The following is a 112101-nucleotide window of genomic DNA, read 5'->3' on the forward strand; positions in this document are numbered from 1 at the left end:
GTCGTCGCCGGGCAGCGGCGGCTCGTCCCGGTCGACCCTGCCGTCGGCCGGCGGGGTCGGAGCGGCGGAGGCGGCCTCGACCTCCTCCGGCTCCTCGTCCACTGCGAGCGGTGCCGCGGGTGCCACGGCGGGCGCGGTCGGAATCGGCGCGACCGCCCAGTCGGTGACGGGGGCCGACGCTGCTGACCGCGCCTGGGGCCGGGAGCGGCCTCCTGACGCAGGCTCCGATGCGGGAGCGGCGTCGGTCGCCGCGGCGGAACCGGGCGATGCCGGCTGGCGCGGCGCTCCCCGGGCGGCATCGGCGCCGGAAGGTACTTGACCCGGACGCCGACCTCCTGCTCGATGGCCGTGCGGAGGTGGTCGGACGGCCCCGAGCCGGGCGTGGTGCCCTTGAACTTCGCGACATCGTGCTGGCTCGTGAATCCGAGGGTCAGGACCTCGGAATCCCCGTCGTAGGCCAGCGGCTGCACGGCGGTGGCGAGGAGCCAGGACGTGCGGCTGATGCCCTCGAGACGCTTCAGCACGGCAGGCCAGGCGTCGCGGATGCGGTCGAACGTGACTGGAGCGGACGGCGCGGCGGACGACCCCGGGGTCGGAGCGGGCGCGGGCTCCGGGCTACGCGCGGGTTCCGGGACCGGATCGGGTTCCGGGGAGCGCTCGTGCTCGGCCGCCGGCGCGGGACCGGAGGGGGCCGGCGCCGGACCGGAGGGGGCGGCGTGGGCGAGGTCGATGCCGTCGGCGTCACCGGGGATGTCGCCGTCGCGGTCTCGGTCTCGGATGCGACGGTCGCCGAGGGCGGCGCGGACGTCGGCAGGGATCACCGGCGGGCGGGTCGTCGCCGGCGGATGCAGCGCGCCGGACACGGCAGCACCGGACGCGGCGGCGCCGGACACCTCGGTGCCACCGGGCGCCGCGGCGAGCACACGCGCGACCATGAGCTCGAGGTGGAGCCGTGGCGAGGTCGCCCCGGACATGTCGTCGAGGGCCGCGCTGACCACGTCGGCCGTGCGCGAGAGGCGCGCGGCGCCGAAAGCCTCCGCCTGACGGCGCATCCGGTCGAGCTCGTCCTCGGCGATGCCGCGCAGCACGGCGGACGCGCCGGAGCCGACGGCGGCGATGACGATGAGGTCGCGCAGGCGCTCCAGCAGGTCGTCGACGAAACGCCGCGGGTCCTGCCCGGTCTGCACGACCCGATCGATGGCGGGGAAGGCGGAGGCTGCGTCGCCCGCGGCGAGCGCATCGACGATCTCGTCGAGGAGCGCTCCATGGGTGTACCCCAACAGGGCCACCGCTCGCGCGTAGCCGACCGTGACGGTCTCCGAATCGGCCGGGGCATCGGACCCCGCGATGAGCTGATCCAGCAGGGACAGCGTGTCACGGGGCGACCCTCCGCCGGCGCGGACCACGAGCGGCAGGACGCCCTGCTCGACGACCACCCCTTCCTCCGCGCAGAGCTTCTCGACGTACTCGAGCATCGCCGCGGGGGGGACCAGTCGGAACGGGTAGTGATGGGTGCGCGAGCGGATCGTGCCGAGCACCTTTTCGGGCTCCGTCGTGGCGAAGATGAACTTCACATGGGGCGGCGGCTCCTCCACGAGCTTCAGCAGCGCGTTGAAGCCCTGCGGCGTGACCATGTGCGCCTCGTCGAGGATGAAGATCTTGAAGCGGTCCCGGCTGGGGGCGAAGGTCGCGCGCTCGCGGAGGTCGCGGGCGTCGTCGACGCCGTTGTGGCTCGCCGCGTCGATCTCGACGACGTCGAGCGACCCGCCGCCCGCGCGCGACAGCTCGACGCAGCTCGGGCATGTTCCGCAGGGGGTGTCGGTCGGCCCTTCCGCGCAGTTCAGGCAGCGCGCGAGGATGCGCGCGGAGGTGGTCTTGCCGCAGCCGCGCGGACCGGAGAAGAGATAGGCGTGGCCTACGCGGTCGCCGCGCAGCGCGGTCATGAGCGGATCGGTCACCTGCGACTGCCCGATCATCTCGCCGAACGTCTCGGGTCGGTAGCGGCGGTAGAGGGCTGTGGTCACCCCTCCAGCCTACGGCGTGCCACCGACGTTGCTCCCTCCCGCTCGACCCGGCCCCTTTCACGCGCCCCACCCCTTGCGCGCGTCCGAAAGGGGTGGGAGGCACGCAGCAGGGGTGGGTCGGTGCGAGGATGATCAGTCGACGGATTCGATGACCGGGATCGCACTCGTGATGACGGGGACGGAGGCCGAGAGGCGGGTACCGTCGTCGCGGCGGGCGTCGGCGAACTCCTGCAGCGTGGGGCGCCCGGGGATCACCGGACCCTGGTTCGCGAGCGGCACGATGACCTCGTCCTCCAGAGTCGCGATGTAGGCGTTGTCCCGCACGCTGAACGGCACCGGAGGTCCGCTGCGCACCCGCACACGAAGCTCGTGCCGTGTGACCGTCACCTGCATCGCGGTGCCCTGCCACTGCAACGGGAACGACAGCGACGGCCAGGACTCCGGGAGCCGCGGGTCGAAGCTGAGGTCGCCCCCATAGTCGCGCATGCCGCCGAAGCCGCACACCAGTGCCGTCCACACACCTCCCGCCGAGGCCACGTGCACGCCGTCCGCCGCGTTGTGGTGCAGGTCGTGCAGATCGACGAACAGCGACTGCTCGAAGTACTTCTGCGCGAGGTCCTGATAGCCGACCTCGGCCGCGAGGATCGACTGCACGACCGCCGACAGGGTCGAGTCGCCCGTCGTCAGCGGGTCGTAGTAGTCGAAGTCGGCCTTCTTCTCCTCCGGCGAGAAGTGATTGCCCTGCAGGAACAGCGCCAGCACGACGTCGGCCTGCTTGAGCACCTGGAAGCGGTAGATCACGAGCGGGTGGAAGTGCAGCAGCAGCGGGCGCTGGTCGGCGGGGGTGTTCGCGAGGTCCCAGACCTCCCGCTCCAGGAACAGCGAGTCCTGCGGGTGGATGCCGAGGCTCTCGCTGTACGGGATGTACATCGCCTCCGCCGCCCGCTCCCAGGACTCCGCCTCACCGGAACCGAGGCCCGTGCGCTCGACGAGGGCCGCGTAGTCCTCGGGGTAACTGTCGCGGATCTCGCGGACGACCTTGGCCGCATAGCGGAGGTTGTACCGCGCCATGACGTTCGTGTACAGATTGTCGTTCACGACGGTCGTGTACTCGTCGGGACCCGTGACCCCGTGGATGTGGAACGTCTGGATCCCGTCGCCGCCACCGGACTGCTCCACCAGACGCGACCCGCGCCAGAAGCCCAGGGTGGCCCAGAGCCGTGCGGTCTCGATCGCGACGTCGGCCCCCTCCCGACGCAGGAACGCCTCGTCGCCCGTCGCGCGCACGTACTTGCCGAGCGCGAAGCTGATGTCGGCGTTGATGTGGTACTGGGCGGTGCCGGCGGCGTAGTAGGCCGAGGCCTCCTCACCGTTGATCGTGCGCCACGGGAAGAGCGCGCCGGCCTCGTTGAGCTGTGCGGCGCGGCGGCGGGCAGCCGGGAGCATCTTCACCCGGGCCCGGAGCGCGTTGTAGGCCCAGCGCGGCGTCGTGTAGGTGAGGAACGGGAGCACGTAGATCTCGGTGTCCCAGAAGTAGTGGCCGCTGTAGCCGGAGCCGGTGAGCCCCTTGGCCGGAACACCGGCACCGTCCGCCCTGGCCGAGGCCTGCGCGAGCTGGAACAGGCACCAGCGGGTGGCCTGCTGCAGGTCGTCGCGCCCACCGATCTGCACGTCGCTGCGCTCCCAGAACGCGTCGAGCCACTCGCGCTGACGACGGAACACCGTCTCCACACCCTCGTCCGCTGCCCGGTCGAGCGACCGCCGGCAGCGGTCGACGAGCTCCCGCGGGGGCACCCCGCGGGACGAGTGGTAGCTGACGAGCTTGGTGATCGTGATGGGGACGCCGGCCTTCGCCTGGACGCGGAAGACATTCTTGGCGATGTCCGGCTCGATGAGCGTGCGGACGTTGTAGTGGTTCTCGGTCTCGATGATGTGGTCGGCCACGACGGCGACCGTCATCCCGGACGCGGCGACCCGGTAGGACAGCGCCGACCGCAGGCCGTCCTGCCAGTGCTCCGCCGGCTGCAGCACGCGATCCGCGATGCGCTCGGCCTTGCGCGGGTCGAAGGCGGCGCCCTTCGTCGTCATCGGGGACCCGGCGTAGACGCCCGCCCCGTCCTGACGGTTGAGGAGCTGGCAGCTGATGGTCACGGGCGCGTCGGAGTTCTCGACGACGACCTCGAGCCGCAGCACCGCGAGGTGCCGCTCCTCGAAGCTCACGAGACGCTGGTCGCGCATGCGGACCCGCTTGCCGGACGGGGTCTCCCAGACCACGCGGCGCTCCAGCACCCCCGTGCGCATGTCGAGCGTGCGGGCGTATTCGCGCACGTCCGCATCGTCGAGCGAGATGGGCTCGTCGTCGACGTAGAGACGCATCACCTTCGCGTCCGGGGCGTTGACGATGGTCTGACCGACCTCGGCGAAGCCATAGGCCTGCTCGGCATGCCGGATAGGCCAGGTCTCGTGCAGACCGTTGATGAAGGTGCCGTGCTCCTGCGCGCCGCGCCCCTCGATGTGGTTGCCCCGCAGCCCGAGGTAGCCGTTGCCGACCGAGAACAGCGTCTCGCCGACGCCCTCCTCCGAGTAACGCGTCTCGATCAGACGCCACGGGTCGACGGGGAAGCGGTCGCGGTCGATCATGCGGTCTCCGGGGTGTCGGTGCGAGTGTCGGGAAGCAGAACGCCGAGGTCGTCGACGACGTGGGTGGCCCCGGCGGCGCGCAGCGCGTCGGCGCCGGCACCGCGGTCGACGCCGATGACGACGGCGTAGCCGGCTGCGGCGGCGGAGGCGGCGCCGGAGGTGGCGTCCTCGACCGCGATGCTGCGGGCCGGGTCGACGCCGAGGGCCGTGGCACCGGCCGCGAACATGTCGGCGGCGGGCTTCGATGCGAGGTGCTCGCGCTCGGCGACCACGCCGTCGATCACGACGCGGAAGAAGGAACGGATCCCGGCGGCCGCCAGCACCTCCTCCGCGTTCTTCGAGCTGGAGACGACGCCGAGCGGGATGCCGGCGGCGTGCAGCGCTTCGACGATGGCGAGGGATCCGGGGAACGGAGCGATGCCCTGGCTGCGGAGGGACGCGGCGAACGCGGCGTTCTTCCGGTTACCGATGCCGCAGACGGTCTCCGCCGACGGGTCGTCGTCCACGGCACCCCACGGCACCTCGACGTTGCGACTGCGCAGCAAGCTCGCGACGCCGTCGTAGCGCTTCTTGCCGTCGACATAGGCGAAGTAGTCCTCGTCGGTGTACGGCGGGGTGATGTCCCACCGGGCGAAGACGTCGTCGAAGACCGCCTTCCAGGCGCGCATGTGCACCTCGGCGGTCGGCGTGAGGACGCCGTCGAGATCGAACAGCACACCGTCTGCGTGGAACAGGTCGGGCAGCGTGTCTGGCACAGAGCCTCCAGGAGAAGGACGAGGGTCGGGTCGGCACCTCTCCGTGCCACTGTGCCAGCGTAATGGCGGCGGCGCGCACGGGGTAACCCCAGAGCCGGATCAGAGGAGCTCGGCGGTCTGCCTGGCGATCTGCAGCTCCTCGTCGGTGGGCACGACCAGCACGGTGACCGGTGACGCGTCGGTCGAGATCACGCGGATCCCGCGCTCCCTCGCCTCATTGCGGGCCGGGTCGATCTCGATGCCCGCGAATCCGAGCGTCGCCATCGCGGCCGCGCGCACGGGCGCCGCGTTCTCACCCACACCGGCGGTGAACGAGACGACGTCGACCCCGCCGAGCTGTGCGATGTAGGCGCCGGCATAGGCGCGCAGACGGTGAATGTACACGTCGAAGGCGAGCGTCGCGGCCTCTTCCCCCGCCGCGACGCCCGCGAGGATGTCGCGCATGTCGCTGCGACCGGCCAGGCCCGCCAGTCCGCTGCGCGTGTTCAGCAGCGCGTCGAGGTCGTCGATCGTGTAGCCGGCCCGACGCGACAGGTGGACGAGCGCCGCCGGATCGAGGTCGCCGGAGCGCGTGCCCATCACGAGTCCCTCGAGCGGCGTGAGTCCCATCGAGGTCTCCACCGAGCGCCCCCCGTCGATCGCGGTGACCGAAGCGCCGTTGCCGAGGTGGAAAACGAGCTGCCGGAGTGTTCCGACGTCACGCCCGAGGAAGCGGGCGGCGGTCTCGCTGACGTACTGGTGGCTCGTGCCGTGGAATCCGTACCGGCGGACGCGGTGCTCGGCGGCCAGCGCTGCGTCGATCGCATAGGTGTACGCCGCAGGCGGCAGGGTCTGGTGGAACGCGGTGTCGAAGACCGCGACATGCGGCACGGCGTCGAACACGGCACGGGCCGCCCGGATGCCGGCGAGGTTCGCGGGGTTGTGCAGCGGCGCCAGCACGGCGAGCTCGTCGATCTGCCGCTCGACGTCCGCGTCGATCAGCGTCGGCGCGTAGAAACGCGCACCGCCGTGCACCACCCGATGTCCCACCGCGACCGGCGGATGCGCGTCGAGGGAGGGGCCGTGTGCCGCGAACTGCGCGCGCATGACCTCGAAGGCCGCGGCGTGGTCGGGGATGGGCTGCTCGTCGCGGTAGGTGGCGTCGAGCATGGTCGCGGTCGGGCCGTCGACCGGCTCCGGCCGCACGGTGTGGGAGACGGGGCTGGAGTCCTGCCCGATGCGCTCGATCAGTCCGCTGGCCAGCTCATCCTCGTGCTCGACGTCGATGAGGCTGTACTTCAGCGACGACGACCCGCTGTTGATCACGAGGATCGCGCTCACGGCCGCTCCTCCCCTCGCTCGGCGCCCTGCGCCTGGATCGCCGTGATGGCCACCGTGTTCACGATGTCGTCGACGAGCGCACCCCGGGAGAGGTCGTTGATCGGCTTGTTGAGCCCCTGCAGCACCGGCCCGATCGCCACGGCGCCGGCGGAGCGCTGCACGGCCTTGTACGTGTTGTTGCCGGTGTTGAGGTCGGGGAAGACGAACACGGTCGCGCGCCCCGCCACCGCGGAGTCCGGCAGCTTGGCCTTGGCGACCGCCGCGTCCGCTGCGGCGTCGTACTGGATGGGACCCTCCACCAGGAGCTCGGGAGCGCGTTCGCGCACGAGCGCCGTCGCAGCCCTCACCTTGTCGACGTCGGCCCCCGACCCGGACTCGCCGGTGGAGTACGACAGCATCGCCACACGTGGATCGATGCCGAACTGCCGAGCGGTCGTGGCGGACGAGATCGCGATGTCGGCGAGCTGCTCGGCCGTCGGGTCGGGGATGACCGCGCAGTCGCCGTACACCAGCACGCGGTCGGCGAGGGCCATGAGAAAGACGCTGGAGACGACGTTCACACCGGGCTTGGTCTTGATGATCTCGAACGACGGGCGGATCGTGTGCGCCGTGGTGTGCGCGGCGCCGGAGACCATGCCGTCGGCGAGTCCGAGGTGCACCATCATCGTCCCGAAGTAGGAGACGTCGGTGACGGTGTCGGCGGCCTGCGCGAGCGTGATCCCCTTGTGGGCGCGCAGCCGGGCGTACTCGGCGGCGAACCGCTCGACGAGGGCCGGGTCGGTCGGACTCAGCACCTGAGCGTCGGCGATGTCGAGACCGAGCTCCCCCGCCCTGGCGCGGATGCCGCTCTCGTCGCCGAGGATGGTCAGCTCCGCGACCTCACGGGCCAGCAGGGCTGCCGCCGCGCGGAGGATGCGGTCGTCGTCGCCCTCGGGGAGCACGATGTGCCGGCGGTCCGCCCGTGCCCGCTCCATCAGGCCGTACTGGAACATGAGCGGCGTGACGACGTGGGACTCGGCGAGCCCCAGCTGCTCCGTGAGCTCGGCGACATCGACGTGGGCGTGGAAGAGTCCGAGCGCCCGGTCGTAGCGGCCGCGCGAATCGGCGGAGATGCGGCCGCGGGTGCCCATGACGCGCACGGCCGTGTCGTACGTGCCCAGGTCGGTGGTGATGATCGGGACCGAGGAGGAGAAGCCGTCCAGCAGCCGGAGGATCGGCTCGGGCAGCGGGAACGGACCGTTGAGGATGATCCCGGCGATCCGGGGAAACGTGCCGGAGGAGTCGGCGAGGAGCGCCGCGAGCAGCACCTCGGTGCGGTCGGCGGGGATCACCACCACCGCTTCGTCGGTGAGGCGCGGCAGCACGTTCACCATCGACATGCCGGCCACGACGATCGACAGCGCGACCGCCGTCAAGCGCTCCTCATCGCCCTTGAGGAGCGTCCCGTCGACCGCGGAGACGATGCCGCGGATGGACGGCGCCACGAGCGCGCGGTCCTCGGGCAGCGCCCAGACCGGCGTGCCCTCGGGGAGGACGGCGCGCACCGCGTCGACGATGGCGTCGAGCCCGTCGGGGTCGGCCCTGTTGACGGCCACCGCGAACAGCTCCGCGCGCTCCTCGGCGAGCTCCGGGAGGGCCAGGGCGGCGATCTGCCCGACGGCAGCCGGCTCCCTCGCGGTTGTGGTGCCGAGCTGCTCGGCCTGTCGCTGCTGGTCCCGTCCGCTCAGCACGAGCAGGACGGGGGCGCCGAGATTCGCGGCGATGCGTGCGTTGAAGCCGAGCTCTGCGGGACTCGCGACATCGGTGTAGTCGCTGCCGACGATCACGACGGCGTCGCACTGCGCCTCGACGGCCTTGAAGCGGGCGACGATGGTCGACAGCGCACCCTCGGGATCGGCGCGCACGTCGTCGTAGGTGACGCCGATGCAGTCTTCGTAGTCGAGCTGCACCCCGTCGTGCGCGAGCAGCAGCTCGAGGATCTCGTCGCGCTCCGCGACCGCGCGGGCGATCGGGCGGAAGACCCCGACCCGCGGCGACACGCGCATCAGCGCGTCGAGCGCTCCGAGGGCGATCGTCGACTTCCCGGTGTGGCCTTCGGCCGAGGTGATGTAGATGCTCCGCGACACGGCTCCAGCTTAGGCGGGCACCCCGACACCGCGCCCGGCCGATCCCGTGACAATGCCGGTGTCACTCGCAGGGGCCGGACAGCACGTCCACGACCGCCGCCGCATCCTCCTGGTACCGGGTGTAGTAGTCCCGGTCGGTGTTGACCTGCACGCGGTGGATGGCGTGCGACGGCGTCATCGACTGCCAGTCAGGGACGCGGCCGAGCCGCTCGAAGAACAGGCGGGCGGCTGTGGCGGGGTCCATCCGCTGCTCCGCGCTCCCCCACCAGTCCTGCTGCTGGAAGAGGCCGATGCTGGTCGTGCGGGAGCCGTCAGGGTTGGTCCACCCGCGCGTCTCCCAGTCCCCGTAGTCGATGTTGCGCAGGCTGCTCTCGCCCATCGCGGTCATGACGCCGAGGATCTGGCCATCCCGCGCGAAGCCGAGGTCGTCGGCGGTGCGGATGATGGTGGCGGCGTTGTCGAGCTGCTCGCCGCTCCACCCCGCGACCCCCGCCTGCGGGAAGGTGTCAGGGCGGTCGAGGCAGACCGGCGCCGGATCCCTGGCGAGACCGAGAGGGATGAGCACCAGCAGACCGGCCACCACGGACACCACCGCGGCCGACACGGCGACGCGCTGGAGCATCCGCTTCCGCCGTGCGCGCAGGGCGGCCCGGCGGCGGGCCTCACGACGTCGGCGCGCGGCCGCCTCCCGCGTCGCGGCCGAGCGTCGTGCCGGCACGCTCCGCTTCGCCGCGGTCGCTTTCGTGCGCGGGGCCGTCATCGCCGGACGACCCCGCGTCGGTCCGGTCGGCGGCCGGCGAGCGCGGCCACTCCGCCCCCGATCGCGCCGAAGAGATGCCCCTGCCAGGAGACGCCGTCACCGACCCCGAACACCCCCGCCAGCATGGTGCCGCCGTACAAGCCGACGACGACGACGGCGATCACCGCGTAGAGGATGCGGTGCGACACGCGGCCGGGAGCGAACACCCGCATCACCACGTAGCCGAAGTACCCGAACACGAGCCCCGATGCACCGACCGTGAGCGTCCCCGGCGCGTTCACGAGCCAGGTGCCCACCCCGCCGATGACCGCGACGATGCCGGTGACCGCCCAGAACCGCCGCGTGCCCTCGACGGCCACCAGGCAGCCGAGAACGAGAAACGGCACGGAGTTCGCGATGAGGTGGGCCCAGCTCGCGTGCAGCAGCGGGGCGAAGAGAATCCCCAGCAGCCCGGCCGGGTCCCACGAACGGATGCCGAAACCGCTGAACGAGCCGGGAAGCACGGCGTCCGCGAGCTGTACGGCCCACATCGCGGCGAGCAGCAGCACGGGCGACGCGAATCGCCGCAGCGGATGCTCGGGCCTGGCAGACGGGGGAACGGTCACCGCTCGATTGTCGCAGCCGCACCCTGCGGGTGGCTGTGCGCGGGCAAAAGAAATGACCCTCCGCGCACCCAGCAGAGCCCGGTTACCCTTGCTGCGTTTCCGCCCTGGGGGAATTGGCCTGGATGCCGCCACGCGGAGAGCCGTCGTCCACTCTACCCGACGCCGGGCGGCGCGATGACACACCCCGTCCCGCCCTGCTCGACCCCGCGGAGCCGCGGTACCCGATCTGGGCTGGCCGCCGGCTCCGCTGTCTCCGGGAGACCGGGGAGCCCGGCATGGTCCCGCGGGCCGTGCGGAGCGTACGATCGATGCACGCGCATCGTTGCGCCGGACGAGAGGGAACGCATGCCAGAGAACGCCCCCCTGAGCCCGGTCGCGATCGACGCCGACGGGTTCGCCGCGCAGACCGCGGCCATCCTCGGCGCGATCAGCCAGGTGATCGACGGGAAGCCCGAGGCCGTGCGCAGCGCCCTCGTCTGCCTGCTCGCCGAAGGCCACCTGCTGATCGAGGATGTTCCCGGCGTCGGGAAGACCATGCTGGCACGCGCCCTCGCCGCGACCGTCGACGCCACCGTCCGCCGCATCCAGTTCACCCCCGACCTGCTCCCCGGTGACGTCACGGGCGTGTCGGTGTACAACCCGGTCGACCGCGAGTTCGAGTTCAAGCGCGGTGCCGTGTTCGCACACATCGTCATCGCCGACGAGATCAACCGCTCCTCCCCCAAGACCCAGTCCGCACTGCTGGAGGCGATGGAGGAGGGGCAGGTCACGGTCGACGGCTCGACCCACCGGCTCCCCGACCCGTTCCTCGTCGTCGCCACGCAGAACCCGTTGGAGATGGAGGGCACCTACGCTCTCCCCGAGGCGCAGCGGGACCGCTTCATGATGCGGATCTCCATGGGTTATCCCGACCCCGCCGCCGAGGCCCTCATGCTCCGGCAGCGCGACGTCGTGAACCCGTTGGCCACCGTGACCCCGGTCGCGGACGCCACCGCGATCTCCCAGCTCATCGCGTGGGCGCGAGCCGTGCACGTGGCGCCCGCGCTGGAGGAGTACGCGGTCGCGCTCGCCCAGGCGACGCGGACCGACCCGAATCTGCACCTCGGTGCCAGCCCGCGGGCCACGTTGCAGCTCGTCCGCGCCGCGAAGGTGTGGGCCGCCCTGGACGGCCGCGACTACGTCATCCCCGACGACATCACCGACCTGCTCATCCCCGTGCTCGCCCATCGCCTGCTCCCGGCCCGCGGCGCACACCGTGCGGGCGCGCAGCCGGTCGAGGCCGCGCTCACCCAGATCGCGGAGCGGGTCCGCGTCCCCGTCGCGACGCGCTCCTGAGACCCCGCCATGCGCCGACGTCGACTGCTCACACCGCGCGGCACCGGTGCGCTCCTCGCCGCGCTCGGCTGCCTGATCGCGGCCAACGTCCTCGGCGCGCGGATCCTCCTGTACCTCGGCATCCTGCTCGCCGCGCTCACCCTGTTCGCCGCGCTCGCCGTCCGCCTCCCGCGACGCTCGGGCTCCGTCAGCCGGCAGATCTCGACCGACCTGCTCACGGTCTCGGAGACCTCGCGGGTGACCGTCCGCTTCACGCTCCGCGCTCTCCGGGTGCCGCACGGTCTGTGGCACGATGTGCTCCCCTCCGCCGTCACCGGCGACTCCGGGGGCGAGTACCCCGCCGACACCCCGCAGCTCAGCTACCTCGTCACCGGCGTCCGTCGCGGCGTCTGGCCCCTGGGCCCGCTCGTGCTGAGGACCGTCGACCCGTTCGGGCTCGCGCAGCGCGAGCAGGCGTTCGGCGACACGCGCACCATCACCGTGGTGCCCGAGGTCTTCGCGCTCACTCCGCTCGCGGTGCGGATCGGCGCCGCGGGGGGCACCGCGCACACCTCGTCCACGCGCCTGGGCCAGGGCAGCGACAACCTCTCCCCCCGCGGCTATGCGCCCGGCGATTCCATGCGGCGCATCCACTGGAGGGCCACGGCGCACCGCGGGGAACTCATGGTCCGGCAGGAGGAGGAGGAGTCGAGCCCGGACGCGGTCGTCGTGCTCGACCGCGCCGGCGCCCGCTGGGCCGCCGCGTCGGACGCGCCGGACCCGGCGTTCGAGGCCGCCGTCTCGCTCTGCGCCTCCGCTGCCCTCCATCTCGCCGCCGAGGGGTACAGCGTCGACGTCCTGGACAGCGCCGGAGTCCTCCTCGGCGCGCTCCGCGGACACGAGGACGACAGGGACGGCCTCCTCGTCGCCCTGGCGATGGTCTCGCCCCGCGGTGAGAGCCGCGACCTTGCCGCCCTTCTCGGCGGCACCCCGCCCGGGCCGCTCGTGTACGTGACGGGCCGGTTGGACGAGGAGGACGCCGCCCTGCTGCGCCCGGCAGGGGCGGCCGCGCCGTTGCTCTTCCCCACCGACCCCCTGCCAGGGGCGGAGGACGCCGCTCGTCAGCTCGGGTGGACCGTGGCGCGGCTCGCCGCAGACGTGCCCGAGGCATGGGACGACGCGCTGTCGGCGAGGGCGGGAGCCTCCGATGTTCCGCGCTGACCGCCCGCGGCCCGCCGCGGTGCCCCTCGACACCCGCCTGCAGTGGCACGGCGAACGCGAGGTGCCCGCCGGAGTCGTCGCACCCGGTGTCCTCGCCGGGGCGGCCGCCCTCACCGCGCTGTGGCCGTTCACCTCGGTCATCGCCCCCGGTGCCTGGTCTCTCGTCGTGACCCTCCTCGTCGTCGCGGTCGTCGCAACGGGCATGCTCATGCGGCACCTCCTGCGCCGGCGTCGGGTGGCGATCGTGGGTCTCCTCGCCCTCCTCGCGCAGCTCCTCGTGGCCACCGCTCTGCTCACCCTGCTCCTTGCGGGCGACACGGCCGTCCTGGGCATCGTCCCGACCCCCGCGACCCTCGCGCTCTTCCAGGCGCTCGCCGCAGCCGCCACGGAACAGATCGTGTTCGGATCGGCGCCTCTCGCCGCCTCCCCCGGTCTGTCCGCCGCCCTGGGTGCGGGCTTCACCGTCGTCGCGATCCTCCTCGACCATCTGATCGCCCACCGGGCCGCCGTCCTCGCAACCGTGCTGCTGGGAGTGATCGGCTCCCTGCCGATGATCGTCACGCTGGGCTCCCCGAACCTGGCGTGGTTCGTCGTCGCCGCGGTCGTCGCGCTGCTCCTGTTCCGCCACACGGCGCGCCGGCATCCGGAGTCGCCCCGGCGCGCATCGGGAGCGGTCGCGGTCACCGTCGGTGCGGCGGCCATCGCCACGGCGCTCGTCGTCACCCCGCTTCTCCCGGTGGGCTCGACGATCGCCGGAACCGGGGTCGGCGTCACGGTGGACGCCTCCCTTCGCCTCGGCGACGACCTGCGGCAGCCGAGCCCCGTCGAGGTCCTGACCGTGGCGACGAAGGCGGAGGCGGCGCCGTATCTCCGGCTCACGACGCTCTCCCGTTTCGACGGCCGTGTGTGGCAGCCCGATCGCGGAGACCTGCAGTCCCAGGTCGACGGTTTCGGCGGGGCGGAGTGGGGCGAGGACATCGCCACGGCGGAGCAGACGACGTCCATCCGGGTGCTTCGCATGTCGAGTTCCTGGCTCCCCGTGCCCTACCCGGCCATCGATGTGCAGGGCCTCGGTGCGGCGTGGCGGGTGTCGCCTGAGAACCGCACCCTGTTCTCCCGGCGCGGCGACGCCGTGGGCAACGACTACACCGTGACCTCGCTCCGCGTGACCCCGACCCTGGAGCAGATCCGCAGCGCGGACGCGGCTCGCCCCGTCGCGGACCCCGACGCGGAAGCCGTGGAGCTGCCCGGGATCATCGGTGAACTGGCCGCCGAGGTGACCGCGGACGAGGAGACCGACTACGACCGCCTCGTCGCGCTGCAGAACTGGTTCCGCACGCAGTTCGAGTACTCGCTGGAGACGCCCGTGGAGGAGGGCTTCGACGGCACAGGGGCGGATGCCGTCGCGCGTTTCCTCGAGGAGCGCTCCGGCTACTGCGTGCATTTCGCGGGCGCGTTCGCCCTCATGGCCGAGAGTCTCGGGATGCAGGTCCGCGTGGTCGTCGGGTATCTCCCCGGTGCCCTCACGGACGAGAAGCGCGGCGACGAATCCATCTTCTCGGTGACGAGCGACCAGTTGCACTCGTGGCCGGAGGTCCTGTTCCCGGGCATCGGGTGGGTGCCGTTCGAGCCCACCGCCTCCCTCGGGGTGCCGACCTCCTTCCGCGCGGGCACGACGCAGGGCGGGACGACCGGCGGCCCCGCGGACCCGGCGCCGACGACGGCACCGCAGTCGGAGGAGACCACCGCCCCGGAGGTCGACCGCGGCGATGCCGACCCCGGCTCCTCCGGGTCAGGAGAGCTGCGGCGCCTCGACCCGACGCCCGTCGTCCTCATCGCCGTCGGCGTCCTGGTCCTCCTGCTCGTCCCTGCCTCGATCCGGCTGATCGAGCGACGGCTGCGGCTCCGCCGCGCCGCGCACGGGGATGCCGCCGCGGCATGGGCCGAGCTCCGGGACACCCTCGTGGACCTTCGCGTGCCGGTGTCGGATGCCGAGAGCCCGCGGATGCGGTCCGCCGTGCTGGTGAGGGACGCCGGGGCCGACGAGTCCGCGCTCCGAGACCTGACGGCGGCGGTGGAACGTGCGAACTACGCTCGTGCCGCCGACACCGCGGAGGACCTCGCCGCTCCGCTGAAGGTCGTCGTGGACAGCCTGCGACGGCACGTCGACCGCGGGACCAGGGCACGCGCGCTGCTGCTGCCGCGGTCGCTCTACGCTCCGCGCGGGGCCGACACCCGGCTCCTGGTGTGAGGCCGGATCGCCGCGGCGGTCAGGCCCGCGTCGCGACCCCCTCCGCGTGCACCGGGCACGCCACCGCGTCGCAGTCCGCGCAGACGACGAACTGGGCGCGGCACGAGGGGTCCGGGCAGTTTGCGGTGCGCTTCGTGGCCGTGCCGCATCCGGCGCACGTGCCGATCACCCGGGCGTGGTCGGAGAAGTCGACGGATCCGCGGCCGTCGAAGACATAGAGCGAGCCGTCCCAGAGGCCGTCGTCGCCGTAGGTCTCGCCGTAGCGGACGATGCCTCCTTCGAGCTGATAGACCTCGCCGAAACCACGCGCGATCATGAGGCTCGACAGCACCTCGCAGCGGATGCCACCCGTGCAGTACGTCACGACGGGCTTGCCCTTCAGGTCGTCGTAGGCGCCGGAGTCGAGCAGCCCCACGAAGTCCCTGGTGGTCTCGGTGTCGGGCACGACCGCGCCGCGGAAGCGCCCGATCTCGGCCTCCAGCGCGTTCCGGCCGTCGAAGAACACGACCTCATCGCCGCGCTCGGCGACGAGCGCGTGCAGCTGTTCGGGAGTGAGACGCGTGCCGCCGCCGACGACGCCGTTCGCGTCGACCTGGAGCTCGTCCGGTGCGCCGAACGACACGATCTCGTCCCGCACCTTCACGCTCAGCTTCGGAAAGTCGAGGCTGCGGCCCGCCTCGTCGAGCCCGGTTCCTTCGCTCCACTTGATGTCGGCGTCGCGGAACGGGGCATACGACCGAAACGACCGCACCCACTTCTTCAGGGCCGGAAGATCTCCGCCGAGCGTCCCGTTGATGCCGTGCGGCGAGAGGAGCACCCGGCCGCGCAGTCCCAGCGCCTCGCCGAGATCGCGCTGCCAGACGCGGATGGCCTCCGGGTCGGCGAGCGGCGTGAAGGCGTAGAAGAGGACGATCTTGGGGGTGGCCACCCAGGAATCCTACGTCGCGGCCCGTCGCTCTAGCTCACGTCCCGCTGCAGGAACACCGCCGCTCCCGCCCCCACCGCGAGCACGGTCCAGCCCGCCGCGATCGGCACCGCCGCCGGTGCGAACTCTCCGTCCGCGGGGATGCCCAGGGCGGCCACATCGAATCGGAAGGCGCCGAGCAGGGCAGGAAGAGGGAGGGAGACGGCACCCGCACTCCAGAACATCGCCACGAGGAGGCCCGCACCCATCGAGAGGGTGGCGGCGAACAGCGCCGCGAGATGCGTCTGCACGACGATGCCGACCCCCAGACCCCACAGTGCCGCGGTCGCACCGAGGGCGACGGTCGATGCGACGGCGGACGCGTGCACGGGAACGCCACCCATGGTCACCAGAAGCGCCGTGCGACCGCCTGCCACGGCGGCGACCGCGACGACCGCGCCGCCCAGCGCCGAAGCGAGCAGTCGGACCATGAGCATCGCCCAACGGGACTCCAGCATCAGCCGCTGCGCGATGACGCCGTCCCGGCGGTCGATCGTGTAGCGGAAGGAGCCGTAGACGGCCGCCAGGATGCCGGCGTAGGTGGCGAGGACGGCGTCGAAAGGGGCGACGAGCTCCTCCCGGACCGCCGGCGGAGCGTCGGCGAGATCCGGCGGGATGCCGGTCGCCAGGGAGAGCGACAGCAGGAGGGCCGCCAGTGCGACCCCGAGGAGGACGACGTCCCCGGCCGCGCCCCGCGCCTGCGCCCGCAACGCCCGCCCGATCACGCGACGCTCCGACGTCCCCGGACGGCGGCGAGCGCGACGAGGCCGATCGTCCACGTGATCCCGACGGCGGCGGCGGGCGTGAAAGCGAGCAGTCGGCCCTGGTATTCCGGCACGCTCAGCGCTGCGATGGCCATCCCCGGCGAGAACCGTGCGACCTCGGGCGCCGTCCGCAGCATCGCGAACTCCAGCGCCATCGGGAAGACGAGGACGATGATCGCCGTCGCGTAGTAGTTCCGGGTGATCCAGCCGATCGCTCCGCCGCTGAGAGCACCGAGGACCACGCCGGCCAGAGCCCCGGCGACGATGCGCCCTGCCTCTGCCGTGAACACGAGACCGAGCCCGTGCCGGGCCAGGAAGACGGAGATTCCGAGCGTCCACAGCAGGAAGACGACCACGGCCAGCGCGAGGGCGGTGAGGACACCGGCGACCATCTTGCCGCGAAAGGCGCGACGGAACCCGACCGCCGTGAGCGTCCGGTCCATGGAGCCGTAGTAGTACTCCCTGGTCACCGGGTAGGCGCCCACGAACGCCGCCGAGATGACCGACCACGCGAGCGGTTCCAGCAGCCGCGCTGTCGCCGCCCCCGCGTCGAGCCCGTCCAGCGCGAAGCGCGAGCCGTCGGAGAAGAGCACGAAGGCCGGCATGAGGACCGCGACGAGGTAGACGGCGAGGATCGACAGCCCGCTCACCGCGCGCAGCAGTTCGCCGCGGGTCACGGCGCTCATGCGGAAGCTCCTTCGACGAGCTCGAAGTACCGGCTCTCGAGCGAGTCGACGCCGCCGGTGACGAGATCGTCGAGCCGGCCGGCGAAGAGCGCGCGGCGCTTGATGACGACGACCTCGTCCACGACCTGCTCGAGCTCGGAGAGCTGATGACTGGAGATGAGCACCGTGCCGCCGCGTTCGGCGAATCCGCGAAGGAACCGGCGCAGCCAGCGGATGCCGTCGGGATCCAGGCCGTTGGCCGGCTCGTCGAGGATGAGCGTCCGCGGCGCACCGATCAACGCCGCGGCCAGCCCCAGCCGCTGCGCCATACCCGTCGAGTAGGTCTTCACACGACGACGCGCATCGGCGGCGAGGTCCACCTCGTCCAGCACTTCGTCCACACGGCCGCGGGGCGCACCGCTCGCGAGACGGCAGATCTCCAGGTGCCGCCGCCCCGAGATGCCGGGCTCGAAGCCGAACCCGTCCATGTGCACCCCGACACGCGCGGCCGGGTTGTCCAGCGCCCCGAACGGCGTCCCCTCGATGACGGCTTCTCCGCTGGTCGGCCGGACGAGGCCGACGATCGCGCGCAGCGTCGTCGACTTCCCCGCACCGTTCGGGCCGAGGAGCCCGACGATCGCCCCGCGGGGCACCGCGAACGACAGGTCCTCGACAGCGGTGCGGCGTCCGAACCTCTTCGTGAGGCCGCGCACCTCGATGGCGTGCTGATTCATGGTCATCCTCTCTCCTCCTCGCTCGTGAGAGCTGCCAGCGGCGACGAGACCGCCGCCCAGAGCGCCTGCCAGAGCGGCGCCGAGCCGAGCTCCACGCGCGCTTGCCCAGCTGCCGGAAGGGCGCTCCGCTCCCCGGCCACCGCCACCTCCGCGACGGCCGTCACCGGGACCGTCGCCCCGGGCATCCTGACCGGGAAGAGCGCCTCGATCGGCGCCCTGCTCTCCGTCGCGGGGCGAGCTTTGACCGTTCCCTCGCCCCGGTACTCGTTCGCGAGGATGCCCCGCGTCGAGAGGACGACGGGGGCACCGTCCGGGATGTCGATGCCGGGGTCCGGTCCGCCCTGCACGAGGACCACCCGGTCGTCCTCCACCGAGAACCCCAGCATCGCGGCCGTGGGGACCGGGATGACGATGCCGGCGGCCACGATCCCGGCCGCGAGCGCGGCGGTCACCCCGACGAGACGGAATCGGGAGACACCGGATCGTCGCACGCGGAGCAGAGCGCGCCCCAGGAGTGCCACGCCCACCACGGCCACGACGGCCTCCAGGGCGAACACGATGAGACTCGCCGCCGGCCCGCCTCCGGCGAGCAGCTGCGCGGTCCGGACGACCGCGATCAGCACCATGACGACCGGGGCCACCAGGCAGCAGAGACCGAAGGGCACGCTCCACCACCGCTCCAGCGCCCGGGGCAGCCGCGGCCCCCCGAAGAGAAGGCGGGCGACGAAGGCCGCACCGTCGCGGACCGTCCTCCCCCGGAGATTCGGTTCGTCCAGGGCGCTCATCAGCGCGAGGTATCCGTCGAAGCGCACGAAGGGGATGAGGTTCACGAGCACGACGACCGTGCACGAGGCCGCGAAGAGCAGCAGTGTCTCGCGGGCCGCCGACGACGGCAAGAAGAGAGCAACGAGCATCGCCGCCGCCGCCACCGTGGCGTGGACGGCGGGGCCCGCCAGCGCGATCGCCACACGATCCCGACGGTCGGCGAGCCGCCAGCCGTCCGTCACATCGACGAAGAAGGCGGGCGTGAGGTACAGGAGCATGAACCCCGCGCGCCGCGGCCGTCCCCCCAGCCGGGTGAGGGTGAGGCCGTGCGCGGCCTCGTGGACCAGGGTCGCGAGCCCGAGCGCCACGACCACGAGCGTGAACCCGGCGAGCGGGACGGGACGAGCGAGCACGGCGCCCAGCTCGCCGGCGTGCCGGACCGCGGCGACGATCCCGGCACCGAGCAGCGCGGCGGCGGCAACGAGCACCGCGCGACGCGGCACGGGGGCCACCAGGCGGTCGAGGCGGGCGAAGAGCGTCGCAGCGCGGAGCGTCGCGAACTGCACGGTGAACGGCGGCCGATAGGTGACCCGGCCGGGCAGCCGAGACGCGCCCCCGTCCAGGAGCCCGGTGTCGCGGAAGCGCTCCATCAGTCGCAGCACGCTCTCGTCGCTCTCCCCCGGCGCGAAACGGTCCCGCAGCGCAGAGACCGCTGTGCGTCCGTCCATCGCCGTCAGCAGATCGACCACAGCACGGGACAGCCGCGCGGACGGTACGCCCTGAACGCTGACGAGCCACCCGGAGCCCTCCGCCGTCGGCTCGAAGGCGACGCCGGAGGCGAGGGACGGACACGAGTCCGTCGTGAGGGAGTCCCGCCCTCGTCCGCGGCGTCGCCGCATGGGTCGAAGCCCTGCCGTGGTCATCGCCCACCTCTTCCCGCACCGACATGGCGGGTCGTGAGGAGCAGGAGCTGCATGCCGACGGGCGTCCGCACCGGAGACATCTCGGGCGCCAGGAAACCGGCCGCGACGAGTTCTTCGGAGAGGAGTCCAGGGTTCAGCACGTGCAGGCGACTCGTGAGGACGGGCACCTCCGCGCGCGGCGCGATGTCCGCGAGGCGGAGCCAGTTCACCACCCGCACGGCACCGTCGTCTTCGATCTGCTGCGCGAAGAGGTAGGGCTCGTCGCCGGCGTTTCCTGGGACCATGATCTCGCGGTCGGTCGCGACGGCGAGGGAGTCCGCCGACGCACCGTCCGCGATGGTGAGGGCGAAGACGCCGGCGGAGGCGAGATGACGGCGAACGCCCGCGTAGAGACGCGCCCGGCCTTCGCGATCGAGGAGGGTGATGGAGGTCGCCCCGAGGACGACGAGACCGAAGTGCTCGCCGAGCGCGAGGTCGCGCATGTCCGCCATGACACACTCGACCGTCGCCCCGTGCGGCACGGCGCCGCGGAGGCGCGCGAGCATGTCGGCCGAGAGATCGACCGCCGTGACCCGGTGTCCGGAGCGTGCGAGGGGGATCGTCAAGCGGCCGCTTCCCGCGGCGAGGTCGAGGACGGGCCCGGGGACCGTGCGCGCGAGCGCCAGGACCTCGCGGATCTCCACGCGGTCCGGACCGACGAGCCGGTCGTAGAAGTCGGTGCCGGCCCCGACGTAGAGGTCCTGTGCCCTGGCGGTCGCGCCGACCAGGTCGAGCCGCGCAGCCACGGTCTCGGTGATCAAGGATGTCATCCGTGCATCGCCTCTCCTCGATGGATGGTCGGGGGGGGGGGGCGGACGATCCCGCCCGCACCCTCGGTCAGGTCGCGATGGCGGCGGCTCCGCCGATGATCGCGATGATGTAGCTCGCGTGCTCCCACCACTCGAGCGGCGTGTCGATCTGTTCGAGTTCGAGGAACTCCAGCGACGTGGACTGCAACGTGCACCTCCTAGGTCAGAGCGAGAATTCCGATGATCACGCCCACGGCGAAGCCGCGGATGTAGTCGTCGGCATCGCCCGGCGCGTCCATGGCCTCGAGCTCGGTGAACTCGAGCGCCGGCAGTGCTGCGGTCATGCGTCCCTCCTTCCTTTGTCCGATCGAGCGCTGTCGGGCGGCATCACGTGGCGGCTGCCGCGCCGATCCCGATGAGGACCAGCGCGCTGATCACGCCCTGGTAGAAGCTGTCCCAGCTGGGGGCCTCCATCGGGTCGAGCTCCTGGAACCGGATGCTCATCTCCGTGCTTTCGGTCATTCCCGTCACCTCCTCTCCGCCACTCGGGGCCGGCGGTCGCCGACCGCGGTCGTGCTCCACCGGGAGTCGTGGAGCACGGCGCGGACGTCCGCGGCGCGGATTCCGCGCAGCATGGGGCGGTGATCTCCCCACGCCGTCTCCACCGCCGCGGCGATCCGGTCGATCTCCCGTGCGCTCGGGCGCGGTGCCGAGGGGAGGCCTGCCTGATCGACGAGGACGGCGATGCCGATGGCGGGGTCGCGGGGCAGCGCCGTCGCGCCCGTGACGTCCGTCCAGAAGGCGTCGAGGCTGGCGCGATCGCCCCAGCGCGGATCGCCCGCGGCGATCTGCGCCCAGACGGCGGCGATGACCGCTGCGGTCGCCGTCATCTTGCGGACGCCGAGATGGAAGGCGACCTCGTTCGCGAGGTACCAGTGCCGGGCGCTGTACGGGTCGCGACCGCGGAGCGCGGCCGTGCGCTGGGTGGCGGCACTCAGCCGCGCCAGGCGCAGCCGCCCCGTCGTCGACATCGCGTCCCCCCTGGCCGCCTCGAGCAGCGCCCTGCCGAGCGTCCGCGCGTCGCGGTCGGCTCGCTCCGTCCGCGGACTCGTCGAGGCTCCGGCCACCCGGAGGAAGGCTTCCAGCGCGCCTTCCCGCACGGCAGCCGGCACGAGTGTGGCGAACTGGTCGGGGTCGAGGACGGCGTGGCGCGGCCGCAGCGGCCGACCGACGAGAAGCCGGGAACCGCGCCGGTGCCGGAGGACGGCCACGCTGTTCGTCTCCGAGGAGGTGCCGATCGTCGTCGGCACCGCGACGATGTCGACGGACGGAGGGGCGTCCGGCAGGATCGTGAGCGCCGAGATCTCCGCGTGCCGGAGGGCGAAGTCCAGAAGGCGCCCGGGGCTGAGCGCGAGGGCCGCGATCTTGCTCGCATCGAGGACGCTTCCGCCTCCGACGGCCACGATGACCTCGGGTGGTCGTCGGACGAGCTCCTCGGCGATCACGAGGACCCCGACCTCATCCACCGCTCCCGTGTCCACCGTCATCCTGCGGGCCGGGTGCGCGGTGGGAAGGGGGTACGCGACGGCCGCGTCGGCGATCACCAGCGTGTCCCGTCCCGCCGTGAGACGGACCATCGCCTCTCGTGCGCGGGGCCCGTGCCACAGCGTGGGGACGCGTGCGCTGAACGGCGCGGTCATGCCGCTCCCTGCCGCACGCGCGCCAGGCCGGCCCGAACGGCCCGGTCGGTCTCGGCCACCTCCGCCGCCGTGAAGCCGTAGCCGGGGATGAGCTGGAAGGAGCTGGGACCGGGGTGGACCACGACGCCGCTGTCGGCGATGGCGGACACCACCTGCAGGACGTCGGCCCCGGAGAGCGGCGACCCGTCCGGGCGGCGGAGCCCCACCCCGACGAAACAGCCGCTGCCGGTGACGCCGGTGACGATCCCGTCGTCCTGCCAGGTCCGCGCGAGGTGGTGCACCGTCGTCGCCAGTGCCTGCGTGGTCGTCTCGACGTCGATGCGGCGGAGCTCGTCGATCACGGCGAGGACCGCGGCCGCACACGCCGGCGTGCCCGCCTGCGTCTCCCCGTGGACGAAGGTCCAGCCGCCGCGGGCGAACGCCGTCGCGATACGGTCTCCGACGAGGAGCGCCGCAGCCCCCATCGCGCCGTTCGTCAGCGCCTTCGACACGATGAGGACGTCCGGAGCCGCCGCCCAGCGGTCGGTCGCGAACAGGGCACCGGTGCGCCCGAATCCCGTCGCGACCTCGTCCGCGACCAGCAGGAACCCGTGCCGCTCCCGCAGCTCCAGGAGGCGGCGGACGAAGGCCCCGGACAGCGCGTGGGCACCGCTGCCCAGGACGGGCTCCACCACGACGGACGCGACTCGGGACCCTTCACGCTCCACGAGCGCCGCGAGCTCCGCCCCGTCGTCGGTGTGCGACACGTGCCGCACCGCTCTCCTGTCGACGCCGTAGACCGACTGCAGCAGGTCGTCGCCGCTCAGCACGTGGCTGCCGTACATCGTGCCGTGATAGCTCCCGCGCAGCCCCACGACGAGGGAGCGCGAACCCGAGCCCTGCTGCGCCCAGTACTGCCGCGCGAGCTTCATCGCGGCGTCATTCGCGGCCCCGCCCGACGTGGAGAAGATCACGCGCCGGTAGCGCTCGGATCCCGCGAGGGCGATGAGGGCATCGGCGGCGTCTTCGGCGTACCGGTGCGGGGCACGGAACAGGGAGAGGTACGAGGCGTCACGCGTCGCCCTGCTCACGGCCTCCGTCACGGCGGGGTTGCCGAAGCCGAGCGGAACGTTCCACAGCCCACTCGTCGCGCAGAGGCGTTCGGAGCCGTCGGCATAGAAGAGGCGATGTCCGGAGGCGCCGATCGTCACGCGATCCGGAGGAAAGGCGGTGTCAGCGGGGAGCATCGACGTCCACAGCGCGTGCGGCACACTCATCGGGCGCCTTCCCCCGAGGCATCCTCGACCGGACCACCGAGGTGGACGCGGAGCGCGGCGAGCGCGTCCAGACACAGGCGCCGGGCGTGGGCGTCGGGCACGCCACAGGCGCGGGCCACGCGCGCGGCCGCCAGCGCGCGCGTGCCCGAGGTCTGGACCGCGTCGACCACCGCGGCGGTCAGCGGGGACAGGAGATGCCGGCGGAGGGTCCTGACGTCGGCAAGCAGGAAGCCCTCGGCAGTGTCGAGCAGGAACGGATCGTCGGGCAGGGGCTCGGCATCCGCGAGGTCGTCGTCGAGGAGCGCCCACCCGAAGCCCGCGATCCGGGCGGTGCCGTTCGGCAGGCGGAGCATCTTGCGGAGATCGGCCGCGTCGAGGTACCGGCTGAGCCACGGCCGGGCGTCGAGCTCGGCGACGAGGTCCGCCGCGCCTGGCACGCTGCCCAGTGCCGACATCAGGGGCACGGTTCGTCCGAGGACGGCCGGCAGGTCGTCCACGTGGCCGATCGCCTCCCCCTGCAGGCCGAGATGCACGCCGCCGCCCGCGTCGACGCGGACGGCGCACGGAGTCTCCTCCCGGTGGGGCCGCGCGAGAGCGGCGCGGTCCGCCAACAGCACCCGCGGGTCGAGCATCGCGGCGGCGAACACTCCGGTGGCGCGGGCGAGATCGGCGTCGTCCAGGAAGGCACGCCAGCTGCCCTCGTCGAAGAACCGCACCGCCGTCGGTCCGACGATCTGGACGAACGAGGCCGCGATGTAGTCCTGAAGCTCGACGCCGCGCTCACCCAGGAACAGTTCGTCGCCGAGGTCGGCGAGCCTGCCCTCGTAGCCGACGACGACCCGCGCCGCCCCCGGCCGAGGCACCGATCCTGCGGGCTCGAGGATCACGTCCTCAGGGTCGGCTGCAGCAGCGACGGATGCAGCCCCGACCTCCGTCTCGCGCAGGAACACGCGACCGCGCGCCCCCTGCCCGCCGGTGATCCACGCCCGCAGGGCATGCGGCCCGAGGAGCGGGTCTTCGCCCGTCCCTCCCTCGTCCTGCCGTGCCGTCGTCGCACTCGACCCCATGATCCCCCCAGAGAACCGGATCCGTCTGACGCGGTTGCGTCTTCATATGAAGGTAGCTTTGCCTCGAATGCGGTGCAATATTACAGCTCCGCCAGCTCCAGGCCGGGATCTGCGGTATGTCACGAGGCCCGCAGGACATCGGATAGGATGGACAGGTTGTTCCTTGGTGACGTGTCCGAGCGGCCGAAGGAGCACGCTTGGAAAGCGTGTGTTGTGCAAGCAACCGCGGGTTCGAATCCCGCCGTCACCGCCAGAAACGAAGAAGACCTCCGCATCGCGGAGGTCTTCTTCGTTTCTCGCTGCTGTCAGGTGTCGAAGCGTATCCCGTAGGTCAGTCCGCCCGGCGCGGAGGGGAGCCGGGTCATGCCGAGGCGCTCGTAGAAGGCGGCAGCGCCGACGTTGGCGGGGTCCATCCCCAGGTGCAGCGCCGGGACGTCTCGTTCGCGCAGTGTGGCGAAGAGCGTCTCGATCAGGGCGCGGCCGAGCCCCTGCCCCTGGGTCTCCGGCAACAGGTCGATGTGCAGATGCGCGGGGTACTCCGTGGCGTTGGGCTCGACACCCGGTTCCCGCGTGTAGCCGTATTCGATCAGCTTCTCCTCGCGGGTCTGAGGATCGGCCGACCGGGGGTAGCGTGCATGCAGGGCGGGCCACCACTCGTCGCGGAACCAGGCGGAGAACGCGTCGGTGTCGTCGGTCGCGACCAGGTAGCCGATGGCGCGCCCGTCGTCTGCCTCCACGACCCACGCGAGGTCGGGGTGCCGCTCGACGTAGGGCACGGCGAAGAGGTTGCCCCAGAGCTCGTCATCCGACAGCACACCGGTGGCGTCTCCCCCGGCGTCCGCCGTCTTCACGCAGATCTCGAACATCGCCGCGCGATCGGTCGGGCGGTAGGGGCGGATACGCGACACGGATGCTCCTCGGAAGGGTCAGGGTGCGCTCAGCCTATCGGCGTGTGCGGCCGGCTCGACGTCGCGACGGATCCACGGCACGAGCCAGGCGCCGAGCACGAGGACGACGCCGGCGCCGACGAGGGCGCCGCCGAGCGTGTCCGTCGCCCAGTGCACCGACAGGAACGTGCGCGACAGCGCCATGAGCACGATCCATGCGGCCCCCACGATCGCCATCCACACTCGGGGGAACAGGACCCAGAGCACGAGCGCGATGGTCGCGGCGTTCGCGGTGTGACCGGACGGGAAGGAGCCGTAGTCGCTCACGACGAGCATGTCGTGGGGACGAGCGCGACCGAAGATGTTCTTCAGGAGTTGCACGGCACCCGCGCTGACGAGGAAGCAGAAGGCGGCGAAGAGGGCACCTCGCCATCGCCGCAGGAGCAGCAGGACCAGGATGGTCCCCAGCGGGACGGCGAGGATGGCCACCCACCCTCCGCCGATCCAGTTCAGCGCGAGCGCGAAGCTCAGCATCCAGTCCGCGCGGATCGCGCCGATCGTGTCGTTCCACCACTGGTCGAGGCCCGGTGTCTGCGGATACACGAAGACGACGAGCGCGCCGAGGGCGGTGGCCAGGAACAGGCAGGCGACGCCCCACCACAGCAGCATCCGTCGATTCATCGTCCCATTGTGACCGATGCCCCCGTGATCGCGGGTCGGCGTGCCGGTCAGCGGCCGATGCGGGCGAGCCCCTGCTCGAGGTCCGCGATGAGGTCGGCCACGTCCTCGATGCCGACGGAGAGGCGCACGACGTTCTCCGGAACCGCGAGCTCGGTGCCGCGGACCGACGCGTGCGTCATCTCGGGCGGGTACCCGATGAGCGACTCCACGCCGCCGAGCGACTCGGCGAGCTGGAAGAGGCTCGTGCTCTCGGCGAAGGCACGCGCCGCCTCCCCGCCGGCGGCGAGGCCGAGCGAGAGCATCCCCCCGAAGCCGCTCATCTGCCGGGCGGCGACCGCGTGCCCGGCATGCGACGACAGACCGGGATAGAAGACCTGGGCGAACTCGGGGCGCGCCTGCGCCCATTCGGCGATCGCCTGTGCGTTCTCGGAGTGCTGGCGCATCCGCACCGCGAGCGTCTTGATGCCGCGGGTCGTCAGCCAGGCGTCCAGCGGAGCAGAGACCGCGCCCACGGCGAACTGCTGGAACTTCACGGCCTCGACGAAGCGGTCGTCCCGGAAGACGACAGCGCCGCCGAGCACGTCGGAGTGTCCCCCGAGGTACTTGGTCGTCGAGTGCACGACGACGTCGGCGCCGAGCGCCAGGGGCTGCTGCAGGGCCGGCGAGGCGAACGTGTTGTCCACCACGACGAGGGCCCCCGCCGCGTGAGCGATCTCGGCGATGAGCGCGATGTCGATGACCTTGAGCAGCGGGTTGCTCGGCGTCTCCAACCACACGATGCGAGTCTCGGGACGGATGGCAGCCCGGATCACGTCGACGTCGGACAGCTCGACGGTGGTCGTGTCGATCCCCCAGGGCGCGAGCACCTTCGTGAGCAGCCGGTAGGTGCCGCCGTAGACGTCGTTGCCGAGCAGCACGTGATCGCCGGGCGCGAGGAGACCGCGCAGCAACCCGTCCTCCGCCGCGAGACCCGACGCGAACGAGAGCGCTGCGACCCCGCCCTCCAGCGCGGCGAGCTGCGTCTCCAGCGAGGAGCGCGTCGGGTTGCCGGCGCGATTGTACTCGTAGCCGTCGCGGAACCCGCCGATGCCGTCCTGCACGTGCGTCGAGGACTGGTAGATCGGCGGGATGATCGCCCCGGTGGTCGGGTCGGGCGCCTGTCCGGCGTGGATGGCGCGGGTGGCGAAGGCGTGATCGTGGTCGGACATGCCCTCAGCCTACGTCCGGGTCCGCCGACCGGTCCCGGCCTGTTACGCCGCGCGTCACCGGGAGAGGTAGCCGAGCAGATCCTGCCGGGTCAGCACGGTGTGGGGCTTGCCGTCCTCCGTCACGAGCAGCGCGTCGGCGTCGGCCAGGGCGGCGCGCGCCTGGGCGACCGGGGCGTGGATGCCGATCAGCGGAAGCCGCTCCCCCGCGTGCGCTCCGACGGCGTCGCTCGGCTCGGCGTCGCCGCGGAAGAGCAGGTCGAGCAGACCCTTCTCGTCGACGGTGCCGACGACCTCGCCCATCATCACCGGGGGTTCTGCACTGAGGACGACGAGTTGCGACACCTCGAACTCCGTCATCATCCCGATCGCCTCGAGCACCGTGTCGGTGGGATGGGCGTGCACGAGGTCGGGAAGGCCGTGCCGAGAGGCGCGCGCCGCGAGCACGTCGGCGACGGTCTCCCCCTCCTCCACCTCGCTGAACCCGTACGAGCGCATCCACCCGTCGTTGAAGATCTTGCCCAGGTAGCCCCGACCGCCGTCCGGCAGGAGCACGACCATGACGGCATCTGCAGGAAGCTGTCGGGCCAAGCGCAGCGCCCCAACCACCGCCATGCCGCTGGAGCCGCCGACGAGGATGCCCTCCTCGCGTGCGAGCCTGCGGGTCATCGCGAACGACTCCGCGTCACCGACCGCGACGATCTCGTGCGGCACGGTCGGGTCGTAGGCGCCCGGCCAGATGTCCTCGCCCACGCCTTCGACGAGGTAGGGCCGGCCGGTGCCGCCGCTGTAGACGCTGCCCTCGGGGTCGACGCCGACGATGCGCACCCGGTCGCCCGACACCTCGCGCAGGTAGCGCCCGGTGCCGGTGATCGTGCCGCCCGTCCCCACACCGGCGACGAAGTGGGTGATCCGGCCGTCGGTGTCGCGCCAGATCTCCGGCCCCGTCGTCTCGTAGTGACTGCGCGGCCCGTTCGGGTTCTCGTACTGGTTCGGCTTGAACGCGCCGGGGATCTCGCGCGCCAGTCGATCGCTCACGCTGTAGTACGACTCGGGGCTGTCGGCCGGGACCGACGTCGGGGTGACGACGACCTCCGCGCCGTACGCCCGGAGCACGTCGATCTTGTCCTCCCCCACCTTGTCCGGGACCACGAACACGCAGTGGTAGCCGCGCTGCTGCGCGACGAGGGCGAGCCCGACGCCGGTGTTACCGCTCGTCGGCTCGACGATGGTGCCGCCCGGTTTCAGCTGGCCCGCGGCCTCGGCGGCATCGATGATGCGGGTGGCGATGCGGTCCTTCGCCGAGCCGCCGGGATTCAGGTACTCGAGCTTCACGAGCACCGTGCACGCGATGCCCTCGGTGACGTGCTGGAGCTTCACCAGAGGCGTGTCGCCGACGAGGTCGACGATGGAGTCTGCGTACTTCATCTGTTCAGGGTACGGCGAGGGTTCCCGCCGATGGGGCTGTGTTTCAGCGCCGCTTCGACAGGCTCAGCCACCCAGCACCTGGGTCCCTGAGCCTGTCGAAGGGCCTGAGCCTGTCGAAGGCTCAGCCCTTCGTCGCGCCGGCCAGCAGGCCGCGCACGAAGAAGCGCTGGAGGGCGAAGAACACGATCAGCGGGACGATGATCGAGATGAACGTTCCCGCCGACTGCAGGAACCACTTGTTGCCCCAGGTCCCGGAGAGCGAGTTCAGCGCCTGCGTGATCGGCAGGGCGCCGGGCGAGGCGAAGATCGTCGCGACCAGCAGGTCGTTCCATACCCAGAGGAACTGGAAGATCGCGAAGGACGCGATCGCCGGAGCGGCCAGGGGCAGGATGATCCGGAAGAACACCTGGCCGTGTCCTGCGCCGTCCACGCGCGCCGCCTCGATGATCTCACCGGGGATCTCGGAGATGAAGTTGTGGAGCATGAACGTCGCCAGCGGCAGCGCGAAGATCGCGTGCGCGATCCACACCCGCGCGAAGCTGTACTGCACCTCGTTCAGCCCGAATCCGGGGAAGATCGGCACGTCGTTGATCGTCAGGCCGTCCGAGAACAGGCTCAGCAGCGGCACGAGAGCCATCTGCAGCGGAACGATCTGCAGCGCGAACACGAAGATGAAGAGCATGTTCCGACCCTTGAAGTCGATCCATGCGAACGCGTACGCGGCGAGCGACGCCATGACGATCGGGAACACGGTCGCGGGGATCGTGATCGCCAGCGAGTTCACGAAGGCGGTCGCGAGGGTCGTCGACGTACCACCCGAGTTCCATGCCTGCACGTAGTTGTCGAACGTGAACTCAGGGTTGGCGAAGACCGTCCACCATCCGCTGTTCTGCGTGTCCGCTCCCGGGCGGAACGAGGTGACGAACAGCCCGAACGTCGGAATGGTCCAGAAGAGGGCGATGACCGCGGCCGCGATCGTCGCGCCCTTCGAGGTCAGCTTCTTATGGGCGATCGCCTCGTTGCGGCGCGTGTCCCGCGCCACCTGGCGCTTGGTGCGGTTGTCCACGACCGTGGCCTGCGTTGCACTCATCAGCGGATCTCCCTCTGCTTGGCCATCGATCGGGCGTTGTAGACGATCAGCGGCAACACGAACAGGAACAGCACGACGGCGAGCGCCGACGAGTGCCCGTAGCTCTGGAACCGCTGCTGCTGGTTGACCATCTCGAAGCCGAGGACGCTGGTCTCATCCCGGCCACCGGTCATCACGGCGACGATGTCGTACACCTTGAGCGACGCGATCGTGATGGTCGTGAGCACCACGATCAGCGACGACCGGATGCCGGGCACCGTCACGTTGCGGAACCGCTGCCAGGCGTTCGTCCCGTCGAGCTCGGCCGCCTCCATCTGCTCCACCGGGACCGCCTTGATCGCGGCCGAGAGGATCACCATCGCGAATCCCGTCTGGGTCCAGATGAAGACGATGAGCAGCATGAGGGTGTTGAGGATCGGCTTGATCGCCAGCCACTGCACCGGATCGCCGCCGAACGCGGTGACGATGGCGTTGAGGAGGCCGATCTGATCGCCCTGGCGGGCGTCGTACATGAACTTCCAGATGATGCCCGCGCCGACGAACGAGATCGCCACCGGCATGAACACGAGCACCTTGAGGAACTTCTCGCCGCGCGCCCGGTCGATGAACACGGCGTAGGCGAGGCCGATGACCACCGAGATCACCGGAGCCAGCAGCGCCCAGATGATCGTGTTGATCACCGACGAGGTGCCGACCGGGTTGGTGAAGACCCAGATGTAGTTCTCGAGTCCGACGAACTCGTCGCCGGTCTTGTCGAAGAAGGACTTGAAGATCGTCGAGATCGCGGGGTAGATCAGCCCCAGCAGCAGCATGATCGACGCCGGGGCCATGAACAGCACGAGCTGGAACAGGTAGCCGGCGCCCTGGCGGGCGCGGAAGTCGGCGAAGAAGAGGAGCGCGCCGACGAGCAGCGCGATGGCCACGACGTACACGACGGCGTTGGCGTAGGGGCGCAGCAGCAGCAGGGCGAGCACCGGGATCACCAGGCACGCGACCAGCCGCATGATGAAGTAGCCGCGGCCGGGGCGGGGCGCGAACTCGATCAGCACCAGGATGAGGGCCACGACCACGCCGAACACGAGCAGCACGGCCGGGATCTGCACCAGCGGGTTCAGACCGCCGAGCCACAGGAAGAAGCTGTTGAGCGAGAAACCGATGGTGATCCGCGAGGACTCCTCGGTCGGCGCGGTGAACGCGAGGAGCAGCGCGAGGGCGACGACGACCACGAAGCCGATCGCGAGGACCGTGCGGGTGACGTTCCTCCCCTTCGCATCGGTGCCGTGCGTCGTCGGTGGCGCGTCAGCCTCGACGGGTTTCTCGATGGTCGCGTGCGACATGGACGTCCCCTTCTGGATAGTGCTGGGTTCCCGGGCAGTACGGATCGGTGGAGCGGGGGCCGGGCTGTGCAGCCCGGCCCCGCTCTGCCTACGACGATCGCGTCGAGGCGATCAGTTCTCGTAGCCGGCCTGGATGTCGGAGAGCACCGTCTCGGTGTCCTTGCCGTCGATCCAGTCGACCATCCCCTTCCAGAACGACCCCGAGCCGACCGTGGACGGCATCAGGTCGGAGGCGTCGAACCGGAAGGTCGTCGCGTCGTCCTGCATGATGGTCATCGCCTCCTGGAGGAACTCGCTCGAGGCGAGGCTCGGGTCGGCGTTCTTGTTGGCGGAGATCACGCCGCCCAGCTCGACACGCGCGTCGGCGAACTCCGGCGATGCCATGAACTCGAGCACCTGCTGGGTGGCCTCGTCGTCGGAGAAGGCCGCGACGAACTCACCGCCACCCTCGACCTGGAGCTCGCCCGCGGTCTCACCCGGCATGATGAACGCGTAGACGTCGCCGTCCGGAGCGACCTCAGGGACGTTGCCCTCCGCGGTCTCGGTGTCGAGGAAGTTCGCCGACAGGAACGAGGCCTGGTGGGTCAGTGCGCAGTCGCCCTTCGCCACCGCGTTGGCGACGTCGCCGAAGGCGGTGGAGTTGATGCTCTTGACGTCGCCGTAGCCCGCGTTCACGTACTCCGGATTGAGCAGGATCTCGCCGACGGCGTCGAAGGCCTGCTTGATCTCGGGGTCGGTGAACTTGACGTCGCCGGCCACCCAGTCGTCGTAGACATCCGGGCCCGACTGACGCAGCACGAGGTCCTCGATCCAGTCCGTGCCCGGCCAGCCCGAGGCCGCCTCGGAGGCGAAGCCGGCGCACCAGGCCGGACCGCCGGTCTTCTCGACGATGGTGTCGGTGAGCGCGATCATGTCGTCCCAGGTCTCCGGAACCTCGACACCCCACTCGGCGAACTGCTTCGGGGAGTACCAGACGTAGCCCTTGAGGTTCGCGAGCATCGGCGCCGCGTAGAAGGTGTCGTCGAACGTGCCGTACTTCTTCCAGTCCTCGGACCAGTTCTCGTCGACGGCCTTCTCCACGGCCTCGGGCGCCGGCATGACCTTGCCGGTGTCGACGAGGGTCTTGAGCAGACCGGGCTGCGGCACGATCGCGATGTCGGGGGCGTCTCCACCCGTCACCTTGGTGACGATGTTGCCCTCGAAGCCCTTGTCGCCGGTGTACTCGACCTTGATGCCGGTGTCCTTCGTGAACTGCTCGAAGGAGGCGTTGAGGTCGTCGGCCTCGACGCCCGTGATGCCGCCGGAGATCCGGACCGTGTCCTTGGTCTCCCCGCTGCCGCCGTCGCCGCTTCCGCCCTCGGCGCAGCCCGCGAGCGCAAGAGATGCGACGCCGACGAGTGCGATGGGGGCGAGCAGGCGGTATCGCTGTGACAAAGCCATGTACTTCTCCTCTTCCGGTGGATCTTCCGTCCGCCCAAGGAGAGCAATCGCCGCAACCATTGGGGAACCGATTCCAGGCCAACCTACTCGGGTTCCTTCTCGCCGTACAACTGGGGAAGGTTACAAGATCACAACCCTTTGACGGAGCCTGTTCCCCGACGATGGGAGCGCTCCCAGTCCATGGCGTCTGGAACCGGTTCCTCCTCGCGTGTGGAACGATTACGATGGCTCCCGGCGAGCGCCCGATGGCTCGCCGTCGTGGAACCGCGTCGAGGAGGACACGATGAGCACGATCGCCGACGTCGCGACGCGCGCCGGTGTGTCCAAGGCCACCGCCAGCCGCGCCCTCAGCGGTCGCGGCTACGTCTCGGAGGAGACCAGGCAGCGCGTGGAGGAGGCGGCACAGTCCCTCGCGTACGTCGCTCACTCCTCCGCCACGAGCCTCGCCACGGGGCGCACGGGCACCGTCGGGCTGGTGATGCCCCCGGTCGACCGCTGGTTCTTCTCGGAGCTGCTCGCCGGGGTGCAGGAGGCGCTGCTCGCCCTCGACTACGACCTGTCGCTCTACGGTGTCCCCGAGCGCTCCGGCACCAGGGAGCGATTATTCGAGAGCGTGCTGCCGGGCCGGAGGTTCGACGGCATCATCGCCGTCGGCATCCAGCCCAGCGCCCGTGAGCTGGAGCGGCTGCACCGCACAGGGCGCCCGCTCGTGAGCGTAGGCCCCTACAGCGCCGGGGCGAGCGCCGTGTCGATCGACGACGCCGCCGCGGCGCGGATCGCGACCGAGCATCTGATCGAGCTCGGCCACACCGACATCGCCTTCGTGGGCGGCGCCACCGACGACACCGATCTCAGCTACGGCGATGCCCGCCGCCTCGCCGGCTATCGCGAGGCGCTGCACGCGGCGGGGCTGACCCCACGGGCGCGGGTCGCGGGCGCGGCGCCGACCATGCCCGGTGGCTACGCCGCGGCGGCGGGGCTCCTCGGCGACCGGCGGCACCGTCCGACCGCGATCGTCGGCGTCTGCGACGAGGCCGCCATCGGTGCCGTGATCGCGGCCCGCCGCCTGGGCATCGCGGTGCCGACCGAGCTCAGCGTCGTCGGCATCGACGACCATGAGCACGCGGAGATGTTCGCCCTCACCACCATCGGGCAGTCGCCGCGGGAGCAGGGCAAGGAAGCCGTGCGCCTGCTGACGCGCCGGATGAACGAGCCGGACGCCCCGGTCGAGCGCATCGAGGCCGGATCGGCGCTCGTCGTGCGCAGTTCGACCGCGGCGCCACGCTGAGTCCCGTGGACGCACGAAGGCCCCGGGCGGAACCCGGGGCCTTCGCAGAAGCGCTGGTGCGCTGGAATTACTTGAGGGTGACGGTCGCGCCGGCCTCTTCCAGAGCAGCCTTGGCCTTCTCGGCCGTCTCCTTGTTGGCGCCCTCGAGGACGGCCTTCGGAGCACCGTCGACGACGGCCTTGGCCTCGCCGAGGCCGAGCGAGGTGAGCTCGCGGACAGCCTTGATGACCTGGATCTTCTTGTCGCCAGCAGCCTCGAGGATGACGTCGAAGGAGTCCTTCTCCTCCTCGGCCGCGGCCTCGCCTGCGCCGCCAGCGGCACCGGCGACGGCGACGGGGGCAGCAGCGGTGACCTCGAACTTCTCCTCGAACGCCTTCACGAACTCGTTGAGCTCGATGAGGGTCAGGCCGGCGAACTGCTCGAGCAGCTCCTCGGTGGAAAGCTTCGCCATGATGTATCTCCTAGATAGATGGGGTTTGTAGACGAGATCGCCGGTCGCTTACGCGGCCTCGGCGGTCTCCAGCTTTTCGCGAAGCGCGTCGATGGTGGCGGCAGCCTTGCCCATCGTCGCCTTCATCATTCCCGCGGCCTTCGCCAGCAGAACCTCACGGCTCTCGAGCGCGGCGTACGTGTTGACCTCGTCGGCGGTGAGGGCCTTGCCCTCGAAGATGCCCGACTTGATCACGAGAAGCGGGTTGGCCTTGGCGAAGTCACGCAGAGCCTTGGCGGTGGCGACGAAGTCACCGTGCACGAACGCGACAGCCGACGGCCCCTTGAGGTCCTCGTCCAGCGCGGAGATGCCTGCCTTGTTGGCGGCGATCTTGGTCAGCGTGTTCTTCACCACGGCGTACTCAGCGTCCTGACGGATGCTGTTGCGCAGCTGCTTGAGCTGGGCAACCGTCAGACCGCGGTACTCGGTCAGCAGGACGGCGTTCGAGTTCTCGAATGACTTCGTGAGCTCGTTGACCGATGCATCCTTCTGCGCCATGGTCACTCCTTGGTGTGTACGAGGCGCCGCACGGTGGTGGGGCGCCGGCCTCCGACCCCCTGCAAAAGAGAAGAGCTCCGGCGCAAGCGCACGGAGCTCGGAAGTTCGTGACACCTGCGCGGGCCCCTGCGTTGCAGAGCTTCGATCCTGCGTGCTTGCGCACACACGATGACCAGCGGTCTTCGGTTATGACCACTGTACCCCACCCCCATCTCTCCCCCAAATCCCCCTCCTCTTTCCGTCGACCCACCCCTCTGCGTGCACCCCGGCCCCCTACGACCGCACGCATGGGGCCGGGGCGCACGGAAGGGGTGGGTCGATGTCTCAACGGGCGAAGAGGCCGAGCGCGCGGAAGTGCGCGTCGGCCGCGGCGAGGGAAGCGACGTGCGCACTCGCCACCCGGATCACCCGCCAGCCGGTGGTCCCGCGCACCCAGTCCTCGCGGATCTTCTCGTCCAGCACCACCTCTTCCGCGCTGCGGTCGCCGCGGAGCTCGTCATTCAGGTATTTGTCGCGGCCGTCGCACTCCACGAAGGTACGGGACTGATCGACGGCGATGTCCATCCAGAACCTGCCGCCGCGCGGCCCGTCGACCGGCACCTGCAGACGCGGCCTGCCGAAGCCGAGTTGATGGAGCCGATACCGCGTCACGCTTTCCAGCGGAAGCTGTGCGCGACCGTCGGCCAGACTCACGATCCGACGCGCCTGCACGATGCCGCGGAGCCGCGGATGGCGCACCCGATCCGCGAGGTCGGCCAGGAGAGCCTGCTCCGCGGTGTCGTCGAACTGCCACGGGTCACCGCCGACACGGGCGAGGGCGGCATCCGCGACGGCGAGGGCCGCCTCCGGGACGACCGTGCGGGCGAGGTCGACGACCGTGCGGGCGAGGGAGGTGCACCGGATGCCGTCGACATCCACGACGTCGTCATCCGGAACCCGTCCCTCGTGCCGCAGGATCCCTGGCGTGCTGTGCCGACGGTCCGGGGGCGCCGTCACGTGGACCCTCGTCGGCCGGACCCGGTACAGCGGCAGCCCCCACAGCACAGCGGCCGAGGCGTGCGAGAACACGGGCCGCGTCTGCGATGCCGAAAGGTCGGCGGCCACGACTTCCGCGCGGTGCCGGGACTCCGGTGCGAGCTCGTTCCAGACCTGCTGCGCGATGTACCACCCGCGACGGACGTGATGCAGCCGTCGCCCCACCTCGGCGGCACGGAGCGTCCGGGAGCCCCACCCCTCCGCCTCCAGCCGCCGGCGACCGAGGAGCATCGTCCGGATCTCGTCCACGCCCACCTGCCTCATCCCCCGAGTCTCCCCACCGCCAGTCCCCGTACTCCCCTTCTTTGAGTTCCCCACACCCCTCCCCTCCCTCCCCCTCCTGTGCAGGAACGATCCCGCGCAGTCGACCCACCCGCTTCCGTGCCTCCCACCCCTTTCGCGCGGGCGGAAGGGGTGGGAGGCACGCAGGGGGTGGGTCGGCGGGAGGGGCGGCGTGCGAACGGAACGGGGGTGGGGGAGAGTTAGAGTCTTCTGGTGACCCCCGGAACTCCAAGCTCGCATCGTCGCAGACTCGCGCGACCGCGTGGCCTGGATGAGGGCGCGATCCCGCGGCATCACCGCCACCGACGTCGCCGGACTCACCAGCGAACGCTCGATCGCCCGCGCTGCCGACGCCAAGCTCGGCGGTGGGCCCCGATTCGGTGGCAACGCCTACACGGACCACGGCCGGCGCCGGGAGCCCGAGATCGCCGCCTGGGTGGCCGCGACGCACGGCATCTTCCCCTCTTCCGCGTTGTTCCGCGCCGAGGTCGAGCACCGCCACCTGGCGACCCCCGACGGGATCTCCGTGGATGCGGACGGTCGGGTCAGCCTCGCGGAGATCAAGACCACCAACAAGGCGTTCCGCGGCATCCCGCGCACGTACCTGCGACAGGTGTGGTGGCAGCAGCATGTGCTGGGCGCCGAACGCACCCTGTTCGTCTGGGAGGAGCACGTCGACTTCTCCCCGGTGCACGACGAGCCCCGCTGCGTGTGGATCGACCGCGACGACCGGGAGATCGCAAAGCTCGTGGGGCTCGCGACCGACCTCATCGACGAGCTGTACCGCCGGACGACGGGACGTACGGTCCCGTCCCGCTCCACCTCCCCCGCAGACAGCCGCCGCGAGCAACTCCGCGAGCGCGACGCCTTCCGCGCCCTCGCCCTCGCCGACTGAGCAGCCGGCGCGGGCTCACGTGCACGTGTTGTTCCCGCCCAGACCGAGCAGGCCGCCCACCGACAGCGTCCGCGTCGCGGCGGGCGAGACCCAGGACGTCCCGGGGAGGACGGCCTCGACCCGCACGGTATTGGAGGAGCCGAGCAGGCTTCCGAGCAGGGTGCTGAGCACGCTGGAGCTGATCGTGGCCGAGTACGTCCACGGCCCACTCCCGCTCTGTCCGACCGAACCGTTGTCGACGACGACGGTGTTGATCGAGAGCCGCTGCTGCGCCTTCGGATAGGGCGAGGTCCAGGTGATCGTGAAGCCGGTGAAGGTTCCGAGCAGACTCGTCACCGTGCAAGAGGTGATGGACGGCACGGCCAGCCGCGACGCGGTGAAGGACCCGGCGGCGTACTCGCCATCCGTGAACCGCGCCGTGCTGGGCTCGACCGACGACGCGGAGACTGCGGCGCAGAGGACGGCCACGGCGGCGACTGCGACGGCCCTCCGCCGGCCCCGGCTCATCACAGCTCCTTCCCCCTTCCCGAGCCCCGGCGCGGAGCGGCACCGAGCACGGCGGCGCCGATCACGACCAGCCCGCCGGCCACGATCAGGGGGGCGATCCTCGACGGGGGTCCCGTCGAGGCGAGCCCACCGCCCGGCCCAGCGTGCACGGTCTCCCCTGCCCCGTGGGCGACGACCTGCATCTGCGTCGTCCCGGCTCCGTCCGCAGGATCGAGCGCGATCGTGAGACGGAGGTGGGCGGTCTCGGAATGCGGGATCTCGGTCACGGGGGTCTCGGTCCCGTCGCGCGGGATGCTCCAGTCATCGCGGACGATCGTCGATCCCGATGCGCACCCCGCCGGGCCCCACCGCTCGGCACAGAGCGCGACGTCCACCCGGAGTCGGGCGTCACCCGTCGCCCGCACGCCGATACGGATCCGACCCGGTTCCTGCGCCTGGGCGCTGACCTCGACGTCCCACCGCACTGGCCGACCGGGAAGCATCCCCCCGGCGGACTCCCAGTCCGCGATCGAGACGAGCCGCAGCACATCGCCCTGGATCACCTCCGACGTCGGCTCCGCCCGCGCGACCCCCGGGACCACGAGGGTCAACAGCACGGGCGCCGCGAGGACGGCAGCCACTCGGCGCCACTTCACGATCCCTCCGCGTGCGCCGGGGCCCGCCGCGGCGCACGCGGCCAGAAGGCCCAGACCACCAGCGCCGTCGCCGCGATCGTGAGCACGGCGAGGACCACCGGGTCCCCGAGCGCCGCGACCACGACCGCCGCCCCCGGCATCGCGAAGAGCACGGTGCGGACGGAGGACACCGGATAGGGGACGGGATCCTCGCTCGCGTTCGCGTCGCCCCGCAGGGTGAGCATCCGCTCGTGCTCCGAGGCACCGGGTTCGACAGCCGTGACGCGATGAGTGACGGGGAGCTCGCCGCGGCGGTCCACCGTCACCACGTCCCCCACTTCGACCTCCGCGGCGGGCACCCGCTGTACGACCGCCACCGACCCCGCGGGGATCGTCGGCGCCATCGAGCCCGTCCGGAACATGATGAGCGTGATCTGCGACGTCGCCGCGAGGATCACCAGGAGGATGCAGATCGTCCCGGCGGCCGCCGCGCACCACAGCAGCAGGTCACCCAGCATCCTCCGCCCGCGGCCCCGCGCCGCGACCGGCTCCGTGGTCTCTGCTCGCCACCGGCGACGGGGCGTCATCATGACGACGTCCCCTGGATCTGCCAGGTCTGCGTCATCGTGAGCCCCTGCGCCCCGTTTCCCGCCGCCGAGGGCAGGGTCACCGCGAAGCAGTAGTTCACCTGCGCCGCCCCGTTCGCCGCGACCGCCTGGGTCGTGGTCCCCGACGCCGTCAGGGCGGACCCCTCAGAGACGACAGTGGTTCCCGCCGGATACGTCGCCGCCGTGCAGGAGGTTCCGGCGATCGTCCGCACCCCGTAGGTGAGATACGTCACCAGCCCCGTTCCCCCCGGCGTTCCCGGGATCAGCTGCAGCACTCCGGCCACCGAGGGATTCGCGGTCCGCACGCTGAACAGTGCGTACGTCGTCGTCCCCGGTGCCATGGCGGTGGGCGGAAGCTGGAAGTTCAGCGCGGCCGCCGTGCCCGCCGTCGCGTGGCTGGAGAAGGTCGTGCCGTCGGTCGCCCCGACGATGTCGAACCGTCCGGCCGTGAAGGTCGCGGCGCCGAACTCGGAGTCGTTCCAGGCGGCCAGGGTCGCGGTCGCGCCGACGCCCAGCACGAGACCCCCGGCGAGTATCGCCCGGATCCGGCGGGATCGCGTCCGTCCCCTCTCCCGCCTCACTCTGCGGGTATCCACGAGGACTCAGCTCGTGGAGGTCGCCGTGAACTTCCACGTGGCGTCGGTCACCAACCCCGGCTCCAGCGCGGCATCCGCGGTCACGGCGAAGCAGAGCTGGACCGCGGTACCGGGCGCGGCGGCGGTCGCCCCCTCTGCGAGGGGCACCGTCGTCACCCCGGTCTGCGCGTCGAGCGTGGCTCCGGTCGCGACGGGGGTCGCCGTCGCCGAGGTCGCGTCGCACGTCGCCCCGGGTGCGAGCTCATAGATCGCGTAGGACAGGTGATCGCTGTTCGAGGTCGCCGCCGGGTCCGCGGTCGTGCCGTCGGCGACCAGGTTCGCCGCCGTCGTCGTCCCCGCAGCGAGCCGCACCCAGAACCCCGCGTAAACGGTGTCGGTCGGCGACATGTTGCCGACCACCCCCGCCGGCAGAGCGAACGTCAGTGCTGCGGCCGTGTCGCCGTCGTCCACGTTGTGGTCGCTGAAACTCGTGCCATCGGTGGAGCCCTCCAGATCGAAGGACCCGGCTGTGAACGTCCCGGTCGCGAACTCGGAGTCGTTCCAGGCGGCGAGCACTCCCGCCACCCCCACACCGAGCACGAGCCCACCCGCCAACACTGCCAGGACTTTCCGTTGCGTCGTCGTCGTCGCCATGTCGTTTCCCCCCTCAGGAATCCGGTCTGCGCGGATGCCCGACGAGTAGAGCCCAGGCCTCCCGCGTCCTGGTATACTGCCGGACCTCCGGAGCAAGGACAACCCCCCCCTCCGCGCGACGGCTGCCCTCAGTCGCGCCCCCGCGTCCTCGCGGACGGCTGTGGAGCCAGGACGCGCCGCGCCTCGTCCGCGACCTCCGCGGCGATCGTGTCGAGAAGTGCCGAGCGCAGGTTCCACTGCTGCCAGTACAGGGCGACGCGCAGGGTCGGACCGCCGAGCGCCACGAGTCCCGGCACCTCCTGCAGTCGCGGCACCATTCCCCAGCCGAGGCCGAGGCCGACCGCCAGCGCGTAGTCGTGCGACGCCGGGACATAGTGCCGGGGGACGCCTGCCGCCGGCACTCCCCACGCTGCCAGCCACTCGTGCTGCAGGGTGTCCCGGCGGTCGAAGTCGACGAACGGGGCGTGCGCCAGCGCGGCAGGGCTCGCCCCGTCCGGGAACCAGCGACGGGCGTAGGCGGGTTCGGCCATGGCGCGGTACTCGAGCACGCCGAGGGGCGTGACCGTGCACCCCGCGACCGCCGTGGCCTCGCTCGTCACCGCTGCCATGACCGTTCCCGACTCGAGCAGCCGCGCCGTGAAGTTCTGATCATCGCGGTGGAGGTCCATGTCGATGTCGTGGGTGGCCGAGAGCCGGGCGAGCGGCGCGAGGAACCAGGTCGCCAACGAGTCCGCGTTCACGGCGAGGGGGACGGTGATCCGGCGTCCGTCGCGCCCGTCGTCGATACCCACGCCGGCGAGCGCATCGTGCTCCAGGAGGGCGATCTGCCGCGCCAGCCGCACCACCGCCTCCCCTGCCTCCGTCAGCCGGACGGGCTTGCTGCGGACGAGCAGGATGCGCCCCAGCTGCTGCTCGAGCGCTTTGAGCCGCTGACTGACCGCGGACGGAGTGACGCGCAGCCGGTGGGAGGCGGCGTCGAGCGTGCCCTCGTCGGCCACCGCGGCGAGAGTGGCGGCGAGCTCCGGATCGATCCTCACATGAGAGATGCTAATGGTAGGAAAGGAATCTTCGCTGTCATTCATGGTTCGGAATTCGTAGGCTCGACGCATGCTCACCGTCCTCGCCGGCCTCGGTCTCGGCCTCTCCCTCATCGTCGCGATCGGCGCGCAGAACGTCTTCGTCCTGCGCCAGGGCATCCGCCGCGAGCACGTCCTCGCCGTCGTCATCGTCTGCGCGCTCTCGGATGCGGTGCTGATCATCGCGGGCGTCGCCGGGCTGGGCTTCGTGCTGTCGGCCGCACCCTGGCTCGTCGTCGTCGCCCGGTGGGCGGGGGCGCTGTTCCTGCTGGGGTATGGGCTGCTCGCGGCGCGGCGGGCCTGGCGCGGTGGCGAGGAGCTGGTGGTCGACGGAGGCGATGCACCGGTTCTCGAAGCGTCCGGTGGCACCGCGACCCTCACCCGCACGCGCCTCGCCCCGGTCATCCTCACGACACTGGCTCTGACGTGGCTGAACCCGCACGTGTACCTCGACACGGTCCTGATGCTCGGCTCCATCGCGGCCACGCACGGGGAGGAGCGGTGGCTGTTCGCCACCGGAGCAGTGGCGGCGAGCGTCCTCTGGTTCACCGCCCTCGGCTTCGGGGCTCGCTACCTCGGCCGCTGGCTGCGTACCCCGCGCTCCTGGCGCCTCCTCGACGCCGTGATCGCGATGGTGATGATCACGCTGGCGGTCAGTCTCGTGCTGCCGGTCCTGGGCGGCTAGCCACTCACCCCGCCTCGATCTGCGTCACCCTCGACCGGACGAGGGCGCGGACCGCCTCCTCCGGCAGCGGGTGCTCCGGCTGGAAGCGGATCGTACCCTTGTCGAGACTGACCTCGGGATGACCGTCCAGGAGCTCCGCGACCGCAGCAACAGCCTCGGGGCTGAACGGGTAGACGCCGATGTGCTTCTTCGCGCGCATCACCGAGAGCAGTGGCTTGCCGGCGTGCACGAGCGCCGGCATGCCGTAGCCCGTGCCCTGCTCGGCGTCCGGGACCTGCTCCCGCGCGATCGCATAGACGCGATCGACCGCTACGCGGTCGGAGGAGTCGAGATCGGCCAGGTAGTCGTCGATGGTGCCCACGCGTGGCATCCTGCCACCGATCGTCGCGGGGGTCGAGGGGCGAGCGGTCAGATCCCGTCGAGCGGTCGGAGGATGCGGGTGAGGAACCGCTGCGTGCGCTCGTGCTGCGGCGTGCTGAACAGCTGAGCGGGCGGCCCCTGCTCCACCACCACGCCGCCATCCAGGAAGAGCACGTGGTCGGCGACCTCCCGGGCGAAGCTCAGCTCGTGGGTGACGACGGCCATCGTCCAGCCCTCGTCGGCCAGCTCCTTGATGACGAGCAGCACTTCGCCGACGAGCTCCGGATCGAGCGCACTCGTCGGCTCGTCGAACAGCAGCAGATCGGGCCGGAGGGCCAGGGCTCGCACGATGCCCACGCGCTGCTGCTGGCCCCCCGAGAGCTGATGGGGCCGCGCGTCCGCCTTGTCCGCGAGACCGACGCGGGCCAGCAGCGCCTGCGCCTCGGCGATCACCTCGGTCTTCGGACGGCCCTGCACCCGCCACGGCCCCTCGATCACGTTCTCCAGCACGGTCAGGTGCGGGAAGAGGTTGTGGTGCTGGAACACCATCGCCGACCGGTCGCGCAGGGCGAGCCGGTGCTGCTTCTCGACGCGGGGTTTCGGGCGGACCGCGGGAGCGAAGTCGATCTCCGGCCCTCCGGCCACCGCGATGGTGCCGGCGTCCGGCGTCTCCAGGCCGTTCAGGGCGCGCAGGACGGTCGTCTTCCCCGAGCCGCTGGGCCCGATGAGCACGACGACCTCGCCGCGGTGCAGGGTGAGGTCGAAACCGCGCAGCACCTCGGTGGCGCCGAAGCTCTTGTGCAGGCCGCGGGCGGTGAGCAGCGGTTCGACTGTGGGGTCAGTGCGCGACACGACTGTCGAGCCTCCTCTCCAAGGCGCTCTGCCCGAACGAGAGCACCAGGCAGATCACCCAGTAGACCAGCGCTGCGGCCAGATACAGCACCATGAACTCGAGCGTGGTGGAGGCGATCTGCTGCGCCACCTTGAACAGCTCCGTCACGAGGATCAGCGAGGTGAGGGAGGTGTCCTTCACGAGCGAGATGAACGTGTTGGACAGCGGGGGCACCGACACCCGGGCGGCCTGGGGCAGGATGATGCGGGTCAGCGTCCGCGTGCGGTTCATGCCGACCGTGTAGGCCGCCTCCCATTGCCCCTTCGGCACCGAGAGGATCGCCGCCCGCACGACTTCGGCGCCGTAGCCGCCGACGTTGAGCGAGAGCGCGATGATCGCGCTCGGCCACGGATCGAGGGTTACCCCGACGGACGGCAGCCCGTAGAAGATCACGAAGAGCTGCACGAGCATCGGCGTGCCGCGGATCACGGAGATGTAGAACCGCGCAATGCCGGACACGACCGGGCGCACGGAGATCCGCATCAGCGCCATGCCGATCGCGATCACCAGCCCCAGGGCGAACGACACCAGAGCCAGCGGGATCGTCACCGTCAGCCCCGCCCAGGCGATCGGCCCGAGCGAGGAGAAGAAGAGCTCCCAGGGGTTCTGCATCGCCTACTGCGAGACGTCTTCGCCGAAGTACTTCTCGCTGATCTCAGCCAGGGTGCCGTCGGCACGGAGCTTGTCGAGCGCTTCGTCGACGGCATCGACGAGCGCCTCCTTGTCCTTCGTGAAGACGAAGGCCTGCTCCCCGGCGTCGTCGGTCTCCGCGGCGATCTTCAGGCCGGTCGGGCTGTTGGTCGTCTCGTAGTCGAGGAAGGTCAGCTTGTCGTTGACGGTCGCGTCCACCCGCCCCTGGCGGAGGAGCTCCACGGCCTGCGCCCAGCCCTCGACGCCCTCGACCTTCGCACCGGACTCGGTGGCCAGCTCGTACCAGTTGCTCGTCAGGGACTGCGCCGTGGTCTTGCCTGCGAGGTCGTCGAACGAGGAGATCGAGTCGTCGTCCTCCTTGACCACGATGACGCCGGGCGACACGGTGTACGGGGCGCTGAAGAGGTACTTGGCCTCGCGCTCGTCGTTGATCGACACCTGGTTCGCGATGACGTCGAAGCGTCCGGCGTCGAGGCCCGCGAAGATCGCGTCCCACTGGGTCTCCTGGAACTCGACCTTCAGGCCGAGCTCGTCGGCGACGGCCTGGATGATCTCGACGTCGTAGCCGGTGAGGTCGCCGGAGCCGCCGTCGCCGTGGAAGCTGAACGGACGGTAGGTGCCCTCGGTCGCCACGGTCAGCGTGCCGTCCTTCACCAGGCCGAAGTCGGAGCCTGCGGAGCTCTCGCCGTCCGTGCTCGCGGGGGTGCTCGATCCGCTGCAGGCGGTCAGGGCGGCAGCGGCGACGACGAGTGCGGTGACGGCGATGAAGCGACGGTACATGGACCCTCCTGGGGCGAGAAAGCGCGGATGCGAGTTTACGCGACGACCGCGGGAACTCCCCCACAGTACGCGTCGCCCCCGACCTTCCCCGCATCGGATGACGCCGGATGTCGGGGGCGGCGAGGCCTCCAGGAACGCAGAACGCCCCCGAGGAGAACTCGGGGGCGTTCGGTGCGACAGGTGCGAGACCCGTCGACGCGTCAGATGGCGTTGACGTCCAGCGGGATGCCGGGGCCGAACGTGGTCGACACCGCACCCTTCTGGATGTAACGGCCCTTGGCGCTGGACGGCTTGAGGCGGACGATCTCCTCGAGAGCGGCATCGATGTTCTCGTTCAGCTGCTCGGCCGAGAACGAGGCCTTGCCGATGACGAAGTGCACGTTGGCGTGCTTGTCGACGCGGAACTCGATCTTTCCGCCCTTGATCTCCTCCACGGCCTTGGCCGGGTTCGGAGTCACGGTGCCGGTCTTCGGGTTCGGCATCAGGCCACGGGGACCGAGCACCTTGCCGAGACGGCCGACCTGGCCCATGAGCTCCGGGGTCGAGACCGCGGAGTCGAAGTTGGTCCAGCCGTCGGCGACCTTCTGGATGAGCTCGGCGCCGCCGACCTCATCGGCGCCGGCGGCGATCGCAGCCTCGGCCGCGGGGCCGGTGGCGAACACGATGACGCGGGCGGTCTTACCGGTGCCGTGGGGCAGGATGACGGTGCCGCGCACCATCTGGTCCGCCTTGCGCGGGTCGACGGCGAGCTTCAGCGCGACCTCGACGGTCGAGTCGAACTTCGCCGAGCCGGTCTCCTTCGCGAGCGCGACGGCCTCGGACGGCGTGTAGAAACGGTCTGCCTCGATCTTCTCGGCGGCAGCCTTGTAAGCCTTGGACTTGGTAGCCATGATTATTCTCCTCAGCCCTCGACCGTGATGCCCATGGAACGGGCGGTGCCGGCGATGATCTTCGAGGCGGCCTCGATGTCGTTCGCGTTCAGGTCGGCCTGCTTCTGCTCGGCGATCTGACGGACCTGGTCCTTGGTGATCTTGCCGACCTTCACGGTGTGCGGGGTGGCCGAAGCCTTCTGCACGCCGGCGGCCTTCTTGATGAGCTCCGCCGCGGGCGGGGTCTTCAGGACGAAGGTGAAGCTGCGGTCCTCGTAGACGGTGATCTCGACGGGGATGACGTTGCCGCGCTGCGACTCGGTCGCGGCGTTGTACGCCTTGCAGAACTCCATGATGTTGACGCCATGCTGACCGAGCGCGGGGCCGATCGGCGGCGCCGGGTTGGCGGCACCGGCGTTGATCTGAAGCTTGATCAGGCCGGTCACCTTCTTCTTCGGTGCCATTCTCTTTCCTTTCCTCGAGGCGGATGCGAGCATCCGCTTCTCCCACGGCTCCGGCCTCTCCGGCCCGTGGTCGCTTGTGCGCACGCCGAAGCGTCACACAAACCACGTAAGTCTACCTGATCTCTCCCCCGCTGGCGAGCCGGCCCCGTGCGTGCGAGCCGGCCCTGTGCGTGCGTCCACAACGGGCCGGGAGGCACGAAAGGGGTGGGTCGGGGAAGAAAACGGCCGCCCGGGAGGGCGGCCGTTCTCGTGCACTTCGGCAGGCTCAGTGATCCAAGGTCAGATCATCTTGGTGACCTGGTCGAACGACAGCTCGACCGGGGTCTCGCGCTCGAAGAGCGAGACGAGGACCGTGAGCTTGCCGCTCTCCGGCTTGATCTCGCTGATCGAACCCGGAAGACCCGCGAACGAGCCCTCCTTGATCGTGATGGTCTCGCCGACCTCGAAGTCGACCTCGGCGGGAAGCGGACGGGCGACGGCGACGCCGCCCTTGGCCGCGATGTTCTTGGCGGTCGGGACGTCCTTGACCTCGACGAGCGACTTCAGCATGTTGAAGGCCTCTTCGAAGCGCAGCGGCGTCGGGTTGTGGGCGTTGCCCACGAAGCCGGTGACGCCCGGGGTGTGCCGGACGACCGACCAGGTGTCCTCCGTGAGCTCCATCCGCACCAGCACGTAGCCGGGGATGCGCACGCGGGTGACCATCTTGCGCTGGCCGTTCTTGATCTCGACGACGTCCTCCATCGGGACCTCGACCTGGTAGATCTCGTCCTCGACCTCGAGCGTCGACTTACGCTGCTCGATGTTCGCCTTGACCTTGCGCTCGAAGCCCGCGTAGGAGTGGATGACGTACCACTTGCCGGGGAGCATCCGCAGGTCCATGCGGAACGCCTCGTACGGGTCCTCCTCCGCGGCGGCCTCGTCCTCGTCGGACTCGGCACCGGGACGGTCGTCCTCGCCGTTCACGTCGGGCCCCTCGTAGGGGGTGACCTCGTCAGCGGCTTCGGCCTCCTGCTCGGCGGCTTCCTCCGCGACGGAGTCGTTGAGGACCTCCGCGGCGGCCTCGGATTCCGCGGCCTCGTCCAGGTTCAGAGCGTCGTTCACGATGGCGTCCGCCTCCGGGTCGTCGATGTCGATGTCGATGTCTTCCGTCTCCTGCTCGCCGTCCTCGTCCTCGACGTGGACCGCGACGTGCTCGGCAGAGGTGACCGAGAGCTCCTCGGCGGCGAGCACGTTGCCCTCCTGGGCCTCGTCCTCCTCGCTGGACTGCTCTGCGGCGGTCGCCCAGTCGGCGTCGTCGGAATATCGTTCAGACACGTTCTTCTTCTCCATAGCTGCGGCGGATGCCGCGGGGGTCATCAGCCAGGGATTCCGAACACGTAGTGCGTCAGGAGCCCGAAGACGTAGTCGAGACCGTAGACGATGCCCATGACGATCAGGACGAAGACGAGCACCACACCCGTGAACTTGAAAAGCTCCTTGCGGGTCGGGGTGACGACCTTGCGCAGTTCGGCGATGACCTGGCGGATGAACAGGGCGATGCCCCCGAAGAACCGGGAGAAGGGGTTGCCCTTCTTCTGGCGCGTGGCGCCGGCCGCGACGACCTCGCCGCGCGGTTCGTCCTGATCCATCCTGAATGTACCTTTCGTGTGTCAGCGTGCGCTGACGCGCAGGGCGGACAGGAATCGAACCTGCAACCTGCGGTTTTGGAGACCGCTGCTCTGCCAATTGAGCTACCGCCCTAGAGACCCGGAGGTCTCGGGGATGCCCTCCCCACCCTGCCACCGGCCGATGTCATAGACGCCAGGCACGGCGAAAGAATGCAGAGAACAACTGCTCCACAAGCATACGGCATCGATCCGGTGGTGCCGAACAGGAAGCGGAAGAGGCGTTGTTGCTAGGCTCGGCGGGCGGACGAAGCAGGAAGGGACGCATGTGAGCGGGGATGTGCAGCAGTTCCAGGTGGATCTGCGCGGGGTCGTCGATCTGCTCAGCCGGCACATCTACTCCAGTCCCCGCGTGTATCTGCGCGAGCTGCTGCAGAACGCCAGGGACGCGATCGCCGCGCGGCGAGAGGTCGACGGGGGCGGCAGCCGGATCCGGATCACGCCGCTCACCGCGCAGACGGGCGAGTTCGTCCTTCGCGACGATGGCGTGGGACTGACCGCCGCCGAGGTCGCCGATCTGCTCGCGACCGTCGGGCGCAGCTCCAAACGGGACATCTTCGATCTCCCCCGGAGCGACTTCCTCGGCCAGTTCGGCATCGGACTGCTGAGCTGCTTCATGGTCGCCGACACCATCGTCATCCGCTCCCGCAGTGCCAGAGGCGGCTCCGCGGTCGAGTGGACGGGGAGCGCCGACGGCACCTTCCGCGTCACGGAGATCGATGACGACCTGCCGATCGGCACCAGCGTGCACCTCGTGCCGCGCTTCGACGCCGACGAGCTGCTCCGCCCTGCGGCCGTGCACGAACTCGCCACCGCGTTCGGGGAGTTCCTGCCCGTGCGCGTGACGATCGACGCCCCAGGAGGAGACGTCGATGTCACCCGAGAAGCCCCCTTCCTCGACCCTGCCGCCGACCTCGAGGCGGCCGTGCAGTACGGTCGAGATCTGCTCGGGGCAGCGCCGCTGGACGTGATTCCGCTGAGTGAGCCGGCCACCGGGACGCAGGGCCTGGCGTTCGTGCTGCCCTTCGCACCCCCGCCCGGTGCCCGTCAGGCGACCCGCATGTACCTGGGGCGGATGCTGCTGTCCGAGCGCGTCGACGACGTGCTTCCCGACTGGGCGTTCTTCGTGCGCGCCGTGGTCGACTCCACCGGCCTCGCGCCGACCGCGAGCCGCGAGTCCCTCGTCGAAGACACGGCGCTGGAGCACGTCCGCGAGCAGCTCGGCGCCGGCATCCGCCGCTGGGTCCTCGAACTCGGGCTGCGCGAACCGCACCGCCTCGCCCAGTTCGTCGCCGTCCACGAGGTCGGGCTGAAGTCGCTCGTGCGCCACGACGAGGAACTCGCGCGGTTCATCACCCGCTGGCTCACCGTCGAGACCACGCACGGGACGCTGCGGATCGGCGACCTCGTGGAGCGGTACCCGCACGTGCGGTACGCCCAGACGGTCGATGAGTTCCGCCAGGTCGCCGGGATCTCCCCCGCCGACGAGGTACTCGTCAACGGCGGCTATCTCTACGACGCCGACCTGATCCGCCTGCTCCCCGACCTCTACCCGCAGGTCACGGTCGAGAAGGTCGACGTGGCAGGGGAGCTCGACCGGCTCGACCCGCCGCCGCTCGACGACCGGGACGCCGCGATGGCGCTGGAGTCGCGCGCCGGCACCGTGCTCGCCGCTTCCGACTGCGCCGTGGTCGTGCGGGCGATCGATCGCCCGTCGCTCACGGGGTTGTACGTCGCCGACCCCGAGGTCCTCCGGACGATCGACCGCGGACGCACCAAGGGCATCGCGAGCGCCCTGTGGGGCGGGGTGCTCGACCGGATCGACCAGACACTGTCGTCCACGCGCGACGACGACCTCACGGCGCGACTGTGCCTGAACTGGTCGAACCGCGTCGTCCGCGCCCTCGTCCGCGTGGAGGACGACGCGGTGTTCGCGCGCACCGTCCAATTGCTCTACATCCAGGCGCTCCTCGCGGGACACCACCCGCTCTCGGACGCCGATCGGGCGCTCATGACCAGCGCCCTCTCCGACCTCGTCTCACTCTCGGCCGGCATCGAAGGGGACACGCTCCCCTTCGATGACGCCCGCTGAGCCATCACCCGAAGGGGCCCGCCATGGCACGTCCGAAGAAGCGCTTCCAGCAGCTCATCGAGGAGATCGACCGCACCCCATGGGGACCGGCGGAGCAGGCGCTCGTAGCCGAGGCCGTCGCGCTCGCGGTGGAGATCGGGGACGAGCGGCTGGAATACGAGGCCCGCATGCGCCAGACCGCGTCGGCGAACATGACGGGGGCCACCGACGTCATGCTCAACTCGTTCGCCTGGTGCCTCGCGCATCATGACGCCGACCCGCAGCGGTTCCCCGCCGACCTCGGCAACGGCGGGGCGGATCTCATGTGGCAGTTCAAGTGGATGGCGTCGTCCCTCCGCTCCTCCCCTGCCTTCTCCCAGGAGCAGATCGCCGCGGTTCTCGATGACATGGAAGCCCACTACCGTGCCGCAGGGCTCGGCCTCAGCGGTGTGCTCACGGCCCGCTTCGAGGACGCCTGGGACGCCGGCCGGTTCGACGCCGCCGAAGCCCTGCGGGTCCAGCTCGAGGCCACGCCACGCGACGAGCACAGCCACTGCGACGCGTGCAGCCGCAGCCAGTTCGCCGGGTTCTTCGCGGAGACCGACCGTGACGCCGACGCCATCCGGCTCGTCGAGGAGATGATCGAAGGCGGCTTCTCCTGCGGCGAGGAGCCGGAGCACGCTCTGTCCCGTGTACTCCTCCCCTACCTGCGTGCCGGTCGCACGGAGGACGCGAAGACCGCGCACCTGCGCAGCTACCGGCTCGCGAAGGACAACCCGGACAACCTGCGCATCGTGGCCAACAACATCGTGTTCGCCGCGATCACCGGCAACGAGGCACGGGCGCTGGCCCTGATCGAGAAGCACATCGCCTGGCTCGCCCACGATGGGCTCAACGTCGACGCGCACTTCGCCGCCCTCACCGCCTTCGCCGTCGCGCTCGACCGCGTCATCGCCGCAGGTCACGGTGACACCCCGGTCCGCGGAGCCGAATCCCCCGCCCTGGTTCCCCTGCTCGGCGCGCATGAGGGGCCGTGGAGCGCCGCCGACCTGGCCGCCACCGCCTGGTCAACGGCCGAGCGCATCGGAGCGGAGTTCGACGAGCGCGACGGCACGGACGGCCATGCCCGCAGCCTCGCCCGGATGCGGGCTCTCGCCGACGAGAGCTACGACGTCCCGATCCGCTCCGACGCCTTCGTCGCCCCCGCGCCGGCCACGACCCCGACCGACCCGGACGGCTGGTTCGAACGGGCGATGCAGCTCGCGCAGTTCGGCGCCGAGCAGGAGACCCTCGCCGCTCTCCCGCACGCCCTGGAGATCGACGACCCCGCCAAGCGCGCACAGCTCCTGTCGATGCATCTCGGCATCCTCGTCGCTCTCGATCGCGGGGAGGAGGCCGAGTGCCTGCTCCCCGACCGGATCGCCGCGCTGCGGGCGGCCGGGAACGATGCGCAGGCCGATTTGGAGGAGCGTCTGGGCCTAGCCACCTTCGGCCTGCACACCGACGAGACCATGGCCGCGCTCGAGGAAGAGCTCGCGGCGGCCGACCGCCTGCCCGCCTGGTCGCGCGGTGACCTGGCGATCAGCCGTGCGTCGCTCCACCTCCGGGCGGAGGAGCCGGATGCGGCACTCGACCTCGCGGAACTCGCCGCCCGCTCGTTCGCGGAGGCGCAGGACACCCGGCTGTCGAACACCACGACCCTCGTGGCGATCGGCGCCGTGCTGAGCAAGGGCGACCTCGACGCCGGCCGCACGCTCCTCGACCGCTTCCTCGCCCAGGACGACCTTTCCACGGGGCACCGGGCCCACGCGCTGCAGACCAGGGCTCGCGTGCGTGGCGGCACGGGCGCCTACCAGGACGGGGCCGCCGACGCCGACGAGGTGTGCCGTCTGCTCGCCGAGCTCGGCGCCACGCGCGCTCTCGCCGAAGCCCATGTGCTTGCGGGCGCGCTCTGGGAGGACGCCGAGGAGCCCGAGAAGGCGGTCGCCCGCTACCGTCTGGCCGCTCGCCTGCAGGACGACGGCGATCGCACCGGCGTCGACTTCCGGCTGGCGCGTGCGATGCTGCGCGCGGGGGACGCGGAGGAGGCCGCCGAGCTGTTCGGCGATGTGCTGCAGCGCGAGGAGAACGCCGAGGTACCGGCCGGCTCCCGCGCCATGACCGCCTCCCTCCTGGCGCGATCGCTCGCCGAGTCCGGCGAGTTCGGTCAGGCGGTCGGGGCCCACGGCTACGCCGCCGAGCTCTTCGGGCAGGCGGAGGCGCACGCCGACCAGGCCATGGCGATGACCGAACAGGCGAAGATCCTCGCCCGCTTCGACGAGCACGACGACGCGGTGCGGCTGCTGGAGGGCGCCGTGGAGATCGCACGTCGCGCCCCGGAGGCCGTCGGGGCGCTGTCCGAGGTCCTGCACAGCCTCGGCCAGGCTTACGGCGGGCGTGGCGACGAGCGCGCGTTCGAGCTCTTCGACGAGGTCGCCGCCCTGGCGCAGCAGCACGAGGCCGGCTGGCTGCTCGCCGACGTGACCGACTCCCGCGGACGCGCCCTGGCCGAGCTGGGGCGGATCGACGAGGCCGTCGCCGCCGCTCTGACCGCCGCGGACGGCTTCGCCGCGCTCGGCGATCAGGGCGCCGCGGGCAGTTCCGAGCTGTTCGCGGGGCGGGTGCTCGCGGGCAACGACCGCCCGGCCGACGCCGTACCCGTCTACCGGAGCGCCCTGGACCATGCCGAGAGCTTCCCGCCGTTGCGTCAGGTCGCGGCACTGGAACTCGGCGACGTGCTGGAGGCGCTGGGCCGGCACGCCGAGGCCGCCGAGGTCAGAGCCCTCGTCGAGAGCTGATGCCACACCGGCTCGGAATCCGGAGAGGATCCCGAGCCGGTGTCGGCGAAACACTGCTCGACGTCAGAACAGCTGACGCCAGTTCGCCCGTGCGAGGTCGAGCAGCTCGTCGCCGCGCCCCGACATCACGGTGCGGATCGCGTACAGCGCGAAGCCCTTGACCTGCGCGGCCTCGATCGCCGGCGGCATGGACAGCTCCTGCCGCTCGGTCACGACGTCGAGCAGCGCCGGACCGTCGTGCGCGAGGACCTCGCGGACGGCCTCGGGCAGATCCTCGCTGCGCTCCACTCGGCGGGCGAAGATCCCCATGGCCTCCGCGATGGCGGCGAAGCTCGGGTTGTCCAGGCCCGTGCCGTAGGTGACGAAGCCGGCGGCCTTCATCTCCAGCTCCACGAAGTTCAGCGACGAGTTGTTCACCACGATCGTCTTGACCGGCAGACCGTTCTGGGTGAGCGTCAACAGCTCGCCGAGCATCATGGCGAGGCCGCCGTCGCCTGCGAGCGCCACGACCTGACGACCCGGGTGCGCGACCTGCGCGCCGATCCCGTGCATCAGGGCGTTCGCCATCGAGCCGTGCGTGAACGACCCGATCAGCCGGCGCCCCTCGGTCATGGACAGATAGCGCGCGGCCCAGACGGTCGGCGAGCCCACGTCGGCGGTGAAGATCGCGTCCTGCGCGGCGTACTCGTCCAGCAGTCGGGCGAGGTACTGGGGGTGGATGGGCCGTGCGCCCTTCGCCGGCACTGCGAGTTCGTCGAGCTTCTTCCGCGTCTTCCGGTAATGGGCCACGGCATCGTCGAGGTGGGCCCGGTCGTCCTTCCGCGCGAGACGGGGAAGCAGAGCTTCCGCCGTGGCCTTCACGTCTCCGACGAGGCCGAGGTCGAGCGGGTGGCGCTTACCCAGCTGGGAGCCGCGGATGTCGACCTGGATGGTGGTCGCGTGCTCCGGGTAGAACTGCTCGTACGGGAAGTCGCTGCCGAGGACGAGGAGCGTGTCGGCGGCCTCCATGGCCCGGTAGCCGGATGCGAACCCGAGCAGCCCTGTCATCCCGACGTCGAACGGGTTGTCGTACTCGATGAACTCCTTGCCCCGCAGCGCGTGGACGATGGGGGCTCCGAGCGCGTCGGCGAGCGCGATCACCTCGTCGTGCGCCCCTTCCACCCCGGCTCCGGCGAGAATCGTGACCTTCTTGGCCGCGTTCAGCATCGTCGCGGCCTTCTCCAGCTCCGGGCCGCTGGGCTGAATCACCGGACGAGCGCGCTCGATCACCACGGCGCGGTCGTCCGCGATCTCGGACAGCGCCACGTCTCCCGGGATCACGAGGACGGCGACCCCGCGCTGCTCGATGGCGGCGCGCATCGCGATCTCCATCAGTCGCGGCATCTGCGACGGGTCGGCGACGTACTCGACGTACACGCTGCACTCACGGAACAGCTCCTGCGGATGCGTCTCCTGGAAGTATCCGGTGCCGATCTCGACGGTCGGGATGTGGGCGGCGATGGCGAGCACCGGCACACGGGAGCGCTGCGCGTCGTACAGCCCGTTGATGAGATGCAGGTTGCCGGGGCCGCACGAGCCCGCGACGACGGCGAGGTCTCCCGTGGTGCCGGCGTCGGCCGCGGCGGCGAAGGCCGCGGACTCCTCGTGACGCACATGCACCCAGCGGATGCTGCCGTCTTTGCGGAGCGCGTCCGTGAGTCCGTTCAGCGAGTCGCCCGGGATGCCGTAGATCCGGTCGACTCCGTTGGCGTTCAAAGTCTTGACGATGTTCTCAGCGACGTTGGCCATACCCCGACCTTACGCCCGCCTGGGCTGCACCGGGCCGGGCCGCTCTCCTCCGTCGACCCGGCCCCTCTCGTGCGAGCGGCCCCTTGCGTGCGCACGCAAGGGGCCGCTCGGCCGCAAGGGGGTGGGCCGACGGTCAGCCGACGCGAATCAGCTTCTTGTTGACGAACTCGTCGGCGGCGAGGTGCCCCAGCTCGCGGGCCGTGCCGCTGCGCTTGATGCCGCCGAACGGGAGCTCAGGGCTGTCGGCGAGCACGAGGTTCACGTAGACCATGCCGGCCTCGATCCGATCGGCCACGCGCTCCGCCTGCGCCTCGTCCGTCGTGAAGACGTACGAGCCGAGGCCGAACGTGGTGTCGTTGGCCAGCGCGACCGCGGCGTCCTCATCCGCGACGCGGTACACGACCGCCGCGGGGCCGAAGAGTTCCTCGCGGTACACGTCCATCTCCGGGGTCACGTCGGCGAGCACGGTCGGTGCGAAGAACGCCCCGTCGCGCGTGCCGCCCGTGAGCAGGGTCGCCCCCTGGGCCACGGCGGTGTCGATCTGCTTCTGCAGGTTCTCCGCCGCCGCCTCCGACGAGACCGGGCCGAGGACCGTGTCGTCGAGCGTGGGGTCGGTCGCCTCGACGGCCGCCATCGCCGCCGTGAACTTCTCCACGAAGGCGTCGTAGAGGTCGTCGACGATGATGAAGCGCTTGGCGCCGTTGCAGGCCTGGCCGTTGTTGTCGAGGCGCGCGTCCACGCCCGCCTGCACGGTGGCGTCGAGATCGTCGGTGGAGAGCACGATGAACGGGTCGGACCCGCCCAGCTCCAGCGCGACCTTCTTGAGGTTGCGCCCCGCGACCTCGGCCACCGCGGCGCCGGCGCGCTCGGAGCCGGTCAGCGACACGCCCTGTACCCGCGGGTCCGCGATCATCGCCGCGATCTGCTCGTTCGTGGCGAGCACGTTCTGGTACGCGCCCGTCGGGAAGCCGGCGTCGTGGTAGATCGCCTCGATCGCGCTGGAGGACTCCGGGCACTGCGGCGCCGGCTTCAGGAGGATCGTGTTGCCGACGATCAGGTTCGGCGCGGCGAAGCGCACGATCTGATAGGCCGGGAAGTTCCACGGCATGATCCCCACGAGCGGCCCCAGCGAGGAGCGGCGGATGATCGCCGACCCCTCCCCGAGGATCGTGATGGGCTGGTCGGCCATGATGTCCTCGGCCTGGTCCGCGTAGTACTCCGCGATGTCGGCGGCGAAGTCGACCTCGCCGAGCGCGGCCTCGCGGGGCTTGCCCATCTCGCGAACGAAGATGTCGGCCAGCTCCTCGCGGCGCTCGCGGTGCAGTTCGGCGGCACGACGCAGCAGCGCGGCACGGTCGGCGACCGTGGTGGAGCGCGACCACTCGCGGTGCGCCTCGTCGGCCGCCGCGACGGCCTCCTCGATCTGCGCGTCGGTGAAGGTGTCGTACGACGCCAGGGTCTCGCCGGTGGCGGGGTTGACGACGGCGTAGTCGGTCATGGGTTGTCCTCTCGTGTGCGGGCCCCTTCGACAGGCGCAGGGACCCGGCCGTTCGGGTGGGTGGGGCCCTTCGACAAGCTCAGGGACCCACCCGGAAGGTCAGGAGACCGGGATCAGCGTGTACTTGGTGGACAGGTACTCGTGGATGCCCTCGAAGCCGCCCTCGCGGCCGACGCCCGACTGCTTGACGCCGCCGAAGGGAGCCGCCGCATTGGAGACGACACCCACGTTGAGACCCATCATGCCGGTCTCCAGCGCGTCGATCATCCGCTGGCCGCGCTGCAGGTTCTCAGTGAACACGTACGAGACGAGGCCGTACTCGGTGTCGTTGGCGAGGCGCACGGCCTCCTCCTCCGTCTCGAAGGTCGCGATCGCGAGCACCGGGCCGAAGATCTCCTCGCGGAGGATCGCCGAACCGGGCACGACGTCGGTCAGAACCGTGGGCTCGTAGAAGGTGCCGGTACCCTCGAGGGCCTTGCCGCCCGCGAGCAGGGTCGCACCGCGATCGACGGCGTCGTCCACGAGCTCGCCGGCCTTGGCCACGGCGTCCTCGTCGATGAGCGGGCCGATCGCCACGCCCTCCTCCGTGCCACGGCCGATCTTCATGGCGTTGACACGCTCGGTGACGCGCTTGGCGAACTCGCCCGCGATGTCCTTGTGCACGATGAAGCGGTTGGCCGCGGTGCAGGCCTGACCGATGTTGCGGAACTTCGCGGCGAGCGCGCCGTCCACGGCCTTGTCGAGGTCGGCGTCGTCGAACACGACGAACGGAGCGTTGCCGCCGAGCTCCATCGACACCCGCAGCACGCCCTCCGCCGCCTGGGCGATGAGCTTGCGGCCGACTTCGGTCGATCCGGTGAAGGAGAGCTTGCGCAGGCGCGGGTCGGCGATGATCGGCGCCGACAGCGCGCTCGACTTGGAGGTCTGCACGACGTTGACGACCCCCTTCGGCAGACCGGCCTCCTCGAGCAGGGTCGTGAAGAAGATGGTCGTGAGCGGCGTCAGTGCCGGGGGCTTGATCACGACGGTGCAGCCGGCGGCGAGGGCCGGCGCGATCTTGCGGGTCGCCATCGCGAACGGGAAGTTCCACGGTGTCACGAAGAACGACGGCCCCACGGGACGCTGCGACACGATCATGTGACCGGTGCCTTCGGGGTTGAGGCCGTAGCGGCCGCTGATGCGCACGGCCTCTTCGCTGAACCAGCGGAGGAACTCGCCACCGTAGGCGACCTCACCGCGGGCCTCCGCGAGGGGCTTGCCCATCTCGAGCGTCATCAGCAGTGCGAGGTCCTCCTTGCGCGCCTGCACGAGGTCGAACGCCCGCCGCAGGATCTCGCCGCGCACGCGGGGCGCCGTCGCGGCCCACTCGTCCTGGGCGGCCACGGCCGCGTCGAGCGCCCGGATGCCGTCCGCGGGGGTGGCGTCGGCGATCGTGCGGATCACCTGGTTCGTCGAGGGGTCCTTGACGTCGAAGGTCGCGCCGGTCTCCCCGTCGACCCACTCGCCGCCGATGAAGAGGCCGGTGGGGATGCTGTCGAGCAGGGCCTGCTCGTTCTGAGTGCTCATGGATTCTCTCTCTTTCAGACGGACGTGGGACGACGACGGCGGCTGGGCGGGGCGTCCATACCCAGCGTCTCACCGCGGAAGAAGGCCGGGCGCCGGATGGCGTTCCCGATCATCACGGCCACGCCCACCACGATGATGAGGATGCCGAGGATGAAGACGATGCCGATGCCGCCGATCTCCGACCCGGAGCCGTAGGCCGGGTCCATGGAGTCGATCAGGGTGGTGAAGAACAGGATGGCGAGGATGATGCCACCCACCAGGGGGAACAGGAAGGTGAAGAAGAAGTTCCTCGTGGAGTCGAACCACTGCTTGCGGAAGTACCAGACGCAGGCGAACGCGGTGATCCCGTAGTAGAAGCAGATCATCATGCCGAGCGTGAGGATCGTGTCCCACAGGGTGTCCTCGCTGACCACGCGCATGACCGCGTAGAACGCGGAGGCCACGATGGCCGACACGATCGTGGCATAGCCCGGGGTGAAGAACCGGGGGCTCACCTTCGCGAACGACTTCGGGAGGGCGCCGTAGTGCCCCATTGCGAGCAGGGTGCGGGCAGGGCCCACGAACGTCGACTGCAGCGACGAAGCCGAGCTCGTGAGCACCGCGAGCGACACGAGGAACGCGAGCGGGCCGAGGATCGGCCCGGAGAGGTGGAAGAACACGTTCTCCTGGATGTCGCCGTTGCCGAGGCCGAGCTCTCCGGTGCCGACGCCCGCGAACATGATCATCGCGACGGCGAGGAGCAGGTAGAGCGAGACGATCGTGAGCACCGTGACGGTCGCCGCGCGCCCGGGGGTCTTCTCCGGGTCCTTCGTCTCCTCGTTCATGGTGAGGGTGACGTCCCAGCCCCAGAAGATGAAGATCGACAGGGACAGACCGGCGGCGACCGCGCTGAACGACGAGATCGCGAAGGGGTTGAACCAGTTGAGGTCGAACGGCTGGTAGTCGAAGCCGTTGCCGCTGACCGCCTGCACGATGGCGGCGACCGCGAAGAACACCAGCACGAGGATCTGGAATCCGACCAGCCAGTACTGCAGCTTCTGCGTGGTCTGCATGTCACGGTACGACACCCACGTGGCACCGAGCATGAACAACAGGCAGACCCCGATGTTGATCCAGGTCACGCCGGCGAGGTCGGCGATCTCCGGATTGCCCGTGATCTGCGACAGCAGGAGGAACAGGAAGTCGACCGCGACGCCGGCGAGGTTGGACAGGACGAGGATCGTGGCCACCACGAGCCCCCAGCCGGCCATCCAGCCCACCCACGGTCCGAACGCCCGCGCGGCCCAGGTGAAGGAGGTGCCGGAGTCGGGCATGCGGTTGTTGAGCTCGCGGTAGCCGAAGGCCACGAGGAGCATCGGAATGAAGCCGACGAGGATGATCGCCGGGATCTGCGCGCCGACCTCCGACGCGGTGGGGCCGACGGCGGCCGTGAACGTGTAGGCGGGGGCGATGCACGAGATGCCGATCACGACGGCGCCGATCAGGCCGACGGTGCCGGCGCTGAGGCCCTTCGTCGAGATTCCGGTCGTGACGCCGGATGCGGGCTCCGTCGCCCGGTTGGTGCTGCTCATCAGCGGTCTCCTGCTTCATCGCGGGTACGCGGGACGACGATCATGGGGACGGGCAGCTCGTGCAGCATCTTCGCCGCCGTGGAGCCCAGGAAGAGGCGGCGCGGCTGCGCCAGCCTGCTGGAGCCGACGAGGACGACCTCGCCGGGGAGCCAGGAGAGCCCGGCGACGGCGTCTTCCACCGTCTCACCTGGCGCCTCCTCGACGACGGCGCCGAGCCCGTCCGGCAGCCGCTCCGCCGCGACGGCGAGCACCTGGTGCGCGTGCTCGCTGCCCGCGAGGCGGATGGCTCCCGTGTCGAGTCCCGGCGGCACGTCGAACGGAACGAGGGACACCAGCCGGAGACCCACCTCCGCGGCACCGGCGAGCGCGACGGCCTGATCGAGGACGCCCTCCGCACCGGGACGCGTGCCCACGGCGACGGTGACGCGCGGGAGGACATGGTCGTCCTGCTGGGCGAGACCGGCCGGGGCGAGGGCCACCGGGATCGGCGAGGAGTGCAGCAGCTCGGAGGCGACGCTGCCCAGGCGGTGGCGGCCGAAGAGTCCCCCGCCGGCGGTGCCGATCACGATGACGCCGGCGTCGAACTCCTCACCGGCGGCGATGAGCCCCTCGGCGAAGGACTCCGAGAACCGCACGTGCCCGCTCCGGACCAGCTCCTGCGGCAGACGCACGACGGCATCCTGCAGCCACTTCCGCGCCTGCGTCCGGATGACCTCCTCGTACGCGCGCTCCGGCGGCACGGCGGCACTGCGGGTGCCTTCGGTCGGCAGGACGATCACGAGGTGCAGGGTCGCGCCGATGCTGCGCGCCAGCCGTGCGCCCAGGGCCGCCGCGTCCGCTCCCGCGTCCGTCGCCGTGTAGCCGACGACGACCGTGCCGGTCATCAGCCGATGCTCTCGGGAGCGCCGGCCTCGCGGCGGGCGTCGACGATGTTCGCGGCGACGAGTCGACCCATTCGGATCGCGCCGTCGACGTGCTGGTAACCCGCTCCGGCCATGTCGCTGCACGCGAAGTGGATCGGCCCGACCGGGGTGCGGAGGTCCGCGCCGTAGCGGTGCAGGCCCCCGAGGTCGAAGCTCGCGGCGTACGCGCCGCGGGTCCACTCCTCGCTGCCCCAGTCGCTCTCGTAGTAGACGACCGGGTTCTTCGCCTCGGGACCGTAGTAGTGCGACAGCGACTCGAGGATGCGCTCCTTGCGCTCCTCGGCCGACAGCTCGAACACGCCGTCGGCGTTCGCGTCGGACACGAAGCCGACCAGGGTGCCGCGCTCGTCGCCGTGGTTGGTGTTGTCGTACGCCTCGTGCGACAGCTCGTACGGGCTGAAGGCGGTGCCGCTGAGGCCCTGCTCGCGCCAGAACGGACGGTCGTAGACGGCGTGCACCTTGATCACGAAGCCCATCGACAGGTGCTGGTGCAGCTGGTGCTGACGACGCGGCAGCGGCGGGACGAAGGAGATGCGGTTGTAGAGGATGGGCGCGTGGGCGAGGATCGCGTACCGTGCCCGGACCGTGAGGTCGTCGGTGGTCGCCACGACCCCGTCCTCCGACCACTCCAGGCTGCGGACGGGCTGGTTCAGCAGCACGTCATCGCCCAGGCGCTCGGCGAGGCGCAGCGGCACCTGCTGCAGACCGCCCACGACGCGCTTGTCGAGGATGAAGTCGGCGTCGACGAGGTTCGAATACGAGCCGGCGGACGCGGCCATCAGCAGCGACTGCAGCAGCGAGAAGGCGTGGGTCGGCTTGGTGAGCATCGCGGAGCCGGTCGCGAACGCGAGGTTGCGCACGGCCTCGTCGTCGTCGGTCTGCGAGCGCAGCCAGGCGTCCCAGGAGATCGAGTCCCACTCGGCGGCGTTCGGATGCTCCCACGGCTTGTCCGGGTCGATCTCGGCCACGAGGGCGTCGAGGATGCCGGTGATGCGCGCGATCACGGCCTCGGTCTCCGGCGAGACGGGGAACATCTCCCCCGTGAAACGGTGCGCCTGCCCGTCCGGGCCGACGTAGACGCTGTCGCCCTCGCGGTAGCGGCTGTACGTTTCCAGGCCGAGCTCTTCGATCGTGTCCTTGAGCGCGTCCTGGTCCGGCGAGACCCACTGCCCGCCGATCTCCAGCATCGCGCCGTCGATCACATCGGTCCACAGGCGGCCGCCGACGCGGTCACGAGCCTCCAGCACGGCGACCGACAGGCCGGCCTTCCGCAGGTCGTTGGCCGCCGTGAGCCCTGCGGCTCCGGCGCCCACGATGAGCACGTCGCGGGTGATCTCAGCCATCTGCAACTCCTTCGTCGTCGGGGGATGCGGGGGAAGAAGTACCGGTCGCGTCCCGAAATCCCCCGATCCGGGGACGCGACCGGACAGGGGTGTCAGGCGCCGGCGAGCGCCGCGGCCACGACGTCGAGACCTTCGTTCAGCAGGTCGTCGCCGATGGACAGCGGCGGGAGGAAGCGGATCACGTTGCCGTAGGTGCCGCACGTGAGGACGATGACGCCCTGCGCGATGCAGGCCTTGGCCACTGCGGCCGTGAGCGCGGCGTCGGGCGCCTTCGTCTCCGGGTCGACGAACTCGGCGGCCACCATGGCACCGTGACCGCGGACGTCGCCGATGCGGGCGTCTTCGGCCTGGAGGGCGGTCAGGCGGCCGATGAGGACCTCGCCGATCTCTCGAGCCCGCTCGATGACACCGTCGTTCTCGAACACGTCGATCGACGCGAGTGCCGCGGCGCAGGCGATCGGGTTGCCGCCGTACGTGCCGCCCAGCCCGCCCGTGTGCGAAGCGTCCATGATCTCGGCGCGACCGGTCACCGCCGCGAGCGGCAGCCCGCCGGCGATGCCCTTGGCCGTGGTGATGAGGTCGGGCTCGATGCCGAAGATCTCGCTGGCGAACATGTGGCCCGTGCGAGCGAAGCCGGTCTGGACCTCGTCGGCGATGAAGACGACGCCGTTCGCACGGCACCAGTCCACGATCGCCGGGAGGAAACCGTCGGCGGGGACGATGAAGCCGCCCTCACCCTGGATGGGCTCGATGATGACGGCCGCGAGGTTGTCGGCCCCGATCTGCTTCTCGAGCTGGAGGATGACGCGGGCCGCAGCCTCGCCGCCCTCCAGGCCGTCGCGGAACGGGTAGGACATCGGCGCGCGGTACACCTCGGGAGCGAACGGCCCGAAGCCGCTCTTGTAGGGCATCGACTTCGCGGTCAGGGCCATGGTGAGGTTCGTGCGGCCGTGGTAGCCGTGATCGAACGCGACGACCGCCTGGCGACCGGTGTGCTTGCGGGCGATCTTGATCGCGTTCTCGACGGCCTCCGCGCCGGAGTTGAACAGGGCGCTCTTCTTGGCGAAGTCTCCGGGGGTGACGCGGTTGAGCGCCTCGGCCACGCCGACGTACGACTCGTACGGCGAGATCATGAAGCAGGTGTGCGTGAACTGCGCGGCCTGCGCGGCGACGGCGGCGGCGACCTTGGGATGCGCGTTGCCAACCGTGGTGACGGCGATGCCGGAGCCGAGGTCGATGAGCGAGTTGCCGTCGGCGTCGACGACGACTCCTCCGCCGGCCGCGACGGCGGCGACGGGCACGGTGTGGCCGACGCCGGCGGCGACCGCGTCCGCCTTGCGGGCGAGGACCTCGGCCGAGCGCGGGCCGGGGAGTTCCGTGACGAGGCGACGCTCCTGCGGGAGGTCGGGGCCGCCGAGGGGGACTGCGGGTGCTGCGGTGTCGAGGAGAGCCATGTCGCGAGCGTACGACCGGCACGGAGACGCCCGCATTCGCCGAGTCGTACAATCGGAGAATTGATTTCGCCACGTCGTACAACGGAGACCGCATGGCCCTGACCGAGCCGCCCACGCTGGCCGCCCTGCTGCGGCGCCGCGACCTCGAGCTGCGCCTCGTCTCCACTCCGGCGGGGCTCCCGGACGGAGCGCTCGACCGACCGTTGCGCTGGGTCCACAGCTCGGACCTCGCCGACCCGACGCCCTTCCTCGCCGAAGACCTCGTCCTGCTCACCACCGGGACGCAGTTCGACGACCCCGACGCCATCGCCCCCTACGTCGTTCGCCTCGCCGAGCGCGGCGTGCTCGGCCTCGGTTTCGGCACCGACGTGCACCGCTCCGGCACGCCGGAGGAGCTGATCGCCGCCTGCGGGGCACAGGGCATCCCCCTGTTCGAGGTGCCGTACCGCACCCCGTTCATCGCCGTGGCGCGCGCTCACTCCGAGGCGATCGCGGCACAGGCCTATGCCCGGCGCACCTGGGCGCTGGACACCCAGCGCGCCCTTGCCCTGGCGGCCCTCCGCCCCCGAGGGCTGGAGGCCATCATCACGGAGCTCGGCCGCCGGCTCGACACGTGGGCCGGGATGTTCGACGCGGCGGGCGACCTGCTCGTCGGCCAGCCTCGCGACGCGATCTCCGCGGAGGTCCGCGAGCAGCTCGGCGGCCGGGTCCGGGAGATCCTCGACCGCGGGCTCGAGGCGGGACAGTCGCTCACGATCGCCGCGCACACCTTCATGCTCTTCACCGTCGGCCGCGGCGGGCATCTCCGCGGGGTGATCGCCGTCGCCGCCGACGCCCTCGACCAGGAGGCGCGGGCCGTCGTCACCTCGGTCATCGCGATGGCGGGCCTCGCGAGGGAGCAGAGCGAACAGCTCGCGCGCGGCCGACGTCGGCTGCACACCCAGTTACTGCGGTCGCTGCTCGGCGACGACCCCGCCATCGCCCGCCGAGTGCTCGGCGGTCTTCCCCCCGCTCCCGTGGTGGTCGCCGTGACCGGAGACGCCCCGGCGGAGCCGCTTCTCGACTGGTGGGAGCGCCGCCGGGCCGAGCACGGCACCGCCGCGTTCCTCGCGGACTCCGAGGACGGAGTCGTGATGTGCGTCTCCGCCATAGACGACGCCCTCCTGGATGACGTGGCCACGCGCTTCTCCGCTCGCGTCGGCGTCTCCGCTCCGGAGGGGTACGACGCGTTCTCGCGCGCGCACGGCCAGGCCCTCGTGGCGCTGCGACAACCGGGCACGAGCGGGGTCGTCCGCTACGCGGACACCGTCGGCTCCCGCCTGCTGACCGCACTCGCCACGGATGAAGCGCGGCTGGTCGCGGAATCCCGGCTCGCCCCGCTCCGCGAGCACGATGCCGCCCATGGCACGGCGCTGGAGCATGCCCTGCGCACCTGGCTCGATCACGATGCCCGCGCCGAGCAGGCCGCAGCCGCCCTCGGCATCCACCGCCACACCCTCCGCTCTCGGGTCGCCCATGCCGGCGCGCTCCTCGGCGCCGACCTGACGACCTTCCCCGCCAGGGCCGAGGTGTGGGCGCTGCTGCAGACCGCCCGCGACTGACCGGCACCGGCCCCGTCCGTCCCCGCCCCCGCGCCGCCTGCACGACCTTGCGACGCCTGCACGACGAATCCCCCCGTCCGATCGTGCATCTGCAACACGATCGTGCCTCCGAGGGTCGGAGACGGGTCAGGGGGTCACGCCGGCGTCGACCGGAGCGGCCAGGCCGGCCACCAGCCGTCGTCGAGCTCTCGAAGCAGAGCGGCGGCACGCTCCCGCTCCTCCGCCGGCAGCTCCGGGGCGGGACCGGAACTGCTCTCCCGCTGATCCCCGTCCGGGGAACGGAGCTCCGTGTACGACCACGCGCGTCGTCCCACGGGGTACTTCTCCCGGAAGCCTCCGGCGGCGATCGACAGCAGGATCCGCTCCAGCTCGTCCGCTGCGGTCTCGGCGGTCTCGTCGCAGGCATCGCACGTGCAGGACGGCACGGTCGCATGGAAGAGGGCTCCCGCCTCGACGCGGACGACGGGTGGGGTCGGCGTGACCGTGATCCGCGCACCGGCCGTCGGTTCCATCACGACGCGCTCCGTCCCGCCCTCTCCCGGCTCTCGCCGCACCGTGACCTCGTACTCGCGGAAGAGGTGTTCGACGATCGCATCGGCCACGAGGAGCAGCGGCGCGAAGCGCTCCGGATGGGACTCACGGGAGTACGACTCCTCGGCCGGGGTGCCATCGGACCAGCGGTGTCCGTACCGGATGACCTCGCCGCGGTCGTCGAGGAACGTCGGGGTCGGGAGAGCGGGACGGACGTACGCGTGTGCCGGGACGACGGCCGTCGGAGCGGAGTCCTCCTCGGACAGCGCCCTCATCTCCTCGTCGTCACGATCGTCCTGCTCCCACGAGCCGAGCATCTGGAGGAACGCGTTCCGCTGGTCGGGCTGCCGCACCATCCCCTGCACGAGCGCCGCGACCGGGATGGAGATGGTGTTCGTGCCGATCTCCGGTTCGCCGGTCATCCGCCACGTCGCCGCCGGGTGCACGACCGCGATGACGTTGCCGACGAAGCGCGCGGCGGCGGCCGCGAGATCCGCACGGTCGAGGATCTCCGGGTACGCCGCCACCACGTCCCAGGTCGCCGCGAGGTCGTCGGCCAAGACCGCCGGGTCGACCCCGTCGCTGCGCAGGAAGTCGACGAACGGCTCGAAACCGTCGACGAACCGGACCGGCCCCCACCCGTCCTCCTGCGGCGGCATCCGCAGGATCGCCGCCGCCCCCGCCTCGGGCATCGAACCGAGCGGACCGGGGAAGACATCGCTGCTCATCGACCGAGCGTACCGAGCGACATCACCGCGGCGCGTGGGACTCCAGGAACTCGTACACATCCGTGGTGTCGACACCGGGGAAGGCGCCGGTCGGCAGGGTCGCCAGGAGCGTGCGGGGGGTCTTCACGTTGGGCCAGGAGTACTCCCGCCACCGCTCCTCCAGCTCGGCGGGCGCACGGCGGCAGCACACCTCGACCGAGTGCTTCGACACGCCCCGGTGCGGGGTGTCCCTGCCCACGAACCACTTCGTGTCGTCGAACCGCACCCCGACGCTCACGGAGTGCAGGCCCTCGCTGGATGCCTCGACGCGAGCCGTGCACCAGTAGGTGCCGTTGCCGGTGTCGGTGTACTGGTAGTACGGATTGAACCGGTCGTCCTCATCGAACACGACCCGGGATGTCCACCGCCGACAGCAGAGCTGCCCCTCGATGGCTCCGAGGCGGTCGGTCGGGAAGTTCACGTCGTCGTTCTCGTACGCCTTGGTGATCGTCCCCGATTCGTGCACCTTGAGGAAGTGCACGGGGACGTCCAGGTGCCGCGTGGCGAGGTTCGTGAACCGGTGCGCCGCCGTCTCGTACGACACGGAGTACGCGTCGCGGAGGTCCTCGATGGAGATCGCACGGCGCTGCTTCGCGTCCTTCAGCGCCGGAACGACATCCCTCTCCGGCATCAGCAGAGCGCCCGTGAGGTAGTTCGTCTCCACGCGCTGCCGGAGGAACTCGGCATAGCTGCGCGGCTCGGCGTGCCCGAGGATGCGACTGGAGAGGGCCTGCAGCACCGCGGTGCGCGCGTCGCCCTTCGCCGGGACGCTGCTCGACAGGTACAGCCGGCCGTTCGCGAGGTCGGCCACGCTGCGGGTGGTCTGAGGCAGGTCGGGCGCGTAATGCAGCGTGAAGCCGAGATAGGCCGCGATCTCGGAGGCGGTGCGCTGCGTGAGCGGACCGCCGGGGTGGCCGACCGCCGCCAGGAGCTCCGACGCCTTGGCCTCCAGGTCAGCGAAGTGGTTGTCCTGCCTGCGCATCAGGTGCCGCAGCTCGACGTTGGCCCGCCGTGCCTCTTCCGGGGTGGCCGCGCGCTCGTCCTTCAGCCGGTCGATCTCGCCGTGCAGCGCGAGCAGCGCCTTGAGGGCGTCTGTCGGGACGCTCTTGGCGATGCGGAACGGCGCGATGCCGAGAGCCTGGAAGGTCTGCCCCTTCATGGCACGCTCCAGCGCGATTTCCATCGCACTGCGCTCGTCGAGGGGCTCCCCCGCCAGGAGCGCATCGATGGTCACGCCGAGAGCCCGGGCGATCGCCTGCAGCTGCGTGAGCTTCGGTTCGCGTTTGCCGGTCTCGATCATGGAGAGCTGACTCGGCGCACGGTCGACCGCGGCGGCCAGCGCCTCCAGCGTCATGCCCTTCGTCGTCCGCACCTGGCGGATGCGCCGCCCGACGGTGAGGGCGTCGGTCTCGTCCGCGGTCTCGTCCATCTCGGCTCCTTCCGGCCGGTCCGCCCGCGTCGGTGCGGGATCGGAAACGCTCCGCGGAGGTCCGCGCCGGGCCCATTCTCGATCCCGGCTCAGCGGAAGAGCGGTGCGTGGAGGCCGAGTCTGTCACGAAAACAGAAATTCGCGCAAACTTCTCCCTAAATCCGGTCGGGAGACTCGAAGAACTTCACCCAGAGTGGAGGCACGCCACCGGCACCGACGCCGGTTCCATCCGAGGAGACACCATGACCAACACCGCAGCGACCCCCACCCCGCGCCCCGCCGGCCTGCGCGCCGGCGACCAGGTCGAGACGGCCGCGGAGCTCCAGGAGAGCTGGGACACCGACCCGCGCTGGGACGGCGTCGAGCGCACCTACTCCGCGGAGGACGTCATCCGCATCCGCGGCTCGGTCCGCGAGGACGCCACTCTCGCCCGCCGCGGCGCGGAGAACCTGTGGAATCTCCTGCACACGGAGGACTACATCCGGGCGCTCGGCGCCTACACCGGCGGCCAGGCCGTGCAGCAGGTCCGGGCCGGACTCAAGGCCATCTACCTCTCCGGCTGGCAGGTCGCTGCGGACGGCAACCTCGCCGGACAGACCTACCCCGACCAGTCGCTCTACCCCGCGAACTCGGTCCCCGCGGTCGTGCGCCGCATCAACAACGCCCTGCTGCGGCAGGACCAGCTCGAGCACGCCGAGGGGGAGATCACGCAGGACTGGCTCGCCCCGATCGTGGCCGATGCCGAGGCCGGATTCGGCGGTCCGCTCAACGCGTACGAACTCGCCCAGTCGCTCATCCAGGCCGGCGCCGCCGGGATCCACTGGGAGGACCAGCTCGCGAGCGAGAAGAAGTGCGGTCACCTCGGCGGCAAGGTGCTCGTGCCCGCGCAGCAGCACATCCGCACGCTGAACGCGGCCCGACTCGCGGCGGACGTCGCCGGCGTCCCGACCGTCATTATCGCCCGCACCGACGCTCTCGCCGCCGATCTGCTCACGAGCGACGTCGACGAGCGGGACCGGGAGTTCACCACCGGCGAGCGCACGTCCGAGGGCTTCTACCGGATCCGCCCGGGCATCGAGTCGGTCATCAGCCGCGGCCTCGCGTTCGCCCCCTACGCCGACCTGCTCTGGGTCGAGACCGGGGAGCCGGACATCGCGCTGGCACGGGAGTTCGCCGCGGCGATCCACGCGCAGTTCCCCGGTAAGCTCCTGGCTTACAACTGCTCGCCGAGCTTCAACTGGAAGCGCCACCTGTCGGACGCCGAGATCGCGACGTTCCAGCAGGAGCTGGCAGACCTGGGTTACAAGTTCCAGTTCATCACTCTGGCCGGCTTCCACGCCCTGAACCACTCCATGTTCGACCTCGCCCGTGGCTACGCCGAGCGCGCCATGAGCGCCTACGTCGAGCTGCAGGAAGCCGAGTTCGCCGCGGAAGCCGACGGCTACACCGCCACCAAGCACCAGCGCGAGGCGGGCACCGGCTACTTCGACGTCATCTCCACCGCGCTCAACCCCGACAGCGCGACCCTCGCCCTCGCCGGCTCCACCGAGGCCGCTCAGTTCCACTGACCCAGTTCCACTGACCCACTTCCACCGAGACCCCCGGTTCTCGTCGAGACCCCGCCCCGCACACGCCGGGAGCCCCGGGGTATCGACGACAACCCGGGGGCTCGGCATAAGGCAAAGGACAACATCATGACCACCGCACCGATTCAGACGACCCGGCAGGGGCCCGCGATCGAGATCGCCGGCCCGATGCGCGACCGCTACGACGAGATCCTCACCCCGGAGGCCGTCGCCTTCCTCACCGAACTCCACCATCGGTTCGCGTCCCGCCGCCACGACCGCCTGGCCGACCGGATGCGCCGGCGCTTCGAGATCGGCAACGGACACGACCCGCAGTTCCGCGACGACACCGCGCACATCCGCCAGGACACCACGTGGCGGGTCGCCGGCGCGGGACCCGGGCTCGAGGACCGCCGTGTCGAGATCACCGGACCCACCGACCCGAAGATGACCATCAACGCGCTGAACTCCGGAGCGCGGGTCTGGCTCGCCGATCAGGAGGACGCCACCAGCCCCACCTGGAAGAACGTCATCGAGGGGCAGCTGTCCCTGCGCGACGCGATCCGGGGCGAGCTCTCGTTCACGTCCCCCGAGGGCAAGGAGTACCGGGTCACCGCGGAGCGCACTCCCACGATCGTGATGCGTCCGCGCGGCTGGCATCTGCCGGAGAAGCACCTCGCCTTCATCGACCGCGCCGGCCGCCGCACCTCGGCCTCCGGCTCCCTGGTCGACTTCGGCCTCTACTTCCTGCACAACGCGCAGGCGCTGATCGACGGCGGGCGCGGGCCGTACTTCTACATCGCGAAGCTCGAGTCCAGTGAAGAGGCGAAGCTGTGGGACGACGTCTTCTCCTTCAGCGAGGAGTACATCGGCATCCCGCACGGCACCATCCGCGCGACCGTGCTGATCGAGACCCTCCCCGCCGCGTTCGAGATGGACGAGATCCTCTACGAGCTGCGCGATCACTGCGCGGGCCTCAACGCCGGCCGCTGGGACTACATCTTCTCGATCATCAAGAACTACCGCGGTCGGGGCGCCCGGTTCGTGCTGCCGGATCGCAGCGAGGTCACGATGACGGTCCCCTTCATGCGGGCCTACACCGAGCTGCTCGTGCAGACCTGCCACAAGCGCGGCGCCTTCGCGATCGGCGGCATGAGCGCGTTCATCCCGAACCGTCGTGACCCCGAGGTCACGGCGCGCGCGGTCGAGAAGGTGTCGGCCGACAAGAAGCGCGAAGCCGGCGACGGCTTCGACGGCACCTGGGTCGCCCACCCCGATCTGATCCCGACGGCGCAGGCCGAGTTCGACGCCGTGCTCGGAGACCGCCCGAACCAGGTCGACCGCCAGCGCGACGACGTGCACGTGGAGGCACGCGACCTGCTCGACCTCCACATCGGCCGCCCGATCACCGCGCAGGGCGTGCGGGACAACGTCTCCGTCGCCATCCGTTACCTGGAAGCCTGGCTGCGCGGTCTCGGCGCCGTGGCGATCGACAACCTCATGGAGGATGCGGCGACCGCGGAGATCAGCCGCTCCCAGGTGTGGCAGTGGATCCACCAGGACCGCACCACCGAGGACGGCACCCCCATCACCGTCGAGTACGTCGAAGGGCTGATCGCGGAGGTGCAGGGCGAGGTCGAGCGGCGTGAGGGTGACCGCTTCGACGACGCCGCGGACATCTTCCGCGAGGTCGCCCTCCGCGAGGAGTTCCCGACCTTCCTGACCCTCGGCGCCTACAGCCGGTTCCTGGTCGACGAGGACTGACGACGCCGGGATGCCGCGGACCTCGAGGTCCGCGGCATCCCGCGTCCCGCCCGGCCCCTCCCCTGGCGGGCGTAGCCTGGAGCCATGAGCGCCGTATGGAACAGCATCGCCGAGGAGTTCCTGCACCTCTACCCGCGGGGGCGACGCCTGCTCGCGGTCGCCGGGGCCGACGCCGAGCGGTCCCGCGTCGCGGCCGACGAGCTCGCGGCCGCGCTGACCGCCGCCGGCCAGAGCGTCGAGCGCGCGCACACCGCCGACGGTGAGGAAGCCGCCCTCCGCGCCGACCTGGTGGGGCCCTTCCGCGCCACCGAGAGCGATTCCGTGCTCGTCGTCTCCGGCCCGGGGGCGATCGTGACTCCGAGCGCGCGTGGCATGTGGAACTACGTGCTCTGGCAGCTCGCGGGAGACGAGCCCCCGCATACCGCAGCGAACGCTCTCGTCGACATGACCGACCCCGAGCATCCGACGCGGCGCTTCGCCGACTACTGCGCCGTGCCTTCCTCTTTCGAGACCTGAGAGCGCGCCGCCCGGCGGCTCAGTGGAACGACGCCGCGACCGAGTTGCGGTGGTAATCGAACACGATGCTCGTGCGGGTCGACGCCACGCTGCTCTGCGCCGACAGATGCTCGAGCACGAACTCGCGCATCTCCGAGGAATCGGCGACGGCGATGTGCAGGAGGAAGTCGTCGTCTCCGCCGAGGAAGAACACCTGGATCACCTGCGGGAGCGCACGCACGCGGTCGGCGAACTCGACGATGCTCTCCCGTCGCGCGGCCGGGCGAAGACTCACGCCGATGATCGCCTGCAGTCCTGCGCCGAGCTCGCGTTCGTCGACGCTCGCGTGGAACCCGGTGATGACCCCCCGCTCGATCAGGCCGCGCAACCGCGCGTGCGCCGTCGACGGGGCGACGCCGAGACGGCCCGCGAGCTCGGCGTTCGTCATCCGCCCGTCCGCAGTGAGCAGCTGCACGATCCGCGCGTCGGTGGGATCCAGGGCGGGCGCCCGAACGCTGTTCGGCTCGGATGACGCGGAGGTGGTAGTCATACGAAGCATTATTCAGGATCACCCCATCTGCCGAAGAGCCTTCAGGGAATCTGTCCAATCCTCGACGTTTCTGCGATCCTAGGCTGCACCCCGCGCACCCCGAACCAGGAGGATCGATGAAGATCGGCGTCCCGACCGAAGTCAAGAACAACGAGAACCGCGTCGCCCTCACCCCGGCCGGAGCCGATCGGCTCGTGCGGGAGGGCCACCGCGTGCTCGTGCAGTCCGGCGCCGGCATCGGGTCGAGCATCGACGACGACGCGTACCGTGCGGCGGGCGCCGAGATCGTCCAGGATGCGGCCGAGGCGTGGGGCGAGGCCGATCTGCTCATCAAGGTCAAGGAGCCGATCGCCGAGGAGTACGGTTTCCTCCGCCCGGACCTCACGCTCTTCACGTACCTTCACCTCGCGGCCGACCGCCCGCTGACCGAGGCCCTCGTCGCCGCGGGAACGACGGCCGTCGCCTATGAGACCGTGCAGCTGCCGGATCGCACCCTGCCGTTGCTGGTGCCGATGAGCGAGATCGCCGGACGCCTCTCCGTCGTCATGGGATCGCATTCGCTGCTGCGCTCGCAGGGCGGCCGCGGCATGCTGCTGGGCGGGATCGCCGGCACCCCGCGGGCGAAGACCGTCGTGATCGGCGGCGGTGTCGCGGGCGAGCACGCCGCCGCGAACGCACTCGGACTCGGCTCGAAGGTCACCGTCGTCGACGTGGCGCTCCCCCGGCTCCGCGACCTGGAGCACCGCTACGGAGGGGCGCTGGAGACACGCGCCTCCAGCCGGTACGACATCGCCGAGGAGCTGACGACGGCGGACCTCGTGATCGGCTCGGTCCTCATCCCCGGCGCCGCGGCCCCCAAGCTCGTGACGGACGACATGGTCGCGGCCATGAAGCCCGGGTCGGTCCTCGTGGACATCGCGATCGACCAGGGCGGCTGCTTCGAGGGCTCCCGCCCGACGACGCACGACGACCCGACCTTCACCGTGCACGAGTCGATCTACTACTGCGTCACGAACATGCCGGGGGCCGTGCCGACGACCGCGACCCGCGCCCTGACGAACGCCACCCTCCCCTATGTCTCCGCGATCGCAGCGAAGGGCTGGGAGCGGGCGGCGTCCGACGACGCTGCTCTCGCCAGGGGCCTCAACGTGCAGGGCGGGCGCATCACGCTGGACGCGGTGGCCCGGGCGCACGGCCTCGACGCCTCCTGACGCCCCGGGGCCATCATCCCCACGCCGAAAGAACCGGGGTTCTTGATGACGACACCCCCGGCCGCTCGCGAGGCGACCCGAGTACGCTCGTAACCGTGACCGAACGCGCTCCTCTCTCCCGCAAGCTGTCCGCCATCGCCGAGTCCGCGACCCTCAAGGTCGACGCCAAGGCCAAGGCCCTCAAGGCCGAGGGCAAGCCCGTCATCTCGTATGCCGCGGGCGAGCCCGACTTCGCCACGCCGCAGTTCATCGTGGACGCGGCGGCCGAGGCTCTGGCCGATCCGGCGAGCTATCGGTACACCCCCGCCCCCGGACTCCCCGCGCTGCGCGAGGCGATCGTCGCCAAGACGCTCCGCGACTCCGGCCTCGAGGTCTCGCCCGGCCAGGTCATCGTGACCAACGGCGGCAAGCAGTCGGTGTACCAGGCGTTCCAGGCCGTCGTGAATCCGGGCGACGAGGTCCTTCTTCCCGCGCCCTACTGGACGACGTATCCCGAGGCGATCCGTCTCGCGGACGGCACCCCCGTCGAGGTCTTCGCCGGCGCCGACCAGGAGTACAAGGTGACGGTCGAGCAGCTCGAGGCGGCGCGCACCGACCGCACGACGGTCCTCGTGTTCGTGTCGCCGTCGAACCCGACGGGTTCCGTGTACACCGCCGAGGAGACGAAGGCCATCGGCGAGTGGGCCGTGGAGCACGGCATCTGGATCATCAGCGACGAGATCTACCAGAACCTCACCTATGAGGGCGTCAAGGCGACCTCCATCGTGGAGGCCGTGCCGGAGGCCGCGAACCAGACCATCCTCGTCAACGGCGTCGCCAAGACCTACGCCATGACCGGGTGGCGCGTGGGCTGGATGGTCGGCCCTGCCGACGCCATCAAGATCGCCGGCAACCTGCAGTCGCACCTCACGAGCAACGTCAACAACGTCGCACAGAAGGCGGCGATCGCGGCGCTCAACGGCCCGCAGGACGAGGCCGGGAAGATGCGCGAGGCCTTCGACCGTCGCCGTCAGCTCATCGTCTCGGAGCTGTCGAAGATCGAAGGTCTCGTGGTCCCGAACCCGCTCGGCGCGTTCTACGTCTACCCCGACGTGCAGGGTCTGCTCGGCCGCACCTGGGGCGGCGTGACCCCGACGACGTCGCTGGAGCTCGCGGACCTCATCCTCGACCAGGCCGAGGTCGCCGTCGTCCCCGGCGAGGCCTTCGGTCCCTCTGGCTACATCCGCATGTCGTACGCGCTCGGCGACGACCAGCTCCTCGAGGGCGTGCAGCGCCTCCAGCGCCTGTTCTCTTCTCCTTCTTGATCCCGAGACCCCGCTTTACCGCCGAGACCCCCTCGTACCTGCGCAGGTACGAGGGGGTCTCGGCGTGAACACGGGGGCTCGGTCAGTCCTCGGGGTGGAAGCCGATCAGCCAGCGGATGCCGTAGCGGTCGACGAGGGTGCCGTCGAAATCGCCCCACGGACGCTGCTGCAGCGGATCGACGATGCGGCCGCCGGCGGCCAGTTCGTCGTACCAGCGGGTCAGCGTTCCGGGGGCGGCGGTGCCGAGCAGCGAGAGGAACATCCCGCTCATCTGGACCGCGTCGTCATCGGCTCCCGCGTCGGCTCCGGCGAGCTCGACCGGGCCGCTGAGCTGGCCGTGCGCGACGGCGTCGCGTGGGCCGTCATGACGACCGGCGCTCGCGTAGTCCACGAGCTCGAGCTCGCCGCCGAAGACGTCGCGATAGTGGCCGAGCGCTTCCGCGGCGTTGCCGGGGAACAGCAGGTACGGGATCAGTCCGCTCATCCCGCGAGCGTAGTCCGCGGCGGCTCCGACGACCACCCGGAGACGACGAACGACCGCCACCCGGAGGGGACGGCCGTTCGTGCGGACGGGGATCAGGAGACCGGGATCACCGCGTACAGGATCCAGGTCAGCGCGAAGCCGGAGACTCCGAGCACCGTCGTGAGCGGCGTCCAGGTGCGCAGGCCGTCCTTCACCGACAGACCGAGGTACCGCGTGACCACCCAGAAGCCCGAGTCGTTCACGTGGCTGAGGCCGAGGCCGCCGTAGCCGATCGCGACCGCGAGCAGCGCGGTGTGCACGGTGTCGAGCCCCATCGCGGAGACCGACGGCAGCAGGAGCCCCGCGGTGGTGGCGATCGCGACGGTCGCGGAGCCCTGCGCGGCACGCATGATGAGGGAGATGAGGAAGGCCGCGAGCAGCAGCGGCATGCCGCTGGACGCGAGCACCTCGGCGACCGCTCCACCGATCCCGGTCTCGGTGAGGACCCGGCCGAAGGCGCCACCGGCACCGGTGACGAGGATGATGACAGCGGCGGCCGGCAACGCCGATTCCATGACCTCGCCGAGGTGGGCCGCCGACCAGCCGCGGCGGACGCCGAGCAGGTACATCGCGGCGGCGATCGCGACCATGAGGGCGAAGATCGGCTGACCGACCATGCTGAGGAACCCGTTCCAGAACGTGCCCGCCTCGAACAGGGGCGCGACCGCGGTGCCGAGCATGATGAGCACCAGAGGCAGGAGGATGAGCCCGAGGACCGTTCCGGCGCCCGGCGCCTTCTCACCCTCGCCGAGTCCGCCGGTGAGCGTCGACTTCTCGGTGCCGAAGTTGTCGTACATCTCCTTGGTCGCCGCGAGCATCGCGAACTCGCGGGTGTTGATCCACTTCGCCACCAGGTAGGACAGCACGCCGAGCGGCACCGAGATCGCGAGGGAGAAGATCGTGACCCAGCCGATGTCGGCGCCGAGGATCGTCGAGCCGCCCACGATGCCCGGGTGCGGCGGCACCGCGACGTGGACGGCGAGCATGATGCCCGCGACCGGGAGACCGAACTTGATCGGGTTGAGGCCCGCCACCTTCGAGAAGGCGAACACGATGGGGATGAGGATGATGAATCCGGCGTCGAAGAACACCGGGATCGCCAGGATGCCGGCGGCGATGACGAGCGCGATTCCCACGCGCTTCGGGCCCAGCCAGCCGGTGAAGCGTCCGGCGAGCGATTCGGCGCCGCCGGACAGCTCGATGATCTTGCCGAGCATCGACCCGAGCGCGACGAGCACGGCCACCGAGCCGAGGGTGCCGCCGACACCCGCGATGATCGCCTGGATGACGCCGAGCTGCTCGGGGGTGTCGCCGTCGGCGGGGATCGTGGTCAGGGGGAGCCCGGCCGCGATGCCCACGATGATCGACACGAGGATGAGGGCGTAGAACGCCTGCATCTTGAACCGGATGATGAGCAGGAGGAGCAGGCCGAGGCCCGCCAGGCCGATCAGGATGAGGATCGGAAGAGGAAGCATCTCTGGATCTCTTCTTTCAGTGAGGGCGCGACGTCGCGCTCAGGACCGTCGTTCGGGTGCGACGACGCGGATGACGGCGGAGTCGTCCAGGGCGCCGAGGCCCTGTGCTTCGCCGAGGAGGAACAGCTGCTCGGCCGCGGCGGCGACCGGCGTGGACAGGTGCGCCCGGCGGGCGGCGTCACCGACGATCCCGAGGTCCTTCACGAAGATGTCGAGGCGGCTGAGCACCTCGGCGCCCTCCTCGTCGTAGGCCTGCAGGGCGCGCGGGCCGCGGTTGCCGAGCATGAAGGAGTTGGCGGCACCGGCCGTCAGGGCGTCGAGCGTGCGGGCACGGTCCAGCCCGAGGGCGTCCGCGAGCGCGAGCGCCTCCGCGGCCGCTGCGATGTGGACACCGCAGAGGAGCTGGTTGACCGTCTTCAGCGCCTGCCCGTCACCGGGCTTGTCGCCGACGATGGACAGCGTCGAGGCGAGCTGGTCGAGCACAGGACGAGCCGTCTCCAGGGCCGCCGGACTGGCGCCGACGACGATGAGGAGGTCGCCCTCCCCCGCGCGGACCGGACCGCCGGACAGCGGGGCGTCGACGAGCTGCGCGCCGTGCGTGGCGAGCTGCTCCGCGATCGCGTCGATGCCCTCCGTGCCCACCGTGCTGGTGAGGATGACGACGGCGCCCTCGGCGAGGTGCGGGGCGAGCCCATCCTCGCCGAACAGCAGGGCGTCGAGCTGCGCGCCGGTGCGGACGGCGACGAGCACCGCGTCCGCACCGCCCACGGCGTCGGCCGCGGACGATGCCGGCGTCACGCCCGCCTCCGCGGCGAGGGCGACGCGCTCGGCGGCGATGTCGAAACCGCGCACCTCGAAGCGCTGAGCGAGGCGGGCGGCCATCGGCAGCCCCATGGCGCCGAGGCCGATGACAGCGACAGTGGATGTCATGAGTGTCCTTCCGGGTGGTTTCCATCGTCGCCCGCGAGAGTGGCGACGACGGTGACGAGGGAGTCCGCATCGCCGACATTGCCGGCGAACACGACGTAGGGGATGCCGACCGCGGGGCCGGTCTCCGGCTGCCACAGCGACACGAGCCCCGGCAGCATGGGTCCGAGCACGGTGGCCCGGCGGATCTCGAGGGCTTCGCTCGCGACGTCGCTCGAGGTGATCCCGCCCTTCGCGATGACGAAGCGCGGCGGGGCGATCGCGAGCACCCGACGAACGAGGTCGACGACCCCGCTGGAGATGCGGCGGGCGATCGCGAGGCTCTCGTCCCCGTCGGCGCCCGTGACGAGCTCGCGCGTGGTGTGGACGATCACGGTGCCGGCGGCGAGCGCGTCCGCGACCGCATGCGCCTGCGTCTCGAGGTGGCTCTCGCGCTCGGGGCCGATGAGGGCACGCACGTCGAGCTCGATCGTCCGGGTGTTCGGGCGTGCGGCGGTGAGGGCTTGGAGCTGGGCGGTGGTGAGCGGTACGTGGCTGCCGACGACGACGAGGCCCCCGCGGTCGTGGGCGAAGGGGATGTCGGCCGCCTGCACGGGCTCGGCGATCTCCTGCCCGATGTGTGCGCGCACGTAGGGCGGGCCGACGCGGAGCAGCACGTCGCGCGCGTGCAAGCGGTGCAGGGCGAGCGCGACGACGCGCATGTCGGACTCCTCGACGACGTCGACCGCGACGACCGTGCCGTCGGCCAGGGACTCGAGGAAGCGCGCGACGGCGTCCACGCCGCTGCGGATGGTGCTGATGTCGAGGCTGGCGACCGCCGACGCCGGGATGCGGCCGCCCGTCTTCTCCGCGACCCACTCGCGCAGGTCGGAAGACGCGTAGCCGAACGTGGCATCGGCGGCGAAGGGCGTCTCGCCGACGGGAGTGGCCTCGCCGCCCGTGACCCAGTAGTGCACCCCGTCGACCGTGATCCGCCCGGCGTCGGGGAACGCCGGGACGAGCAGGGTCAGCGCGGGGGCGCGACCGGTGCGGGCCCCGATCTCGGTGGAGAGGATGTCGGTCTCCAGCGGGAAATGACCGCGCAGGGTCGAGTCGCCGCGGGAGACGAACGTGACGCGGCGACCCCGGGCCTCGGCCGCGGCGAGGGTCACCGCGACGATCTCGCGGTTGCGTGCGGCCGCGGACTCCTCATCCAGAGACCGGGTGTTGGTGAGCACGTAGACGGCGGCGGCGCCGGTCGCGAGCGCCTCATCGAGGTCGGCGCGCTCCCACCGGGTGAGCACGGGAAGGTTCGCGACCGACTGCGTGCCGGTCGGATCGTCGTCGAGGACGACGAGCACGCGGGCGGGGTCGACCTCCGCACGGACCTCGGCGGCGGTGACGGCGAGGGACGCCGGCAAGGGGTCCAGCAGGGCGTCGATGTGCACACGAACTCCTTCGTTCCGGGAGAGCCCGCCACTGGCTACGGCGGAAGGGTGGATCCGTATCGTTATCCGATATCAGATAACGACGAGCGTACCTCACGATCACCAGGGGCACCAAAACGCCGACCGGCGGGATCAGCGCCCGTGGACGTAGTGCAGCAGGTCGTCCCTGGTCTGCCGCATGTGGCTGCGCATCGCCTGGCGGGCCGCGGCACCCGACCCGGTCCGCATCGCCTCCAGCACTGCCGCGTGCTCGGCCAGCGCGTGCTCCCGGATGTCCGGGATGGCGCTCGTCTCTCTGCGGGTCGCCTGAAGCATGGTCGTCAGCGGGCGCATCGAGGCGACGAGGATGCGGTTCTCCGCCGCTCTGATGATGACATCGTGGAAGGCGAGGTCCGCCGCGACGAAGGCGTCGACGTCGGCCCGCTCGTGCGCCGCCTGCATCTCCGTGAGCAGGGACGCCATCTCGGCGAGGTGCTCCTCAGTGCGCCGTCCTGCCGCGAACTCCGCCGCCCCGGTCTCGAACATCATGCGCATCTCGAGCATCTCCAGGGAGGACCGCTCCCTGGCGCCCGCGCTCTGTGCGTGCCGGACGACCGCATCGAGCCCCGTCCACTCGTCCGTCGGCGCGATGCGATGCCGGGTGCCCGGCACCGCGACGATCACCCCCTGCGCCTGCAGGAGCCGGACCCCTTCCCGCATCGTGAGCCGGGACACCCCGAACTGCTCCGCCAGTTCCCCTTCGGGAGGCAGTGGCTGCCCTGCTTCGAGCCGGCCCGCGATGATGGCGTCGAGGAGCCCGTCGACGACCGCCTGCGTCCGCGACACCCGCTCGACCTTGGTCACAGGTCGACGCCCACCAGCACGGGCTCCGGCTGCAGCACGAGCCCGAACTCGGCGTGCACCCGGTTCTGGATGAAGCGGGCGAGCTCGGCGACCTCGGCCGCCGTGGCCCCTCCCCGGTTCGTCAGGGCGAGCGCGTGCTTGGTCGAGACGGAGGCCCGGGACCGGGGCAGCTTGAACCCCTTGCGAATGCCGGCCTGCTCGATGAGCCAGGCCGCGCTCACTTTCACGTCCGGGGCCTCGGTCTTCGCCGCCGGTACGTGGCCGTCGTAGGAGGCGAGAGGGATGACCGTGACCGCGTCGAGATCGGGGGCCACCGGCCACCGCGGGCACTCCGGCGGCAGGGACCGCGCTTGCGCCGCCGTGACGATCGCGTTCTGGAAGAAGGAACCGACGCCGTGCGTATCCGGGTCGTCCGCGTCCAGCAGCATGCCCTTGGACGCTCGCGTGGCGAGGATCCGCTCCCGTACCCACGTCAGCGGAACCGGGGTGTCGTCGGTCAGGCCGAGGGCGCGGCGCAGCTGCTCGCCGCGGACCACGCGCTCGCGCGCGACCAGCAGGTCGACCGTGACGGACAGGATCACGGCCCGGCGCTCGGGCTCACTGCCGTGGTGGTGCTTGAGCACGGAGGTGCGGAACCCGAGGCCCAGTTCCGCGGCGGGGACGGTGGAGATCTCCCCCGTGGCCTCGTCGATCAGTTCGACCTCGACCAGCGTCTCCTGGATCTCCTGACCGTAGGCGCCGATGTTCTGCACGGGCGAGGCACCGACCGTTCCGGGGATACCGCTCATGGCCTCGAGGCCGGCATAGCCGCGCTCGACCGCATACGACACCAGGTCGTCCCAGCCGTGGCCGGCCTGCACGCGCAGCCGGATGCGTCCGCTGTGCGGCGACGGGAGCTCCTCGATGCCGCCCGTGCGGATGCGGATGACGGTGCCGTCGAAGGGCTCGTCCCCCACGAAGAGGTTCGACCCACCGCCCAGCACCAGCCACGCGTCGCCCTCCGCCCAGGTCTCCCGGAGGACCGAGACGAGCTCCTCCGTCGTCACGGCCTCGCGCATGCGGGCGGGAGCGGCGCCCGTGCGGAGCGTGGTGAGCTCGGCCAGACGGATCGGCTCGACGTCGCTCATCGGACGGCGACGCGGAGCTGCGCCTTGACGAGCACGGTCGTGTCGCCGGCCGTGACCTTGAGGTCGATCCGCGCGGACTCGTCGTCGACCGCGCCGACCGTCGCGACGACGTGAACGTCGGCACCGGACTCGGGATCGACGACCACGGGCTTCGTGAAGCGCACGCCGTAGTCGAGGATGCGAGTCTGCGGATCGAGGGCACCCACCACCACCGACGAGGCGATGCCCATGGTCAGCATGCCGTGCGCGAGCACGCCGGGGAGGCCCACGGCGGCGGCGACGTCGTCGCGGTAGTGGATCGGGTTGAAGTCCCCGGAGGCGCCGGCGTAGCGGACGAGGGACTCCCTCGTCAGGTGCACGGTGCGCTCGGCGAGCACGTCGCCGACGGTGAACGCGGTCATGCGGCCTCCTCCTCAGCGCCGACGAGGAGCACGCTGGTGGCGGTGACCACGTGTGCGCCGTCCTCGCCGGTGATCTCGGCCTCGCTGGTGATCATGGCGTTGCCGCCCATCATGCGGATGCCGGTGACCCGCAGCTGCGCCGTCAGCTCGTCCCCCGCGACGATCGGCCGGGTGTACCGGAACCGCTGCTCCGCGTGGATCGTCCGCGCCAGCACGATGCCGGAGTCGGGCTCGGCGAGGAGCTGCTGCAACGTGAGGTCCTGCAGGACCATCGCGAAGGTCGGCGGTGCGACCACGTCGGCGAAGCCGGCCGCACGAGCGGCCTCGACGTCGGTGTGCTGCGGGGCGTCGGCGAAGACGGCGCGCGCGAACTCGCGCACTTTCTCCCGCCCGACGAGGTAGGGGGCGGTCGGCGGGAACTCCCGGCCGACGAGTTCTTGGTTCACTGCCACCCGTCGATCCTACCGAGGCCCGCCGACGGCCCGGCGTGGGGGGGCCGTCCGAAACCCTCAGACGGCCCTGGCCGACATCGCCGAGCCGAGCAGCACGAGGCGCATGGTGCGCTCGGCGGCATCGCGGAGCAGCTCCTCCCCCTGCTCCACGGCTTCCTCCAGCGGCATCGGCACGGTGAGGATGGAGGCGATCGCATCGATCCCGATGTCGTGCACCGCCGGCGCTCCCCGTCCGAGCGAACCGGCCAGCCCCAGCACGGGAACGCCCGCGACCCTGGCGCGCATCGCGATCTCAGCGGGCACCTTGCCGCGCGGCGTCTGGAAGTCGATCGCCCCCTCGGCCGTGATCACGAGATCGGCCTCCGCCATCAGCGCATCGAGGTCGTGCGGCATCAGACTCCCGTCGAGGAGCACCTCGAAGCGCGGGGCGAGACGGGCGCCGAACGCGGCGGCGAGCCCGGCTCCGAGCCCGCCCGAGGCCCCGGTCCCGCCTCCGGTGCGCACGTCCATCCCACCCCCGAAGGGACTCTGCTCCTCCAGCAGCGTCGCCCAGGCGTCGAGCGCGTCGGAGAGGCGCTCGACCTCCGCCGGCGACGCCCCCTTCTGCGGACCGAACACCCTGGCCACCCCTCGGGGGCCGCACAGCACGTTGTGGATGTTGCAGGCGAGGATCATCTCGACCTCGGCCAGCCGCGGGTGCACCCCCGAGAAGTCGAGCGACGCGGCCTCGGCGAGGTGTCCGCCGCCGAGGGGAACGACGCGACCCTCGCGGTCGAGGACGCGCACCCCCAGGGCGGCGAGCGCCCCCGCACCGCCGTCGCTGGTCCCCGAGTCACCGCAACCGATCACGACACGCTCCGCGCCGTCGTCGAGGGCCGCCGCGATGAGCTGACCGACGCCGTACGTCGTGGTCGCAGCCGGGTCGCGACGATCCCGCGGGACGAGGCGGAGCCCCGCCGCGGCCGCCATCTCGACGACGGCGGTCCCGCGCGCCCCTCCGCCGAGGCGGGCCCAGTGCGTCGACACCGGTTCGCCGACGGGACCGGTCACGGTGGCGGGCACGAGGGAGCCACCGGTGCAGGCGGCGAGCGCGGCCGCCGTGCCCTCGCCACCGTCGGGCACGGGGAATTCGTCGACGCGCACGCCGGGGATGACGCGGCGGACGCCGGCGGCGATGGCGCGGGCCACGGCGTCGGCGCCGAGACTCTCCTTGAAGCCGCTGGGGGCGACGAGGATGCGCTGGGGAGCGTGGATGGACATGAGGACCTCCTTCTGCGCACGAAGGCGCGGCAGCCCGGATGCGGGCGCGACGGACACCGGTACGCCGGCGGCGCACGCGGAACAGGGGTGGCGGTGGTGGTGGTCAGCGCAGGAGCGGCAGCCCCTGGAGCGGCCAGATCCAGAGGGCGAAGACGGCCACGAGAACGAACATGGCGGGCGCGAGCACGATGGACAGCCTTCGCAGGTCGGTGGGGCCGTAGCCGCCGGAGACGACCTGGGGATCGGCGAACATCGCGACCGGCTTGGCGGAACTGGGCAGCGTGTGGCAGAAGCCGGCGGCCGCGGTCGACGCGAGGGCAGCGGCCATGGGCTCCACGCCGAGCCCCGGTGCGAGGGCGATCACCGCGGGGATGATCGCCGCGGATCGCGCCGATCGCGAGGGGATGAGCAGATGCGCGGCCGTGGACAGGGCGACCACCGCCAGCAGGAACGCGACGGCTCCCGCCGCTCCGAGCCCGCGCATCGGTTCCAGCGCGACGGCGCTGAGCCACGTCGCCGCTCCGGAATCGGTGAGCGCCGTGGCGAGCGCGAGGGTGGCGGCCAGGAAGAGCAGCAGCGACCAGGGCACGCGGGCGACCGCGGCGGGGAGCGTCGTGCAGCCGATACCGGGGGCGACGGCGGCGACGGCCCCGAACAGCGCGACGAGCGCCGGAGGGAGCCCGTGCAGGGGCTCGGTGCTCCACAGCACGATGGCGGCACTCACGAGAACAGCGGCGCGGCGCTCGGCGGACGTGAGGGGGCCGGAGACCCGGTGCCCCGCGGCCCTCTCGATGTCGGCCGTCGTCACCCGCACCGGTGTCGTGCGATCCGGCCGGGCGAGGAACCGCCAGAGAATGATCTCCGCAGCGAGATGTGAGGACACCACGGCGAGCGGCAGGCCGAGCCACAGCCAGGAGAGGAACGAGAATCCCGGCTCGCCCGCGGCGCGCAGGAGCTGATCGGTGATGATGTGCGCTCCGGCGCCGAGCAAGGACGCGACGGCGGACAGGAGCACGACCGTCGGCATGAGCAGGGCGAGCGCCCGGGTGAGGCGCGGCCGCCCGTCCAGGGTCGTCGACAGGGCGCCGAAGACCGGGACCGCGAGCGCCGCCCGTCCCGATGTCGCGGGGACCGCGAACGCCGACAGCGTGAGGGCGACGGTCGTGAGGTGGAACAGACTGCGCGGGCCGCGCGCGAAACGGACGAGACCGGCGGCCGCGCGGAGCGGGAGCCCGGAGACGGAGACTGCGGCCGCCATCACGAACGCGCCGATCAGCAGCCAGATCGTCTCGTCGCCGAGCGAAGCGAAGAACTCCTCCACCGGCAGGACCCCGGCGGCGATGAGCGCGATCGCCGCGAGGAAGGCCACGAGCGTGTCGTCGAGGCGCGTCGCACTCCACGCCCACACCGCGAGGAGGAACACCGCCAGGGTGACGGCGATGGGCGTCGTGATGCCGCGCGCCGCCTCGACCGGAGCCAAAGCCCCGACGATCATCGCCGCACCGACGGCCGCGACGATCACGAACGTGACGAGGGGCAGTCGGCGCCGCGACGCCAGGGGGCCACGGCGACGCACGGCCGGAGAGGCCTCGGTGCGCAGCGGCGGCACGGTCGCGAAGCGGGTGCGCGTCACGGCGGCGGGGAGGGCGGTCGGATCGTTCATCGGAAGCGATACCCCGCGCCGCGCACCGTCTCGATGCGGTCGGAGCCGATCTTGCCGCGCAGGGCGCGCACGTACACGTCCACCACGTTCGACGCGGGGTCGAAGTCCATGCCCCAGACGTGGCCGATGAGCTGGTCACGGGAGAGCACCTGGCCGGCGTTCTGCAGGAACACCTCGAGCAGCGCGAACTCCCGGGACGTGAGCTCGCGGACCTCGCCGGCGACCGTCACCGTCCGCGAGCGCACATCCACACTCACGTCGCCGTGCGTCAGCGTCGCCCCACCGCTGCGCCCCTCCCCGTCGCCGATCCGCAGCCGCACACGGGCGAGCAGCTCGGCGAACTGGAACGGCTTGGTCATGTAGTCGTTCGCGCCGCCTTCGAGCCCGCGCACCGTGTCGATCACGGAGTCGCGTGCGGTGAGGATGACGACGGGCGTGGTGACTCCCTCTCCGCGGAGCTGCGCGAGGACGTCGAAGCCGTCCATCCCGCCGAGCCCGATGTCGAGGACGACGAGGTCGAACAGCCCGCTGCGGGCCATCAGCAGCGCGGTGTGCCCGTCCGTCGCGTCGGCCGTGTCGTAGCCGGCCGCACGGAGTCCGCGGCGGACGAAGGACGTGATGTGCGGGTCGTCTTCCGCGATGAGGATGCGTCGCATGTCAGCTCTTCCCTTCGATGCCGTCGTCGTCCCGGACGGGTGCCGGCACGTCGATCCCGAACGTGGCGCCCTCGCCGAGCACGCTGTCGACCCACGCGGAGCCGCCGTGCCCGTCAGTGATGGCCCGGACGATCGCGAGTCCGAGCCCGGAGCCTCGGCGGGCACCGGCGCTGTCGCCGCGCGTGAAGCGGTCGAAGATCCGCTCGGCGTCGCCCGGAGCGACCCCGGGACCGGTGTCCTGCACCCAGAGCCGGAGCCGCCGCTCGGGGCCGCGACCTTCGAAGCGCGAGCCGATCCGGATCGTGTCGCCGTCCGCGGTGACCTGCACCGCATTGGCGGCGAGCTGCAGCACGGCCTGGGTGACGCGCTGGGGGTCGAGCGGGACGACCCCCTCCGCGACCTCCATGAGCTGCCAGCGCCGCTCCCCCAGCATCTGCGCCTTCGCCTCGATGTCGAGCGTCAGCGTCGCGATGTCGCAGTCGGCCAGGCGCACGAAGTCGGGCTGCTCCGCGCGTGCCAGCACCAGGAGATCCGTCACGATCCGGCTCATGCGATCGAGTTCCTCGCTGACGAGCCGCAGGGTCGCCGCCCGCTCCTCCGGATCCTCGCTGAGGAGCTCCAGGTGGCCGCGGACGATCGTGATCGGGGTGCGCAGCTCGTGGCCGGCATCGTCCACGAACCGCTGCTGCGTCGCGTGGACCGCCTCCAGGCGGTCGAGCATCTGGTTGAACGTCGTGGCGACGGCGGCGATGTCGTCGCTCCCCTCGACGGGCACACGCGCCGTGAGGTCATGCTCGCCGATGTCCCTCGCCACGCGATACACCTCGCGGACCGGGGCGAGGATCTGACCGGCGACGAGCCATGCGACACCGGAGCTCAGCAGCACCCCGATGAGCGCGACCCAGGCGATGGCGCCGAAGCTGCGGTCGACCTGTGCCCGCGGCTCCTGCGTGAACTGAACGATCAGCACCGCGCCGTTCTGTCCCCCGCCGGTGAAGTCCATGCGGCCCCAGCGGACCGGGCCGGTCTCCGGCGTCGCCAGGGCTCCGGATGTCGCGGTCTCCGAGAGCATCCGTTCCACGAGCGCCGCGTGCGTCTCCAGAGTGCGCGCGCCGCCGTCCTCGGCGACCGCGATCGGGACGCCGTCGAGGGCCGCGATGACGACCTCGTCCTCGTGCACGGACTGTCGTGCGATGTACTCCCGAAGCAGTTCCTCGGCGGTGGTGAGGCCGCCGGACGCGGCATCCTCCGCGAAGCGCGCGAACTCCGCCGCCTCCTGCTCGATCTCTCCGTTCGCGGTCTGTTCGACTTCGGCGAGGAACACGCTACGGCCGATGAGGCCGATCGCGAGCACCGTGATCATGGTGCTGAGGATGATCCAGAGGGTGATGCGCCAGCGGGCGGGGAGGGTGCGACGACGCAACGTGCGCAGCGGAGCCCCGGGAGCGCTCCGCACAGCAGGCTCAGTCATCGTCGCCGCCGTCATCGTCGTCCTCGTCGTCGTCCGCGGGCGGCGCAGGTGGCGCAGGGGCGGGAGCAGGAGCCGCCGGAGGGGGCGGCGGGGCGGGCGCGGGGACGGCCGGCTTCGGCGGCGTCGTCGGCGTTGGCGTCGGCGTCGGCGTCGCGAGCTGGACGGTCAACGGGGCGTCCGGGAGCCGCGGCGATGCCGGCATCTGAGCGAGGGCGACGCTCCCGATCGCGAACGCCACGGGCACCGCGATCAGTGCGCCGGGGATCAGGATGCGTCGTGCGGTGCTCATGCCTCCATCGTGCCCGGGGCTGATGAGGGGGAGATGAGCTGAGGATGAAGATCTCTTCATCCGCCGCAGCCGCCACCGGGCCGTCAGCCCTTCGAGCGGACCACCATGTTGAGGGTCATCCGACTCGGCACGACCTTCACCCGTGACGTGTGCACGACCTCGCCGGCCCGGTCGAGTGCCCGTTTGCGAATGACGATGAGGGGGTCGTGCTCCGGTCGAGCGAGCCATTCGGCCGTCTGCGGGGAGGTGAAGCCCACATCGATCTCACGGTACATCTCGGAGAACTCCACGCCATACACGTCACGAAGCACCTGATACGTGGAGGTGTCGTGGTCGATGTGCCGGTCGAACTCGGGGAAGCGGGTCAGCGAGTACCGGCTGTCGTCGATGGAGAGAGGGATATCGTCGAGCGCGAAGACGCGAACCAGCCGGAAGATCGGGTCCCCGACGGGAACCCCCAGGCGTCGGGCACGCTTCTCGTCAGCCGGCGTGGTCTCGGCACGCATGATCCGCCGAGACTTCACCCCTTCGGCCACGACCGTGTCCGCGAACCCGCCTAGCGTCATGGCGCCGATCACCTCGCGGCGCGGGGCGACGAAGGTCCCGCGGCCCTGCTGCCGGCGCACGATGCCGAGGCCTTCCAGATCGGCCACCGCCCGCCGCACGGTGATGCGACTCACGCCGAACCGTTCGCACAACTCCGGTTCGGACGGGAGACGCTCGCCTTCGGCGTAGGTCCCGGCGTCGATCTCCCGCATGAGCAGGCTGCGCACCTGCTCATGCAGCGGCGTCGATCCGACGGCGGACGACAGCTGAGTCACGTCGAAGCCCTCCTCTACGGCGCCGGGTACCGTCGCAGCATCTGCGCGCGTGCGTCGTCCCCCGCATGCACAGGGTATCCGAACGCTCCGCGCAGCGTGCAGGCGAGCGCGCCGCTGACCGCGGCGACCTCGAGGCAGTCGGCGAGCTCCGCACCGCCTGCTCTCGCCGCCAGGAAGCCGGTGAGGAAGGCATCTCCTGCGCCGAGCGCGTCGACCGCGTCGACCGTGCGGATGCCGGTGCGCCGTGCCGATGTGGCGTCGAATCCCACCGAGCCGCGTGAACCGCGTGTCACCACCGCGGAGCCCATGCCGCATGCCACCGCGAAATGGCCGAGGTCATCGACCTCGGTGTCGCTGAGGCCGCCACCTGAGAAGAACCCCACGTCGACGTGAGGAGCGGTCGCGCGGATCACCTTGCGCGAGGCGTCATCGGAGTAGTCGTACGACACCCGGCTTCCGCGCTCCGCGATCTCCGGCAGCTCCGGCTCCAGCGACGAGTAGACCGAGGTGTGCACGCGATCGAAGCCCGAGAGGTACTCGTGATCGGCCTCGCTCAGCCGGAGCCGCAGCTCGGCCTGCACCCCGCCCCGGTTCGAGGCGACGAAGCGCCGGTCCCCGTCATCGTCCAGCGCGACGAAGGCCATGCCGTTCGCGCCGCGCACGCGACGGACGCGGGTGCCGTCCACACCGATCTCGTCCAGCACCCCGCGCACGTGGTCCGCGAAGCGATCGTCGCCCATGATGCCGACGAATCCGGCGGTTCCGCCGAAGAAGAGTCGGCTGTAGGCGGCGACGTTCAGCGCGTTGCCCCCCGGGTAGGCGAGGTCCTCGTGCAGGTAGCAGTCGAGCACGTTGTCACCCACACCGACGAGTGAGGGCGGAGGCACCGCGGCGAGCGCGTCCCGAAGCTCATCCGTCACCATGGTCATCCCTTCACGCTCCCGGCCGCCACGCCGGCGACGAAGTACCGCTGCAACGCGACGAACACCACCACGATGGGCAGGGCGGCGATCGTCAATCCTGCCAGCAGCACGCCCCATTCGGTGGACAGCGAGTCGCGGAACGACATCAGCCCCGCGGGGATGGTGCGCAGCGCGTCGGCGTCGATGTAGACGATCGCGAACAGGAACTCGTTCCAGGCGAAGTAGCCGGTCAGCACGGCCGCGGTGGTCAGCACCGACGCGCTCAGCGGCAGATACACGTGCCGGAAGACGCCGAACGACCGGCAGCCGTCGATGGTGGCAGCGTCCTCGAGCTCCCGCGGGATGCCCAGGAACACCGAACGGATGAGCAGGATCGCCATGGGCAGACGGAACGCCACGTACGGCAGGATCATCGCCCACGCGGTGTTCAGCAGTCCCATGGCGTCGAGCAGCCGGTACAGCGGAATCAGGCTCACCTGCGGTGCCACGACCAGTCCGCCCATCGCCACGATCAGCACGGCGTTCGCGATCCGGCTCGACAGCCGCACCATGCCGTAGGCGCACAGCGCCGCGATGGCGACCGTGGCCACGGTGGAGACGATCGTGACGATGACGGAGTTGACGAAGTAGTCGGAGATCCCGCGGTCCCAGGCGGCGGCGTAGTTCTGCACGAGCCAGACCGACGGCAGCCCCCAGGGGTCGGTGAAGATCTCGGACGACGACTTGAACGACGAGATGACCATCCAGATCAGTGGATAGGCGATCACGACGGCGTAGATCGCGAGGAGCGCGTAGACCGGGATGCGGCGAACGCGTTCGGCCGGACGGAGGCGGGTGCTGCTCATCTCAATCCCTCCCGCTTCGGAACGAGACCATCTGCACGACGGACAGCACGAGCGTGATCACGAAGATCAGGCTGGCGATGGCCGAGGCGTAGCCCATCTGGTTCTGGAAGAAGCCCTGGTTGTACATGTAGGTGGCGAGCACCTGGGTCGTGTTCCCCGGACCGCCCTTGGTGAGGATGTAGGGCTCGTTGAAGACCGTGAAGGCGCCAGAGACCGTGAGGATCATCGCGACGAAGATCATCTCCTTCGCCTGCGGGACGGTGATGCTGAAGAACTGGCGGATGCGGCCGGCGCCGTCCAGCGACGCGGCCTCGTAGTACTCCTCCGGGATCTGCTGGAGTGCGACGACGTAGAGCATGCAGACGTAACCGATGCTCTGCCACTGGGAGACGCCGATGACCGCCCCCATCGCGGTGTCGACGTCGGCCAGCCACGCCGTCTGCAGGCTGCCGAGGCCGATCGCCTCCAGCAGGGCGTTGAGCAGACCGCCGCGGGCGTTGTAGACGAACGTGAACAGGAGCGCGATCACGGTCATCGAGATCACGGCGGGAAGGAAGTACACGCTGCGCAGGAATGCGCCCATCCGCGGCCCGAGTAGCCGGGTGAGCCACGCGGCGATCACGAGCGCCCCGCCGACCTGGCACACGATCGAGACGACCGCGTACAGGATGTTGTTGCCCAGCGCCGTCGCGACGACGGGGTCGCCTAGCAGCCGTGTGAAGTTGTCGAGGCCGACGAAGCGCATCTCCCCGCTGCCGGCGCTGAAGGAGAAGAAGCCGAAGGCCGCGTTGGCGACCAGCGGGTAGTACACGAACACCCCGATCAGGATGATCGCGGGAAGCACGTAGAGCAGGTTCGACCAGGCTCGAGAGCGTGTTCTCATCACGGTGTCTCTTCCGAAGGTGGGAGGGGCCGCCGGCGGCGGACGCGCCGGCGGCCCCGAGGCGGATCAGGAGGCGTCGCGCACGCGCTTCGCTGCTTCCTGCACGGCGGCCATGACCCCCTCCGGGGTCTGCTGGCCGCTGAGCATCAGCTGGGTCTCGGACAGGTACGCCTGCACGATCTGCGGATCGTAGGCGTTGTCGAGCCAGGTGGTCATGGCCGAAGCGTCAACGATGCCCTGTGCGAGCTCCCGGGAGATCTCCGGAACGTCGGCCTCCTCCACTGCTCCCTTGACCGGGCTCAGCTCCCCCGCACGCTCCGCGTAGGCGATACCGCTCTGCTTGCTGAGCAGGAACTCCAGGAAACGCTGCGCCTCCTCCGGATGCTTCGTGGTCTTCGAGATGGCGAAGCCCTCCGGCGCTCCGGTCAGCTCCGCAGGGTCACCCTTGCCGCCTTCGACCGCGGGGAAGTTGAAGGTGCCGTATTCGAACGAGGCGTCGCCGAAGTACCCCACCTCCGCACTCTGCATGTACATGATCGGCGCCTCCCCCGCGATCCAGGCGTTGCGGGCGATCTCGTGCCCGACGGCCGTGAGGTCGTCGTTCATGTACTCCGCCAGCTCCTGGAAGCGCTCGAGCGCCTCGACGTAGCCCTCGTCCGTGAACTCGCCGCTCGCCGGATCCTGATCCGCTGCGAACACCTCCGGATCGACGACCCGCTGATTCAGTGTGCCGACGTAGTGAGCGATCGTCCACTGCTCCTGCGCGCCGTACTCGATCGGGGTCATCCCCGCATCCTGGATCGTCTCCAGCACATCGATGAACTCGTCCCAGGTGGTCGGCGCCTCCAACCCCAGTTCCTCGAAGACGTCCTTGTTGTAGAAGAAGAGCTTCGACTGCATCCCCACCGGCAGGCCATAGGAGGCGCCGTCGACCTCGAAGGCCTCGAGCTGGCTCGGGTAGAAGCTGTCCCGGAACTCCGCGTCCTCCTCGAGCCACGGCCCGAGATCCAGCAGGGCATCGTTGGAGACGAGCTCGTCCACGAAGGATCCGCTCCACGTGAACAGGACGTCGGGGGCGTTCGCGGAGCCCGCGACCACCTTCACCTTGTCCTTGTACGCGTCGTTGAGGACGCTCTCGACGGAGACCTTGATGTCGGGGTTCTCCTTCTCGAACTCCGCCACCATGTCGCTGTAGTACGAGTTCTTCGGCTCGTTCGGCCAGCGGTGGAAGAAGCTGATCTCCACCTGGCCGTCCGATGCCTCGCTCTCGCCTCCGGCGCACGAGGCCAGGGGCAGGACGAGGGCGGCGGCGGCCGCAGCCGCCACGCCGATCCGGGTTGACGTTCGCATCATTGCGATCCTTTCGTTCCTAGTACTCCATGCGCCACATGTAGCGGCGCACGCTGAGGGGGTGTCCTCGGTGGTCGGCGAGTGCATCCGCATAGGCGCGGAGCACGACATTGAAGAGGAGGTGGGCGAAGACGCCACGCACCTCCGGGGCCACGGCGTCGAGCCCGAACTCCTGCGCGTCGAGCACCAGCACGCGGTCCGAGTGCTTCGTGACGAAGTCGACCGCGCGCTGCTCGACGGCTCGCGTCTCGTCGAGTCCGAGCAGGGCGATGAACGGCACGTCCTCCTCGGTGATCTCGAAGGGGCCGTGGAAGTACTCACCGGCGTGGATCGCCGCGGAGTGCACCCACTGCATCTCCTGCAGCAGGCAGATGGCGAAGGAGTACGCGGAGCCGTAGTTGGAGCCGGCGGCCATCGTGTAGATCAGGGGCTCACGACGCGACCGGTAGCCCCAGGCGTCGGCCGCGGCGGCGTGCGCCTCGCGGGCCGCGGGCACGAGGGTCGGGAGCTGGGCGACCGCCTCGTCGACGGCGGCCGCGATGCCGACCTGCTCGCGGTCGTCCAGGATCCCGGCCGCGAGGCGAAGGAGCAGCGCGGGGCCGACGTGGGCCTCGCTCTTGCCCTCGCCGTGCTGGTACGCCACGACGTGCTCCGAGGCCTCGGCCAGCGGCGAGGTCGGGTCGAAGGTGAAGGCGACCGTGAGGGCGCCGCGCTCGCGGGCGTGCTTCGCCGCGGCGACCGTCTCCGGCGTGGTTCCGGAGTGCGAGCAGAGGAGGACGAGGGTGTCGGCGTCCACGCGGGACGACGCCCGAGAGGTGAACTCCGCGGCGTTGAGGGCGGTGGCCTCGAGCGTCACGGCGGTGGACCCGAACAGGTACTCGATGGGCTGCATGACGGCGTAGGAGCCGCCGCAGGCGGTGAGCACGACGCGCGAGATGGTGTCCCGGGTCGCGATCGCCTGGCGAGCCGCGGCGAGCTGGTTCTCGATGGCGGCGGAGTCGACGAACAGAGCGGTGGCAGACAAGATGGTCCCTTCTGATGACCTTCGATCAACATCATGACTCGTTATATGACGTCATGTGATGACTGACGATAGCGAGCGGCCGGAAGCCTGTAAAGAGCTACGCCGAAATTCGTTCGCGAAGGGTCGCCGCATCGCGGCGCGAGCGCGCGAAAAGGCGCCGGGCGCGTCGGGGAGGCGGGGTCAGCGACGCCGGCGGCCGCGGACGGCCTTGACGGCCATCTGCACCGCGATCACCACGAGGTAGGCCGCGAAGAGGACGTTGCCCACGGTGGGGTCGACGATGGTCGCCAGCCAGGCGCCGAGCGCCGTGGTGGTGCACGCCGAGACGCCGATGAGCACGGCGGCGAGGAGGTCGACGTTCCGGTTGCGGAGGTTTCCCACCGTTCCGGAGATCGCGGTCGGGATCATCATGAGCAGCGAGGTGCCCTTCGCGACGAGGTCGCTCGTGCCGAACGCGAGCATGAGCACCGGCACGACGATCACACCGCCGCCGACGCCGATGAGTCCGGCGAGCACGCCGGTCCCGATCCCGACGGCGACGAGCGCGAGGCCCGTCAGCCACGTCAGCGCGAACACCGCATCGCGCGAGGGGATCACGAGGAACAGACTCACGATCACGACGACGAGGAAGCCGACGAAGCCCCAGCGCAGCGCGGTCTGCGAGATCCGCGGGAGGAGACGGGTGCCGATCTGAGCCCCCACCACGGCCCCGGCGGCGAGGATCAGCGCGGGGATCCACGCCACGGAGCCGGACGCCGCGTAGGAGATGACGCCGACGGTGGCTGTCGGAACGATGGCGGCCAGCGAGGTTCCGGCCGCGAGCCGCTGGTCGAACTGCAGGAGGAGCACGAGCAGCGGGACGATGACCGTGCCGCCGCCGACGCCGAAGAGGCCGGAGAGGAGGCCGGCGAGGAGGCCGATGCCGACGAACGCCGCGTAGGCACGAGGCCCGCGTTTCAGGACCGTCGCATCGCTCACCGGATCAGCCTACTCCCGGCCCCTCCCCCGCCCGAATCGTGCCGCGTGCGCCCGTCGAGTCCATCCTCGACCGGCACGGCGACGGACTCCGGGAACGACGAAGCCCGCCACCCCGGACGGGGCAGCGGGCTTCGTGGGGAGAGCGGTCCTTACTCGGACTTCTTCTCGACGGCGTCCTCGGCGGCGGCCTCAGCGGCCTCGCCCTCGGCCGGCGACTCGGCGCCGGCCTCGGCAGCCGTGTCCTCGGCGGGGGTCTCCTCCGCAGGAGCCTCGGGCGCCTCCTCGACGGGAGCCTCCTCGGCGGCGGGCTTCTCGTCCTTCGGCGCTGCAGCGGCCTTCTTGGTCGACTTCGCCTTCGGGGTGACGGGCTCGAGGACGAGCTCGATCACGGCCATCGGAGCGTTGTCGCCCTTGCGGTTGCCGACCTTGGTGATGCGCGTGTAGCCACCCTCGCGATCCGCGACGAGCGGAGCGATCTCGTTGAACAGGACGTGCACGACTTCCTTGTCACCGATGACCGACAGCACGCGACGGCGGGCGTGGAGATCTCCGCGCTTGGCGAAGGTGATGAGGCGCTCGGCGAGCGGACGCAGGCGCTTGGCCTTCGTCTCGGTCGTCTTGATCGACTTGTGGGTGTACAGCGCAGCGGCGAGGTTGGCAAGCAGCAGGCGCTCGTGGGCGGGGCCGCCTCCGAGGCGGGGACCCTTGGTGGGCTTGGGCATAATCGTCTAACTCCTGGTCAGAAAGGGTCGGGTATCAGAAGGACTCGTCTTCGCTGCCGCCGTAGAAGTGGGCGCCGTCGAAACCGGGCACCGAATCCTTGAGCGACAGACCGAGCGAGATGAGCTTGTCGCGCACCTCGTCGACCGACTTCTGGCCGAAATTGCGGATGTTCATGAGCTGCGTCTCCGACAGGGCAACGAGCTCAGAAACGGTGTTGATGCCCTCACGCTTCAGGCAGTTGTACGAGCGGACCGACAGGTCGAGGTCCTCGATCGGCATGGACAGCTCGCTGGAGTTCACAGCCTCCACCGGCGCCGGGCCGATCTCGATGCCCTCGGCCTCGACGTTCAGCTCGCGGGCGAGACCGAACAGCTCGGTGAGCGTCTTGGCGGCCGAGGCGACGGCGTCGCGCGGGCTGATCGCCGACTTGGTCTCGACGTCGAGGACGAGCTTGTCGAAGTCGGTGCGCTCACCGGCACGGGTGGCGTCGACGCGGTAGCTGACCTTGAGGACGGGCGAGTAGATCGAGTCGATCGGGATCTGACCCGCCTCGGCGTACTCGTTGCGGTTCTGCGTCGCCGAGACGTAGCCGCGGCCGCGCTCGATGGTGAGCTCCAGCTCGAACTTGGCGGTGTCGTTGAGCGTAGCGATGACGAGCTCGGGGTTGTGCACCTCGACACCGGCCGGGGCCGAGATGTCGGCGGCGGTCACTTCACCGGCACCGGTCTTGCGGAGGTACGCGGTGATGGGCTCGTCACGCTCGCTGGAGACGACCAGCTGCTTGATGTTGAGGATGATCTCGGTGACATCCTCCTTCACGCCGGGGATGGTGCTGAACTCGTGCAGCACACCGTCGATGCGGACGCTGGTGACAGCGGCACCGGGGATCGACGACAGCAGGCTGCGGCGCAGCGCGTTGCCGATCGTGTAGCCGAAGCCGGGCTCCAGAGGCTCGATGATGAACCGGCTCCGGTTCTCGACGATCTTTTCCTCGGTCAGTGTGGGACGCTGTGCAATAAGCACTCTGTGTTCCTTTCGATCACATGCCCGCTATATGACATGTGGTGGGGTGAGGTCTTGAGTTGTGGAAGTCGATGCCCCACGCGGGGCGCCGAGCCGCCCGACCCGAAGGACGAGCGGCTCGGCACACGCATCAGACGCGGCGGCGCTTCGGCGGGCGGCAGCCGTTGTGCGCCTGCGGGGTGACGTCCTGGATCGAACCCACCTCGAGGCCGGCGGCCTGCAGCGAGCGGATCGCGGTCTCGCGGCCGGAGCCCGGACCCTTCACGAAGACGTCGACCTTCTTGACGCCGTGCTCCTGCGCCTGGCGGGCGGCCGACTCGGCGGCCATGCCTGCGGCGTACGGGGTCGACTTGCGGGAGCCCTTGAAGCCCACGCCACCCGACGACGCCCAGCTGATGACAGCGCCGGACGGGTCGGTGATCGAAACGATGGTGTTGTTGAACGTCGACTTGATGTGGGCCTGGCCCAGCGCGATGTTCTTCTTCTCCTTGCGGCGCGGCTTGCGCGCGGCGGCCTTGGGTGCAGCCATGAAAGTGTTCTCCTAGTCCCTGGCCGCTGCTTAGCGGGCCTTCTTCTTGCCGGCGACGGTGCGCTTCGGGCCCTTGCGGGTACGGGCGTTGGTCTTGGTGCGCTGACCGCGGACCGGGAGGCCACGACGGTGGCGGAGGCCCTCGTAGGAGCCGATCTCGACCTTGCGGCGGATGTCTGCGGCCACCTCGCGGCGCAGGTCACCCTCCACCTTGTAGTTGCCTTCGATGTAGTCGCGGAGGGCGACGAGCTGGTCGTCGCTGAGGTCCTTCACGCGGATGCTCTCGTCGATGTCGGTCGCCTTGAGGATCTCGACCGAGCGGGTACGGCCGACGCCGTAGATGTAGGTAAGGGCGATCACCACGCGCTTGTCGCGCGGGATGTCAACGCCGGCAAGACGTGCCATGCGGTTCTCCTGGGTGTTGTGGAGGTGTGGAGCAGGATCGGTGCCCGGGCCTCCGCCCCGAGGTGTCAGCCCCCACGGCTCCGCCGGTCACCCGGTCGCTGAAGCCTGTCGAAGCGTCTGATCCTGCCGTGTCGTATTGAGTTATGAGATTGCGAGAGCGGCGCTCACGCAGCGGGGGCTCAGCCCTGGCGCTGCTTGTGACGCGGGTTGCTCTTGCAGATCACCATCACGCGGCCATGGCGGCGGATCACCTTGCAGTGATCGCAGATCGGCTTGACGCTGGGGTTGACCTTCATGATGTTTCCTGTTCGCTGTCTTCACCGGGCAGGCACGAAGCCTGGGGTGTTACTTCTCGACCGATCAGCGGTAGCGGTAGACGATGCGGCCGCGGGTCAGGTCGTAGGGGCTGAGCTCCACGACCACGCGGTCCTCGGGGATGATGCGGATGTAGTTCTGCCGCATCTTTCCGGAGATCGTTGCCAGAACCTTGTGTCCGTTGGTGAGCTCAACGCGGAACATCGCGTTGGGCAGAGCCTCCGACACGACGCCCTCGATCTCGATGACACCGTCTTTCTTAGCCATAGCCTCGCTGACGCTTCTGCAGACCGGTCGATCTGCGGTGGGTGGGTGGTGTGCGGTACCGGGCCGGATCGGACACGCCGAACGCATGGCACAAGGAACCAAAGATCTATGTTATCCGACGACGCCCCGTCCGGCAACTTGACCGAACGGGGCGTCGAGCGGGATTCCGCGGATCAGCCGAGGAGATCGGTGAACCGCTTCATGTCGGCCTGGTTCTGGAGGTCGAGACGCTCGCCGTCGATCTCGACCGTCGGCGTGCCCTTGATGTCGTTCTGCTTCGCCTGCGCCGCACCGAACTTACGGTACGTCTCGTCGGTGATGCAGGAGACGACGTCGTCATCCGCCCCGACCTGGGTGGCGAACTGGGCGAGCTGCTCGTTCGTGAGGCCGGGGGTGTTCTCCGCCGGCTGGTTCTCGAACAGCACCTTCGCGTAGTCGAAGTAGAGGTCGCTGTCCGACTCGGCGAGGCAGAATGCGGCGCCGGCCGAGCGGGAGGAGAACTCCGTGCCCTGCGAGTAGCGGTCCAGGATCGCGATGGGGTGCTGCTCGAGCGTGATCTCGCCGCTCTGGGCCTTGGCCTCGAGCGCGGCACCGAACTGGTCCTCGAAGGACTTGCAGACCGGGCACTGGAAGTCGAGGAAGACCGACACCGTGGTGTCGCCGTCGCCCATGGAGATGGAGCCGGCTTCCGCGTCGAAGTTGTCGCTGGCGGCGGGGGTGGCGCCAGGGGACGTCGCCTGGTTGTTGAGGAACACCACGAGTCCGCCGAGGGCCACGAGGACCACGACGACGGCGATGGAGACGCCGATCGCGAACCAGTTCGTGTTGCTCTTCGCCGCTGCCATTACTTTCCGATCTCTCGAGGCTCGACCCCGAACGGGGCGAGTCCGGCTCTTCCACCATCGGGCGCGGTGAGCACCCAGATGCCCCCATCATGCAGGGCCACGCTATGTTCCCAATGTGAGCCGTCGGTACCGTCGACCGTCGTGACGGTCCAGTCGTCGTCCTCCACGAACGTCGCCTCGCCGCCCGCGGTCACCATCGGTTCGATGGCGAGCACGAGTCCGGGCTTCACATCGGCTCCGCGGTCCGGCGTGCGGTAGTTGAAGACGCTGGGCGCCTCGTGCATCTTCCGGCCGATGCCGTGGCCGACGTACTCGCGCAGGATGCCGTACGGCTCTCCACTCACCGCGGACGGCCCCTGCGCCTCGATGTAGTCCTGGATCGCGGCGCCGATCTCGTCGACCGAGGAGGCCGTAGCCATCGCCGCGATCCCCGCCCACATCGACCCCTCGGTCACGCGGGACAGCTCTTCACGGCGCGCGACGAGTTCAGGCCGCTCGGGATCGGGCACGACGACCGTGATCGCGCTGTCGCCGTTCCAGCCCTCGAACTGCGCACCGCAGTCCACCGACACGATGTCACCGGGCTGCAGCACCCGCTCCCCCGGGATGCCGTGCACGACCTGCTCGTTCACCGAGACGCAGATCGTGTGGTGGTACCCCTTCACGAGCTGGAAGTTCGACTCCGCACCCCGCTGCAGAATCGCGCGGTTCGCGGCTGCGTCCAGCTCGATCGTCTTCACCCCCGGCTTGATGAGGGCACGGACGGCATCGAGGGCCTCGGCGGTGATCAGGCCAGGGGCGACCAGGGCTCGGAGCTGAGCCGGCGTCTTGTAGATCGAGCGGCGGAACATCTCAGACGGCGGAAGCGGCGGAACGAAGCCCGCGAGCGTCCAGGGCGGCGGCGATGCGGTCGGTGATCTCCTCGAGCGACCCGACACCGTCGATGCGGTCGACGATGCCGCGACTGCTGTAGACCTCGATGATCGGCGCCGTCTCCTTCTCGTAGATGTCGAGTCGGTGCGCGATGGCCTCGTCGGTGTCGTCGGACCGGCCCTGCTCCGCAGCGCGGAGGGCCAGCCGGGCGATGCTCTCCTCACGGGGGACGTCGAGGAGGACGACCGCGTCCAGGGCCTCCCCGCGTCCTTCGAGGAAGGCGTCCAGGTGCGCCACCTGGGCCGTGTTGCGCGGATAGCCGTCGAGGAGGAACCCGTTCTTCGCGTCGTCCTGGCTGAGCCGGTCGCGCACGATCTCACTCGTCAGCTCGTCCGGCACGAGGTCGCCCTTGTCGAGGATCGCCGTGACCTGCTGGCCGAGCGCCGTCCCCTCCTTGATGTTCGCGCGGAAGATGTCGCCGGTCGAGACGACGGGGATCCCGTAGGACTCGGCGATGCGCACACCCTGCGTGCCCTTGCCGGAACCCTGGGGACCGACGATGAGAAGACGTGCGGATGCTGTCATCGGAGAAGTCCTTCGTAGTGTCGCTGCTGCAGCTGGGCGTCGATCTGCTTGACCGTCTCGAGCCCGACGCCGACGATGATGAGGATCGACGCGCCACCGAACGGGAAGTTCTGGTTCGCGCCGACCGTGGCGAGGGCGATCAGCGGGATGAGAGCGATCAGGCCCAGGTAGAGGGAGCCGGGGAGCGTGATGCGGGTGAGCACGTAGTCCAGGTACTCCGCGGTCGGACGGCCGGCCCGGATCCCGGGGATGAAGCCGCCGTACTTCTTCATGTTGTCGGCGACCTCGACGGGGTTGAACGTGATCGCGACGTAGAAGTAGGTGAACCCGATGATGAGCAGGAAGTACGCCGCCATGTAGATCGGGCTGTTTCCGGTGGTGAAGTTCGCGCTGATCCAGCTGACCCAGGCGGGCGGCGTCGAGCCGTCCTGCGGAGTGTTGAACTGCGCGATGAGCGCCGGGATGTACAGCAGCGACGAGGCGAAGATCACCGGGATCACACCCGCCATGTTCACCTTGATCGGGATGTAGGTGTTGGTGCCGCCGTAGGTGCGGCGACCGACCATCCGCTTCGCGTACTGCACGGGGATGCGCCGCTGCGACTGCTCCACGAAGACCACGAGTCCCATCACGATGATGCCGACGAGCAGCACCAGGAGGAACACCTCGAAACCGCGGGTCTGCCAGATGATGGACATCGCGCCGGGGAACGTGGCAGCGATGGAGGTGAAGATCAGCAGGGACATGCCGTTGCCGATGCCGCGCTCGGTGACGAGCTCGGCGAACCACATGATCAGACCGGTACCGGCCGTCATCGCCATGATGATGAGCACCTGCGCCCACCACACGTCGTTGGTCAGGAGCTGGGTGCACGCACCGATGTCGGTCGTGCCGAAGAGCTGTCCGGTGCGGGCGACGGTGACCAGGGTCGTCGACTGCAGGAGCGCGAGGGCGATGGTGAGGTACCGCGTGTACTGCGTCAGCTTGGCCTGCCCGGCCTGGCCTTCCTTGTGCAGCGCCTCGAAGTGCGGGATGACGACGCGGAGGAGCTGGGTGATGATCGTCGCCGTGATGTACGGCATGACGCCGAGGGCGAAGATCGACAGCTGCAGGAGCGCGCCACCGGAGAAGAGGTTGACCAGTCCGAGCAGCCCCTCGGTGCCGGTGTTGGCAGCGAGACACTGCTCCACGTTCGGGAAGTTGACGAACGGCGCGGGGACGTTCGAGCCGAGCCGGTAGATCGCGATGATCGCGAGAGTGAAACCGATCTTCCGACGCAGGTCGGGCGTGCGGAAGATCCGCGCGATGGCGCTAAACAAGAACGTTCCTCCTGAAAAGGTGGCCGAACCCCCGAGGGGCGGCTGAAAGACCAGGGTAACCCACTCCGAGGTCGGGGAATGCGAGCGGTCGGCTTAGCCCCGCCGAACCAGAAGAGGGGCCGGAGAATCTCCGACCCCTCTTCCGCAGTGGTTACTTGACGGATCCGCCCGCAGCCACGATCTTCTGCTCGGCAGAACCCGAGACCTTGTCGACCGCGACGGTGAGCTTCACGGCGATGTCGCCGCCTCCGAGAACCTTGACCTTCTCGTTCTTGCGAACCGCACCCTTGGCGACCAGGTCGCTCACGGTGACGTCGCCACCCTGGGGGTAGAGCTCCGCGAGCTTCTCCAGGTTCACGACCTGGTACTCGACGCGGAACGGGTTCTTGAAGCCGCGCAGCTTCGGCGTGCGCATGTGCAGCGGCATCTGGCCACCCTCGAAGCCGACGCGCACGGTGTTGCGGGCCTTGGTGCCCTTCGTGCCGCGACCGGCCGTCTTGCCCTTCGAGCCCTCACCACGACCGACACGGGTCTTCGCGGTGTTGGCGCCGGGGACCGGACGCAGGTGGTGGACCTTCAGCACGCCGGGGCGGGACGCCGGGGCGTCCTTCTTCGGCGCAGCCTTGGCGGAGCCGTCGGCCTTGGCGTCGGCGGCACTGGTCTTGGCCGGTGCCTTCTTCGCGGCGGGCTTCTTCGCAGCGTCGGCCTTGGGAGCCGCCGCCTTCTTCGTGGCCTTCTCGGCCTCGACGGCCTCGTTCTTCTCAGCCATTAGTCGATCTCCTCAACCTTGACGAGGTGGGCGACGGTCTTGACGTAGCCGCGCGTCTGCGCGTCGTCGGGACGGACGGTGGAGTCACCGATCCGCTTGAGACCGAGGCTGCGCAGCGTGTCGCGCTGGTTCTGCTTCTCGCTCACCTTGGACTTGATCTGCGTGACCTTCAGTCGCGCGGCCATCAGGCACCTACCTTCTGTGCGGCGATGGCCTCGGCCTCGGCGCGGACGAGCCGGGCCGGGGCGACCTGGTCGAACTCGAGACCACGACGTGCGGCGACGGCGCGGGGCTCCTCGAGCTCCTTCAGGGCGGTGACCGTCGCGTGCACGATGTTGATCGTGTTCGACGAGCCGAGCGACTTGGACAGCACGTCGTGGATACCGGCGCACTCGAGCACGGCGCGGACCGGACCACCGGCGATAACACCGGTACCGGCGGCGGCGGGGCGCAGGAGCACCACACCGGCGGCCGACTCACCCTGCACCGGGTGCGGGATGGTGCTGCCGACGCGCGGCACGCGGAAGAAGTTGCGCTTGGCCTCTTCGACACCCTTCGAGATCGCCAGAGGGACCTCACGGGCCTTGCCGTAGCCGACGCCCACCAGACCGTTGCCGTCTCCGACGACCACGAGAGCGGTGAAGCTGAAGCGACGACCGCCCTTCACGACCTTCGAGACGCGGTTGATGGTGACGACGCGCTCCAGGAACTGGTTGTCGCCGCGGTCGCGCGAGTTGCGGTCGCGGCCGCCCTGGTTGCGGTCACGTCCGCCGCGGCGGCCGTCCCGCTGGTCGCGAGTGGGCTCAGCCTGCGTGGTGCCGGCGGCCGTCTCGGAAGTGGCAGCAGCCGCTTCGGTCACTTCGTTCTCCTTGTTGTCACTCACAGTGCCAGACCCCCTTCACGGGCGCCGTCGGCGATGGCGGCGACACGACCCGCGTAGCGGTTGCCGCCACGGTCGAACACTGCCTCGGAAACGCCTGCGGCCTTCGCACGCTCGGCGAGGAGCTCGCCGACCTTGCGGGCCTTGGCGGTCTTGTCGCCATCCAGCGAACGCAGGTCGGTCTCGAGCGTCGAGGCCGAGGCGACCGTGTGGCCCTTGCTGTCGTCGACGAGCTGCACGAAGACGTGACGCGCCGAACGGTTGACGACGAGGCGCGGACGCACCTCGGTGCCCACGATCTTCTTGCGAAGACGGGCGTGACGACGCGCGCGGGCGTCGGACTTCGACTTCACAGCCATGGTTACTTACCAGCCTTTCCGGCCTTGCGACGCACGACCTCGCCGGCGTAGCGCACACCCTTGCCCTTGTACGGCTCGGGCTTGCGGATCTTGCGGATGTTCGCAGCCGCCTCGCCGACGGCCTGCTTGTCGATGCCGCTGACGGTGAGCTTGTTCGTGCCCTCGACCGTGAGCGTGATGCCGGCGGGCGGGTCGACCAGGACCGGGTGCGAGAAGCCGAGGGCGAACTCGACCGAGCTCCCCTTCTGCTGCACGCGGTAACCGGTGCCGACGACCTCGAGACCCTTGGTGTAGCCCTGGGTCACGCCGATGATGTTGTTGTTGATGAGCGTGCGGGTCAGGCCGTGCAGCGACCGGGACTCGCGCTCGTCGTCGGGGCGGGTGACGAGAACCTGGTTCTCCTCGACCGTGACCTCGATGGGGCTGGCCACCGTGAGGGTGAGCTCACCCTTGGGGCCCTTCACCGCGACCTCACGGCCGTCGACCGAAACGGTCACGCCCGCGGGAACGTCGATGGGAAGTCGTCCAATACGCGACATTTCGGATTACCACACGTAGGCGAGAACTTCTCCGCCCACGCCCTTCTGCTCAGCCTGGCGGTCCGTGAGGAGACCGGAGGAGGTGGACAGGATGGCCACGCCGAGGCCGCCGAGGACCGTGGGGATCTCGGTCGACTTCGCGTACACGCGGAGGCCGGGCTTCGACACGCGCTTGATGCCCGCGATCGAACGCTCGCGGTTCGGACCGTACTTCAGCGTCAGCGTGAGGTTCTTGCCCACGCGCGCGTCGGAGGTCTCCCAACCCGCGATGTAGCCCTCCTGCTGGAGGATCTCTGCGATGTGCGTCTTCAGCTTGCTCGACGGCAGCGTCACGGTGTCGTGGTGCGCCGAGTTCGCGTTGCGCAGACGGGTCAGCATGTCTGCGACCGGGTCTGTCATTGTCATTGTTGTCTACTTTCGTTCATGAGGTTCCGGCTGCCGTTACACGACAGACGGCCTGCGATGAGCACGCAATCTTCAATTGTACGTGCACATCGACGGGCTCAGTGACACGAGACCACTGAGCCCGTCGAAGGGTCACGCCTGGGCGTCGTCCGCGCGGAACGGGAAGCCGAGGTGACGGAGCAGCGCCCGGCCCTCGTCGTCCGTCTTCGCCGAGGTCACGACGGTGATGTCGAAACCGCGGACGCGGTCGATCTTGTCCTGGTCGATCTCGTGGAACACGCTCTGCTCCTGGAGACCGAAGGTGTAGTTGCCGTTGCCGTCGAACTGCTTGGCCGACAGACCGCGGAAGTCGCGGATGCGGGGCAGGGCGAGCGAGACCAGGCGGTCCACGAACTCCCACGCACGGTCGCCGCGGAGGGTGACGTGCGCGCCGATGGCCTGGCCCTCACGCAGCTTGAACTGCGCGATGGACTTGCGGGCCTTGGTGACGATCGGCTTCTGGCCGGTGATCTTGGTGAGGTCGTCGACCGCCCCATCGATCACCTTGCTGTCGCGAGCAGCCTCGCCGACACCGGTGTTCACGACGACCTTGACCAGGCCGGGGATCTGCATGACGTTCTCGTAGCCGAACTCGTCCTGCAGAGCCTTCTTGATCTCGGCGTTGTACTTCGCCTTCAGGCGGGGCTGGATCTTGCCAGCCACCGCAGCGTCGGTCGTTGCCATCAGAGGTCCTTACCGCTCTTCTTCGCGAAGCGCACGCGGACGGTGCGCTTCACGCCGTCCTTGGTCTGCTCCTCGACCCGGTGGCCGACCTTGGTCGGCTTCTTGGTCGAGGGGTCGACGAGTGCGACGTTCGAGATGTGGATGGGCGCCTCGACGGTCTCGAGGCCACCCGTCTTCGTGCCACGCTGCGTCTGACCGACGCGCGTGTGCTTGGTGACGTAGTTGACGCCTTCGACGACGACACGGTTCTGCTCGACGAGGACGTCGAGGACCTTGCCCTGCTTGCCGCGGTCGCCACCACGCTCGGGCTTGGCGCCCGAGATGACCTGAACCAGGTCGCCCTTCTTGATCTTCGCCATGATCAGATGACCTCCGGTGCCAGCGAGACGATCTTCATGAACTTCTTGTCACGAAGCTCACGGCCGACCGGCCCGAAGATACGGGTGCCGCGGGGCTCCCCGTCGTTCTTCAGGATGACGGCGGCGTTCTCGTCGAACTTGATGTAGGAGCCGTCGGGACGACGGGTCTCCTTCTTGGTGCGGACGATGACCGCCTTGACGACGTCGCCCTTCTTGACGTTGCCACCGGGGATCGCGTCCTTGACGGTCGCGACGATGGTGTCGCCCAGACCGGCGTAGCGGCGGCGCGAGCCCCCGAGGACACGGATCGTGAGCAGCTCCTTGGCGCCGGTGTTGTCGGCGACCTTGAGACGGGACTCCTGCTGAATCACTTGGCCTTCTCCAGAATCTCCACCAGACGCCAGCGCTTCGTGGCGCTCAGCGGGCGGGTCTCGTTGATCAGGACCAGGTCGCCGATGCCGGCGGAGTTCGCCTCATCGTGCGCCTTGACCTTCGACGTCCGGCGGATGACCTTGCCGTAAAGCGGGTGCTTCACGCGGTCCTCGACCTCGACGACGATCGTCTTGTCCATCTTGTCGCTGACGACATAGCCACGACGGGCCTTGCGGTACCCGCGGGCGTCGGCGTCGCGCACGTCGTGAGCGGCGTGCTCAGCCTCGACGGCGGCTTCCTTCTTGGTGGCCATCACTCAGCCTCTTCCTTCGGGGCGTCCTCGGCGGCGTCCGCCTTCTTCGCCTTCGACTTGGTCGCCTTCTTCGCGGGAGCCTCGACCGGAGCGGGCGTCGCACGGATGCCCAGCTCGCGCTCGCGGATCACCGTGTAGAGGCGCGCGATGTCGCGCTTGACGGCGCGGATGCGGCCGTGGCTCTCCAGCTGGCCGGTGGCCGACTGGAAACGGAGGTTGAACAGCTCCTCCTTGGCCTTGCGCAGCTCCTCAACGAGGCGCTGGTCTTCGAACGTGTCGAGCTCTGCCGGAGCGAGCTCCTTGGTGCCGATCGCCATTACGCGTCGCCCTCCTCGCGCTTGATGATGCGTGCCTTGAGCGGCAGCTTGTGGATTGCACGGGTCAGTGCCTCGCGAGCGAGCTGCTCGTCGACACCCGCGACCTCGAAGAGGACGCGGCCCGGCTTGACGTTGGCGACCCACCACTCGGGGGAACCCTTACCGGAACCCATGCGGGTCTCGGCCGGCTTCTTCGTGAGCGGACGGTCCGGGTAGATGTTGATCCACACCTTGCCGCCACGCTTGATGTGACGGGTCATCGCGATACGAGCGGACTCGATCTGACGGTTCGTCACGTACGCGGGGGTCAGGGCCTGGATGCCGAACTCGCCGAAGGAGACCTTCGTGCCGCCGGTGGCCTGACCCGAGCGCCCCGGGTGGTGCTGCTTGCGGTACTTGACCTTACGGGGGATGAGCATTATGCCGACGCTCCTTCTGCAACAGGTGCCTCGTTGCGCGGGGCACGGCGGCGGTCACCACGGTCGTCGCGGCGCGACTTCGGCGCGTTGGCCTGCTCGCGCGCGAGCTCCTTGGCGGTGAGGTCGCCCTTGTAGATCCACACCTTCACGCCGATGCGGCCGAAGGTGGTCTTGGCCTCGTAGAAGCCGTAGTCGATGTTCGCGCGGAGCGTGTGCAGCGGCACACGACCCTCGCGGTAGAACTCCGACCGGCTCATCTCGGCGCCGCCGAGACGGCCCGAGACCTGGATGCGGATGCCCTTGGCGCCGGCGCGCTGTGCACCCTGCAGACCCTTGCGCATCGCGCGACGGAACGCCACGCGAGCCGAGAGCTGCTCGGCGATGCCCTGGGCGACCAGCTGAGCGTCGGCCTCGGGGTTCTTGACCTCGAGGATGTTCAGCTGGATCTGCTTGCCCGTGAGCTTCTCGAGGTCGCCACGGATGCGCTCGGCCTCGGCGCCACGACGACCGATCACGATGCCCGGGCGGGCGGTGTGGATGTCGACGCGGACGCGGTCACGGGTGCGCTCGATCTCGATGTTCGAGACGCCGGCACGGTCGAGCTGCGTCTGCAGCAGACGACGGATCTTGATGTCCTCGGCCACGTAGTCGGCGTAACGCTGACCCGGCTTCGTCGAGTCGGAGAACCAGCGCGACACGTGGTCCGTGGTGATGCCGAGGCGGAAGCCGTACGGGTTGACCTTCTGTCCCATTACTTGCTCGCCTTCTTGTTGCTGTCGCCGGCCGCGGCGGGAGCCGCCTCCGGCGTCGAGAGCACGACCGTGATGTGGCTCGTGCGCTTCTTGATCTGGAAAGCGCGACCCTGTGCACGGGGCTGGAAACGCTTGAGCGTCGTGCCCTCGTCCACGTACGCGTTCTTCACGTACAGGTCCTGCTCGTCGAGGTACTCGCCGTCACGATCCGCCTTGACCTGCGCGTTGGCCATGGCCGACGCGACAAGCTTGTAGATCGGCTCACTGGCGGACTGCTGAGCGAACTTCAGGATCGCCAGAGCCTCCTGGGCCTGCTTGCCCTTGATGAGCGCGACGACACGACGAGCCTTCTGAGGGGTCACGCGGATGTGTCGCACGCGTGCGATGGACTCCACCATTTCTCTCTCCTCTATCGCCGCCGCGTCAGCGGCGACGGCCCTTCTTGTCGTCCTTCTCGTGGCCGCGGAAGGTGCGGGTGGGCGCGAACTCGCCCAGCTTGTGACCGACCATGGTCTCGGAGACAAACACGGGGATGTGCTTGCGACCGTCGTGGACCGCGATCGTGTGACCCAGCATCGCCGGGATGATCATGGACCGGCGGGACCAGGTCTTGATGACGTTCTTCGTGCCGGCTTCGTTCTGCACGACCACCTTGCGAAGCAGGTGCTCGTCGACGAAGGGGCCCTTCTTGAGACTGCGAGGCATCTTCTCTTACTCCTACTTGCGCTTCTTGCCGGCGTTGCGACGACGCACGATGTACTTGTCGCTTTCCTTGTTGGCGTGGCGGGTGCGGCCCTCGGCCTGACCCCACGGGGAGACGGGGTGACGTCCACCGGACGTCTTGCCCTCACCACCACCGTGCGGGTGGTCGACCGGGTTCATCGCGACACCGCGGACGGTCGGGCGGACGCCCTTCCAGCGCATGCGGCCGGCCTTGCCCCAGTTGATGTTCGACTGCTCGGCGTTGCCGACCTCGCCGATGGTCGCGCGGCAGCGCGCATCGACGTTGCGGATCTCACCCGAGGGCAGACGCAGCTGGGCGTAGGGGCCGTCCTTGGCGACGAGGCGGACCGACGCACCGGCCGAGCGCGCCATCTTCGCGCCGCCGCCCGGGCGGAGCTCGATGGCGTGGATGACGGTACCCGTGGGGATGTTCTTCAGCGGGAGGTTGTTCCCCGGCTTGATGTCCGCCGCGGGGCCCGACTCGACGATGTCGCCCTGCTTCAGCTTCGCCGGCGCGAGGATGTAGCGCTTCTCGCCGTCGAAGTAGTGCAGCAGCGCGATGCGCGCGGTGCGGTTGGGGTCGTACTCGATGTGAGCGACCTTGGCGTTCACGCCGTCCTTGTCATTGCGACGGAAGTCGATGACGCGGTACTGGCGCTTGTGGCCACCACCGATGTGACGGGTCGTGATGCGGCCCTGGTTGTTGCGACCACCGGTCTTCGAGATCGGGCGCAGCAGCGACTTCTCCGGCGTCGATCGGGTGATCTCGGCGAAGTCAGCCACCGACGAGCCGCGACGGCCCGGGGTCGTGGGCTTGTACTTGCGAATAGCCATGATTGTCCTTATCCCCCGGATCAGCCGATTGCCGTGAAGATGTCGATGGTGCCCGACTTCAGGCTCACGATGGCGCGCTTGGTGTCCTTGCGCTTACCGGTGCCGAAGCGGGTGCGACGGGCCTTGCCGACGCGGTTGATCGTGTTGACGGACGCGACCTTGACGCCGAAGATCTTCTCGATGGCGAGCTTGATCTCGGTCTTCGAAGCGCGCGGGTCGACGAGGAACGTGTACTTGCCCTCGTCGATCAGGCCGTAGCTCTTCTCGGACACGACCGGCTTCAGGATGATGTCGCGCGGGTCCTTGTTCAGGGCCGTCTGGAGAACAGATGCCTGCTCGCTCATGCGGAGACCTCCTGGTTGGCGCCGGACTTGGAGGCGATGAAGCCCTCGAGCGCGGCCTGGGTGAAGACGATGTCGTCGGAGACGAGCACGTCGTAGGCGTTGAGCTGGTCGTACGTCAGCACGTGAACGTGGCCGAGGTTGCGGATGCTCTTGAGCGCGAGCTCGTCACCGCGCTCGATGACCACGAGGACGTTCTTCGACGTCGCGACCTGGGCGAGGAAGCCCGCGGCGGCCTTGGTCGACGGCGCGCCGTCGGTGCCGAAGGTGTCGATCGCGTGCAGACGGTCACCGCGGAAGCGGTCGCTGAGCGCGCCCAGCAGGGCGGCCGCGATCATCTTCTTGGGGGTGCGCTGCGAGTAGTCGCGCGGCTTCGGGCCGTGGACGATGCCACCGCCGGTCATGTGCGGCGCGCGGATCGAGCCCTGACGGGCGTTACCCGTGCCCTTCTGCTTGAAGGGCTTGCGGCCGGCACCCGAGACCTCGCCACGACGCTTGGTCGAGTGCGTGCCCTGGCGAGCCGCTGCGAGCTGCGCGACGACGACCTGGTGGATGAGCGGGATGTTCGTCTTGACGTCGAACAGAGCGGCGGGAAGCTCGACGGAGCCTGCCTTCTTGCCGTCTGCCGTGAGGACGTCGAGCGCGAGAGTGGAGTCAGCCATGATCAGGCACCCTTCACTGCGTTGCGGACGTAGACGATGCGGCCGCGAGCACCGGGGACGGCGCCCTTGACGAGCATGAGTCCCTTCTCGATGTCGATGGCGTGCACCGTGAGGTTGAGGACGGTCACGCGCTCGCCACCCATACGGCCGGCCATGCGCATGCCCTTGAAGACGCGGCTCGGGGTCGACGATGCGCCGATCGAACCGGGCTTGCGGTGGTTGCGGTGCGCACCGTGCGATGCCGAGACGCCCTTGAAGTTGTGGCGCTTCATGACACCGGCGGTGCCCTTGCCCTTGCTCGTGCCGACGACGTCGACGAGCTGCCCGGCCTCGAACGTGCCGTCCACCGTGAGCTCCTGGCCCAGCGTGTAGTCGGCGGCGTCGGCCGTGCGGATCTCGGTCACGTGGCGACGCGGCGTGACGCCGGCGGCCTCGAAGTGTGCCGAGAGGGGCTTGTTCACCTTGCGCGGGTCGATCTGGCCGTACGCGATCTGCACGGCGTTGTAGCCGTCCTTCTCGGGGGTACGGATCTGGGTGACCACGTTCGGCGCGAGCTCGATGACGGTGACGGGAACGAGCTTGCCGTTCTCGTTCCAGACCTGGGTCATGCCGAGCTTGGTGCCGAGCATGCCCTTGGAAACCTTGGAGTTGATGTCAGCCATGTCGAACCTCAGAGCTTGATCTCGATGTTGACGTCGGCCGGCAGGTCGAGACGCATCAGCGAGTCGACGGCCTTGGGCGTCGGGTCGACGATGTCGATCAGGCGCTTGTGGGTGCGCATCTCGAAGTGCTCGCGGCTGTCCTTGTACTTGTGGGGCGACCGGATGACGCACACGACGTTCTTCTCGGTCGGAAGGGGCACGGGGCCGACGACGGTCGCGCCCGCACGGGTCACGGTGTCGACGATCTTGCGTGCGGACGTGTCGATGACCTCGTGGTCATACGACTTCAGGCGAATGCGGATCTTCTGTCCCGCCATTGTCTGCTCTCTCTCTTTCAGCGTCTTACCGTCCTGGACCGGGTGGCCCTGGGGCATTGGACGCACGTCGGCGCTGTTCACGCCTCGGCACTCGTCTTCTCGGACTCCCCGACCTGGCGGTCTCGGAGCCTGTCGAAGAGGCTGCACCACTGTTCTGCTGTCAGCCGCACACCCGGAGGCGGACGGATGCCCGACTCCCGCCGCGCACGGCAGTGCCCTCGATGATGAAGGTGTCGGGATTGTGTTCTGCTGCCCGCGGCCTAGAACCCTGCAGCCTCCCGGAGGAGACGCCGTCTATGCACTGCCCTGGCAGTGATCCGGCGCACGCACAGCGGCGACGGAATATCGAACCTGTCTATTCTGCCACGGCGGATTTCACTTCCGCAAACCCGGGCGTGTCGCGCTCACCGGACTCTCAGCGTCCTCGCTCCCCGGGGCACTCAGACGGCGGTGGAGCGCGGGGCGAGGCATCCCCATGCCTCGCCCCGCTTGGGGAGGGCGTTCAGTGCGAGGGGGCACACCGAACGCGAGGAATCCGGCGTGAAGGGACGCCGGACGCCTCGACCGAGGGCGCGGCGGAGATCCCGCCGCGCAGGCGGGGAGACGCTCAGGCGCACGGAGTGCGCGCGTCGCACGATGATCCCCAAGATCGCTTTCCCCAGTTTCCGAACGCGGATGTACCGCGTGATTCGGGAGCCGAACCCCTTCGGCATCCCCGACCGCAAGATCCCCAGGCGGTCGAGATGATCCTACTCGATGCAAGCGCGAATGCGCCACATCCGAGGGCGCGGTGCACCCGCCCTCCCCCGTCCACGGAGAAGCGGCGGCCCCGGCAAGGGGAGCCGCCGCTCACCGCGGAGTCGCGGGGCCCTACTCGTTGCCGACGGCCTTGTCGGCCTGAGCGCGGATCTCGTCGATCTTGTCCGCCGCTCCGGGCGCGATCTTCTTCGCGAAGTCGGCGACGCCGTCGAGCACCTTGTCGCTGACGTCCTCTGCCTGCTCGCTCTTGACCGCCTCGGCCAGCTTGTCCTTGTTCTGCTCGTAGAGGTCCTTGCCCTTGTTGACGGCGTCCTCGATACCCATGTGAATCCCCTTCGGAGGTGTGCACACCCGACGATCTCGTCGGACACCCTCATTGTGCCGGGAGAACGCGAGCGACGGAACCGTCACGCCGGAAAACGACAGAGGGGCCGAGCCCGAAGGCTCGACCCCTCTGCGAGGAAGCGGATGCTTACTTGATGATCTTCGTCACCGTACCGGCGCCGACCGTACGGCCACCCTCACGGATGGCGAAGCCGAGGCCCTCCTCCATGGCGATCGGCTGGATCAGCTCGACCGTCATGTCGGTGGTGTCGCCGGGCATGACCATCTCGGTGCCCTCGGGCAGCGTGATGACGCCGGTGACGTCCGTGGTGCGGAAGTAGAACTGCGGACGGTAGTTCGTGTAGAAGGGGTTGTGGCGGCCACCCTCGTCCTTGGACAGGATGTAGGCCGTGCCCTCGAAGTCGGTGTGCGGCGTGACCGAACCCGGCTTCACGATGACCTGGCCGCGCTCCACGTCCTCGCGCTTCGTGCCGCGGAGGAGCAGACCACAGTTCTCGCCGGCCCAGGCCTCGTCGAGCTGCTTGTGGAACATCTCGATACCGGTGACGGTCGTCTTCTGCGTCGGGCGCAGACCCACGATCTCGACCTCGGAGTTGATGGCCAGCGTGCCACGCTCGGCGCGACCCGTGACGACGGTGCCACGACCGGTGATCGTGAAGACGTCCTCGACGGGCATGAGGAACGGCTTGTCACGGTCACGCTCCGGGTCCGGAACGCTGTCGTCGACAGCCTGCATCAGCTCGAGGATCGCGTCGACCCACTTCTCGTCGCCCTCGAGGGCCTTGAGAGCGGAGACACGGACGACGGGAGCGTTGTCGCCGTCGAAGCCCTGGCTCGAGAGCAGCTCGCGGACCTCGAGCTCGACGAGCTCCAGGATCTCCTCGTCGTCGACCGCGTCGGACTTGTTCAGCGCGACGAGCAGGTAGGGAACGCCGACCTGCTTGGCGAGCAGCACGTGCTCGCGCGTCTGCGCCATCGGGCCGTCGGTGGCCGCGACGACGAGGATCGCGCCGTCCATCTGCGCCGCACCCGTGATCATGTTCTTGACGTAGTCGGCGTGGCCGGGGGCGTCAACGTGGGCGTAGTGGCGCTTCGGGGTCTCGTACTCGATGTGCGAGATGTTGATCGTGATACCGCGCTGGCGCTCTTCCGGCGCCGAGTCGA

At 70.1% G+C, this 112101-nt stretch carries 119 protein-coding genes, 2 tRNA genes and 1 other RNA gene (2 of these 122 cut by a window edge); 15 read left to right on the top strand and 107 right to left on the bottom strand.

The window, feature by feature from the left end; genetic code table 11:
- The 8 genes from FY549_RS00595 to ffs form a co-directional block, all read right to left on the bottom strand.
- Positions 1-1976, bottom strand: partial view of a DNA polymerase III subunit gamma and tau gene (locus FY549_RS00595; RefSeq protein ID WP_410428257.1) — the 5' portion only. 265 nt of this gene lie to the left of the window's left edge; only the first 1976 of its 2241 coding nucleotides appear in the window; it begins with the start codon at positions 1974-1976; its stop codon lies off the left edge, out of view.
- Between the two features lie 180 nt (positions 1977-2156).
- The gene (locus FY549_RS00600; RefSeq protein WP_149083373.1) at positions 2157-4664 is read right to left on the bottom strand and encodes a glycoside hydrolase family 65 protein; all 2508 of its coding nucleotides are present in this window, start codon (positions 4662-4664) and stop codon (positions 2157-2159) included.
- Positions 4661-5419, bottom strand: a complete 759-nt coding sequence (locus FY549_RS00605; RefSeq protein ID WP_149083374.1) for a beta-phosphoglucomutase family hydrolase — start codon at positions 5417-5419, stop codon at positions 4661-4663. The genes FY549_RS00600 and FY549_RS00605 overlap by 4 nt, the downstream gene beginning before the upstream one ends.
- A 99-nt stretch (positions 5420-5518) precedes the next feature.
- Positions 5519-6739, bottom strand: a complete 1221-nt coding sequence (locus FY549_RS00610) for an acetate/propionate family kinase (RefSeq protein WP_149083375.1) — start codon at positions 6737-6739, stop codon at positions 5519-5521.
- Positions 6736-8865 carry a phosphate acetyltransferase gene (gene pta / locus FY549_RS00615; RefSeq protein WP_149083376.1) on the bottom strand — a complete coding sequence of 710 codons (2130 nt, stop codon included), beginning with the start codon at positions 8863-8865 and terminating at the stop codon, positions 6736-6738. The genes FY549_RS00610 and pta overlap by 4 nt, the downstream gene beginning before the upstream one ends.
- 61 nt (positions 8866-8926) lie before the next feature.
- Positions 8927-9583: a hypothetical protein gene (locus FY549_RS00620; protein WP_259614192.1), complete on the bottom strand. Its 657-nt coding sequence runs from the start codon at positions 9581-9583 to the stop codon at positions 8927-8929.
- Positions 9584-9621: 38 nt separating this feature from the next.
- On the bottom strand, positions 9622-10230 hold the full coding sequence (locus tag FY549_RS00625; protein ID WP_149083377.1) for a rhomboid family intramembrane serine protease: 609 nt from the start codon (positions 10228-10230) through the stop codon (positions 9622-9624).
- A 48-nt stretch (positions 10231-10278) separates the two neighbouring features.
- An RNA gene (gene ffs / locus FY549_RS00630) (signal recognition particle sRNA small type) lies at positions 10279-10375 on the bottom strand.
- Positions 10376-10575: 200 nt separating this feature from the next.
- Here ffs and FY549_RS00635 point away from each other — a divergent pair.
- From FY549_RS00635 to FY549_RS00645, 3 genes are read left to right on the top strand one after another with little or no spacing between them, the layout of a single operon-like run.
- Positions 10576-11565 carry an AAA family ATPase gene (locus tag FY549_RS00635; RefSeq protein WP_149083378.1) on the top strand — a complete coding sequence of 330 codons (990 nt, stop codon included), beginning with the start codon at positions 10576-10578 and terminating at the stop codon, positions 11563-11565.
- A gap of 9 nt (positions 11566-11574) precedes the next feature.
- Complete coding sequence (locus tag FY549_RS00640) at positions 11575-12765, top strand: DUF58 domain-containing protein (RefSeq protein WP_149083379.1); 1191 nt, start codon at positions 11575-11577, stop codon at positions 12763-12765.
- Complete coding sequence (locus tag FY549_RS00645) at positions 12752-15016, top strand: transglutaminaseTgpA domain-containing protein (RefSeq protein ID WP_149083380.1); 2265 nt, start codon at positions 12752-12754, stop codon at positions 15014-15016. Before FY549_RS00640 ends, FY549_RS00645 begins: the two co-directional genes overlap by 14 nt.
- Positions 15017-15035: 19 nt before the next feature.
- Here the strand turns inward: FY549_RS00645 and FY549_RS00650 are convergent, their stop codons facing one another.
- From FY549_RS00650 to mpaB, 12 genes are all read right to left on the bottom strand, one after another.
- Positions 15036-15944, bottom strand: coding sequence for a rhodanese-related sulfurtransferase (locus FY549_RS00650; RefSeq protein WP_149083381.1), 909 nt, complete (start codon positions 15942-15944; stop codon positions 15036-15038).
- A gap of 29 nt (positions 15945-15973) precedes the next feature.
- Positions 15974-16705, bottom strand: a complete 732-nt coding sequence (locus FY549_RS00655) for a hypothetical protein (RefSeq protein ID WP_149083382.1) — start codon at positions 16703-16705, stop codon at positions 15974-15976.
- Positions 16702-17430 carry an ABC transporter permease gene (locus FY549_RS00660; RefSeq protein WP_149083383.1) on the bottom strand — a complete coding sequence of 243 codons (729 nt, stop codon included), beginning with the start codon at positions 17428-17430 and terminating at the stop codon, positions 16702-16704. Before FY549_RS00660 ends, FY549_RS00655 begins: the two co-directional genes overlap by 4 nt.
- Positions 17427-18149 carry an ATP-binding cassette domain-containing protein gene (locus FY549_RS00665; protein ID WP_149083384.1) on the bottom strand — a complete coding sequence of 241 codons (723 nt, stop codon included), beginning with the start codon at positions 18147-18149 and terminating at the stop codon, positions 17427-17429. Before FY549_RS00665 ends, FY549_RS00660 begins: the two co-directional genes overlap by 4 nt.
- The gene (gene mpaP, locus FY549_RS00670) at positions 18146-19831 is read right to left on the bottom strand and encodes a daptide biosynthesis intramembrane metalloprotease (protein ID WP_149083385.1); all 1686 of its coding nucleotides are present in this window, start codon (positions 19829-19831) and stop codon (positions 18146-18148) included. The genes FY549_RS00665 and mpaP overlap by 4 nt, the downstream gene beginning before the upstream one ends.
- Positions 19828-20640 (bottom strand): daptide-type RiPP biosynthesis methyltransferase, encoded by an 813-nt coding sequence (mpaM, locus tag FY549_RS00675; protein ID WP_149083386.1) that lies wholly within the window; start codon positions 20638-20640, stop codon positions 19828-19830. Before mpaM ends, mpaP begins: the two co-directional genes overlap by 4 nt.
- A gap of 67 nt (positions 20641-20707) precedes the next feature.
- Positions 20708-20827, bottom strand: coding sequence for an MpaA3 family daptide-type RiPP (mpaA3, locus tag FY549_RS16840; RefSeq protein WP_301178377.1), 120 nt, complete (start codon positions 20825-20827; stop codon positions 20708-20710).
- 10 nt (positions 20828-20837) lie between these two features.
- The gene (gene mpaA2, locus FY549_RS16640; protein WP_257721411.1) at positions 20838-20963 is read right to left on the bottom strand and encodes an MpaA2 family daptide-type RiPP; all 126 of its coding nucleotides are present in this window, start codon (positions 20961-20963) and stop codon (positions 20838-20840) included.
- Between the two features lie 43 nt (positions 20964-21006).
- Positions 21007-21141 carry an MpaA1 family daptide-type RiPP gene (mpaA1, locus tag FY549_RS16645; RefSeq protein WP_259614190.1) on the bottom strand — a complete coding sequence of 45 codons (135 nt, stop codon included), beginning with the start codon at positions 21139-21141 and terminating at the stop codon, positions 21007-21009.
- A gap of 5 nt (positions 21142-21146) precedes the next feature.
- Positions 21147-22319, bottom strand: a complete 1173-nt coding sequence (gene mpaC / locus FY549_RS00680) for a daptide-type RiPP biosynthesis dehydogenase (RefSeq protein WP_149083387.1) — start codon at positions 22317-22319, stop codon at positions 21147-21149.
- Positions 22316-23575: a daptide-type RiPP biosynthesis aminotransferase gene (gene mpaD, locus FY549_RS00685; RefSeq protein WP_149083388.1), complete on the bottom strand. Its 1260-nt coding sequence runs from the start codon at positions 23573-23575 to the stop codon at positions 22316-22318. Before mpaD ends, mpaC begins: the two co-directional genes overlap by 4 nt.
- Positions 23572-24642, bottom strand: coding sequence for a daptide biosynthesis RiPP recognition protein (mpaB, locus tag FY549_RS00690; RefSeq protein ID WP_149083389.1), 1071 nt, complete (start codon positions 24640-24642; stop codon positions 23572-23574). The genes mpaD and mpaB overlap by 4 nt, the downstream gene beginning before the upstream one ends.
- Before the next feature lie 165 nt (positions 24643-24807).
- On the opposite strand from mpaB, the gene FY549_RS00695 reads away from it, so the two are divergent.
- A tRNA-Ser gene (locus FY549_RS00695) sits at positions 24808-24895 on the top strand.
- Between the two features lie 52 nt (positions 24896-24947).
- Here FY549_RS00695 and FY549_RS00700 read toward each other — a convergent pair.
- The 7 genes from FY549_RS00700 to FY549_RS00730 all read right to left on the bottom strand — a co-directional run bounded on the left by FY549_RS00700 (position 24948) and on the right by FY549_RS00730 (position 32710).
- Positions 24948-25550, bottom strand: a complete 603-nt coding sequence (locus tag FY549_RS00700; protein WP_149083390.1) for a GNAT family N-acetyltransferase — start codon at positions 25548-25550, stop codon at positions 24948-24950.
- An 18-nt stretch (positions 25551-25568) separates the two neighbouring features.
- Entirely contained in the window at positions 25569-26210 is a 642-nt protein-coding gene (locus FY549_RS00705; protein ID WP_200838923.1) for a phosphatase PAP2 family protein, read from the bottom strand.
- A gap of 47 nt (positions 26211-26257) precedes the next feature.
- Positions 26258-27418 (bottom strand): cystathionine gamma-synthase, encoded by a 1161-nt coding sequence (locus FY549_RS00710; protein WP_149083391.1) that lies wholly within the window; start codon positions 27416-27418, stop codon positions 26258-26260.
- Positions 27419-27472: 54 nt separating this feature from the next.
- The gene (locus FY549_RS00715) at positions 27473-28843 is read right to left on the bottom strand and encodes a cystathionine beta-synthase (protein ID WP_149083392.1); all 1371 of its coding nucleotides are present in this window, start codon (positions 28841-28843) and stop codon (positions 27473-27475) included.
- A gap of 121 nt (positions 28844-28964) precedes the next feature.
- Entirely contained in the window at positions 28965-29933 is a 969-nt protein-coding gene (locus tag FY549_RS00720) for a carbohydrate ABC transporter permease (RefSeq protein ID WP_149083393.1), read from the bottom strand.
- Positions 29933-31270: a carbohydrate ABC transporter permease gene (locus FY549_RS00725; RefSeq protein ID WP_149083394.1), complete on the bottom strand. Its 1338-nt coding sequence runs from the start codon at positions 31268-31270 to the stop codon at positions 29933-29935. Before FY549_RS00725 ends, FY549_RS00720 begins: the two co-directional genes overlap by 1 nt.
- 111 nt (positions 31271-31381) lie before the next feature.
- On the bottom strand, positions 31382-32710 hold the full coding sequence (locus FY549_RS00730) for an ABC transporter substrate-binding protein (RefSeq protein WP_149083395.1): 1329 nt from the start codon (positions 32708-32710) through the stop codon (positions 31382-31384).
- Positions 32711-32993: 283 nt separating this feature from the next.
- Here FY549_RS00730 and FY549_RS00735 point away from each other — a divergent pair, with 283 nt between their 5' ends.
- The gene (locus FY549_RS00735) at positions 32994-33998 is read left to right on the top strand and encodes a LacI family DNA-binding transcriptional regulator (protein ID WP_149083396.1); all 1005 of its coding nucleotides are present in this window, start codon (positions 32994-32996) and stop codon (positions 33996-33998) included.
- Positions 33999-34065: 67 nt separating this feature from the next.
- Here FY549_RS00735 and rplL read toward each other — a convergent pair whose 3' ends face one another.
- The 3 genes from rplL to FY549_RS00750 form a co-directional block, all read right to left on the bottom strand.
- On the bottom strand, positions 34066-34449 hold the full coding sequence (gene rplL, locus FY549_RS00740; RefSeq protein WP_025104227.1) for a 50S ribosomal protein L7/L12: 384 nt from the start codon (positions 34447-34449) through the stop codon (positions 34066-34068).
- 48 nt (positions 34450-34497) lie between these two features.
- On the bottom strand, positions 34498-34986 hold the full coding sequence (gene rplJ, locus FY549_RS00745) for a 50S ribosomal protein L10 (protein ID WP_149083397.1): 489 nt from the start codon (positions 34984-34986) through the stop codon (positions 34498-34500).
- Between the two features lie 324 nt (positions 34987-35310).
- Entirely contained in the window at positions 35311-36285 is a 975-nt protein-coding gene (locus FY549_RS00750) for a hypothetical protein (RefSeq protein ID WP_149083398.1), read from the bottom strand.
- Positions 36286-36574: 289 nt separating this feature from the next.
- On the opposite strand from FY549_RS00750, the gene FY549_RS00755 reads away from it, so the two are divergent.
- A complete protein-coding gene (locus FY549_RS00755) occupies positions 36575-37198 on the top strand; it encodes a YqaJ viral recombinase family protein (RefSeq protein ID WP_149083399.1) in 624 nt (207 codons plus the stop codon).
- A 15-nt stretch (positions 37199-37213) separates the two neighbouring features.
- Here FY549_RS00755 and FY549_RS00760 read toward each other — a convergent pair whose 3' ends face one another.
- The 6 genes from FY549_RS00760 to FY549_RS00785 form a co-directional block, all read right to left on the bottom strand.
- Positions 37214-37705, bottom strand: a complete 492-nt coding sequence (locus FY549_RS00760; protein ID WP_149083400.1) for a hypothetical protein — start codon at positions 37703-37705, stop codon at positions 37214-37216.
- Complete coding sequence (locus FY549_RS00765; RefSeq protein WP_149083401.1) at positions 37705-38340, bottom strand: hypothetical protein; 636 nt, start codon at positions 38338-38340, stop codon at positions 37705-37707. Before FY549_RS00765 ends, FY549_RS00760 begins: the two co-directional genes overlap by 1 nt.
- Positions 38337-38909, bottom strand: a complete 573-nt coding sequence (locus FY549_RS00770) for a signal peptidase I (protein WP_200838620.1) — start codon at positions 38907-38909, stop codon at positions 38337-38339. Before FY549_RS00770 ends, FY549_RS00765 begins: the two co-directional genes overlap by 4 nt.
- Entirely contained in the window at positions 38906-39523 is a 618-nt protein-coding gene (locus FY549_RS00775; protein ID WP_149083402.1) for a SipW-dependent-type signal peptide-containing protein, read from the bottom strand. Before FY549_RS00775 ends, FY549_RS00770 begins: the two co-directional genes overlap by 4 nt.
- A gap of 6 nt (positions 39524-39529) precedes the next feature.
- On the bottom strand, positions 39530-40156 hold the full coding sequence (locus FY549_RS00780) for a SipW-dependent-type signal peptide-containing protein (protein WP_149083403.1): 627 nt from the start codon (positions 40154-40156) through the stop codon (positions 39530-39532).
- A 128-nt stretch (positions 40157-40284) separates the two neighbouring features.
- Positions 40285-41193 (bottom strand): LysR family transcriptional regulator ArgP, encoded by a 909-nt coding sequence (locus tag FY549_RS00785; RefSeq protein ID WP_187614891.1) that lies wholly within the window; start codon positions 41191-41193, stop codon positions 40285-40287.
- Positions 41194-41263: 70 nt separating this feature from the next.
- Between FY549_RS00785 and FY549_RS00790 the strand changes: the two genes are divergently transcribed.
- Positions 41264-41917: a LysE/ArgO family amino acid transporter gene (locus FY549_RS00790; protein ID WP_149083405.1), complete on the top strand. Its 654-nt coding sequence runs from the start codon at positions 41264-41266 to the stop codon at positions 41915-41917.
- Between the two features lie 4 nt (positions 41918-41921).
- On the opposite strand, the gene FY549_RS00795 is transcribed toward FY549_RS00790, so the two are convergent.
- The 9 genes from FY549_RS00795 to FY549_RS00835 all read right to left on the bottom strand — a co-directional run bounded on the left by FY549_RS00795 (position 41922) and on the right by FY549_RS00835 (position 47673).
- Positions 41922-42278, bottom strand: a complete 357-nt coding sequence (locus tag FY549_RS00795) for an iron chaperone (protein WP_149083406.1) — start codon at positions 42276-42278, stop codon at positions 41922-41924.
- A gap of 47 nt (positions 42279-42325) precedes the next feature.
- Positions 42326-43129, bottom strand: coding sequence for an amino acid ABC transporter ATP-binding protein (locus tag FY549_RS00800; protein WP_149083407.1), 804 nt, complete (start codon positions 43127-43129; stop codon positions 42326-42328).
- Positions 43116-43781, bottom strand: coding sequence for an amino acid ABC transporter permease (locus FY549_RS00805; RefSeq protein ID WP_149083408.1), 666 nt, complete (start codon positions 43779-43781; stop codon positions 43116-43118). The genes FY549_RS00800 and FY549_RS00805 overlap by 14 nt, the downstream gene beginning before the upstream one ends.
- 3 nt (positions 43782-43784) lie before the next feature.
- Positions 43785-44600, bottom strand: coding sequence for an amino acid ABC transporter substrate-binding protein (locus FY549_RS00810; RefSeq protein WP_149083409.1), 816 nt, complete (start codon positions 44598-44600; stop codon positions 43785-43787).
- A 200-nt stretch (positions 44601-44800) separates the two neighbouring features.
- Positions 44801-45490 carry a 50S ribosomal protein L1 gene (gene rplA, locus FY549_RS00815; protein ID WP_025102336.1) on the bottom strand — a complete coding sequence of 230 codons (690 nt, stop codon included), beginning with the start codon at positions 45488-45490 and terminating at the stop codon, positions 44801-44803.
- Positions 45491-45501: 11 nt separating this feature from the next.
- The gene (gene rplK / locus FY549_RS00820) at positions 45502-45933 is read right to left on the bottom strand and encodes a 50S ribosomal protein L11 (protein ID WP_025102337.1); all 432 of its coding nucleotides are present in this window, start codon (positions 45931-45933) and stop codon (positions 45502-45504) included.
- Positions 45934-46212: 279 nt separating this feature from the next.
- On the bottom strand, positions 46213-47247 hold the full coding sequence (gene nusG / locus FY549_RS00825; protein WP_187614892.1) for a transcription termination/antitermination protein NusG: 1035 nt from the start codon (positions 47245-47247) through the stop codon (positions 46213-46215).
- Between the two features lie 41 nt (positions 47248-47288).
- Positions 47289-47561 (bottom strand): preprotein translocase subunit SecE, encoded by a 273-nt coding sequence (gene secE, locus FY549_RS00830; RefSeq protein ID WP_101848474.1) that lies wholly within the window; start codon positions 47559-47561, stop codon positions 47289-47291.
- A 39-nt stretch (positions 47562-47600) separates the two neighbouring features.
- Positions 47601-47673: transfer RNA gene (locus tag FY549_RS00835), tRNA-Trp, on the bottom strand.
- 192 nt (positions 47674-47865) lie between these two features.
- Between FY549_RS00835 and FY549_RS00840 the strand changes: the two genes are divergently transcribed.
- Both FY549_RS00840 and FY549_RS00845 read left to right on the top strand, forming a co-directional pair.
- Positions 47866-49689: an HSP90 family protein gene (locus tag FY549_RS00840; RefSeq protein ID WP_149083411.1), complete on the top strand. Its 1824-nt coding sequence runs from the start codon at positions 47866-47868 to the stop codon at positions 49687-49689.
- Positions 49690-49712: 23 nt separating this feature from the next.
- Positions 49713-52505, top strand: coding sequence for a hypothetical protein (locus FY549_RS00845; RefSeq protein ID WP_149083412.1), 2793 nt, complete (start codon positions 49713-49715; stop codon positions 52503-52505).
- A gap of 63 nt (positions 52506-52568) precedes the next feature.
- Here FY549_RS00845 and poxB read toward each other — a convergent pair whose 3' ends face one another.
- From poxB to gabT, 7 genes are all read right to left on the bottom strand, one after another.
- Positions 52569-54293 (bottom strand): ubiquinone-dependent pyruvate dehydrogenase, encoded by a 1725-nt coding sequence (gene poxB, locus FY549_RS00850; protein ID WP_149083413.1) that lies wholly within the window; start codon positions 54291-54293, stop codon positions 52569-52571.
- A gap of 133 nt (positions 54294-54426) precedes the next feature.
- Positions 54427-55791, bottom strand: coding sequence for an NAD-dependent succinate-semialdehyde dehydrogenase (locus tag FY549_RS00855; protein ID WP_149083414.1), 1365 nt, complete (start codon positions 55789-55791; stop codon positions 54427-54429).
- Positions 55792-55890: 99 nt separating this feature from the next.
- Complete coding sequence (locus FY549_RS00860; protein WP_149083415.1) at positions 55891-57357, bottom strand: NAD-dependent succinate-semialdehyde dehydrogenase; 1467 nt, start codon at positions 57355-57357, stop codon at positions 55891-55893.
- A gap of 14 nt (positions 57358-57371) precedes the next feature.
- Positions 57372-58928, bottom strand: coding sequence for an APC family permease (locus FY549_RS00865; protein ID WP_149083416.1), 1557 nt, complete (start codon positions 58926-58928; stop codon positions 57372-57374).
- Positions 58928-59812, bottom strand: a complete 885-nt coding sequence (locus FY549_RS00870; protein WP_149083417.1) for a universal stress protein — start codon at positions 59810-59812, stop codon at positions 58928-58930. The genes FY549_RS00865 and FY549_RS00870 overlap by 1 nt, the downstream gene beginning before the upstream one ends.
- Positions 59812-61194, bottom strand: coding sequence for a flavin monoamine oxidase family protein (locus tag FY549_RS00875; RefSeq protein ID WP_149083418.1), 1383 nt, complete (start codon positions 61192-61194; stop codon positions 59812-59814). Before FY549_RS00875 ends, FY549_RS00870 begins: the two co-directional genes overlap by 1 nt.
- A gap of 92 nt (positions 61195-61286) precedes the next feature.
- Positions 61287-62648, bottom strand: a complete 1362-nt coding sequence (gabT, locus tag FY549_RS00880) for a 4-aminobutyrate--2-oxoglutarate transaminase (protein WP_187614893.1) — start codon at positions 62646-62648, stop codon at positions 61287-61289.
- Between the two features lie 92 nt (positions 62649-62740).
- On the opposite strand from gabT, the gene FY549_RS00885 reads away from it, so the two are divergent.
- Positions 62741-64249, top strand: coding sequence for a PucR family transcriptional regulator (locus FY549_RS00885; RefSeq protein WP_149083420.1), 1509 nt, complete (start codon positions 62741-62743; stop codon positions 64247-64249).
- 134 nt (positions 64250-64383) lie between these two features.
- Here the strand turns inward: FY549_RS00885 and FY549_RS00890 are convergent, their stop codons facing one another.
- Both FY549_RS00890 and FY549_RS00895 read right to left on the bottom strand, forming a co-directional pair.
- Positions 64384-65508 (bottom strand): DUF6226 family protein, encoded by a 1125-nt coding sequence (locus FY549_RS00890; RefSeq protein WP_149083421.1) that lies wholly within the window; start codon positions 65506-65508, stop codon positions 64384-64386.
- Positions 65509-65530: 22 nt separating this feature from the next.
- On the bottom strand, positions 65531-66976 hold the full coding sequence (locus tag FY549_RS00895) for a helix-turn-helix transcriptional regulator (RefSeq protein ID WP_149083422.1): 1446 nt from the start codon (positions 66974-66976) through the stop codon (positions 65531-65533).
- 242 nt (positions 66977-67218) lie between these two features.
- On the opposite strand from FY549_RS00895, the gene aceA reads away from it, so the two are divergent.
- The 3 genes from aceA to FY549_RS00910 all read left to right on the top strand — a co-directional run bounded on the left by aceA (position 67219) and on the right by FY549_RS00910 (position 70821).
- On the top strand, positions 67219-68544 hold the full coding sequence (gene aceA, locus FY549_RS00900; protein ID WP_149083423.1) for an isocitrate lyase: 1326 nt from the start codon (positions 67219-67221) through the stop codon (positions 68542-68544).
- Positions 68545-68670: 126 nt separating this feature from the next.
- Complete coding sequence (gene aceB / locus FY549_RS00905; protein ID WP_149083424.1) at positions 68671-70305, top strand: malate synthase A; 1635 nt, start codon at positions 68671-68673, stop codon at positions 70303-70305.
- Between the two features lie 84 nt (positions 70306-70389).
- On the top strand, positions 70390-70821 hold the full coding sequence (locus FY549_RS00910; RefSeq protein WP_149083425.1) for a hypothetical protein: 432 nt from the start codon (positions 70390-70392) through the stop codon (positions 70819-70821).
- 19 nt (positions 70822-70840) lie between these two features.
- Here the strand turns inward: FY549_RS00910 and FY549_RS00915 are convergent, their stop codons facing one another.
- A complete protein-coding gene (locus FY549_RS00915) occupies positions 70841-71359 on the bottom strand; it encodes an Lrp/AsnC family transcriptional regulator (RefSeq protein ID WP_149083426.1) in 519 nt (172 codons plus the stop codon).
- Positions 71360-71466: 107 nt separating this feature from the next.
- Between FY549_RS00915 and ald the strand changes: the two genes are divergently transcribed.
- Both ald and FY549_RS00925 read left to right on the top strand, forming a co-directional pair.
- Positions 71467-72561 (top strand): alanine dehydrogenase, encoded by a 1095-nt coding sequence (gene ald, locus FY549_RS00920; protein WP_149083427.1) that lies wholly within the window; start codon positions 71467-71469, stop codon positions 72559-72561.
- A 95-nt stretch (positions 72562-72656) separates the two neighbouring features.
- On the top strand, positions 72657-73865 hold the full coding sequence (locus FY549_RS00925) for a pyridoxal phosphate-dependent aminotransferase (RefSeq protein WP_149083428.1): 1209 nt from the start codon (positions 72657-72659) through the stop codon (positions 73863-73865).
- A gap of 82 nt (positions 73866-73947) precedes the next feature.
- Here the strand turns inward: FY549_RS00925 and FY549_RS00930 are convergent, their stop codons facing one another.
- The 52 genes from FY549_RS00930 to tuf form a co-directional block, all read right to left on the bottom strand.
- Complete coding sequence (locus FY549_RS00930; RefSeq protein ID WP_149083429.1) at positions 73948-74349, bottom strand: VOC family protein; 402 nt, start codon at positions 74347-74349, stop codon at positions 73948-73950.
- Between the two features lie 92 nt (positions 74350-74441).
- Complete coding sequence (locus FY549_RS00935; protein WP_149083430.1) at positions 74442-75863, bottom strand: GntP family transporter; 1422 nt, start codon at positions 75861-75863, stop codon at positions 74442-74444.
- A gap of 39 nt (positions 75864-75902) precedes the next feature.
- The gene (locus FY549_RS00940; RefSeq protein WP_149083431.1) at positions 75903-76793 is read right to left on the bottom strand and encodes an NAD(P)-dependent oxidoreductase; all 891 of its coding nucleotides are present in this window, start codon (positions 76791-76793) and stop codon (positions 75903-75905) included.
- Entirely contained in the window at positions 76790-78217 is a 1428-nt protein-coding gene (locus FY549_RS00945) for a four-carbon acid sugar kinase family protein (RefSeq protein ID WP_149083432.1), read from the bottom strand. Before FY549_RS00945 ends, FY549_RS00940 begins: the two co-directional genes overlap by 4 nt.
- A gap of 132 nt (positions 78218-78349) precedes the next feature.
- Complete coding sequence (locus FY549_RS00950; RefSeq protein ID WP_149083433.1) at positions 78350-79060, bottom strand: FadR/GntR family transcriptional regulator; 711 nt, start codon at positions 79058-79060, stop codon at positions 78350-78352.
- A complete protein-coding gene (locus FY549_RS00955) occupies positions 79057-80187 on the bottom strand; it encodes a UDP-N-acetylmuramate dehydrogenase (protein WP_149083434.1) in 1131 nt (376 codons plus the stop codon). The genes FY549_RS00950 and FY549_RS00955 overlap by 4 nt, the downstream gene beginning before the upstream one ends.
- Positions 80184-80588 (bottom strand): MaoC/PaaZ C-terminal domain-containing protein, encoded by a 405-nt coding sequence (locus FY549_RS00960; RefSeq protein ID WP_149083435.1) that lies wholly within the window; start codon positions 80586-80588, stop codon positions 80184-80186. Before FY549_RS00960 ends, FY549_RS00955 begins: the two co-directional genes overlap by 4 nt.
- Entirely contained in the window at positions 80585-81040 is a 456-nt protein-coding gene (locus tag FY549_RS00965; RefSeq protein ID WP_149083436.1) for a MaoC family dehydratase N-terminal domain-containing protein, read from the bottom strand. Before FY549_RS00965 ends, FY549_RS00960 begins: the two co-directional genes overlap by 4 nt.
- A 57-nt stretch (positions 81041-81097) precedes the next feature.
- Entirely contained in the window at positions 81098-82300 is a 1203-nt protein-coding gene (locus FY549_RS00970) for a glycerate kinase (RefSeq protein ID WP_149083437.1), read from the bottom strand.
- A 103-nt stretch (positions 82301-82403) separates the two neighbouring features.
- The gene (locus FY549_RS00975; protein ID WP_149083438.1) at positions 82404-83963 is read right to left on the bottom strand and encodes an SLC13 family permease; all 1560 of its coding nucleotides are present in this window, start codon (positions 83961-83963) and stop codon (positions 82404-82406) included.
- Positions 83960-84619: a response regulator transcription factor gene (locus FY549_RS00980; protein WP_149083439.1), complete on the bottom strand. Its 660-nt coding sequence runs from the start codon at positions 84617-84619 to the stop codon at positions 83960-83962. Before FY549_RS00980 ends, FY549_RS00975 begins: the two co-directional genes overlap by 4 nt.
- Position 84620: 1 nt before the next feature.
- Positions 84621-86090: a sensor histidine kinase gene (locus FY549_RS00985; RefSeq protein ID WP_149083440.1), complete on the bottom strand. Its 1470-nt coding sequence runs from the start codon at positions 86088-86090 to the stop codon at positions 84621-84623.
- Positions 86083-86379, bottom strand: coding sequence for a hypothetical protein (locus FY549_RS00990; protein WP_149083441.1), 297 nt, complete (start codon positions 86377-86379; stop codon positions 86083-86085). The genes FY549_RS00985 and FY549_RS00990 overlap by 8 nt, the downstream gene beginning before the upstream one ends.
- Positions 86380-86462: 83 nt before the next feature.
- Positions 86463-87200, bottom strand: a complete 738-nt coding sequence (locus tag FY549_RS00995) for a GntR family transcriptional regulator (protein WP_149083442.1) — start codon at positions 87198-87200, stop codon at positions 86463-86465.
- Between the two features lie 14 nt (positions 87201-87214).
- Entirely contained in the window at positions 87215-88129 is a 915-nt protein-coding gene (locus FY549_RS01000; RefSeq protein ID WP_159463338.1) for a PfkB family carbohydrate kinase, read from the bottom strand.
- Positions 88126-88968 (bottom strand): carbohydrate ABC transporter permease, encoded by an 843-nt coding sequence (locus FY549_RS01005; RefSeq protein WP_149083444.1) that lies wholly within the window; start codon positions 88966-88968, stop codon positions 88126-88128. Before FY549_RS01005 ends, FY549_RS01000 begins: the two co-directional genes overlap by 4 nt.
- A 1-nt stretch (position 88969) precedes the next feature.
- Positions 88970-89851, bottom strand: coding sequence for a carbohydrate ABC transporter permease (locus FY549_RS01010; protein ID WP_149083445.1), 882 nt, complete (start codon positions 89849-89851; stop codon positions 88970-88972).
- A gap of 66 nt (positions 89852-89917) precedes the next feature.
- Positions 89918-91204: an extracellular solute-binding protein gene (locus tag FY549_RS01015; protein WP_159463339.1), complete on the bottom strand. Its 1287-nt coding sequence runs from the start codon at positions 91202-91204 to the stop codon at positions 89918-89920.
- A gap of 16 nt (positions 91205-91220) precedes the next feature.
- Positions 91221-92225, bottom strand: coding sequence for an SIS domain-containing protein (locus tag FY549_RS01020; RefSeq protein WP_149083447.1), 1005 nt, complete (start codon positions 92223-92225; stop codon positions 91221-91223).
- Positions 92226-92405: 180 nt separating this feature from the next.
- Positions 92406-93203, bottom strand: a complete 798-nt coding sequence (locus FY549_RS01025) for a sulfite exporter TauE/SafE family protein (RefSeq protein WP_149083448.1) — start codon at positions 93201-93203, stop codon at positions 92406-92408.
- 149 nt (positions 93204-93352) lie between these two features.
- Positions 93353-93925: a 50S ribosomal protein L17 gene (rplQ, locus tag FY549_RS01030; RefSeq protein ID WP_149083449.1), complete on the bottom strand. Its 573-nt coding sequence runs from the start codon at positions 93923-93925 to the stop codon at positions 93353-93355.
- Between the two features lie 34 nt (positions 93926-93959).
- Complete coding sequence (locus tag FY549_RS01035; RefSeq protein ID WP_017201565.1) at positions 93960-94949, bottom strand: DNA-directed RNA polymerase subunit alpha; 990 nt, start codon at positions 94947-94949, stop codon at positions 93960-93962.
- A gap of 130 nt (positions 94950-95079) precedes the next feature.
- Complete coding sequence (rpsK, locus tag FY549_RS01040; protein WP_045249905.1) at positions 95080-95478, bottom strand: 30S ribosomal protein S11; 399 nt, start codon at positions 95476-95478, stop codon at positions 95080-95082.
- A 30-nt stretch (positions 95479-95508) separates the two neighbouring features.
- Positions 95509-95883, bottom strand: a complete 375-nt coding sequence (gene rpsM, locus FY549_RS01045; RefSeq protein ID WP_062632862.1) for a 30S ribosomal protein S13 — start codon at positions 95881-95883, stop codon at positions 95509-95511.
- Between the two features lie 179 nt (positions 95884-96062).
- Positions 96063-96179: a 50S ribosomal protein L36 gene (gene rpmJ, locus FY549_RS01050; protein WP_005050492.1), complete on the bottom strand. Its 117-nt coding sequence runs from the start codon at positions 96177-96179 to the stop codon at positions 96063-96065.
- A 64-nt stretch (positions 96180-96243) separates the two neighbouring features.
- The gene (gene infA / locus FY549_RS01055) at positions 96244-96465 is read right to left on the bottom strand and encodes a translation initiation factor IF-1 (protein ID WP_005050493.1); all 222 of its coding nucleotides are present in this window, start codon (positions 96463-96465) and stop codon (positions 96244-96246) included.
- 173 nt (positions 96466-96638) lie between these two features.
- Positions 96639-97310, bottom strand: a complete 672-nt coding sequence (locus FY549_RS01060) for a DsbA family protein (RefSeq protein WP_149083450.1) — start codon at positions 97308-97310, stop codon at positions 96639-96641.
- Positions 97310-98161: a type I methionyl aminopeptidase gene (map, locus tag FY549_RS01065; RefSeq protein ID WP_149083451.1), complete on the bottom strand. Its 852-nt coding sequence runs from the start codon at positions 98159-98161 to the stop codon at positions 97310-97312. Before map ends, FY549_RS01060 begins: the two co-directional genes overlap by 1 nt.
- Position 98162: 1 nt before the next feature.
- On the bottom strand, positions 98163-98768 hold the full coding sequence (locus FY549_RS01070; RefSeq protein ID WP_149083452.1) for an adenylate kinase: 606 nt from the start codon (positions 98766-98768) through the stop codon (positions 98163-98165).
- Positions 98765-100087, bottom strand: coding sequence for a preprotein translocase subunit SecY (gene secY, locus FY549_RS01075; RefSeq protein WP_149083453.1), 1323 nt, complete (start codon positions 100085-100087; stop codon positions 98765-98767). Before secY ends, FY549_RS01070 begins: the two co-directional genes overlap by 4 nt.
- Positions 100088-100238: 151 nt before the next feature.
- Complete coding sequence (gene rplO, locus FY549_RS01080) at positions 100239-100856, bottom strand: 50S ribosomal protein L15 (protein WP_149083454.1); 618 nt, start codon at positions 100854-100856, stop codon at positions 100239-100241.
- Positions 100856-101041, bottom strand: a complete 186-nt coding sequence (gene rpmD, locus FY549_RS01085; protein WP_067121122.1) for a 50S ribosomal protein L30 — start codon at positions 101039-101041, stop codon at positions 100856-100858. The genes rplO and rpmD overlap by 1 nt, the downstream gene beginning before the upstream one ends.
- The gene (rpsE, locus tag FY549_RS01090) at positions 101041-101715 is read right to left on the bottom strand and encodes a 30S ribosomal protein S5 (RefSeq protein WP_200838869.1); all 675 of its coding nucleotides are present in this window, start codon (positions 101713-101715) and stop codon (positions 101041-101043) included. Before rpsE ends, rpmD begins: the two co-directional genes overlap by 1 nt.
- 20 nt (positions 101716-101735) lie before the next feature.
- Complete coding sequence (gene rplR, locus FY549_RS01095; RefSeq protein ID WP_025102394.1) at positions 101736-102095, bottom strand: 50S ribosomal protein L18; 360 nt, start codon at positions 102093-102095, stop codon at positions 101736-101738.
- A 2-nt stretch (positions 102096-102097) separates the two neighbouring features.
- Positions 102098-102634, bottom strand: a complete 537-nt coding sequence (gene rplF, locus FY549_RS01100; RefSeq protein WP_149083455.1) for a 50S ribosomal protein L6 — start codon at positions 102632-102634, stop codon at positions 102098-102100.
- A 6-nt stretch (positions 102635-102640) separates the two neighbouring features.
- A complete protein-coding gene (gene rpsH, locus FY549_RS01105; protein WP_025102396.1) occupies positions 102641-103039 on the bottom strand; it encodes a 30S ribosomal protein S8 in 399 nt (132 codons plus the stop codon).
- Between the two features lie 132 nt (positions 103040-103171).
- Positions 103172-103762 (bottom strand): 50S ribosomal protein L5, encoded by a 591-nt coding sequence (rplE, locus tag FY549_RS01110; protein ID WP_025102397.1) that lies wholly within the window; start codon positions 103760-103762, stop codon positions 103172-103174.
- The gene (gene rplX, locus FY549_RS01115; protein ID WP_025102398.1) at positions 103762-104121 is read right to left on the bottom strand and encodes a 50S ribosomal protein L24; all 360 of its coding nucleotides are present in this window, start codon (positions 104119-104121) and stop codon (positions 103762-103764) included. The genes rplE and rplX overlap by 1 nt, the downstream gene beginning before the upstream one ends.
- Positions 104122-104123: 2 nt before the next feature.
- The gene (rplN, locus tag FY549_RS01120; protein WP_025102399.1) at positions 104124-104492 is read right to left on the bottom strand and encodes a 50S ribosomal protein L14; all 369 of its coding nucleotides are present in this window, start codon (positions 104490-104492) and stop codon (positions 104124-104126) included.
- Positions 104489-104806 (bottom strand): 30S ribosomal protein S17, encoded by a 318-nt coding sequence (gene rpsQ, locus FY549_RS01125; protein ID WP_025102400.1) that lies wholly within the window; start codon positions 104804-104806, stop codon positions 104489-104491. Before rpsQ ends, rplN begins: the two co-directional genes overlap by 4 nt.
- Positions 104806-105123, bottom strand: a complete 318-nt coding sequence (gene rpmC / locus FY549_RS01130; protein WP_025102401.1) for a 50S ribosomal protein L29 — start codon at positions 105121-105123, stop codon at positions 104806-104808. The genes rpsQ and rpmC overlap by 1 nt, the downstream gene beginning before the upstream one ends.
- Positions 105123-105542, bottom strand: a complete 420-nt coding sequence (gene rplP / locus FY549_RS01135; protein ID WP_025102402.1) for a 50S ribosomal protein L16 — start codon at positions 105540-105542, stop codon at positions 105123-105125. The genes rpmC and rplP overlap by 1 nt, the downstream gene beginning before the upstream one ends.
- The gene (gene rpsC / locus FY549_RS01140) at positions 105542-106294 is read right to left on the bottom strand and encodes a 30S ribosomal protein S3 (RefSeq protein WP_025102403.1); all 753 of its coding nucleotides are present in this window, start codon (positions 106292-106294) and stop codon (positions 105542-105544) included. The genes rplP and rpsC overlap by 1 nt, the downstream gene beginning before the upstream one ends.
- Positions 106294-106692 (bottom strand): 50S ribosomal protein L22, encoded by a 399-nt coding sequence (gene rplV, locus FY549_RS01145; RefSeq protein WP_025102404.1) that lies wholly within the window; start codon positions 106690-106692, stop codon positions 106294-106296. The genes rpsC and rplV overlap by 1 nt, the downstream gene beginning before the upstream one ends.
- A 25-nt stretch (positions 106693-106717) precedes the next feature.
- The gene (gene rpsS / locus FY549_RS01150; RefSeq protein WP_017201589.1) at positions 106718-106999 is read right to left on the bottom strand and encodes a 30S ribosomal protein S19; all 282 of its coding nucleotides are present in this window, start codon (positions 106997-106999) and stop codon (positions 106718-106720) included.
- Positions 107000-107011: 12 nt separating this feature from the next.
- Positions 107012-107851 (bottom strand): 50S ribosomal protein L2, encoded by an 840-nt coding sequence (rplB, locus tag FY549_RS01155; RefSeq protein ID WP_025102405.1) that lies wholly within the window; start codon positions 107849-107851, stop codon positions 107012-107014.
- Between the two features lie 20 nt (positions 107852-107871).
- Positions 107872-108195, bottom strand: coding sequence for a 50S ribosomal protein L23 (gene rplW / locus FY549_RS01160; RefSeq protein WP_025102406.1), 324 nt, complete (start codon positions 108193-108195; stop codon positions 107872-107874).
- Positions 108192-108854, bottom strand: coding sequence for a 50S ribosomal protein L4 (rplD, locus tag FY549_RS01165; protein ID WP_149083456.1), 663 nt, complete (start codon positions 108852-108854; stop codon positions 108192-108194). Before rplD ends, rplW begins: the two co-directional genes overlap by 4 nt.
- A gap of 2 nt (positions 108855-108856) precedes the next feature.
- On the bottom strand, positions 108857-109516 hold the full coding sequence (rplC, locus tag FY549_RS01170) for a 50S ribosomal protein L3 (protein WP_149083457.1): 660 nt from the start codon (positions 109514-109516) through the stop codon (positions 108857-108859).
- A gap of 8 nt (positions 109517-109524) precedes the next feature.
- On the bottom strand, positions 109525-109833 hold the full coding sequence (gene rpsJ / locus FY549_RS01175; RefSeq protein WP_017201594.1) for a 30S ribosomal protein S10: 309 nt from the start codon (positions 109831-109833) through the stop codon (positions 109525-109527).
- A gap of 870 nt (positions 109834-110703) precedes the next feature.
- Positions 110704-110916: a hypothetical protein gene (locus FY549_RS01180; protein ID WP_149083458.1), complete on the bottom strand. Its 213-nt coding sequence runs from the start codon at positions 110914-110916 to the stop codon at positions 110704-110706.
- Between the two features lie 148 nt (positions 110917-111064).
- A protein-coding gene (tuf, locus tag FY549_RS01185) for an elongation factor Tu (protein WP_062632876.1) crosses the window boundary here: on the bottom strand, positions 111065-112101 show its 3' portion. Its footprint extends 157 nt past the window's final position; 1037 of the gene's 1194 nt are visible here — the last part of the coding sequence; its start codon lies beyond the right edge, outside the window; its stop codon occupies positions 111065-111067.

Source organism: Microbacterium sp. 1S1, from assembly GCF_008271365.1.
Lineage (GTDB): Bacteria > Actinomycetota > Actinomycetes > Actinomycetales > Microbacteriaceae > Microbacterium.

Coding starts and splice junctions, on each gene's coding strand:
- FY549_RS00600 (WP_149083373.1), bottom strand. CDS start 4,664: ATGATCGACCGCGACCGCTTCCCCGTCGACCCGTGGCGTCTGATCGAG.
- FY549_RS00635 (WP_149083378.1), top strand. CDS start 10,576: ATGCCAGAGAACGCCCCCCTGAGCCCGGTCGCGATCGACGCCGACGGG.
- FY549_RS00640 (WP_149083379.1), top strand. CDS start 11,575: ATGCGCCGACGTCGACTGCTCACACCGCGCGGCACCGGTGCGCTCCTC.
- FY549_RS00645 (WP_149083380.1), top strand. CDS start 12,752: ATGTTCCGCGCTGACCGCCCGCGGCCCGCCGCGGTGCCCCTCGACACC.
- FY549_RS00660 (WP_149083383.1), bottom strand. CDS start 17,430: ATGAGCGCCGTGACCCGCGGCGAACTGCTGCGCGCGGTGAGCGGGCTG.
- FY549_RS00665 (WP_149083384.1), bottom strand. CDS start 18,149: ATGACCATGAATCAGCACGCCATCGAGGTGCGCGGCCTCACGAAGAGG.
- mpaP (WP_149083385.1), bottom strand. CDS start 19,831: ATGACCACGGCAGGGCTTCGACCCATGCGGCGACGCCGCGGACGAGGG.
- mpaM (WP_149083386.1), bottom strand. CDS start 20,640: ATGACATCCTTGATCACCGAGACCGTGGCTGCGCGGCTCGACCTGGTC.
- mpaA2 (WP_257721411.1), bottom strand. CDS start 20,963: ATGACCGCAGCACTGCCGGCGCTCGAGTTCACCGAGCTCGAGGCCATG.
- mpaA1 (WP_259614190.1), bottom strand. CDS start 21,141: ATGACCGAAAGCACGGAGATGAGCATCCGGTTCCAGGAGCTCGACCCG.
- mpaC (WP_149083387.1), bottom strand. CDS start 22,319: ATGACCGCGCCGTTCAGCGCACGCGTCCCCACGCTGTGGCACGGGCCC.
- mpaD (WP_149083388.1), bottom strand. CDS start 23,575: ATGAGTGTGCCGCACGCGCTGTGGACGTCGATGCTCCCCGCTGACACC.
- mpaB (WP_149083389.1), bottom strand. CDS start 24,642: ATGGGGTCGAGTGCGACGACGGCACGGCAGGACGAGGGAGGGACGGGC.
- FY549_RS00705 (WP_200838923.1), bottom strand. CDS start 26,210: ATGAATCGACGGATGCTGCTGTGGTGGGGCGTCGCCTGCCTGTTCCTG.
- FY549_RS00710 (WP_149083391.1), bottom strand. CDS start 27,418: ATGTCCGACCACGATCACGCCTTCGCCACCCGCGCCATCCACGCCGGA.
- FY549_RS00715 (WP_149083392.1), bottom strand. CDS start 28,843: ATGAAGTACGCAGACTCCATCGTCGACCTCGTCGGCGACACGCCTCTG.
- FY549_RS00720 (WP_149083393.1), bottom strand. CDS start 29,933: ATGAGTGCAACGCAGGCCACGGTCGTGGACAACCGCACCAAGCGCCAG.
- FY549_RS00725 (WP_149083394.1), bottom strand. CDS start 31,270: ATGTCGCACGCGACCATCGAGAAACCCGTCGAGGCTGACGCGCCACCG.
- FY549_RS00730 (WP_149083395.1), bottom strand. CDS start 32,710: ATGGCTTTGTCACAGCGATACCGCCTGCTCGCCCCCATCGCACTCGTC.
- FY549_RS00735 (WP_149083396.1), top strand. CDS start 32,994: ATGAGCACGATCGCCGACGTCGCGACGCGCGCCGGTGTGTCCAAGGCC.
- rplL (WP_025104227.1), bottom strand. CDS start 34,449: ATGGCGAAGCTTTCCACCGAGGAGCTGCTCGAGCAGTTCGCCGGCCTG.
- rplJ (WP_149083397.1), bottom strand. CDS start 34,986: ATGGCGCAGAAGGATGCATCGGTCAACGAGCTCACGAAGTCATTCGAG.
- FY549_RS00750 (WP_149083398.1), bottom strand. CDS start 36,285: ATGAGGCAGGTGGGCGTGGACGAGATCCGGACGATGCTCCTCGGTCGC.
- FY549_RS00755 (WP_149083399.1), top strand. CDS start 36,575: ATGAGGGCGCGATCCCGCGGCATCACCGCCACCGACGTCGCCGGACTC.
- FY549_RS00760 (WP_149083400.1), bottom strand. CDS start 37,705: ATGAGCCGGGGCCGGCGGAGGGCCGTCGCAGTCGCCGCCGTGGCCGTC.
- FY549_RS00770 (WP_200838620.1), bottom strand. CDS start 38,909: ATGATGACGCCCCGTCGCCGGTGGCGAGCAGAGACCACGGAGCCGGTC.
- FY549_RS00780 (WP_149083403.1), bottom strand. CDS start 40,156: ATGGCGACGACGACGACGCAACGGAAAGTCCTGGCAGTGTTGGCGGGT.
- FY549_RS00790 (WP_149083405.1), top strand. CDS start 41,264: ATGCTCACCGTCCTCGCCGGCCTCGGTCTCGGCCTCTCCCTCATCGTC.
- FY549_RS00805 (WP_149083408.1), bottom strand. CDS start 43,781: ATGCAGAACCCCTGGGAGCTCTTCTTCTCCTCGCTCGGGCCGATCGCC.
- FY549_RS00810 (WP_149083409.1), bottom strand. CDS start 44,600: ATGTACCGTCGCTTCATCGCCGTCACCGCACTCGTCGTCGCCGCTGCC.
- rplA (WP_025102336.1), bottom strand. CDS start 45,490: ATGGCTACCAAGTCCAAGGCTTACAAGGCTGCCGCCGAGAAGATCGAG.
- rplK (WP_025102337.1), bottom strand. CDS start 45,933: ATGGCACCGAAGAAGAAGGTGACCGGCCTGATCAAGCTTCAGATCAAC.
- secE (WP_101848474.1), bottom strand. CDS start 47,561: ATGGATCAGGACGAACCGCGCGGCGAGGTCGTCGCGGCCGGCGCCACG.
- FY549_RS00845 (WP_149083412.1), top strand. CDS start 49,713: ATGGCACGTCCGAAGAAGCGCTTCCAGCAGCTCATCGAGGAGATCGAC.
- poxB (WP_149083413.1), bottom strand. CDS start 54,293: ATGGCCAACGTCGCTGAGAACATCGTCAAGACTTTGAACGCCAACGGA.
- FY549_RS00855 (WP_149083414.1), bottom strand. CDS start 55,791: ATGACCGACTACGCCGTCGTCAACCCCGCCACCGGCGAGACCCTGGCG.
- FY549_RS00860 (WP_149083415.1), bottom strand. CDS start 57,357: ATGAGCACTCAGAACGAGCAGGCCCTGCTCGACAGCATCCCCACCGGC.
- FY549_RS00865 (WP_149083416.1), bottom strand. CDS start 58,928: ATGAGCAGCACCAACCGGGCGACGGAGCCCGCATCCGGCGTCACGACC.
- FY549_RS00870 (WP_149083417.1), bottom strand. CDS start 59,812: ATGACCGGCACGGTCGTCGTCGGCTACACGGCGACGGACGCGGGAGCG.
- FY549_RS00875 (WP_149083418.1), bottom strand. CDS start 61,194: ATGGCTGAGATCACCCGCGACGTGCTCATCGTGGGCGCCGGAGCCGCA.
- gabT (WP_187614893.1), bottom strand. CDS start 62,648: ATGGCTCTCCTCGACACCGCAGCACCCGCAGTCCCCCTCGGCGGCCCC.
- FY549_RS00885 (WP_149083420.1), top strand. CDS start 62,741: ATGGCCCTGACCGAGCCGCCCACGCTGGCCGCCCTGCTGCGGCGCCGC.
- FY549_RS00890 (WP_149083421.1), bottom strand. CDS start 65,508: ATGAGCAGCGATGTCTTCCCCGGTCCGCTCGGTTCGATGCCCGAGGCG.
- FY549_RS00895 (WP_149083422.1), bottom strand. CDS start 66,976: ATGGACGAGACCGCGGACGAGACCGACGCCCTCACCGTCGGGCGGCGC.
- aceA (WP_149083423.1), top strand. CDS start 67,219: ATGACCAACACCGCAGCGACCCCCACCCCGCGCCCCGCCGGCCTGCGC.
- aceB (WP_149083424.1), top strand. CDS start 68,671: ATGACCACCGCACCGATTCAGACGACCCGGCAGGGGCCCGCGATCGAG.
- FY549_RS00910 (WP_149083425.1), top strand. CDS start 70,390: ATGAGCGCCGTATGGAACAGCATCGCCGAGGAGTTCCTGCACCTCTAC.
- FY549_RS00915 (WP_149083426.1), bottom strand. CDS start 71,359: ATGCTTCGTATGACTACCACCTCCGCGTCATCCGAGCCGAACAGCGTT.
- ald (WP_149083427.1), top strand. CDS start 71,467: ATGAAGATCGGCGTCCCGACCGAAGTCAAGAACAACGAGAACCGCGTC.
- FY549_RS00930 (WP_149083429.1), bottom strand. CDS start 74,349: ATGAGCGGACTGATCCCGTACCTGCTGTTCCCCGGCAACGCCGCGGAA.
- FY549_RS00935 (WP_149083430.1), bottom strand. CDS start 75,863: ATGCTTCCTCTTCCGATCCTCATCCTGATCGGCCTGGCGGGCCTCGGC.
- FY549_RS00940 (WP_149083431.1), bottom strand. CDS start 76,793: ATGACATCCACTGTCGCTGTCATCGGCCTCGGCGCCATGGGGCTGCCG.
- FY549_RS00955 (WP_149083434.1), bottom strand. CDS start 80,187: ATGAGCGACGTCGAGCCGATCCGTCTGGCCGAGCTCACCACGCTCCGC.
- FY549_RS00960 (WP_149083435.1), bottom strand. CDS start 80,588: ATGACCGCGTTCACCGTCGGCGACGTGCTCGCCGAGCGCACCGTGCAC.
- FY549_RS00970 (WP_149083437.1), bottom strand. CDS start 82,300: ATGTCCATCCACGCTCCCCAGCGCATCCTCGTCGCCCCCAGCGGCTTC.
- FY549_RS00975 (WP_149083438.1), bottom strand. CDS start 83,963: ATGAACGATCCGACCGCCCTCCCCGCCGCCGTGACGCGCACCCGCTTC.
- FY549_RS00980 (WP_149083439.1), bottom strand. CDS start 84,619: ATGCGACGCATCCTCATCGCGGAAGACGACCCGCACATCACGTCCTTC.
- FY549_RS00985 (WP_149083440.1), bottom strand. CDS start 86,090: ATGACTGAGCCTGCTGTGCGGAGCGCTCCCGGGGCTCCGCTGCGCACG.
- FY549_RS00990 (WP_149083441.1), bottom strand. CDS start 86,379: ATGAGCACCGCACGACGCATCCTGATCCCCGGCGCACTGATCGCGGTG.
- FY549_RS01000 (WP_159463338.1), bottom strand. CDS start 88,129: ATGACCATGGTGACGGATGAGCTTCGGGACGCGCTCGCCGCGGTGCCT.
- FY549_RS01005 (WP_149083444.1), bottom strand. CDS start 88,968: ATGAGCAGCACCCGCCTCCGTCCGGCCGAACGCGTTCGCCGCATCCCG.
- FY549_RS01010 (WP_149083445.1), bottom strand. CDS start 89,851: ATGAGAACACGCTCTCGAGCCTGGTCGAACCTGCTCTACGTGCTTCCC.
- FY549_RS01015 (WP_159463339.1), bottom strand. CDS start 91,204: ATGATGCGAACGTCAACCCGGATCGGCGTGGCGGCTGCGGCCGCCGCC.
- rplQ (WP_149083449.1), bottom strand. CDS start 93,925: ATGCCCAAGCCCACCAAGGGTCCCCGCCTCGGAGGCGGCCCCGCCCAC.
- rpsK (WP_045249905.1), bottom strand. CDS start 95,478: ATGGCTGCACCCAAGGCCGCCGCGCGCAAGCCGCGCCGCAAGGAGAAG.
- rpsM (WP_062632862.1), bottom strand. CDS start 95,883: ATGGCACGTCTTGCCGGCGTTGACATCCCGCGCGACAAGCGCGTGGTG.
- rpmJ (WP_005050492.1), bottom strand. CDS start 96,179: ATGAAGGTCAACCCCAGCGTCAAGCCGATCTGCGATCACTGCAAGGTG.
- infA (WP_005050493.1), bottom strand. CDS start 96,465: ATGGCTAAGAAAGACGGTGTCATCGAGATCGAGGGCGTCGTGTCGGAG.
- FY549_RS01060 (WP_149083450.1), bottom strand. CDS start 97,310: ATGGCAGCGGCGAAGAGCAACACGAACTGGTTCGCGATCGGCGTCTCC.
- map (WP_149083451.1), bottom strand. CDS start 98,161: ATGTTCCGCCGCTCGATCTACAAGACGCCGGCTCAGCTCCGAGCCCTG.
- FY549_RS01070 (WP_149083452.1), bottom strand. CDS start 98,768: ATGACAGCATCCGCACGTCTTCTCATCGTCGGTCCCCAGGGTTCCGGC.
- rplO (WP_149083454.1), bottom strand. CDS start 100,856: ATGGCTGAGAAGAACGAGGCCGTCGAGGCCGAGAAGGCCACGAAGAAG.
- rpmD (WP_067121122.1), bottom strand. CDS start 101,041: ATGGCCGCGCGACTGAAGGTCACGCAGATCAAGTCCAAGGTGAGCGAG.
- rplR (WP_025102394.1), bottom strand. CDS start 102,095: ATGGCTGTGAAGTCGAAGTCCGACGCCCGCGCGCGTCGTCACGCCCGT.
- rplF (WP_149083455.1), bottom strand. CDS start 102,634: ATGTCGCGTATTGGACGACTTCCCATCGACGTTCCCGCGGGCGTGACC.
- rpsH (WP_025102396.1), bottom strand. CDS start 103,039: ATGACAATGACAGACCCGGTCGCAGACATGCTGACCCGTCTGCGCAAC.
- rplE (WP_025102397.1), bottom strand. CDS start 103,762: ATGGCAACGACCGACGCTGCGGTGGCTGGCAAGATCCAGCCCCGCCTG.
- rplX (WP_025102398.1), bottom strand. CDS start 104,121: ATGGCGAAGATCAAGAAGGGCGACCTGGTTCAGGTCATCTCGGGCGCC.
- rpsQ (WP_025102400.1), bottom strand. CDS start 104,806: ATGGCCACCAAGAAGGAAGCCGCCGTCGAGGCTGAGCACGCCGCTCAC.
- rpmC (WP_025102401.1), bottom strand. CDS start 105,123: ATGGCGATCGGCACCAAGGAGCTCGCTCCGGCAGAGCTCGACACGTTC.
- rplP (WP_025102402.1), bottom strand. CDS start 105,542: ATGCTCATCCCCCGTAAGGTCAAGTACCGCAAGCAGCACCACCCGGGG.
- rpsC (WP_025102403.1), bottom strand. CDS start 106,294: ATGGGACAGAAGGTCAACCCGTACGGCTTCCGCCTCGGCATCACCACG.
- rplV (WP_025102404.1), bottom strand. CDS start 106,692: ATGGTGGAGTCCATCGCACGCGTGCGACACATCCGCGTGACCCCTCAG.
- rpsS (WP_017201589.1), bottom strand. CDS start 106,999: ATGCCTCGCAGTCTCAAGAAGGGCCCCTTCGTCGACGAGCACCTGCTT.
- rplB (WP_025102405.1), bottom strand. CDS start 107,851: ATGGCTATTCGCAAGTACAAGCCCACGACCCCGGGCCGTCGCGGCTCG.
- rplW (WP_025102406.1), bottom strand. CDS start 108,195: ATGAGCGAGCAGGCATCTGTTCTCCAGACGGCCCTGAACAAGGACCCG.
- rplD (WP_149083456.1), bottom strand. CDS start 108,854: ATGGCTGACTCCACTCTCGCGCTCGACGTCCTCACGGCAGACGGCAAG.
- rplC (WP_149083457.1), bottom strand. CDS start 109,516: ATGGCTGACATCAACTCCAAGGTTTCCAAGGGCATGCTCGGCACCAAG.
- rpsJ (WP_017201594.1), bottom strand. CDS start 109,833: ATGGCGGGACAGAAGATCCGCATTCGCCTGAAGTCGTATGACCACGAG.
- FY549_RS01180 (WP_149083458.1), bottom strand. CDS start 110,916: ATGGGTATCGAGGACGCCGTCAACAAGGGCAAGGACCTCTACGAGCAG.